Raw genomic sequence first — 113506 nt, 5'->3', positions numbered from 1 at the left:
CGCGCTACGACGGGCAGATCCTCGGCGGTTCGTTCGCGGTGTGGGGCGACTTCCCGAACGCGCAGACCGACGCGCAGGTCGCGGCCGGCATCCGGATGCCGCTGCGGGCCACCGTGCAGAAGCTGTGGGACCCGGGCAAGCCGGCCCTGACCTGGCAGCAGTTCCGGCAACTGGCGGCAAAGCTCGGCTGAACCGCCTTCGTTGGCTGAAAACCCGCTACTGTGACACTCCTGTGCCGTCGCACGCAGTAAGGGGAAGTGCGGGCTCCGTTCCGGTCGGTGCCCCGGCGAGGGAGACATTTCATGAGCCTGGTGGAACGGATCGCACAGGCCGACGAACGCGGACTGGCCGCCAGCGGGTTGGCTTGTTTGGATCGGTGCCTGTCGCTGCTCGGCGCCGACGACGAGCTGCTGCGGCCCCTGTGGGCGAGCCTCGCCGACGGCTCCGACTGGGCCGCGGGCCTGGAGAAGGCCCGCGGCGCGCTCGGTGCCGGGGAGTCCGCGGACGACGAGGCCGCGCGGCTGGCGCGCCGCATGCTTCAGGCGGCGCCGGCCGAGCGCACCGCCGACGCGGTACGGCCCTGGGCCGACGCCTGCTCGGTCGCCTCGCTGCGCATCCACCGGCTGCTCGATCCCGCGGCCGACGGCACCTCGGACACCGAGGCCCTCGATGCCGGGCGCGCGGGGGACACGGCGGAGCTGCCGCCCCTGGTCGCGGCCGAGCTGCGGCGCCAGACGGCGGTGCTGGACGTGCTGGCCGAGCACGGCCCCAACGGACTGCGCCGCGCACTGGATCTGTCGATCGAGGGCCGGCGGGTGCTGCGCGCGGTGGTGTCCCGCCGGGCGCGGAGCGAGTCGGAACCGGGCGTCTGAGACGCGCTCAAACTCTTTCCGTGCGGGAGTCCTGTGTCTGTCCTGCGGTGGACCTGGGGCAGTTCCGCGACGGTTGGCGAAACGGTTCGGAACGCGGTGACGGTTGTCCCGGCCCGCTCGCTCTTCCCTATGTGACAGCCCACTACGTGACAGCACAGCAGGAGACCAGGCCGCACGCGGCGGCGAAGCCCGTGCGGTGGGCCGCGGACACCGTGGCGACCATGCGCGAGGGCGCCCGGGTGCGGCTCGACTACTCGGCGCAGAGCCTGTGGCGGGTCGACCGGATGATCGAGGAGATCCGGCGCGAGGGACCGCCGTACGCGGCCGTCGGGAACGTGCTGCGCGGCTTCGGTGCGTACGCCGGTGAGGTGATCGTCCGCCAGAGCGGCGCCGAGTGGTGGGCGACCGGCGCCGACCACTGGGTGCGCACCCCCGACGGCCGGCTCTGGGACCCCATCGACGAGGCCCGGCGTGTCTACGACGGCCACGGCTCGCTGCGCCTGCTGTGCCGGGACGCGACCGGGGCCGGCCACTGACCGTCACGGCGCCGGGGTGGTGCCCGGCGCCGCGTCGGTCGGCGTACCGAGGGCCGACTCGCTGAGGACCGCGGTCTCGGAGTAGCCGAGTCCGGAACTGTCGCTCGGCAGGTACATCAGGATGCCGTCGCCGCCGTCCTCGCCGTCCTCGCCGCCCACGTGGGCCGGCCGCCGGGCCGGTGCCGCGGTCGAGGAACCCGACGTCCAGCCCGGCCGGGCGCCCGACGGCGGTCGAGCCGCCCGCCCTGACCAGGTGGTCGGCCGATGGTGGCGCCGCCGCGGATGCGGGGCCGGGGGGACGCCGGGTGCTGTGACACATCCGTGCCGCCCGGCGCTGATCACGGTGGGACATGGAGCACGGGTGGCCGTGTCGTAGGACGCGGATCGGGTGCGAGCGCGGGCACGAGCCCGGGCCGGGTACGGACGAGGACGGTTCTTGGGCCAGGGAGCGGAACCCCGGCGCCCGCAGCCGCGGGACGGGGAGCTGGGCGCGGCCGTCGCGCGGGCCCAGGACGGCGACGAGACCGCCTTCGCGGTCGCCTACCGGATCGTGCAGCCCGGCCTGCTCGGCTATGTGCGGGGCCTGGTCGGCGAGGACGCCGAGGACGTGGCCGCCGACGCCTGGCTGGAGATCGCGCGCGACCTCGGGCGGTTCAGGGGCGACGGCGCGGGGTTCCGCGGCTGGACCGCGACCATCGCCCGGCACCGCGCCCTGGACCATCTGCGCCGCCGACGGGTACGACCCCGGGTCGCTCCGCTGGAGCAGGACGCGCTGGAGCTGCCCGGCCGGCTCAGCACCCACGACCAGGCCCTGGAGTCGCTGTCCACGGAACGGGCGCTGGAGCTGGTGCGCACCCTGCCCCGCGACCAGGCCGAGGCCGTGCTGCTCCGGGTGCTCGTCGGCCTCGACGGCTCGGCCGCCGCACGCGTCCTCGGCAAGCGCCCCGGCGCCGTCCGCACGGCCGCGCACCGCGGCCTGAAACGCCTCGCCCGGCAGTTGGGCGCCCAGGACCCGGGGAACGAAGGTGCCCGGGGTGTGACGGATGACGGCCCCCGGACGCTGGGTGAGTCGACATGAACGGCGCCGGCCGCGAGCCGTATGACTACGGGAGCGCCTTCGGCCCCGGAGCCCCTGCGAGGCCCGGGCGGCGGGGCGACTCCGGCACGCCGGACGAGGACGGGAACAGGCATGGGTGAACGGCACAGCGGCGACGGCCCCTTCGGCCGCCGGCAGGCGCAGCCCGGCGGCACCCTGTCCGCACCGGACCAGGTCGACCGGGAGTTCCCCGGCACCGGATTCGAGGCGCGGCTCGCCGCCGCCCTGCGCGCCGACGCCGTCGACAGCGAGGCCGAACGCCTGGCCGTGGCCGCCTTCCGCGCCGCCCGCGAGAGGGGTGCGTCCCCGTCGCGCACTCGGCGCCGGGACGACTGGCGGCCCGCCGCGCCGCGGCGGGTGCGGCCGTCGCTGAAGGCCACGCTCTCGGTGGCGCTCGCGAGTCTCACGCTGGGCGGTGTCGCCGTCGCGGCGATCGGCTCCGCCGGATCCGGCGCCGGCCACCGGCCGGGCACCCCTCGCCCGGCGCACGCGTCGACGGCAGCCCCGCACCGGCCGACCGCTCCCGGCAGGTCCGACGGAACCGCCGGCCCGGGCTCCGCCGCCCCCGCCACGCGCCCGAACCACCCGGACTCCGCCCGGGACACCGTGGCCCACTGCCGTACCTACGAGCGGGCCGGCGCCCGGGGCGGTGCCCTGGACTCGACGGCCTGGCAGCGGCTCGTCACGGCGGCGGGCGGCGCGGACAAGGTCGCCGCCTACTGCGCGGCCCACGTGGCGAACGACACAACCAGCCACGGCAAAAGCCAGGAAAACGACCGTAAGTCGGGCAAGGCGGGCGCCGGGTCGGGAGCGGGTGCCGGGAACGCGAAGCCGAAGGCGACCGCGGGGAACACGAAGCCGGCCGACGGCGCCCCGAAGGCCGTCAAGGGCGACTAGGCGGCGCCCCGGAGACCGCCGGGGGCGACTGGACGGCGGCCCGCAGTCCGTCAACAGCGGCTGCCCGAAAGCCGATCCGGCCCGTGAAAGGCGAACGGCCGGGGCCGCCACCCCCCACAGGAGAGGCCCCGACCGTCGCGCGGACGGGCCGCGCACGGCCCGTACTCTCTACAGCGCCGTGAGTGCGTTTTCTGTCACACCCCGCGCCGATCCGCCCTCACCCTGCGCACATCCGTACCCGGTTACGAGTTAGTTGCATCTTCTACGGCCATGGACGAGGAGCGGTTTCACGCCGTAACGTGCCTTTCGCGCCGACCGGGAAACAGGCGTAAAGGGAGTGCGGTGCTGGGGGACGACGCGGAGCTGACCGCCGCGGTGCGTGCGGCACAGGACGGAGACGAGACCGCGTTCCGTACGGTGTACCGCGCCGTGCACCCACGGCTGCTCGGATACGTACGCACGCTGGTCGGTGATCCGGACGCCGAGGACGTGGCGTCGGAGGCCTGGCTGCAGATCGCCCGCGACCTCGACCGGTTCAGCGGAGACGCCGACCGCTTCCGTGGCTGGGCCGCCCGCATCGCCCGCAACCGCGCCCTGGACCACATACGCATGCGCGGCCGCCGCCCCGCCATAGGCGGCGACGAGACGGAACTGACCGGCCGGGCCGCCGAGTCCGACACGGCAGGCGAGGCCATCGAGGCCCTGGCCACCGACAGCACCCTCTCCCTCATCGCGCGCCTCCCGCAGGACCAGGCCGAGGCGGTGGTGCTGCGTGTCGTGGTCGGCCTCGACGCCAAGAGCGCCGCCGAGACGCTCGGCAAACGCGCCGGTGCCATACGCACCGCCGCGCACCGCGGTCTGAAACGGCTCGCCGAGCTGCTCGGTGAGGATCCGGAATCGGCGGGTGTGCTCGACGCGCTCCCACCCCAGCGAGAACCGCGCGGTCGCGCGGTGTCGTCCGCAACTGTGACGGATACGCGTGCGCGGACGCAGAAGGACATGTGATGGCCGACGAGCAGTACAAGTGGCTGAACCGTGAGACGGCGGAACGCCTGCTGCGCGGTGAGTCACTGGAAGCCGTCGACGCCTGCGCCCGTGACCAGGCCGAACGCCTCTCCCGGGCGCTCGGCGCCTTGTCCGCGGAGGCGGCCCCCACCACCGGTGAACTCCCCGGCGAGCAGGCCGCCCTGGCCGCGTTCCGCAAGGCCCGCGAGGCCGCCGGCGCCGAACGCACCGCCGCCGGCCGTGCCGCGGACACCTCCCGCCCGTCCCTGTCCGGCGCCGACGCGGGCCTGGTCCGCATCGGCACCCCGTCCCGTACCGGAACCCCGGCCCGCGGGCCCCGCTGGGGCCGGCCGGTGCGCCTGGCGCTCGCCGCGGCCGTGGCCGCGGGCACGCTCGGCGGGGTCGCCATGGCCGCCGGCGGGATCCTGCCCACGCCGTTCGGGCCCGAGCACCCCCGCCCCGCCGCCTCCGTCTCCGCCGACCAGACCTCCGCCGGGCCGCTCTCCTCGGCCTCGCCGCAGGGCAGCCCGGGCGTGAGCCCGAGCCCTGACGTGCCGAGCGGCGGCGCGGGCACGGACCGCGGCGGCGCCCCCGGCGAGGCCGCAGGACCTGACGACCGCACGGGCGGGAACTCCGCTTCCGGCACCGGTGACCCGTCCGGCAGCACCTCCGGCAGCCGGTGGAAGGACGCGGCCGCCGCCTGCCGGGACATCCGCGACGGCAAGCAGGTGGACACCGGCCGCCGGCGTGTGCTGGAGAACCTGGCGGGCGGCAGCGCCCGCGTGAGCCGGTACTGCAGGGTCCTGTTGTCCACCGTCGACTCGGCCGGCGGCGCCACGAACGGCGGCAAGGGCGACGGGAGCGGCGACAACGGCAAGACCGACGGCAAGGGCAAGGACAAGGGCAAGGGCGGCGGAACCGGCCAGGGTGACGACGAGGGCCCCGGCCGGGGCGGCGACGGTCACCCGGGACGGGGCGGCGACGGCGGTCATCCCGGCAAGGGCGCCGGCGGTGGCCGGCGCGGCGAGGGTGTCGCGCCCGTTCCCTCCGCCTTCGCCCCCTCGCACCCCGCCCGGCCGGCCGGCACCCCCCTCGGCACGGCCACGCCGAGCCCGACGTACACCGCGCTCTAACCCTCTGACCTGCGGTTTCGTGATCCGTGAAAAATTCTCGGCGCGAGGTGTGACGTTTTTGGAGCCCGGGACGCAGTAATGAGTGAGCCGACTGGTCATCGGCCGTAGCACTGAGCCGGGGTTCCCCCCGTACCTACGGCTCGTGCACCTGGCGCGGGCGGGACACGTTCCCCCGGTCCCGCCCGCGCCCCGAAATCCCCCTCACCAGTGGATGACGACTTCGTCGCCCACCCGCACCTGTGCGAACAGCTGCTGGATCGCGGCCCCGTCCCGGACGTTCACGCACCCGTGCGAACCGCCCGCGTAGCCGCGCGCCGCGAAGTCGTACGAGTAGTGCACCGCCTGGCCCCCGCTGAAGAACATCGCGTACGGCATGGGCGAGTGGTAGAGCGTGGACACCCAGTTCCGCGCCTTCCAGTAGATGTGGAAGACACCCTCACGGGTCGGGGAGTACTGCGTCCCGAACCGCACCGCCGTCGTCGAGAGCGTCCGTCCGCCGACCATCCAGCGCAGGGTCCGCGTCGTCTTGTCGATGCACAGGACGCGTCCGGTCATACAGCGCGGATCGGGCGCACCGGCGGGCTGACCGCCCATCAGATACAGGTCCCACATTCCGGGCGTCCGGGTCATCCCCACCAGCCGCTGCCAGGTGACGGTGTCCGTCCGCCCGGTCCGTGGCAGCCCGCGCTTGCCCTGGAAGCCCCGGACGGCCTGCTCGGTCAGATCGTCGTACGACCCCGTCGGCCCGTCGAACAGCCAGTCCAGTTGCCTCAGCCGCGCCTGCAGCTCCCGTACGCCCGGCCCGCTGTCCCCGCGAGACCACAGCACCCGGGGAGCGGATGCCGGCTGGGCCGTCCGGGTGGGATTCGCCGGGCGGCTTCCCGGGGTTCGTGACTGCGGCTGGAGGTGGACCGGTGCCCGGGGTTTTCCGTCGGTGTCCACGGGCTGCACGGTGCAGCCGCAGAGGGCGGCGAGGGCGGCGGCCGAGGCGAGTGCGGCGGCGGGTCTTCCCGAGATCCTCATGCCGGGATGCTTCCCAGCGTGACCGTCGCCGAACGACGGGGCATGGTGAGGAGTGACAAGACGTACTGCGGAGGCATCCATGACGCGTGAGTCGGAGTCGGGACTGCCGATCGAGCCGGTCTACGGGCCGGAGGCCCTCCAGGACTGGGACCCGGCGGGAAAACTGGGCGGACCGGGCACGTATCCCTTCACCCGCGGCGTGTACCCCAGCATGTACACCGGCCGCCCCTGGACCATGCGCCAGTACGCCGGCTTCGGCACGGCGGCCGAGTCGAACGCCCGCTACCGGCAGTTGATCGCCCACGGCACCACGGGCCTGTCGGTCGCCTTCGACCTGCCCACCCAGATGGGCCACGACTCCGACGCGCCCCTCGCGCACGGCGAGGTCGGCAAGGTGGGCGTGGCGATCGACTCGATCGACGACATGCGGGTGCTGTTCGACGGCATTCCGCTCGACCAGGTCTCGACCTCGATGACCATCAACGCCCCGGCGGCTCTCCTCCTGCTCCTCTACCAGCTGGTGGCGGAGGAACAGGGCGCACGCGCCGACCAGCTGACGGGCACGATCCAGAACGACGTGCTGAAGGAGTACATCGCGCGTGGGACCTACATCTTCCCGCCGAAACCCTCCCTGCGCCTGACGGCGGACATCTTCAAGTACTGCACCGCCGAGATCCCGAGGTGGAACACGATCTCGATCTCCGGCTACCACATGGCCGAGGCGGGGGCGAGCCCCGTACAGGAGATCGCCTTCACGCTCGCCGACGGCATCGAGTACGTCCGCACGGCGGTGGCGGCGGGCATGTCCGTGGACGACTTCGCCCCGCGCCTGTCCTTCTTCTTCGTGGCCCGCACGACGCTGCTGGAGGAGGTCGCCAAGTTCCGGGCCGCCCGCAGGATCTGGGCGCGGGTGATGCGGGAGGAGTTCGGGGCGCGCAACCCCAAGTCCCTGATGCTCCGCTTCCACACCCAGACGGCGGGCGTGCAACTGACGGCCCAGCAGCCGGAGGTGAATCTGGTCCGGGTCGCCGTCCAGGCACTGGCCGCCGTGCTCGGCGGCACCCAGTCCCTGCACACCAACTCCTTCGACGAGGCCATCGCGCTGCCGACGGACAAGAGCGCGCGGCTGGCGCTGCGGACCCAGCAGGTACTGGCGCACGAGACGGACGTGCCCGCGACCGTGGACCCCTTCGCCGGTTCCTACGCGATGGAGCGGATGACCGACGACGTCGAGGAGGCGGCCGTCGACCTGATGCGGCGGGTCGAGGACCTGGGCGGGGCGGTCGCGGCGATCGAGCGGGGCTTCCAGAAGGCCGAGATCGAGCGGAACGCCTACCGGATCGCCCAGGAGACGGACTCCGGGGAGCGGGTGGTCGTCGGCGTGAACCGCTTCCAGCTCGACGCGGAGGAGCCGTACGAGCCGCTGCGCGTCGACCCCGCCATCGAGGCCCGGCAGGCGGAGCGCCTGGAGAAGCTCCGGGCCGAGCGGGACCGGCGGGCGGTGGACACGGCACTGGACGCGTTGAAGAAGGCGGCCGAGGGCGAGGACAACGTCCTCTATCCGATGAAGGAGGCACTGCGGGGGCGGGCGACGGTGGGGGAGGTCTGCAACGCCCTTCGCGGGGTGTGGGGCGCGTACGAGCCGTCGGAGGTGTTCTGACCCGCCCCGGAACCGGAGTGTCGTACCCCCGTGCGACACTCCTGCCATGTTCGGCGTCATCGACCTCCCCACCTACCTCGCGGGCCTGATCCTGATCGTGCTGCTGCCCGGGCCCAACTCCCTGTACGTCCTCTCCGTGGCCGCCCGGCGCGGCGTCCGGGCCGGTTACACCGCCGCCGCCGGGGTGTGGTGCGGGGACACCGTGCTGATGACGCTGTCCGCCGCCGGGGTGGCCTCCCTCCTCAAGGCCAACGCCGTGCTGTTCGGGATCGTGAAGTACGCCGGTGCCGGATATCTGACCTGGCTGGCGGTCGGCATGCTGAGGGCCGCCTGGCGGATGTGGCGGACGCGGCGGGAGAAGGCCGTGGAGGACGCCGCGCCTGCCGCCGCCGGCACCGAGGAGCGGCCCTTCCGGCGCGCCCTCGTCGTCAGTCTCTTCAACCCCAAGGCGATCCTGTTCTTCGTCGCCTTCTTCGTGCAGTTCGTCGACCCGGACTACGCCTACCCCGCGCTGTCCTTCGTCGTCCTCGGCGCCCTCGCCCAGCTGGCGAGCTTCCTCTATCTCAGCGCGCTGATATTCAGCGGCACGCGCCTCGCGGCCGCGTTCCGGCGCCGCAAGCGGCTGTCGGCCGCGGCCACTTCGGCGGCGGGCGCGCTGTTCCTGGGCTTCGCGGTGAAGCTGACACTGGCCGCCGCTTAGGGTGGCTCAGGGTCGGGCCCCGAGCCCGGCCAGGTAGGCCTCGGCCCCGTCCGCCGTGTCGCCCGCCCAGCCCACATAGCCGTCCGGGCGGACCAGGAAGACGCCCGGGCCGTACGACTCCGGCGCCGTCGGGAGCGCTCGCACGCCGGGGAGGGACGTCCGCGCGCCCAGCAGCGTCCAGTGCGGACCCCGGAACGCGTCGAAGAGGCGGACGCCGGACACCGTGCCGTCGGGGGCGCGGTCGCCCGCCCGCGGGCCGGCCGGGTTCCGCCGCGTCTCGATGCTCAGCGACGACTCCCGGTAGCCCAGCCCCAGTTGAACCGTCTCCCTACCGCGTCGCACCTCCCCGCGGTGCACGCCCGTCGTGAGGTCCAGCATGGCCGCCGCGTTCGCCCGGCGCTCCTCCTCGTAGGTGTCCAGCAACGCCCGCGGCGCCCCGCCGCGCAGGACCGCGCCCAGCTTCCAGCCCAGGTTGTAGGCGTCCTGGACGCTGGTGTTCAGGCCCTGGCCGCCGGCCGGGGAGTGGACGTGCGCCGCGTCACCGGCGAGCAGGACGCGGCCGACCCGGAAGCGGTCCGCCAGGGCGGCGCGCGGGCGGAAGTCCGACGCCCAGCGCAGCTCCGTGACGTCCTCGGCGTCGAGGTGCGTGTACGCGGCCACCAGCTTGCGGATGCCGTCCAGGGACAGGTCGGGTGCCGTGCCCTCGGCCAGGCGTGCCTGCAGCTGGAAGTCGTCCGTGCCGGGGAGCGGGCACAGCGCGACGCCGGTGCCGTCGGCTCCCGGGAACGTGTGCCAGTGGTCCCGGTCCAGGCCGGTCAGCCGGACGTCCGCCACCAGGAACGGCGCCGGGTCGACGGTCTCTCCGGTCATGCCCACGTCCAGTGCGTGCCGGACCACCGAGCGTCCTCCGTCGGCCGCGACGACGTACCCCGCGCGGGCGGTCGTGCCGTCGGCGAACCGCACGGTCACGCCGTCCGCGTCCTGCCCCAGGCCCGTCACCTCGCATCCGAAGGAGACCTTTCCGCCCAGCTCGGCCAGTCGCGCGTACAGCACCTCCTGCGTGCGCCACTGCGGGATCATCAGCGGCTCGGTGTACGGCGCGCCCTCGTCCGCCGCCACGTGGTCGAACATCGGCTGTTCACCGATGCGCTCCCCGTCCTTCCAGATCATCCGGTTCGGATAGGGGCCGCCCGCCGCCCGGATCGCGTCCAGGACACCCAGGTCGTCGAAGACCTCCTGGGTCCGCGGCTGGAGCCCCTTGCCGCGCGAGCCGGGAAACAGGGACCGGGACCGCTCCACCACCAGCGCCGCCACCCCGCGCCGCGCGAGGTCGATGCCGAGGCTCAGGCCCGTCGGACCCCCGCCCACGATCAGGACGTCCATCGCGATTCTCCTTAACGTCGTTAAGTGCCGTCGCCGACGAGCGTGCCCTTAACGCTGTTAAGCTGTCAAGCGTGAGTCCCGAGAAACGCGCACCCCTGGACCGCCGGCGGGTCGCCGACACCGCGCTGCGGCTGCTGAACGAGGTCGGCCTCGACGGCCTCACCCTGCGCGCCATCGCCAGGGAGCTCGACGTCAAGGCGCCGGCGCTGTACTGGCACTTCAAGGACAAGCAGGCGCTGCTGGACGAGATGGCGACGGAGATGCACCGGCGGATGGTCGCCGGCACCACGCTCGATCCCGCCGACTCCTGGCAGGACCGGCTGCTCAAGGCGAACCGCGGACTGCGGGCCACGCTGCTCGGCTACCGCGACGGCGCCAGGGTCTTCAGTGGCTCACGCTTCACGGGCACGGAGCACGCCCCGGCGCTCGAGGCGAACCTGCGGCTGCTGACCCGGGCGGGATTCACCCTCGCCCAGGCGGTCCACGCGGGCCGTACGGCCAACGCGTACACCATCGGTTTCGTCGTCGAGGAGCAGGGCGTGCAACCCCTCCCGGGCGAGCGCCGGGAGGGGTACGACATCGGGGAACGCGCCCGGCGGCTGGCCGACCACCCGCTCGCCGCCGAGGCCGGGCAGCTGCTCTTCGAGGGGTACGACGAGCAGTTCGAGGAGGGACTGGCGGTCGTGATCGCGGGTGTCGGGGCGCGCTACAGGGTCGGCTGACCGGGCGGTCAGTGGCGGGCGGTGCGCGCCCTGCGGAGGGCCCGGGTGAGGACCGGCGGCAGCAGGTCCACAGCGACCCTGCGGACCTGGCTCGCGCCGCCATGGGACGCGGGCCGTCCCGCCGGTTCCGCAGCGGTTGCCGGTGCCGGCGCCTGCTGCGGGGCCGGCACGGGCGCCGGCTCCGCTGCCGCCTCCGCGTGCCTGGAGAACGGGAACTCCGGCGGCCGCATGTGCTTCGACTTCAGGCGTACGATCCGGTGCCCGGCCGCCTCCTGGACGCTCAGGTGGCAGTCGGACCGCTCCCGCGCCATCGCCAGCAGTTCCCGCTGGACCGGCTCCGGGTCGCCCCAGGTGCCGTAGAGCTTCTGGGTGCTCAGACAGACGGGACGCAGGCCGCGGTTGAGCACCGCTTCCCAGGTGGCTATGGAGACCCCGGGCGTGTGCTCGGAGCGGAAGTCGTCCAGGACGACGATCCCGTCCGGCAGCAGCAGATCGCGGGCGGCCCCGATGTCGCCGCGCACGTGCTCGTACAGATGGGAGGCGTCGATGTGCACGAACCGGCAGGAGCGGGGCTCGACCTTGCCGGGCACCAGCGAGCTGGGGCCCTGCAGCACCCGGGGGAGTTCGTCGTGGAAGGAGAGGTAGTTGGCCTCGAAGAGGCGCCGGGTCAGCGTGCCGTAGGACTTCGTCGACTCGGCCCGGTTGGCGTCGTCCGGGGCGTCGCCCTCGAACAGGTCGCACACGGTGTACTTCTCGCCCGGCTGCCGGTGCCGGCCGATGAAGATCGCGCTCTTGCCCATGTACACCCCGACTTCCAGCAGATCACCCCGCATCTCGGCGGTGTGCTGCCGGTTCAGGAACCAGTCGAAGAGCAACTGGTCCAGCACCGGGAACCAGCCGGGGACGTCGTCGAGACGGCGGGGCGGTCGCGTCGTTTCCTTGATGATGGCCATGCGGGGTGGGCACTCCCTTGGTACGGCGTCTGTGGGATCCCTGCGGGGGGCCTGTGCGGCGAGGGCTGTACGACGCCTGCCCGACGAGCCGGTTCAAAACCCAGGACGAGGTGAACGGCTGCCCAACTCCCGGTTCTTGAGGCCTCTCTTCAACCGGGGCCCGAACGGCCTCTCCACGAACCGGTGGATCAGCCACGCCAGCCCCAGCATGCCGAGCACGGTCACCACGAGCGTGGGCCAAGCGGGCAGCCCGAGCCCCCGGCGCAGCACCCGGATGACGAACCAGCCCAGGTGCTCGTGAACCAGGTAGAAGGGGTACGTCAGCGCGCCGGCCGTGACCAGCCAGCGCGAGGAGGCCCGGCGCGTCCAGCCCACCGCCACGGCGGCGACGGCCGCGAAGGCGACGGTGACGATCAGGACGACGACGTAGGGGTCGCGGTGGGGGTGCGGGCCCCAGAGGCCGGCGGTGGCCTCCCGCTGTGCGAGCAGCCAGGACATCGCGACGATGCCCCACGCGAGCAGGTGGCTGCCGAAGCGGTGGATCAGGTACAGGGCCAGACCGCCGACGAAGAACGGGGCGTACTGGGGCATGACCACCTGGTTCAGCAGCTCGTTGCCCGACGACTGGCACAGGACGGCCGCCGACGTCCACACGCAGGCGAACAGCACCACCCGGCGGTAGGTCACCCCGCGCAGGACGACGAACAGCGCGAACAGCACGTAGAAACGGAGCTCGACCCAGAGCGTCCAGCACACGCCCAGCACCCGGGTCGCGCCCATCGGCTGTTGCAGCATGGTCAGGTTCACCAGGAACTCGTCCAGCCGCACCGGGTGGACCACGGCGGGCAGGGCCAGGGACGCACCCGTGACCAGGACCAGCGCCACCCAGTACGCGGGGTACAGGCGTGCGACGCGGGAGCGGAAGAAGTCGCCGAGGGTGCGGCCCCAACTGCTCATGCAGATCACGAAACCGCTGATCACGAAGAAGAGCTGCACGCCGAAATTGCCGTAGACGGCCGCCCGGGACAGCGTCGGGAAGAGGTGGCCGGGGCTCGCGTGCCAGGACGCGGAGACCGTGCCGCCGCGCCCGGTGTAGTGGTAGAGGCAGACCATCAGCGCGGCGACGAGCCGCAGCCCGTCCAGGGCGAGCAGGCGGCCCCGGCGGGGGCCGGGGGCGGCCGGGACCTCGCCCGCCCGGCCTATGAGAGGGCCCGGCGCCGGGACGACGCCGGAGGATGGAGCGGCCATGTGCGCTTTCCTTCCTGGTCCGTGGTCAGCCGCGGGCGCCGCGCCGCAGGCTCCGCGCCTTCTTCGCCATCCGGCGGACCGTCGCGTTGCGCGGGATGAACGCCAGCTGGGTGGGCACCCCGCCGGGCAGGGCCAGCGAGGTCAGACGCCGGCGCTTGAAGTAGCGCAGGGTGTGCCGGTTCAGGTTCCGCGCGAGCCAGGTCTCGGCCTCGGTGCGCAGCCCCGGGTAGATCTTCGGCTGCATCGCGAAGCCCACCGCGCGGATCAGCGCGCCGAGCGCCTCGACGTCCATGCCGGTGCGCTGCTCGGTCACCGCGGCACGGTTGCCGAGGGCGGGCAGCAGCGCGTCGACGATGGTCACGGGGATCCGGTTGCTGTTCTCGTACGGGGTCAGCTGCTCCAGCAGCAGCTCGGTGCCGATCCGGGCGACGGGCAGGCCGTACAGCGCCTGCGCCGTGAGCAGGGCGGTGGAGAAGCAGCCGACGACCAGCGCGGGACTCATCCGCTGGTACAGCACCTCGGCGAGGACCGGCGTGTCGAGCACCGTCAGCTCGACCTTCAGCTTCTCCGCCTCCTGCTCCAGCGAGCGGGTGAAGCTCGCCGGGGCGGACGGGTGCGGCTTGAACACGATCTTGGTGTGGCCGAGCGCGGCCGCGCCCCGCACCATCCGCACGTGCAGGTTCTCCTCCTGCTCGGCGGTGAGGATCTCCAGCGCCGACAAGTACTGGCCGAGCAGCAGCGCGGGCTCCTCGACCTCCGGCAGCTCCACGCCGATGGGTCCGAGGTCGGCGAGCACCTTGGTGAACGCGGCCGTCGGCACGAGTTCGCCGGGTACATCGAACTCGGTGAGCAGCAGCGGCTTCAGGCCCGGCACCAGGTCCAGGTGGAGGACGCGGTCCACGCGGGTGCCGACCAGCGGGTCGATCTTGTTGCGGGTGGGGCCGTAGCTCATCAGGCCGTCGGCGTAGACCGTCACCGGGGCGCCGGTGAAGATCTGCGACAGCGCCAGGGAGGGGTTGACCTGGATCGACTCGACGGCCAACTCCACGTCGTCGTCGCCCAGTTGCCACTCGTACCGCAGGAAGCGTTCCCACAGCGGCATGTCGTCCACGCGGGGTGCCCAGCCGCCCGGGTGGAACGGGAAGATGGTCGCGTTGTACGAGATCACGTCGTCGAAGCGGTCGCGCAGCTTCTCGAACCCGGGTGCCTCGTCCAGCGCGGGCGTGGTCTCGGGCGCGGCCGCGTTGTTGCAGACCAGCAGGATCCGCCGGTCGGCCGGGCGGAAGCAGCCGGAGTCCAGGGCGGCGGCGAGCGTGGCCGTGCCGTACAGCGTCGACGCCTGGAAGATCTGGGTGGTCACGCGGCGGCCCCCGCGGAGGCGGGGCGGCGGCGCAGCCGGCGCAGCTTGCCGGCGCGCTGGAGGTCCATGGAGTCCAGCGCCTCGTCCAGCACGTCCTGCGGCATGCGCCGCAGGGCCGCGGCGCTCATGGATTTCAGTTTCTTCGCCACCGCGGGCTCGAACCTTTCGATGGATCCCAGATGATGGGAAATGATGGCGCAATAGGTACGGACGGCCTTCGGCAGCAGCTGATCGGCGTCCCGGTCCTCGGCGGTTTCCGCGATGACCTGATCGAACGCGCGAATGAAATCGAGCTGCCGGACATCACCGATCTGGGTGAGCGAGGAGGCCACTCCGCGCCGGTAGAACACACCGAGCAGGCTCACCGCGGCGAAGGATTCCGCCTCCCGGTGCAGCTTCCAGATCCACGGCCGGTCCTCGGCCGTGCGCAGCCCGTCGGTGAAGTGCAGCAGGCCCTTGTCCACCAGCCGCCGGTGGTAGACGCCCGCCCACGCGTACGCGTAGTCCACGGACGTGGACCGGTCGGCGGGCAGGATCGCCTCCCGCGGGTCCAGCACCACCCCGCGCCGGCCGACGGGCACCCGGTTCACCGTGCGGGAGCGCGCCGTGCACTGCACATGGTCGGTGCGGATGAAGTCGCAGCCCAGTTCCTCTATGGCCGTGACCAGCTGCGCGAAGTAGCCGGGGGCGAGCCAGTCGTCGCCGTCCAGGAAGGTCAGGTACTCGCCGCGCGCCCGGTCGATACCTGTGTTGCGGGCGGTCGCCAGCCCCCCGTTCTGCTCGTGCCGGACATGGACGGCCCCGGGCAGCTCGCGCTCCGCGCGCGCGAGAATCTCTGGTGTCCCGTCGCGGGAACAGTCGTCGACGAGAATGAATTCGAAGTCCTCACGCGCGTTCGCCTTCAGGCTCCTGAGCGTGTCGGAGGCGTATTGCTGCACGTTGTAGAACGGCACGATGACGGAGAGCTTGACCACGGCTTGAACGTTAGGACGAAGCCCGTCATTCGTCTTGACCGTCTGCTTGATGCTGGGTGAACGGCACGTGGCGAAGCTGTGAACCGGGCTTATTTGCTGTGCCCTGACGGCCCGATTCGCCATTCGGCGATGTGCTGTTAACCGTTTGTTGCATTCAGGTTGGGCGAAACCTCGGAATGTCTTCCTAGCGTCTTGGACGTGCCAGCAAGTGCTACGAAGTCCCTGCGGGTCGCCGTCCTCGCCGATTCGGACACCCGTTGGAAGTGGGGCGCGCTCACCGCGCAGCGCCTCGCCCCCACGGACGCAGAGATCCGGCTCGACGGCTACCTCCTGCGGGGGCGCGCCACACCGACAGCCCGGCAGCTGAAGGAGGTCGGCGTCCGGTCGGACTCGCTCCGCGAGGTCACCGGCGTCGAGTTCCTGCGTGCGATGGGCGGAGGCGCCGAGGACCGGTACGACGTCCTCATCCTCGCGCTCGTCGGCGGCGGCGTCCAGGCCGTGCTGCACGGACTGCGCGCCGCCTGGGCGGGTGCCGGCAGGCGTCCCGTCGTCGTCACCGGTTACGTCGGTGTCGTCTACGAGAAGCTCGCCGACGGACTGCTGCTGCGGCACGGCGCGGACCTGGTCCTCGCCAACTCCCGGCACGACGCGGACCGGTTCCGTGCCGTGTACGAAGGGGTGGGCGCCGACGCCTCCGCGGTCACCGAGGTCGCGCTGCCCTTCCTCGGCGGGGCGCCGTACAGCGGTGAACACGAGCCGTACACCGTCGTGTTCGCGGCCCAGCCGTCCGTCCCGGACAGCCGCAAGGACCGTACGTACCTGCTGAACCGGCTCATCGAGCACGCCCGGAAGCACCCCGACCGCGAGGTGCTGCTGAAGCTGCGCTCCAAGCCGGGCGAGCACACCACCCACATCGAGGAACTGCCGTACCAGAAGCTGGCGCAGGGCACGGACCTGCCCGCCAACTTCCGCCTGGTGTACGGCCACATGGGCGAGGTGCTGGACCGCACCGACCTGCTGGTCACGGTCAGCTCCACGGCCGCACTGGAGGCCCTGCACCGCCGTATTCCCACGGTGATCCTCACCGACCTGGGGGTGCGCGAGGTGCTCGGCAACCACCACTTCACCGGCTCCGGCTGCCTCGCCTCCTGGGACCAGCTCGACGCCGGGCACCGCCCGGCGCCGGACGCGGAGTGGGTGTCCCGGCAGGGCGTGGCCGCCGACGGATCGTACGAGACGGCCTTCGACACCGCCCGCGAGCGCATCGCCAAGCTGCTGGACCGCCCCGGCGGCCTGCCGCCCCTGAACCCCTACTACACCCCCGAGACCGCGCCCGGCTATCTGCCCGGCATCCTCGCCCGGCACCACCTCGGCCCCGACGGCGTCCCGCTGCCCGGTGCGCCCGCGGCCGACAAGGAGCCCGGACCGGTCCGCCAGATCGTGCGCCGCGCCGCGCGTGGCGCCTACCGCCACGGCGTGCAGCGGGTCGCTCCGGTGATCCGCCGGATGGGGGAGCTGTGACCTCTTTCCAAGGAGTGGACCCCATGTCGAACCCGGAAGCGGGCCAAGGCGCTGCGGTGCGCCGGGTGCTCGCGGTGATCCCCGCGCGAGGCGGCTCCAAGGGCGTGCCCGCGAAGAACCTGGCGCCCGTCGGCGGCGTCCCGTTGGTGGCCCGCGCGGTGCGCGAGTGCCGGGCGACCCGGCTGGTGACCGACGTCGTCGTCTCCACCGACGACCAGGCCATCGCCGCCGCCGCCCGGGAGGCCGGCGCCGAGGTCGTGCTGCGCCCCACCGCCATCGCCGGGGACACGGCGACCTCCGAGGCCGCGGTCCTGCACGCCATGGACGCCCACGAGGCGCTGCACGGCGCGGCGGTCGACGTGGTCCTGCTCGTGCAGTGCACCAGCCCGTTCATCGTCCGTGAGGACATCGACGGGGTGGCCGGCGCGGTCGTGGAGAACGGCGCGGACACCGCCGTCACCGTGGCCCCCTTCCACGGCTTCATCTGGCGCGAGGCCGACGTGGAGGCCGAGGGCGGGGTGGGCGTCAACCACGACAAGTCCTTCCGCCCGCGCCGCCAGGACCGCCCCCAGGACTTCCTGGAGACCGGCGCCGCCTACGCCATGGACGCGGCCGGCTTCCGCAAGCACCAGCACCGCTTCTTCGGCCGGACGGAACTCGTCCGCACCGACCCCGCGCGGGTCCTGGAGATCGACGACCCGCACGACCTGGCCCGCGCCCGCGCGCTGGCCCCCCTCTTCGACGCGGACCGCCCCGGTTCGCTGCCGACCGCCGACGACATCGACGCGGTGGTACTGGACTTCGACGGCACCCAGACCGACGACCGGGTGCTGATCGACTCCGACGGACGGGAGTTCGTCTCCGTGCACCGCGGCGACGGACTCGGCATCGCGGCCCTGCGCAGGAGCGGCCTGAAGATGCTGATCCTGTCCACGGAACAGAACCCTGTGGTCGCCGCCCGTGCCCGGAAGCTGAAGCTTCCCGTCCTGCACGGCATCGACCGCAAGGACCTCGCGCTGAAGCAGTGGTGCGAGGAGCAGGGCATCGCGCCGGAGCGCGTGCTCTACGTCGGCAACGACGTCAACGACCTGCCGTGCTTCGCCCTCGTCGGCTGGCCCGTGGCGGTCGCAAGCGCTCACGACGTCGTACGCGGCGCCGCACGCGCGGTCACCACCGTCCCCGGCGGTGACGGCGCGATCCGAGAGATCGCCAGCTGGATCCTCGGCCCCTCTCTCGATTCCCTCCCCAAGTAAGGACATCCCCCTGATGAGCACCAACTCCCGTCTGCGTACGTTCGGTTCCCGCGAGGTCGGCCCCGGCAAGCCCGTCTACATCTGCGGCGAGATCGGCATCAACCACAACGGTGAGCTGGAGAACGCCTTCAAGCTGATCGACGTGGCCGCCGAGGCCGGCTGCGACGCCGTCAAGTTCCAGAAGCGCACCCCGGAGATCTGCACCCCGCGCGACCAGTGGGACATCGAGCGCGACACCCCCTGGGGCCGGATGACCTACATCGACTACCGCCACCGCGTGGAGTTCGGTGAGGACGAGTACCGCCAGATCGACGAGTACTGCAAGGAGAAGGGGATCGACTGGTTCGCCTCCCCGTGGGACACCGAGGCCGTCGCCTTCCTGGAGAAGTTCGACGTCCCGGCCCACAAGGTGGCCTCCGCGTCCCTCACCGACGACGAGCTGCTGCGCGCCCTGCGCGCCACGGGCCGCTCGGTCATCCTCTCCACCGGCATGTCCACCCCGAAGCAGATCCGCCACGCGGTCGAGGTCCTCGGCTCGGACAACATCCTCATGTGCCACGCCACGTCCACCTACCCGGCGAAGGCCGAGGAGCTGAACCTCCGCGTGATCAACACGCTGGAGAAGGAGTTCCCGAACGTCCCGATCGGCTACTCCGGCCACGAGACGGGCCTGCAGACCACGCTGGCCGCCGTTGCCCTCGGCGCCACCTTCGTCGAGCGTCACATCACCCTGGACCGCGCGATGTGGGGCTCCGACCAGGCCGCCTCCGTCGAGCCGCAGGGCCTCACGCGCCTGGTGCGCGACATCCGCACCATCGAGGCCTCCCTCGGTGACGGCGTCAAGAAGGTCTACGACTCCGAGCTCGGCCCGATGAAGAAGCTGCGCCGCGTCGCCGGTGTCGTGGCCGAGGCGGAGATCGCGGCGGCGGCCGGCGAGCCGGTCACCGTCTGAGCACTGGTCTCTTGACTCCCTTAGGACGGGACGGTCGTACGCCGATGAGCCCCCGCGCCGGTCGAGCCGGCCACCCTCTCCGCACGCTCGCCTTCGTGGAGAGCCCGGTCCAGCTGCTGAACGTGCTGGAGTGGGCGCATCTGCACGGCCTGCGCACGGAGCCGGACCCGCTGCCGGGCGCGGACCCGCTGCCGTCCGTGCCCGCGCAGGTGCGGCGGACGGTGGCCGGCGACTCGCCGCAGGCCGGCGCGGGGCTCACGGTGGTCGTCCTGTCCCCGACCGACCCCATGACCCGGGGCCAGCTGCGCCGCATGGCGGACCTGGCCCGGGACGAGGGGTACCGGGTGCGCTGGGAGGAGGCGCGGGGCGGCCCCGCCGCGCCCTTCTCGACGATCGGCGGCCTGGCGGGCTCGCTCCGCCGGGCCGACCGGATCGTGATGGGCGACCCGTTCTCGCGTTACGTACAGCTGCTGTTGACGATCACCAAGGCGCGCGAGCTGGTGGTCGTGGACGACGGCACGGCGACGATGGAGTTCGTCGCCCAGCTGGCCCGGGGCGAGCGGCTGGTCCGCTGGCACCGCAAGGGCGGCCGCCCCGGGGCGCGGGACCTGCTCTTCGCTCCGGTCTCCTCCTCGGCCCGCCGCCGGCTGACGCCGAGCGCCCGCCGCCGGGTGGAGGTCTTCTCCTCCATGCCGGTGACGGAGACGCCGGCCGGCGTGACGGTCACGGCGAACGACTTCTCCTGGACCCGGGCCCGCTTCGGCCCGCCGCGCATCACCAAGGGCGCGGACATGGTCGGCACCTCCCTGGTGGAGACGGGAGTCGTGGACGGCGACCGCTATCTGGAGGCCGTCCGCACCCTCGCCAAGACCCACGGCGCGGCCCGCTACTTCGCGCACCGCCGGGAGAGCGCGGAAAAACTGCACCGGCTGGCCGCCGAGACCGGCCTGGAGATAGTCCGCCCGGACCTCCCCCTGGAACTGATCGCCCGCCGAGGCCCGATCGGCCGTACGATCCTCAGCTTCCCGTCGACGGTCGTCCACACCCTGCCGCTGGCACTGGCGGGCACGGGCGTACGGGTGGCGGTGTGCGACATCGACCCCTCGTGGCTGACGGAGAACGCCTCGCCGCGCGCCCAGGGGTTCCTGTCGGGCGTGACCGGCACCGCACGCGACGTCCACCGGCTGGCTGCGGTGAGCCCGGCCTAGCCGGCCTCCGCGGCCTGGCCGGCCGCGGGGGAGGCAGGGCGCCGGCCGGCCGCGGGCCGAGCACGCTGACGGCGCCGGGTCAGGCCGTTTCTTCCCCGGCCTCCACCGCGGCCGTGATCGCGGTCTGTACACGTCGACGACCTGGTCCACCGTCCGGTCGGTGCGCCGCGAGGTCGGCGACGGAGAGATTCGGTGACCGCGATCCCCGAGACACTCCGAGGACCCGGTGGAGCTGTTCGCCGCCGAGTGACGAGTGGCCGTTGGGCCGCTCGCTGCTCGGTCGGTGTCGTGCCCGAGCGAGCGACCCGGATGGCGGTGGGCCGAGGCCTGTCCTCAGCCGGCCGCGCGCTTCACCAGCTCGGCGATGCGGTCCTCCACCTCGGCTGTCACCTCGGTCAGCGCGAAGCCGGCCGGCCACATCGCGCCCTCGTCCAGCCGGGCCTGGTCGCTGAAGCCGAGCGTGGCGTAGCGCGACTTGAACTTCTCGGCGGGCTGGAAGTGGCAGACGATCTTGCCGTTCAGCGCGTAGGCCGGCATTCCGTACCAGAGCTTCGGCGCGAGGGACGGGGCCGTGGTGGTGATCACGGCGTGGACGCGCTCGGCCATGATCCGGTCCGAGTCCCCCATCTCGGCGATCTTCGCGAGCACGTCCGCCGCCGCCTGTGCCGCCTTCTCGGCGGCCGAGGTGCGGCGGGCCGCCGTCTTCAGCTCCCGGGCGTGCTCCTTCATCGCGGCCCGCTCCTCGGCCGTGAACCCCTCGTACGCGCTGCTGTCGGTGCCCGTCATGGCAGATTCCCCCCTGAAATCCTGAGCAGATCCCCGAGCCCGGATCTTGGAGGGACTGTATCCCCGCCCACCGACAAGGGCACCGGGAACGACGATTACGCCTTACGGACCAGCACGAACCCGCGTGCCCGGATCTCCTCCGCGGTCGGCTCGCGCCGTACCGTCGCCACCAGGGTCAGGCCCGCCTCCGTGAGCAGCTCGGTGATCCGTTCCGGGGTGCGCCAGTAGTAGTCGAGGTCGATCTCGTGGCCGAAGCGTTCCGGCAGATGGGCGTGGCCGGGCTCGGTCCCGGTCTGGAAGGCGAGGAGGGCGTGGCCGCCGGGCCGCAGCGTGCGGTGGAACTCGGCGAAGGCCTTCGGCAGGTGGGTGTCGGGGACGTGGATCGTCGAGTACAGGGCGAGGATGCCGCCGAGGCCGGCGTCCGGCAGGTCCAGGGACGTCATGGAACCGATGTGGAAGCGCAGCCGCGGGTAGGCGGCGCGGGCCAGGGCCACCATGGCGGGGGAGAGGTCCACGCCGAAGCACGGGACCCCCAGCTCGTCGAGGAGCGCGGTGACGTGGCCGGGGCCGCTGCCCAGGTCGGCCACGGGGGCCGTGCCGTGCCCCGTGACCAGCTCGGCGAAGGCGGTGATCAGACTGCGGTCCAGGGGGTGCCAGCCGCCGGCCGGGAACTGGGCCGTGTAGTCCTTGGCGATCGCGTCGTAGGAGGTGCGTGTCGCCCGGAGGAAGGCCTCGGTCCCGTCGGCGAGGGACGTCTCGGCGGGTGTGGTGAGGGTGGTCTCGGTCGCGTCGGTCACGGGTGTGGACCCTATCGGCGGGGAGCGCGGGACGCGGTCCGGTTCGTGGACATGGCGAGCGTGAGGGCCCTGAGCCGTGGTATGCGTGGAGGAGGAAGCAAAGGTTTTACCCATCAGAGTCCGCCGCCAAGCGTCCGACGGTCAGATTTTCTTCCCCTAACGGGCTGAACTTTTGTTGATCGAGGGGTAGTTGACCAGCCGGGCGTCCTACCCTTCAGAGGGTGAAGCAATTGATGTCCCTAGAGTCCGAGGCCGGCCTCGCGGGGGATGTGCTCCCCGGCGTGCTGAGCGAAGCCCTGCACGCCGAACTCGTCGCCTTCCGTCGCGACTTGCACATGCACCCTGAGCTGGGCAATCAGGAGTTCCGTACGACCGCCGCGATCAAGGAGCGGCTCGAGCAGGCGGGGCTTCGGCCCCGGGTGCTCGCAACGGGAACCGGACTCGTGTGTGACATCGGCGTCGCGGAGGGTGAGCGGCCGGCCGTACCGCTGCTCGCGCTGCGCGCGGACATCGACGCCCTGCCCATCCCGGACACCAAGAACGACTGTCCGTATCGGTCGACCGTGCCGGACCGGGCCCATGCCTGCGGCCATGACGTGCACACGACCGTGGTGCTCGGCGCCGGGCTGGTCCTCGCCGACCTGCACGCCAAGGGCCTGCTGCCCCGGCCGGTGCGGCTGCTCTTCCAGGCCGCCGAGGAGGTGCTGCCCGGCGGTGCCCTGGACGCCATCGAGGACGGGGCCCTGGCCGGGGTCGAGCGGATCCTCGCGGTGCACTGCGACCCCCGGGTCGACGCCGGGAGGATCGGCCTGCGGCACGGCGCGATCACGTCCGCCTGCGACCGGCTGGAGATCGCCCTGGACGGGCCCGGCGGGCACACCGCCCGGCCGCATCTGACCACCGATCTCGTCACCGCCGCCGGGCGGGTCGCCGTCGACGTGCCCGCGCTGATCGCCCGCCGCGTCGACACCCGGGCCGGGCTGGCGCTGACCTGGGGCCGGATCGAGTCGGGCCACGCGCCGAACGTGATCCCGCAGCACGCCGAGCTGTCTGGCACCGTGCGCTGCCTGGACCTGGAGACCTGGCGGCAGGCCCCCGACATCGTGCACGCGGCCATCGACGAGGTCGCCACCATGCACCGCGCCAAGTCCGAGATCACCTATGTGCGCGGGGTGCCCCCGGTCGTGAACGAACGGGAGTCCACCGAACTCCTCCGCCGGGCGATGGCCGCACGCCGTGGCCGGGACTCCGTCGAGAGCACCGAGCAGAGCCTGGGCGGCGAGGACTTCTCCTGGTACCTGGAGCAGGTGCCCGGCGCCCTGGCCCGGCTAGGCGTCCGCCGGCCCGGCGAGCGCACCGTGCGCGATCTTCACCAGGGTGATTTCGACGCGGACGAGCACGCGATCACGGTCGGCGTGGAACTGTTCACGGCGGCGGCCTTCCTGGAGCCGAGGGGCGACCAGGGCTGATCGTGCGGCCCCCGAGGCACCCCTTGCCGGGGGCTCGGGGGCCCTTCGCCGGGCGGCGCAACATACTCGTAAGCCATTCGTACGCGGGGCGGAACAACGCCGTGAGAGGGCTGAGAGTCCGAGTTCAGATGCTGTTTGCCTCGAATCGATAACGGCTTCGCGAGAGGGTTTTTTGCGACATCTACGCGCGTTACGATGCCGCGAAGCCGACGCCGCCGGGGCGTTTCGGCTCGAGCACTGACATGGTGCTCACATCAAGCGCCGACACGGCGCTCAGGTCAGGTGAAGGAGCCTCCCGTGCGCCGGGTAGCCAAGCTTTCCGCTGCGGCAATCGCCACCGCAGCTCTCGCCGTGACTGCCACCGCGTGTGGCAGCACGTCCTCCGACAACAACGCCTCGTCCTCCCCCTCGGGCGGCGCCAAGGGCGGCATCAAGATCGGTCTCGCCTACGACGTCGGCGGCCGTGGTGACCGCTCCTTCAACGACTCCGCCGCGCGCGGTGCCGACAAGGCCGAGAAGGAGTTCGGCGGTTCCATCAAGGAGCTGACCGCGAAGACCTCGGACACCGAGGCCGACCGCGAGCAGCGGCTGTCGGACCTGGCGCAGGCCGGTTACAACCCGGTCGTGGCGGTCGGTTTCTCCTACGCCTCCTCCATGGAGAAGGTCGCCAAGCAGTTCCCGAAGACCAGCTTCGGCATCGTCGACTCGGTCGTGAACGCGCCGAACGTCAACAGCATCACCTTCACCGAGGAGCAGGGCTCCTACCTGGCCGGTGTCGCCGCGGCACTGAAGACCAAGGTCAAGCACGTCGGCTTCGTCGGCGGTGTCGACACCCCGCTGATCAAGAAGTTCGAGGCGGGCTACGTCCAGGGCGTCCACGACACGAACCCCAAGGTCAAGGTCGACGTCCAGTACCTGAGCCACGGCACCGACCTGTCCGGCTTCTCCAGCCCCGACAAGGGCAAGGAGGCCGCGCAGGGCATGCTGGACAACGGCGCCGACGTCGTCTACACGGCGGCCGGCTCCTCCGGCAACGGCGCGATCGAGGCCGTCAACGGCAAGAAGGGCGCCTGGGCCATCGGCGTCGACTCGGACCAGTACAACATCCCGGGTCTGGCCAAGTACAAGAGCTCGATCCTGACCTCGATGGTCAAGAACGTCGACGTCGGTGTGTACGACTTCATCAAGTCGGTCCACGACGGCAAGCCGCTGGCCGGCAACAACGTCTACTCGCTCGCCAAGAACGGTGTGTCGCTGGCCACCAGCGGCGGCTTCATCGACGACATCCAGCCCAAGCTGGACGCGGCGAAGAAGAAGATCATCGACGGCCAGATCAAGGTCAAGACCACCCCGTGACCTGACCGGTCCGGCCGGTTTGTCGACCTGACGAATCCGGCCGGTCTCCCGGAGTGAGGCTCGGCGCGGGGGCGCCCTCGGATGCCCCCCGCCGAGCCATAACAATGTGTCAACTCTACGCGTGTAGCGCTGAGTTGCCGCGCTAGCGTCGCCGACGCCTGCCACCTCCCCCACGCAGCCCCTTTCCCCGAGGAGAGTGCGCCATCAACGCGTCCAGCCCTCCCGCTGCCGTCGAACTGCGCGGCATCACCAAGCGTTTCCCCGGCGTCGTCGCCAACCGCGACATCGACATCACGGTCCGCACGGGCACCGTCCACGCCCTGTGCGGTGAGAACGGCGCCGGCAAGTCCACCCTGATGAAGATCCTCTACGGCATGCAGCAGCCCGACGAGGGCACGATCACGGTCAACGGGGAGCAGGTCGTCCTGCACAACCCCGGCGACGCCATCGCCCTCGGCATCGGCATGGTGCACCAGCACTTCATGCTCGCCGACAACCTCACCGTCCTCGAGAACGTCGTCCTCGGCGCGGAGAAGCTGCACGGCATCGGCGGCAAGGCCCGCGCCCGCATCAAGGAGATCTCCGACGCCTACAGCCTGAACGTCCGCCCGGACGTGCTCGTGGAGGAGCTGGGTGTCGCCGACCGCCAGCGCGTGGAGATCCTCAAGGTCCTCTACCGCGGCGCCAAGACCCTCATCCTGGACGAGCCGACCGCCGTACTCGTGCCGCAGGAGGTCGACGCGCTCTTCGACAACCTGCGTGAGCTGAAGGCCGAGGGACTCACCGTCATCTTCATCTCCCACAAGCTGGGCGAGGTGCTGTCCGTCGCCGACGAGATCACCGTCATCCGGCGCGGCACCACGGTCGGCACGGTCGAGCCGCGGGGCACCACCCCCAAGCAGCTCGCCGAGCTGATGGTGGGCAGCGAGCTGCCCACCCCGGAGACCGCGGAGTCCACCGTCACGGACATCGCCATGCTGAAGGTGGAGGGGCTGCATCTCGCGCAGACCGACCTCGAGGGCATCGAGCGGATCATCCTGGACCAGATCTCCTTCACCATCCACAAGGGCGAGGTCCTGGGCATCGCCGGCGTGGAGGGCAACGGCCAGTCCGAGCTGGTCGAGGCGATCATGGGCATGCGTCACCCGGACGCCGGCGTCGTCACCCTCGACGGCACCGACATCTCCCAGACCCCCACCCGCGACCGCCGCGAGGCCGGCATCGGCTACATCCCCGAGGACCGCCACCGCCACGGCCTGCTGCTGGAAGCCCCGCTGTGGGAGAACCGCATCCTCGGCCACGTCACCGAGAAGCCCAACGCGCGCGGCGGACTGCTCGACATCAAGGCTGCCCGCGCCGACACCGAGCGGATCGTGCAGGCGTACGACGTCCGCACCCCCGGTATCGACGTCACCGCGGCCTCGCTGTCCGGCGGCAACCAGCAGAAGCTGATCGTCGGCCGCGAGATGAGCCACAACCCCAAGCTGCTCATCGCCGCCCACCCGACGCGCGGTGTGGACGTCGGCGCGCAGGCCGCGATCTGGGACTACATCCGCGAGGCCCGCCGCGAGGGGCTGGCCGTGCTGCTGATCTCCGCCGACCTCGACGAGCTGATCGGCCTCTCCGACACCCTGCGGGTGATGTACCGCGGCCGCCTGGTCGCCGACGCCGACCCCGCCACCATCACCCCCGAAGAGCTGGGCTCCGCCATGACGGGTGCGGCCACCGGCCACCTGGAGCACACAGAGGACGACGAGCGATGAACAAGCTGACCTCACGGATCGACAAGGAGCGGCTGCTCCTCGGCATCGCCGCGCCGGTGCTCGCGGTCGTCGCCGCGCTCGTCGTCACCGCCCTGGTGATCGCCGCGACCGGGAAGAACCCCGGTCCCGCCTTCAACGACATGGTGACCTACGGCTTCGCCAGCGACAGCCAGGTCTACATCCTCAACAAGGCGACGACGTACTACCTGGCGGGTGTCTCGGTGGCCATCGGCTTCCGGATGAACCTGTTCAACATCGGTGTCGACGGCCAGTACCGGCTCGCCGCGTTCTTCGCCGCCGTCCTCGGCGGGGCGCTGACCGTGCCCGGCTGGCTCGCCATCCCGCTGATCATGATCTGCGCCATGGCGACCGGCGCCCTGTGGGCGGGCATCGCCGGTGTCCTGAAGGTGACCCGGGGCGTCAGCGAGGTCATCTCGACCATCATGCTGAACTCGATCGCCACCGCGATCATCGCGTACCTGCTGCAGCCCGGAAAGCTGGCCCAGCTCTACCAGGGCGGCACCGTCGTGGCCACCAAGCCGCTGCCGGCGGCCTCGCAGTTCTTCAGCATCAACACGGGCCCGGCCGGTGAGCTGTGGGGCTTCATCTTCATCGCCGCGGCCGTCGGCATCGCCTACTGGTTCGTGCTCGGCCGCACCCGCTTCGGCTTCGACCTGCGCACCGTCGGCCAGTCCGAGAGCGCGGCCGCCGCGAGCGGTGTGTCGGTGAAGAAGATGATCGCCACCAGCATGATCATCTCGGGTGCGGTGGCCGGCCTCATCGGCATGCCGACCCTGCTCAACGACAGCTACCAGTACAGCACCGACTTCCCGACGGGCATCGGCTTCACCGGCATCGCCATCGCGCTGCTCGGCCGAAACAACCCGATCGGCATCGCGCTCGGCGCCCTGCTCTGGGGCTACCTGGAGCGCACCACCAACCACCTGGAGTTCCAGGGCTACGACAAGGAGATCCTTGGCGTCATCCAGGGCGTCATCGTCCTGTGCGTCGTGATCGCCTACGAGGTCGTGCGCCGCTACGGCCTCAGGCGCCAGCAGCAGAAGGTCGGCGCCGAACTCGCCGCGCAGGCCGCCGCCCCGACGAAGAAGCAGGAGGTGGCGTGATGACTGCCACGATGACCGACGCGCCGCCGCCCGCGGCGCCCAAGGCGGCGGGCGCGCCGCAGCGCTCGGGCCGCTCCTTCGGCCAGATCCTCCTGCTCGTGGCGGGTGCGCTGCTGCTCCTGGCCGCGGTCCGCATGATCACGGGTTCCCAGCAGCTCGACTCCGCGGGGCAGGTCAGCGCCGCGCTCGGTCTCGCCGTACCGATCGGTCTCGCCGGTCTCGCCGGTCTGTGGTCCGAGCGGTCCGGCGTGGTCAACATCGGCCTCGAGGGCATGATGATCCTCGGCACCTTCGGCGCCGGATGGGTCGGCTGGCAGTCCAGCCCCTGGCTCGGTCTGCTGGCCGGTATCGGCTTCGGCGTCCTCGGCGGCCTGCTGCACGCCGTCGCCACCGTGACCTTCGGCGTGGACCACATCGTCTCCGGTGTCGCGATCAACCTGCTCGCGCTCGGCGCCACCCAGTACCTCGCCAAGCTCTTCTTCGCGGGCGGCGCGGCGGCGAACGCGGGCGGCAATCCCAAGCAGTCGCCGCCGGTCGACTCGCTGCCGCAGGTCACCGTGCCCGGCCTGTCCGACGGTCTGCAGTCCCTGGAGAACCACCACTGGTTCCTGATCTCCGATCTCGCCGGCATCCTCGGCGGCCTGATCACCGACCTGTCCGTGATCACGATCCTGGCCGCGCTGCTGTTCGTCGGCAGCTGGTGGCTGCTGTGGCGCACCCCGTTCGGTCTGCGGCTGCGCTCCTGCGGCGAGAACCCGACGGCCGCCGAGTCCCTCGGCGTCAACGTGTACAAGTACAAGTACGCGGCCGTGGCCGTCTCCGGCGGCCTCGCCGGCCTCGGCGGCGCCTTCCTCGCGCTGGTCACCTCGCACACCTACCTGGAGGGGCAGACCGGCGGCCGCGGTTACATCGGCCTCGCGGCCATGATCTTCGGCAACTGGCGTCCGGGCGGCCTCGCGATGGGCGCGGGCCTGTTCGGCTACTCCGACGCGCTCCAGCTGCGCAACGGCGGTACGACCGTCCACGCGCTGCTGCTCCTGCTGGTGATCCTGCTCGTCGTGCTGGCAGGCTGGAAGCTGTACCGCACGTCGGTGTGGCAGGGCGCGGTCAGCCTGATCGTGGCCGCGCTGGTCCTGGTGTGGTACCTGGTCACCGACGAGGTGCCGAGCGACTTCGTGGGCGCCACCCCGTACGTCGTCACCCTGCTGGTGCTGTCCCTGTCGGCGCAGCGCCTGCGGATGCCGAAGGCGGACGGCATGCGCTACCGGAAGGGTCAGGGCAAGTGACGCGGAAAGCCGCCGAGTTCGACTGGGGGGCCCTGCGGGAGGTGGCGCGGGAGGCTATGTCCCACGCGTACGCCCCCTACTCCGGCTTCCCGGTCGGCGTGGCGGCCCGCGTCGACGACGGCCGCACGGTCACCGGCTGCAACGTGGAGAACGCCTCCTACGGCCTCGGCCTGTGCGCCGAGTGCGGTCTGGTCTCGGACCTGCAGCGCACGGGCGGCGGCCGCCTGACGCACTTCACCTGCGTCGACGGCACCGGCGGCCTGCTGGTGCCCTGCGGCCGCTGCCGCCAGCTGCTGTACGAGTTCGGCGGCCCGGGCCTCCTCCTGGACACCCCCGCGGGCGTCCTGAAGCTGTCCGAGATGCTGCCCCAGGCCTTCGGCCCGGACCATCTCACCAAGTAATGCCGTACGGCCCCCCTGCCCCGCTCGCAGGGGGGCCGCACACTTCGCACCTCCCGGAAGGAACCACACCCGCCATGGCCATGGACGCCATCTCCGTGATCCGCACCAAGCGGGACCGCGGCGAGCTGACCGACGAGCAGATCGACTGGGTCATCGACGCCTACACCCGCGGCGAGGTCGCCGACGAGCAGATGTCCGCGCTCGCCATGGCGATCCTGCTCAACGGCATGAACCGCCGCGAGATCGCCCGCTGGACGGCGGCCATGATCGCGTCCGGTGAGCGCATGGACTTCTCGTCCCTGTCCCGCCCGACCGCGGACAAGCACTCGACCGGCGGCGTCGGCGACAAGATCACGCTGCCGCTGGCCCCGCTGGTCGCCGCCTGCGGCGCGGCCGTCCCGCAGCTCTCCGGCCGCGGCCTCGGCCACACCGGCGGCACCCTGGACAAGCTGGAGTCCATCCCCGGCTGGCGCGCCCTGCTCTCCAACGAGGAGATGCTGAACGTCCTGGACACCACGGGCGCGGTGATCTGCGCGGCGGGCGACGGCCTGGCTCCGGCGGACAAGAAGCTGTACGCGCTGCGGGACGTCACCGGCACGGTCGAGGCGATCCCGCTGATCGCCTCCTCGATCATGTCGAAGAAGATCGCGGAGGGCACCGGCTCCCTGGTCCTGGACGTGAAGGTCGGCACCGGCGCCTTCATGAAGACGATCGAGGACGCGCGCGAGCTCGCCTCGACGATGGTCGGCCTGGGCACCGACCACGGCGTGAGGACGGTGGCCCTCCTGACGGACATGTCCACCCCGCTCGGCCTGACCGCGGGCAACGCCCTGGAGGTCCGCGAGTCGGTGGAGGTCCTGGCGGGCGGCGGCCCGGCGGACGTGGTCGAGCTGACTCTGGCGCTGGCCAGGGAGATGCTGGACGCGGCCGGGCTGAAGGACGCCGACCCGGCGAAGGCCCTGGCCGACGGCTCGGCGATGGACGTCTGGCGCCGGATGATCACGGCCCAGGGCGGCGACCCGGACGCCGTGCTGCCCACCTCGAAGGAACAGCACGTGATCAAGGCGCCCGCCTCCGGTGTCCTCACCCGCCTCGACGCCTACGACATCGGCGTCGCCGCCTGGCGCCTGGGCGCCGGCCGCGCCCGCAAGGAGGACCCGGTGCAGGCGGGCGCGGGCGTCGAGATGCACGCCAAGCCGGGCGACACGGTGACGGAGGGCCAGCCGCTCCTCACCCTCCACACGGACACCCCCGAGCGCTTCGAGTACGCCCTGCAGGCGGTGGAGGGTTCCTACGACATCGCGGCGGCGGGCACGGAGTTCCAGGCGACGCCGGTGGTGCTCGAACGTATCGCCTGACCAGGGGATTTCTCTTCCGGGTGGACGGGATCGGTGGACCGCCGCCGGTCCCGTGCCGATGAGTTCCGCCCGGCCGGCCGGTCTACCGCACGTGGACGCCAAGGAACCCGCCGTGCTCGTGGTGCCCGGCCCCGTCACCCGGGACGAGGTGGCGGCGCTGTGTGCCCGGGTGCGGCTGCTGCTGGCGGGCAACGGGGCCCGTGTCGTCGTGTGCGACGTGGGCGGCCTCGGGCCCCCGGGCCTGGCCGTCGTGGACCTGCTCGCGCGGCTGGAGCTGGCCGCCCGCCGGGCCGGCGGGCGGATCCGGCTGCGGGACCCCGACCCCGCGCTACACGCCCTTCTCGACGTCGTCGGGCTCCGCTTCCAGATGGAGGGGGAGCCCGAACAGGGGGAACCAGCGCCTGGTGTCGAGGAAGCAGTGGAAACCGGTGATCCGGCCGTCTGACAGCTCCAGCACCTGCACGGCCCAGGGGCTGAAGCCGCCCTTCTCCTCGTCCGGCTTGTAGTGCGCGAACCCCGGCAGGCCGTTGACCTGCACCGGCAGCAGCCGGGAGCCGGCGCAGGAGGCGCCGAGGGTGGACATGAAGCCGGTGATGTCGGCCGGGCCGCGCAGCCACAGGTCGAACGGCGGCATCGTCATGATGGCGTCCTCGTGGAGCAGCGCCGTCAGCGCCGTCATGTCGTAGCCCTCGAAGGCCTTGACGTAGCGCACCAGGAGTCGCTGCTGCTCCTCGTCCAGCGGATCGGACACCGCGCCCTCGGGGCCGGACTCCGCGCGCTCCGCGAGCGTGGCCCGCGCCCGCTGCAGCGCGCTGTTGACCGAGGCGACCGAGGTGTCCAGCAGCTCGGCGACCTCGCTCGCCTTCCAGGCCAGCACCTCGCGCAGGATCAGCACCGCCCGCTGCTTGGGCGGCAGCTGCTGCAGGGCCGCCATGAAGGCCAGCCGGACCGACTCCTTCGCGACCGCGGCCTCCGCCGGGTCGTCGACCGTCGGCAGCACCCGCGCGTCCGGCACCGGCTCCAGCCAGGTGTGGTCCGGGCGGGGGGAGAGAGCGGCCTGCGCGAGCGGGGTCGACTCCGTCAGGTCCATCGGCCGCGCCCGCTTGTTGCCCGCCGTCAGCATGTCCAGGCACACGTTCGTCGCGATCCGGTACAGCCACGAGCGCAGGCTGGAGCGGCCCTCGAACTTGTCGTAACTCCGCCAGGCCCGCACCAGGGTGTCCTGCACCGCGTCCTCCGCCTCGAAGGAGGAGCCGAGCATCCGGTAGCAGTACCCCGTCAGCTCGGTCCGGTGTTTCTCCAGTGCGACGTCCAGGTCCGCCGTCGCAGTGCTGTCGCCCATCGCCCACCCACCCCTGTGGCCGTTCCGGTAGCGCTCCTTCGCGCCACTTGGGAAGCTACCGCAGGCCACTGACAATGACCCCCCGAGTCCGAAAAAGCGCAGCTCAGACCGGTTGTTTCACGGATATGAGCAGATGCTGGTGGACCGGGCCCGAGGCGCCGCCCGCCGACACGGACCCCCTGCGGGCGACCGGGTTGACCGACGGACGCCTGTTCGCGCCCCCCGGCAACCGGCCCCGGGCAGGGGGTTCGGGGAAGAGATCAGTGCGCCGCCACCGGCTCCCGGCGGGCCGCCACCCGGGCCGCCCTCGTGCCCAGCACCGTGATGGTGACGACCCCGGCCATCGCGAGCAGACCCACCCCCACCGTGCCGCCCCAGCCGTCCGCGCGGAAGGCCGTCGCGCCGACCGTGCTGCCGACGCTGGAGCCGATGTAGTACATGGACTGGTACAGCGCCGAGGCCTGGGCGCGGCCGTGTGTGGCCGTCTTGCTGACCGCGGACGAGGCGACCGCGTGGCCCGCGAAGAAGCCCGCCGTGATCAGCACCAGGCCCAGCAGGACCAGCGGCAGCGCGGAGGCCAGCGAGAGCACCAGGCCCGCGGCGGTCGTCCCGCCCGCGAGGTACAGCGCGCCCCGGCGGCCGAGCCGGCCCACCAGCCGGCCCGCCACGGACGCGGAGACCGTGCCCACCAGGTAGACCAGGAAGATCGAGCCCGCGACGCCCTGCGACAGCCCGAACGGCGCCTCGGTCAGCCGGTAGCCGATCACCGTGTAGACGCCGCCGAACACCGTCATGAACAGCGCGCCGATCGCGTAGAGGCGCCGCAGCAGCGGGTCGGCGAGGTGGTCGCGGACCGTGCCGAGCAGCACCCGGGGCCGCAGCGAGCCCGCCTTGAAGTGCTGCGGCGCCGGCAGCAGCAGCCGGAAGGCGATCGCACAGGCCACCGCGATCGCGCCGATCACGCCGACGGAGACCCGCCAGCCCCACTCCTGGGCCACCCAGCCGGTGATCACCCGGCCGCTCATGCCCCCGACGCTGTTGCCCGCCACGAACAGGCCGATCGCCGTGACCAGTGCCTTCGGCCGGACCTCCTCGGCCAGATAGGCCTGGGCGGAGGCCGGCAGACCGGCCAGCGCCGCGCCCTGCACCGCTCGCAGCACCACCAGCGCGCCGATCGACGGCGCGAAGGGCACCAGCAGTCCGACGGCCACCGCGACGGACAGCGAGGCCGTCATCACCGTACGCCGGCCGAAGCGCTCCGACAGGGCGCTCATCGGCAGGACGAACAGGGCCAGTCCGCCGGTCGCGGCCGCCACGGTCCAGCTCGCCTCGCTCGCCGCGACCCCGAACTCGGCGGAGATCAGCGGCAGCAGGGCCTGCGTCGAGTACAGCAGGGCGAAGGTCGCGACCCCGGCGAGGAAGAGGGCCAGGCTCATCCGGCGGTAGCCGGAGCCGCCCGGGGCCATACGGGAGTCGGGAGCGGGGGTGTCGGAGACGGGGACGGGCGTGGCGGCGCCCACGGCGGTGGACGCCCCGGTACTGGCGGGAGACATGCCTCGACCGTATGTACGGACGATCTCATGCGTCCAATGCATGGAATCGCCATAATCGTTCCCATGCAGCATCAGCAGAGCTCACAGGCCCGCCTGTCACCGAACAGTGACACGGAAGACATGGCGCTGTTGCTCGCGCCGCGCCTCGCGTACTTCGCCGGGGTGGCCCGCACCGAGCACGTCACCCGGGCCGCCCACGAGCTGCACGTCCCCCAGTCCACCCTCTCCCGGGCGATGGCCCGCCTGGAGCAGGACCTGGGCGTCGACCTCTTCGCCCGCCACGGCCGCACGGTCTCCCTGACCCCCGCCGGCCGTACCTTCCTCACCTCCGTCGAACGCGCCCTCGCCGAGATCGAGCGGGCCGCCGAGGAGGTGCGTGCCGACGCCGACCCGGCCACCGGCAAGGTCGCCTTCGGCTTCCTGCACACCATGGGCGCCGAGACGGTCCCCGGCCTCCTTCACGCCTTCCGCGAGGACCACCCGCGCGTGCGCTTCAGCCTCGTCCAGAACTACGGCGAGGCCATGCTCGAACGCCTCCGCGCCGGCGAACTGGACCTCTGCCTCACCTCTCCCGTCCCCGACTCCCCCGACCTGGTCGCCCGCCGCCTGGACGAGCAGAAACTCCGCCTGGTCGTCCCGGGCGACCACCGCCTCGCCGCCCGCCGCCGCATCCGCCTCGCCGAGGCCGCCGAGGAAACCTTCGTCACGCTGGAGCCCGGCTACGGCCTCCGCCGCATCTTCGACGCCCTGTGCCGCGAAGCCGGCTTCCGCCCGAGGGTCGCCTTCGAGGGCGAGGAGGCAGAGACCCTGCGGGGCCTGGTGGCGGCGGGACTGGGCGTGGCTCTGCTGCCGCCCCCCACGGTCCCCCGTCCCGGCGTGGTGGAACTGACGGTCACGGCCCCGAGGGCGGTACGTGAGATCGGCGTGGCGTGGCCGGCGGACCGCCCGGACACGCCCCCGGTGGCCGCGTTCAAGAAGTTCCTGCTCTCGAGAAGGGGGAATCTGCTGCCGGCGTAAGGAGCGCGGGGCCGGGACCGGCGTGCGGCTCCGCCGCGTGGGCGCGACGAGCCACGGCGCATCCGCGGCCCGAGGGCGGCAGAACCCGCCGGGCGCTACCGCTTCAACGACTTGCCGAACCCCGCGGCCAACGGCATCCGAAGCCCGATCGGCGGCGGAGCGGCCAGCGCGTCCTCGACAGGCCGGGACACGGAGTGGCCGAACAACGCCCCCATCAGGAAATCCACGGACAGACAAGCCACTTCGTCCCGATGCGCGTGCAACCGATGCCCGTCGGAATGCACCTCGAACCGGCACACCTCCCGGTTCGCCTTCTTCGCCCGCGCGGCGAACCGGAACGACAGTTCGGGATCGGTCCGTTCGTCATTCGTGCCGTGCACGATCAGCACCCGCCGCCCCACGAGCTGCTTCACCGGCTCGACAGGCGCGGCCACGTCGTCCTCCGGCAGCCAAGGAGCCAGCGCCACGACGGAGTTGACGGCCTCGTGCCCACCGGCCCGCAGTGCGGCCCGTCCGCCCATGTCCATCCCGACCAGGCACACGGGAACATCGCCGTACCGTCGTACCACCTCGTCGGCGGCCCACTCGGCGTCCACCGCCAGGTGCGCCTCGGTCCCGTTCCAGCCCCGGTAGCGATACCGCACGGTGTGCACGGCCAGCCCCTCGGGCCGCCCGGCCCGTGCGATGCGCCGGCCCAGCGGGCGCAGCGCGACCGTCGCCCGTACGGGGGACGGCCTGCGGGCGGAGGTCTCCTCCCCGCCGGGGAGCAGCAGCACCACCCCGCTCACCGCCGTCGGCACCGGGCCGACTGCCCTACCCAGCCCGGCCGTTCGGGCCGGTGTCGCTTGCTGTCCCATGACAGAACAGTGTCAGAAGAGGCGGTGTACGAAACCCGTACCTGCGGTCACCGTTGCGTATCGACGGAAAAGTGCCCGGAAACGGCTGTCGCGTTCACCGGGTTCTCTACGCGCGTAGGCGGTAGAGTGCGGAAATGACGAGCCAGACTGCACCGACCGGGACCGTCTCGGCGAGTGTCCCGGCGCACGTTCCGACGCCGGACCAGATCCGCCGGGCGCCCAAGGTTCTGCTGCACGACCACCTCGACGGCGGCCTGCGCCCGGGCACCGTCGTCGAACTCGCCCGCGAGAACGGTTACTCGGGCCTTCCCGAGACCGATCCGGACAAGCTGGGCATCTGGTTCAGCGAGGCCGCCGACTCCGGCTCGCTGGAGCGGTATCTGGAGACCTTCAGGCACACCGTCGGCGTGATGCAGACCCGTCAGGCGCTGGTCCGGGTGGCCCGCGAGTGCGCCGAGGACCTCGCCGAGGACGGGGTCGTCTACGCCGAGGTGCGGTACGCGCCCGAGCAGCACCTGGACGGCGGGCTGACCCTGGAGGAGGTGGTCGAGGCCGTCAACGAGGGGTTCCGGCAGGGCGAGCGGCTCGCCCGGGAGAACGGCCACCGCATCCGGATCGGCGCCCTGCTGACCGCCATGCGGCACGCTGCCCGCTCCCTGGAGATCGCCGAACTCGCCAACCGCTACCGGGACTCCGGCGTGGTCGGCTTCGACATCGCCGGCGCCGAGGCCGGCTACCCGCCCACCCGGCACCTGGACGCCTTCGAGTACCTCAAGCGGGAGAACAACCACTTCACCATCCATGCCGGCGAAGCCTTCGGGCTGCCCTCCATCTGGCAGGCGCTGCAGTGGTGCGGTGCCGACCGGCTCGGCCACGGCGTGCGGATCATCGACGACATCGAGGTCCACGAGGACGGCTCCGTCACGCTCGGCCGGCTGGCGTCGTACGTCCGGGACAAGCGGATCCCGTTGGAGCTGTGCCCCAGCTCCAACCTGCAGACCGGGGCGGCTCCCTCCTACGCCGAGCATCCGATCGGGCTGCTGCGCCGGCTGCACTTCCGGGCCACCGTGAACACCGACAACCGGCTGATGTCCCACACGGGCATGAGCCAGGAATTCGATCATCTCGTCGAGGCGTTCGGTTACACGCTCGACGACCTGCAGTGGTTCTCCGTCAATGCGATGAAATCAGCGTTCATTCCTTTCGATGAACGACTCGCCATGATCAATGACGTCATCAAGCCGGGATACGCGGAGCTGAAGTCCGAATGGCTGTTCCAGCAGACGGCCTCTACCAGCGGCTCTCCCGAGTCGAAAGGCTAGCCCGGCCCGGATCCCGGCACGGAATGCGGACGCGCCTTCACAGGCCGTCCGCATTTCGGTGTTTGCGGCAGGTGGCGTGGCGTGTTTACGGTCGTGGACCGCTCAGATCTCTTGCGATCTCCATCTCCGCTTTCAAGGACGCATTCACCATGAAGCAGTCTGCTGCCAAGACCCTCGGTGTCGCCGCCCTCGGTGCCGCCATCGCCGCCGTCGGCGCGGGCTCGGCCAACGCGGCCACAGCCCTCCCGCAGGCCGGCCAGGCCACGCAGGCCCTGGACTCCGTCACGAAGACGCTGCCGGCCGGCAACGTCTCCAAGGCGCTTCCGGGTGCCACCCAGGCGCTCTCCCGGGGGCAGGGTGTCGTGGGTGCCGGGGTGTCCCACGCGCAGCCGGCCCTCCGGAACGCGCTCGCCAAGAGCCCGACCGCGCGGGTCGCCGGGCTGCTCGGCGGACTGCCGGTGAGCAGCCCGGGCCTGCCCACGCACGGCGTGCCGGTGAACGGGATCCCGATCGGCTGACGCCCGCACCGAAGGCCGTACGGTACGACGCCGCTGGGGCGCCCCGGAGCTGTCCGGGAGCGCCCCGGCGGCGTTCGCGCGTGGGCCCTCACCAGGCGGTGCGCGTCTTGTCCTCGGACGGCAGCAGGATCCACAGCGCTATGTAGAGCAGGAACTGCGGGCCCGGCAGCAGGCAGGACAGCAGGAAGATCACCCGCATCGTCGTCGCGGAGGTGCCGAAGCGCCGTGCGAGTGCTGCGCACACTCCGCCGATCATGCGGCCGTGGGTGGGGCGGGCAAGGGCGGACATGGCGACTCCTCCGTGGTCGTCGGCTCACTCGTCGAGCCGGGGCCGGGGCTGCCTTGGTGGCGTCCCTCAACTGTTGTCCACGGTACGGAGACGAAGCGGGCGAAGCGTCGCTCTACGGGGCGATCCCGACCCTGGGAATCGTCGGGGTGCGACCCTGAGGGAGTTCGTCCTGCACGGCGACCAGCGGCTCCTCCCCGGCCTCCGCACGCGCGTCCCGGCGGCGCAGCCGGGCGCGTCCCGCCGGTATGACGGCCAGGTGGGCCAGGGCGACGCCCGCGGTGTTCAGCAGCAGCGAGTCGACGTCCACGACCCTGCCGGGCACGCCGGTCTGCAGCAGGGCGATACCGGTGGAGATGAGGGCGCCCGCGGCCGTCGTACGGATGAGGGAGGCGAGCGGGGAGACGGTGAGCCTGCCGTGGGCCATCGGCAGCAGCACGCCCAGCGGGGCGAGCAGGGCCAGGCCCTCGCCGAGGGGTCTGACGGCCCCCGGCCAGCCCAGGGCCAGGTCGGCCCGGATGCCGACGAGAGGGTGCAGGTTGGGGGGCGTCACCCACGGGACGTCCAGGGGTCGCAGCATCAGCCAGGCGACGAGGGCGAGATGGGCGACGAGGAGGACACCTCCCGTCGCCCGGATGCGGATCGCGGCGCTGCCGCCGCCGATGGAGCCTTGACGCTGCACGACCCTCTAGACGCGAGCCCGGGCACGATCGGTTCCGCGCGGCAACGTTCCGGTTGCTCGGCGCCGCGGCCGGGCGGCGGAACGCCGCTACCTCCCCGCCACCTCACTGGACGGCGGCTCCGTGCTGCCCGGCCGGTCCCGGACGTCGGCGGTGCACTCGTAGCGGCGCAGCGGCCCGTGGTCCGGGCCGCCCAGGATGACCGAGCCGTCGCCCTCCGTCGCCGCCGAGTCGGACAGGGTGCACACCAGCTGGGCCAGGGCGTAGGAGGTGAGACGGGACGGGACCATGCTCAGATGGAGCGCGTCCTCGGGGTCCTTCGGGCCGGGTCCGCTCACGGTCAGGCCGCCCGGCACGTACGTCGTATAGCCCGCGGAGCGCTCCGCGGCGGACGGGGACGCGGCCAGCTGGCCCAGCAGCCCCTGCGCCACGATCACCCGGCGCCGGGCGTCCGGGGTGCCCTCAGGGACGTGTACCGCCCGGTCGACGGCCACCAGGGACGCCCCACAGAGCAGGAAGACCTGCACGGGCACACCCCGCGCGGCCTGGGCGGCCGGATCCGGCCCGGCCAGTGAGCACGGCACCCGGGAGGGCGCCGCCCCGAAGTCGGTCGGCACCTGGGTGGCCCGGATGCCGCAGCCGGAGAGCAGCAGGCCCAGGAGGGGCAGCGCCAGCAGGCGTCGCACGGTCAGGCGTCGTACGGTCATCACCCCTCCTTTCCTGAACTTCCCGCGCTTCCGGAGTTCCCCGGAGCGTCCTTGCCGGTCTTCTCGCCCTCGTCGGTCTCCTCCGTCAGCCGGGAGGCGTCCCGTGGCAGCCGCAGAGTGAAGACCGCGCCCCCGTCGGGCGAGTTGGCGGCGGTGATCTCACCGCCGTGGATGTGGGCGTTCTCCATGGCGATGGACAGACCCAGTCCGCTGCCCTCGGAGCGCGGCCGTGAGGCGCTCGCCTTGTAGAAGCGGTCGAAGACGTGCGGCAGGACGTCCTCGGGGATGCCGGGCCCGTGGTCGCGGACCTGGATCACGATCTCCTCGTCGGCCACCCGCACCGACACCCGCACCGGCGACCCGCCGTGCTTGAGCGCGTTGCCGATCAGGTTGGCGAGGATGACGTCGAGGCGGCGCGGGTCGAGGCGGGCGTGGATGCCGCGATCGGCGTCCAGCTCGACCGCGTCCAGCCAGGCGCGGGCGTCGATGCAGGCGGTGATCTGGTCGGCGATGTCGACGTCGTCGAGGACCAGCCGGGCGGTGCCCGCGTCGAAGCGGGTGACCTCCATCAGGTTCTCGACCAGGTTGTTCAGCCGCCGGGTCTCGCTGACCACGAGCCGTACGGCCGGCTCGATCATCGGATCCATGGATCCGGACTCGGCCTCCAGCTCCTCCTCCAGCACCTCCGTCACGGCGGTGATGGCGGTCAGCGGCGTCCGCAGCTCATGGCTCATGTCGGCGACGAAGCGACGCGAGGCCTCGTCCCGCGCCGCCATCTCGGCGACCCGTTTCTCCAGCGCCTCGGCGGCGTTGTTGAACGTCCGTGACAGATCGGCGAGTTCGTCGGTCCCCGACACCCGCAGCCGGGTGTCCAGCCTGCCCTCGCCGAGCCGCCGGGCGGCCACCCCGAGCCGGTGCACCGGCTTCAGCACGGTCGTGGCGGCGGCCTGCGCGAGCAGCGCGGCGCCGATCAGCGCGAGTCCGGTGGCGATGCCCAGCGACCAGGCCAGCGAGTTGAGGTCCTTCGCCTCCGGCTCCAGGGACTTGGCCATGTAGCCGGTGGGGCCGCCGCCGATCACCCGGGTACCGGCCACCAGGTACGGCGTGCCGTGGTCCACGACCCGCTGCCAGTACAGGTGGTACGGCTCCTTGTTGGAGTCGGTCACCTTCTGTTGCTTGTCGACGGCCGCGCGCAGCGATGCGGGCACGTCCTCCAGCGCGAAGCCGTTGATGCCGCCCGAGTTGCCGTACACGGTCTTGCCGCCGGAGTCCGTCGCGACCAGGACCACGCTGAAGTGCTGGCTGCCGGCCGCCATCTGCCCCGCCGCGCGCTGGAGTTGGTCCTGGGTGGGGTGCTCCGGCAGGGCGCCGGCGCGGTTCTGCATCTCCTGCCGGAAGTCGCGCAGCACCGCGTCCTGGGCGCGGGTGAGCACCGCCTCCCGGTTCAGCCAGTAGGCGATCCCGGACGCCGAGACGGCGGCCGTGAGGGCCACCAGCCCGAAGACGACGACCAGTCGCAGCCTGAGGCTGGTGAACCTGAGCCGCGACAGACTTCCCTTGCGCCCCGCGGCCCAGCCGCGCAGCCCCCCTTGCATGTCGGTCACTGAGGGACGTCCAGGCGGTAGCCGACACCACGGACGGTACGGATCAGGGTCGGCGACGACGGCACGTCCTCGACCTTGGCGCGCAGCCGCTGCACACACGCGTCCACCAGGCGCGAGTCCCCGAGATAGTCGTGCTCCCACACCAGCCGCAGCAGCTGCTGCCGCGACAGCGCCTGACCGGGCCGCCGGCTCAGCTCCAGCAGCAGTCTGAGCTCGGTCGGGGTCAGCTGCAGGTCCTCGCCGTTCTTCGTCACGGTCATCGCCGACCGGTCGATGACGAGGTTGCCGAAGGTCGCCGAGTCGCTGGACTCGCGCTCCCCGCGCCGCAGCACGGCCCGGATCCGGGCGTCCAGCACCCGGCCCTGCACGGGCTTGACGACATAGTCGTCGGCGCCGGACTCCAGCCCGACCACCACGTCGATGTCGTCGCTGCGCGCGGTCAGCAGGATGATCGGCAGCTGGTCGGTGCGCCGGATACGGCGGCACACCTCGAAGCCGTCGATGCCGGGCAGCATCACGTCCAGCACGATCAGGTCGGGCCGCTGTTCGCGCAGCAGCTTCAGACCGTCCTCACCGCTGGCAGCGGTCGCCACCCGGTGTCCCTGGCGCGTCAGGGAGAGCTCCAGGGCCGTACGGATGGCGTCGTCGTCCTCGATCAGCAACAGGGAAGGCACGGGCTCATTCTGGCCCATGGACCGGGTGTCGTACGACCTGCGCGCACCAGGCCTTCCCTACCGCCACCGTCTGTGCACCTCCTGTGACGCGCCCGGGCCGGACCCCTGTGACAGGTCTGTGACAGTCGGCGGACACGGCCATGAAGTGGCCCCGGCAGTCTTTTGGTCACGGGCCGGACGGGGAGCGAAGGCCGGCCCGGCAAGACCGAACCACCGGAAGTCCACGACGGGGAGCGCGAGATGAACACGCTGCACAGCATCAGCACCAGCGCCGTAGTCACGCGCCTGCACGACGTGCACCGTGGTTCCGACAGGTCCGGTGCCGTGAGCGGGCGGGGGTGCGCTCGCGGCACCGGGCGTCAGCACACCGCGTACATGACGGTGGTTGACGCACGCACGGGGGAGAACACCGGGGCTCACGGGGGAGCCGCGTACAGGGAGGACCCGGGGGAGCAGCGCCGTTCCCTGACGGAGGCGGAGTTCACCGCCTACGTCCAGGAGCGCCGCGCCTCCCTGTACGCCACCGCCTACCACCTGACCGGCGACCGCTTCGAGGCCGAGGACCTGCTGCAGAGCGCGCTGTTCTCGACGTACAAGGCGTGGGACCGGATCAGCGACAAGGCCGCGGTCGGCGGATACCTCCGCCGCACCATGACCAACCTGCACATCAGTGCCTGGCGGCGCCGCAAGCTCAACGAGTACCCGACCGAGGAACTGCCGGAGACGCCCTCCGACACGGACGCGATGCGCGGCACCGAACTGCGCGCGGTCCTGTGGCAGGCGCTGGCCCGGCTGCCCGAGCTCCAGCGCACCATGCTGGTCCTGCGCTACTACGAGGGCCGCACGGACCCGGAGATCGCGGAGATCCTCGGCATCAGTGTCGGCACGGTGAAGTCCAGCATCTGGCGGTCGCTCCGTCGGCTGCGCGAGGACGAGGTCCTCAGCTTCGGCCGTGACGAGGAGGACGCCTTCGGCGAGCTCGTCGCCTGAAGGCCAGGGGTCACCGGGGGGTGACCCGCGGGGGGAAACGGGGGCCACCCGGGGGTGGGTCCACGGGGGACGGACGAGGGAGGGGAACGGGGGAACGGGGGAGGACGACGGGGGAGCAACAGGAGCGGGACCGGAGAGTCGGGGGACCTCCGGTCCCGTTTCCCGTGTGCCTACGACTCCTGCGTCACCGTCTGCCGGCGCGGCTGCCGCCCCGCCGCCGCTGCCGCGAGCCGCCCCAACGCCTCGTCGCGGTCGCACGGATGCGCACCGAGCGACACCTGACGGGCGACGATCGACCGCTCCGCGCGCATCAGCCGCCAGCCGCGGCGCAGCAGGAACGGCACCGACTTGCGGCCCTCCTTCAGGTCCCGCAGGAACCGCCGGCGGAAGGTGGTGACCGGGCCGCGGCTCAGGCACAGCGCGTCCGCGAGCAGACCCCGTTCCCGGCAGCGCTCGACGATCTCCGCGGCGAAGATGCCCTCCGCGAGGAACAGCGGGGTCCGGCCGATGCACAGCGTCTCCTCGCCGGTGCGGGCGCTCAGCGCGATGTCGTACACCGGCACCGGTGTCGAACCCGTCGCGCACAGGCGGGCGATGGCCTCGACCGCGACCTCCGCGTCCCACGACTCCGGGTGGTCCCAGTCGATGTCCGCACTCCCCTCCACGAGCGGCAGAGTCGGGTCGTCACCCTCCTTGTAGAAGTCGTCCAGACGCAGGACGGGAAGCCCGGAACGGGCGGCGACGAGGGACTTGCCCGAGCCCGAGGGGCCGCACAGCAGCACGACACGGGCGGGGGACGGGGGATGAATGCTCACGGAACACCAGTTTGACGTATGGCGAGCCGCCTGCCGACCCCGCGGGTCGGCTTTTGAGCGTGACTCCCGCCTCAACTACCCTGTGTGCCGACATCATTACCCTGCGCACCAGATAGGTGGCATCAGCGATGGCCCGACAGACCTCCCCTCAGCATCCCGCCGCGCAGCGCGCCCTCATCGCCCTCGCGACCGCCGGAGCGGCCCTGGGCGCGGGTGCGGCGACGGCACACGCGGACACCGCCGCCCCGATCGTGGAGGTGCCGTGGCGGCCGACCTCGGTCGGCAAGATCGACCCGCAGGCGGGCCTGGCGGCCCTGACGGGAACCGTCGGCTACGTCACCGGCCCCGTCGCCGGCCTCAAGCCCAACCCGCTGGCGGGGACGGGGGTGGACCCCTTGGACAACGGCGTCGGCACGCAGGTGGCCGACTTCAGGCCGGTCGGCTCCCAGATGCTGACGGGGCCGGTGGCCGAGGCCCCCACGGTCGGGGCGGTACCGGTGGTGGGGCAAGCCCTTGGAGCAGTGGGCCGCTGAAACGCCCTTGCGAGGGGCGCGGGGCAGTGCTCGACGTGCGGCTCCGCCGCGTGGGCGCGGCCGGCCGGCCACGACCCGCGGCCGGCGGACCGCGGCAGTTCCCCGCGCCCTCCCGTCAGTAGGACGACCCCGACGCGCCCAACGACCCCGTCGGATGCCACACCGTCTTCGTCTCCAGGAACGCCGTCATCCGGTCGATCCCCGGCGTCTCGAAGTAGTCCACAGCCTGTGGACGCAGCACGCGCTTCAGATTGTCGGCCGCCGCGATCTCCAGCTCCTTCGCGAGCACCTCGTCCGCGCCCGCGAGGTCGATCGCGTTGACGTCCTGGTGCGCGGCCAGCGGCGCTGCGAGCTCCGCCGTGCGGCCGGACAGGACGTTGACCACGCCACCGGGCACGTCGGAGGTGGCCAGCACCTCGCCCAGGGACAGGGCCGGCAGCGGGGCCTTCTCGGAGGCGATCAGGACCGCCGTGTTGCCGGTGGCGATCACGGGGGCGAGCACCGAGACCAGGCCCAGGAACGACGACTCCTGCGGGGCCACGACGGCCACCACACCCGTCGGCTCCGGCGAGGAGAGGTTGAAGAACGGCCCCGCCACGGGGTTCGCGCCGCCGATCACCTGGGCGATCTTGTCGGTCCAGCCCGCGTACCAGACCCAGCGGTCGATGGTCGCGTCGACGACGCCCGCCGCCTTCGACTTGGACAGGCCCTCCGCGTCGGCCACCTCGCGCACGAACTGCTCGCGCCGGCCCTCCAGCATCTCCGCGACGCGGTAGAGGACCTGGCCGCGGTTGTAGGCCGTCGTGCCGGACCAGCCACCGAACGCCTTGCGCGCGGCCACGACCGCGTCACGCGCGTCCTTGCGGGAGGACTGCGGAGCGTTGGCCAGCCAGTTGCCCTTCGAGTCCGTCACCTCGTACACCCGGCCGCTCTCGGAACGCGGGAACTTCCCGCCGACGTACAGCTTGTAGGTCTTGAACACACTGAGTCGGTCAGACATCGAGGTACGCCTCCAGGCCGTGGCGGCCGCCCTCGCGGCCGAAGCCCGACTCCTTGTAGCCGCCGAACGGCGAGGTCGGGTCGAACTTGTTGAACGTGTTGGACCAGACGACACCGGCGCGCAGCTTGTTCGCGACGGCCAGGATGCGGGAGCCCTTCTCGGTCCAGATGCCCGCCGACAGGCCGTACTGCGTGTTGTTCGCCTTGGCGACCGCCTCGTCCGGGGTGCGGAAGGTGAGGACGGACAGCACCGGGCCGAAGATCTCGTCGCGGGCGATGGTGTGCGCCTGGGTGACGTTCGTGAAGAGCGTCGGGGCGAACCAGTATCCGGATGCGGGAAGTTCGCAGGCCGGGGACCAGCGCTCGGCGCCCTCCGCCTCGCCCCGCTCGGCGAGCGCGGTGATCCGGGCCAGCTGCTCGGCGGAGTTGATCGCGCCGATGTCGGTGTTCTTGTCCAGCGGGTCGCCGAGGCGCAGCGTGGACAGACGGCGCTTGAGGGAGTCCAGCAGCTCGTCCTGGATCGACTCCTGGACCAGGAGGCGGCTGCCCGCGCAGCAGACCTGGCCCTGGTTGAAGAAGATGCCGGTCACGATGCCCTCGACGGCCTGGTCGATCGGGGCGTCGTCGAAGACGATGTTGGCGCCCTTGCCGCCCAGCTCCAGGGTGAGCTTCTTCCTCGTGCCCGCGACCGTGCGGGCGATCTCCTTGCCGACCGCCGTGGAGCCGGTGAAGGCGACCTTGTCGACATCCGGGTGCGCGACCAGCGCGGCACCCGCGTCGCCGTAGCCCGGGAGGACGTTGACGACACCCTTGGGCAGACCCGCCTGGCGGCAGATGTCCGCGAAGAACAGGGCCGACAGCGGGGTCGTCTCGGCGGGCTTGAGCACCACCGTGTTGCCGGTCGCGAGCGCCGGGGCGATCTTCCAGGCCAGCATCAGCAGGGGGAAGTTCCAGGGGATGACCTGGCCCGCCACGCCCAGCGGACGCGGGTTCGCGCCGAAGCCGGCGTGGTCGAGCTTGTCGGCCCAGCCCGCGTAGTAGAAGAAGTGCGCGGCGACCAGCGGGAGGTCCGCGTCGCGGGTCTCCCTGATCGGCTTACCGTTGTCCAGCGTCTCCAGGACGGCCAGCTCACGGCTGCGCTCCTGGATGATCCGGGCGATGCGGAACAGGTACTTGGCGCGCTCGGAGCCCGGCAGCGCCGACCACTTCTCGAAGGCCTTGCGGGCGGCCCTGACGGCCCGGTCGACGTCCTCGGCACCGGCCTGGGCGACCTCGGAGAGGACCTCCTCCGTCGACGGGCTGACCGTCTTGAAGACCTTGCCGTCGGCCGCCTCGGCGAACTCGCCGTCGATGAACAGGCCGTAGGAGGGCGCGATGTCGACGACCGAGCGGGACTCGGGCGCGGGTGCGTACTCGAATGCGGATGCCATGGTGATCAGTCCACCGTCACGTAGTCGGGGCCGGAGTAGCGGCCGGTGGCCAGCTTCTGACGCTGCATCAGCAGGTCGTTCAGGAGCGAGGAGGCGCCGAAGCGGAACCAGTGGTTGTCCAGCCAGTCCTCGCCCGCGGTCTCGTTGACCAGGACCAGGAACTTGATGGCGTCCTTCGAGGTGCGGATGCCGCCGGCCGGCTTCACGCCGACCTGGACGCCGGTGGTGGTACGGAAGTCCCGTACGGCCTCCAGCATCAGCAGGGTGTTGGCGGGGGTCGCGTTGACGGCGACCTTGCCGGTGGAGGTCTTGATGAAGTCGGCGCCGGCCAGCATGCCGAGCCAGGAGGCGCGGCGGATGTTGTCGTACGTCGACAGCTCGCCGGTCTCGAAGATGACCTTCAGCCGGGCGCTGTCCCCGCAGGCCTCCTTCACGGCGACGATCTCGTCGTACACCTTCAGGTACTTGCCGGCGAGGAACGCGCCCCGGTCGATGACCATGTCGATCTCGTCGGCGCCCGCGGCGACGGCCTCGCGGACGTCGGCCAGCTTCACGTCGAGGGCGGCACGCCCTGCCGGGAAGGCGGTGGCGACCGAGGCGACCTTGACGCCGGAACCGGCGACGGCCTCCTTGGCGACGGCCACCATGTCGGGGTAGACGCAGACCGCGGCCGTGGTCGGGGTCGTACGGTCCGTGGGGTCGGGGTGGACCGCCTTGGCGCCGAGCGCCCGGACCTTGCCCGGGGTGTCCGCGCCTTCCAGCGTCGTCAGGTCGACCATCGAGATGGCGAGGTCGATGGCGTACGCCTTCGCGGTGGTCTTGATGGAACGGGTGCCCAGAGACGCGGCGCGCGCCTCCAGGCCGACCGCGTCGACGCCGGGCAGCCCGTGCAGGAAGCGGCGCAGCGTGCTGTCGGACGCGGTGACATCCGAGAGAGCGTGAGCTGTGGGTGCGGTAGTGGGCATGGTCACCAGACGAGCATATCTACGCGCGTAGCAGCTGTACAGCCCCGATGCTCGTCTGTCCTCCGAGATCACAGCTGAGCGCCGGTTCCGAGGCGCGTGGCGGCACGGCCACCAGTGTCGTGCAGACTTGGCCCATGACCACCCCCGACCACCAGTCACCCGCGTCACAGCCCCCGGTCCCCACCACCAAGGACCGGATCTACCGCTCGCCCATGGCGCTCGCGGGCGGCGTATTCCTGCTGCTCGTCGTCGGCTGGCTCGGCTTCGACGCGCTGTTCCGGGGCCACGGCCGCGCGCCGTGGCTGGCGCTCGCCGGGATGATCCTGATCGTGCCGCTGGTGATCGCCTTCACGCTGCGCCCGGCCGTGTTCGCGGGCGAGGACCGGATGCGGATCCGCAACCCGTTCCGGGTGATCAGCCTTCCGTGGGGCGAGGTCGCCTCGCTGCGTTCCGGCTACTCCAACGAGGCCGTGGCGAAGTCCGGCCGGAAGTACCAGCTGTGGGCGGTTCCCGTCTCGCTGCGGGCCCGCAAGAAGGCCGAGATGCGCAAGTCGCGGGCGGCGGCGGACGCGGCGCGCGGCGGGGAGCCGACGCGCCGCGGCTTCGGCTTCGGCGGTATGGGCGGCTTCGGAAGCACCGGCGGCGCCGGCGTCCCGTCCGGGCCGACCCGCGCGGAGACCGACCAGGTCATGGACGACCTGCGGGAACTGCTGGAGCGGCAGGGCGAGGCGGAGTCGGCGCAGGGCGAGGTCACGGTGCGCTGGGCGTACGAGGTGATCGCGCCCACACTGGCGGGCGCGGTGCTGTTCGCCATCCTGCTGGCCACGGGGTGAGGCTTCCCGTTCGGCGGTGACGGGCCGGGGGGCTGTTCCGCGGAGTGCGGGGCGGCGAGCGGCGAGACGGGCGGGACGGCCCCGGGGCGGTGGAACGCAACTGCTGGTCGTCGCAGGGGGAACGGAACCGCCGACCGGCCCGCCCCGTGACGCGGCGAAGGTCCCGCCCGGCGGACGGAAAAGGGGTGCCCCGGGCCGGGGCACCCCTTCGGTGCGGGTACGGGTCAGATGCCGGCGGACGCCGACAGGTCCCGCTTGACGGCGGCCAGGAGCCGGCTCGCGCTGGCGTGCGCGGCCGGGAGGCCGGCGTGGGTGCCGACCGGCACCACGACCTCCAGGTAGCACTTCAGCTTCGGCTCGGTGCCGCTCGGGCGGACGATCACGCGGGCGCCGTCGAGGGTGTAGCGCAGGCCGTCCGTGGGCGGCAGCTTGTCCGTGCCCCGGGTGAGGTCCTCGGCGCGGACGATGGGCAGGCCGGCCAGCTCCGTCGGCGGCTGCTCACGCAGGCGGCGCATCGCGTCGGCGATGACGGACAGGTCCTGGACGCGGACCGACAGCTGGTCGGTGGCGTGCAGACCGTGCTCCACGGCGAGGTCGTCGAGCAGGTCGAGGAGGGTGCGGCCCTCCTCCTTCAGCACGGACGCCAGCTCGGTGATCAGGAGCGCGGCGGTGATGCCGTCCTTGTCGCGCACGCCCTCGGGGTCCACGCAGTAGCCGAGGGCCTCCTCGTAGCCGTAGCGCAGGCCGTCGACCCGGGCGATCCACTTGAAGCCGGTCAGCGTCTCCTCGTACGGCAGCCCCGCCTTCTCGGCGATCCGGCCGAGGAGGGAGGAGGAGACGATCGACTCGGCGAACACGCCGGTCGCGCCGCGCCGGACCAGGTGGGCGGCGAGCAGGGCGCCGACCTCGTCGCCGCGCAGCATCCGCCAGTCGGCGCCGTCCTTCACGGCCACGGCGCAGCGGTCGGCGTCGGGGTCGTTGGCGATGACCAGGTCCGGGTCGGTCGTACGGGCCCGGGCGAACGCCAGGTCCATCGCGCCCGGCTCCTCCGGGTTCGGGAAGGCGACCGTCGGGAAGTCCGGGTCCGGGTCGGCCTGCTCGGCGACCAGCACCGGCTCGGGGAAGCCGGCCCGGGCGAAGGCCGCGAGCAGGACGTCCTTGCCGACGCCGTGCATCGCCGTGTAGACGGTGCGGGCGGTGCGGGGGGAGCCGGCGGCCAGGACGGCGTCCGTACGGGCCAGGTACGCGTCCAGGACCGACTCGTCGAGGGTCTCCCAGCCGGACTCCGGGCGGGGCACGTCGTTCAGGGAGGCGATCGCGTCGATCTCGGCGGCGATCTCCGCGTCGGCGGGCGGCACGATCTGGGAGCCGTCGCCGAGGTAGACCTTGTAGCCGTTGTCCCGGGGCGGGTTGTGGCTGGCGGTGACCTCCACGCCCGCGACCGCGCCGAGGTGCCGTACGGCGTACGCCAGGACCGGGGTGGGCAGCGGGCGGGGGAGTACGGCGGCGCGCAGGCCGGCGCCGGTCATCACGGCGGCGGTGTCGCGGGCGAAGTCGGCGGACTTGTGGCGGGCGTCGTAGCCGACGACGACGAGGCCACCGGTCCGGCCGTTCTTCTTCAGGTACGCGGCGAGGCCGGCGGCCGCCCTGATGACGACGCTGCGGTTCATGCGCATCGGGCCGGCGCCGAGTTCGCCGCGCAGGCCGGCGGTGCCGAACTGGAGCGTGCCGCTGAAGCGGGCCGCCAGTTCGTCGATGTCACCGGCCTCGATCAGCTTGGCGAGTTCGGCGCGGGTGTCCTGGTCGGGGTCCTCGGCGAGCCATGCGTGGGCCTTGGCCGTCAGATCGTCGTGCACCTTGGGATCAACCTCTCCTAGTCTTCGCTGGAGGCTCCGCCCCCAGACCCCCGTTTCCCAACCGCCCACCCACTCGGTCGGCCGGAATGTGAACGAGCGGCATCGCCCCACCGCTCCCACGGCCCGCTCGCGCCGCCACCCAGCCGGCGAGTCCCCGAACCCGCCGCCGGCCCGGCGAGAGCCCCCAGGGTCCGGCTGCTCCCGCCGCGGGCCGCGAGTTCGAGGGCCCCGCCGCAGGCCCGGCGAGAGCCCGGGGCCCGCCGCCGCTGCCGCCGCCCAGCGCGAGCCCGGCGGTACGGCGCGTGTCCTACAGCTTGCCCAGCACCTGGCCCAGCAGCTCCCCCATCCGGGCGGCGGAGTCGCGGCCCGCCTGGAGGACCTCCTCGTGGTTGAGGGGCTCGCCGGTCATGCCGGCGGCCAGGTTGGTGACCAGGGAGATACCCAGGACCTCGGCGCCCGCCTCGCGTGCGGCGATGGCCTCCAGGACCGTGGACATGCCGACCAGGTCCGCTCCGATGACGCGGGCCATGCGGATCTCGGCCGGGGTCTCGTAGTGCGGGCCGGGGAACTGCGCGTAGACGCCCTCCTCCAGGGTGGGGTCGATCTCCTTGCACAGGGCGCGCAGGCGGGGGGAGTAGAGGTCGGTGAGGTCGACGAAGTTGGCGCCGACGATCGGGGAGGTCGCCGTCAGGTTGATGTGGTCGCTGATGAGGACCGGCTGGCCGGGGCGCATGCCCTCGCGCAGACCGCCGCAGCCGTTGGTCAGCACGATGGTCTTGCAGCCGGCGGCGACAGCGGTGCGGACGCCGTGGGCGACGGCGGCGACTCCGCGGCCCTCGTAGTAGTGGGTGCGACCCAGGAAGACGAGGGCGCGCTTGTCACCGAAGGAGTACGAGCGGATCTTGCCGCCGTGCCCCTCGACGGCCGGCGGCGGGAAGCCGGGCAGCTCGGTGACCTGGAACTCGGCGTCGGGTGCGCCCAGGGCGTCGACGGCCGGAGCCCAGCCGGAGCCCATCACGAGGGCGACGTCGTGGGTCTCGGCGCCGGTCAGTGTGCGCAGGCGCGCGGCGGCGGCGTCGGCGGCGGCGTACGGGTCGCCCTGGATGTCGTCCGGAAGAAGAGATGCGTTCACGCCGACGAGGGTAGCTCGTCTTCGCCTACGCGCGTAGATGACAGAGCTCACGGGATTGCGATCGTTGTCTTGTCGTTTCCAACGAAGCGGCTTCCCGGGCTCGTGACAAGGGGGACCTTGCGGATCCTGTGGGACTCCTGTGGTCAACAGGGGCGCTTGCGGAGTTCCATCACATAGTCGTGGGGAGCCCCGGCGGACTCCGCCGCGTCGGCGATCTCGCCCAGGTAGCGCGCGGAGGGCAGGCCGCCCTCGTAGGCGTTGAGGACGTACGTCCACGCCATCTCCTCGCCGTCCAGGGTGTGCACGCGTACACGCGTCCGGCGGTAGATGTCCATGCCCACGCCCTCCCACTGGTCGAGGGTCTCCTCGTCCATGGGCGCGATGTCGTACAGACCCACGAAGACCTGGGCGAGCGGATCCTCGACGAGCGTCGCCAGCGCGCCCTCCCAGCCCAGCTGCTCGCCGCCGAACGTCAGCCGCCAGCCGTTCAGCCAGCCCGTGGCGCGCAGCGGGGAGTGCGGAGCGCGGAAGGACATCAGGCGCGCGTCGAGGTTGCCGGCGTAGGCGGCATAGAGCGACATGCACAGAGGGTACGGCAGGGGGAACGCGAGTCACTTGTGTCCCAGCCGGAGCTTCCGTGCGCCCCCGGGCAGTAGCACCTTGAAGCGTGCGGGACAATGGAGTACGTGACTCGGATCGTGATCATCGGTGGCGGACCCGGCGGATACGAAGCGGCCCTGGTGGCCGCACAGCTCGGTGCGGAGGTGACCGTCGTCGACTGCGACGGTCTGGGCGGAGCGTCGGTGCTGACCGACTGCGTGCCGTCGAAGACGCTCATCGCTACGGCCGAGGTGATGACCACCTTCGACTCGTCGTACGAAGAGCTGGGGATCATCGTCGCCGACGACACGCCGCCGCTGGAGCAGGCGGCCCGGGTGGTCGGGGTGGACCTGGGGAAGGTCAACCGCCGTGTGAAGCGGCTGGCCCTCGCGCAGTCCCACGACATCACCGCCTCCGTCACCCGCGCCGGCGCCCGGGTCATGCGCGGCCGCGGCCGGCTGGACGGCATGCAGGGCCTCGACGGGTCCCGGAAGGTCGTCGTCACCGCCGCCGACGGCACCGAGGAGACCCTCACCGCCGACGCCGTCCTCATCGCCACCGGTGGCCACCCGCGCGAGTTGCCCGACGCCCAGCCCGACGGCGAGCGCATCCTCAACTGGACCCAGGTCTACGACCTCACCGAGCTGCCGGAAGAGCTGATCGTGGTCGGCTCCGGTGTGACCGGTGCCGAGTTCGCCGGCGCCTACCAGGCGCTCGGATCCAAGGTCACCCTCGTCTCCTCCCGCGACCGCGTGCTGCCGGGTGAGGACCCGGACGCCGCCGCCGTCCTGGAGGACGTCTTCCGGCGCCGTGGCATGAACGTCATGGCCCGCTCCCGCGCGCAGTCCGCCAAGCGCGTCGGCGACCGGGTCGAGGTGACGCTGGCCGACGGCCGGGTCATCAGCGGTACCCACTGCCTGATGGCCGTCGGCGCCGTCCCGAACAGCGCGGGGCTCGGTCTGGAGGACGCCGGCGTCAAGCTGCGCGACTCGGGTCACATCTGGACCGACAAGGTGTCCAGGACGACCGCTCCCGGCGTCTACGCGGCCGGTGACGTGACCGGCGTGTTCGCCCTCGCGTCCGTCGCCGCCATGCAGGGACGTATCGCCATGTACCACTTCCTCGGCGACGCGGTGGCCCCGCTGAACCTGAAGACGGTCTCCTCGAACGTCTTCACCGACCCCGAGATCGCGACGGTCGGCTACACACAGGCGGACGTGGACGCGGGCAAGATCGACGCCCGGGTGGTGAAGCTGCCGTTGCTGCGCAACCCGCGCGCCAAGATGCAGGGCATCCGTGACGGCTTCGTCAAGATCTTCTGCCGGCCGGGCACGGGCATCGTGGTCGGCGGTGTGGTCGTGGCGCCGCGTGCCTCGGAACTGATCCACCCCATCTCGATCGCCGTCGACAACAATCTGACGGTCGAACAGATCGCGAACGCGTTCACCGTGTACCCCTCCCTTTCGGGGTCGATCGCGGAGGTGGCCCGGCAGCTGCACACCCGCAAGGCCGGCGTGGAGGTCTGACGACGGGGCCGACTTCCCGCTGGTCACGGGGAGTTGCCGCGTGTGCGTGCGGCATAGTCGGGGCGGGTAGGTCCTATACCACTTCCCGCCCTGCCATGCGAACAACTTCTGTTATTCGGCGCAAACTGCTGAAACCAGACGGTCGCTGGGGTTACTGTCAGTTTCGTGTTCGCTGCTGAACGTCGCCAATTGATCCTCGAAATGGTGCGAGCGAACGGTGCCGTGTCGCTCCGTGAGCTCGCCCGCGTCGTCCAGACCTCCGAAGTGACCGTACGGCGGGACGTGCGGGCACTGGAGGCAGAAGGACTCCTCGACCGCCGGCATGGCGGTGCGGTACTGCCGGGCGGGTTCACGCGAGAGTCCGGCTTTCCGCAGAAGTCCCATCTCGCGACCGCCGAGAAGACGGCCATCGCCGACCTCGCGGCGGGCCTCGTCGAAGAGGGCGAGGCCATCGTGGTCGGGGCCGGTACGACCACGCAGGAGCTGGCCCGCCGGCTCGCTCGGGTACCGGGCCTCACGGTGGTCACCAACTCCCTGCTCGTCGCCCAGGCGTTGGCCCATGCCAACCGGGTGGAGGTCGTGATGACGGGCGGCACCCTGCGCGGCTCCAACTACGCCCTCGTCGGCTCCGGCGCGGAGCAGTCCCTGCAGGGGCTGCGCGTGTCGAAGGCGTTCCTGTCGGGGAGCGGCCTGACGGCGGAGCGGGGTCTGTCCACGTCCAACATGCTCTCGGCGTCCGTCGACCGGGCGCTCGTCCAGGCCGCCGCCGAGGTCGTGGTCCTCGCCGACCACACCAAGCTCGGCACGGACACGATGTTCCAGACCGTGCCGACCGACCTCATCACCCGTCTGGTCACCGACGAGCCACCCGCCCACGACGACCGCGCCGCAACGGAGTTGCAGGCCCTTGCCGACCAGGGGGTGCAGATCGCCGTGACCGGGGCGGCCAACCCTCCGGGGGGTGAGCAGGCCCCGGCGCGGCGCGCTGCCCTGCCGGGGCCTAGGCGGGGCGTCCCGGGAGGCGGGCTGCGGGGGGTCCTGGGGGATCACCCGACGGGGGCTGAGCGGGGTGGACGCGTCGCAGACCTTCGCAGGCGCTGAGGGCGCCGGACCGCCGTAGGGCTGCGGGTCGTCGGGCGGTGCGGGGCGCGGTGGGTTGTTCACGCCTCCGCGGTGGTAGCCGCACGTCGAACGCAGTCCGGCGTCCCCAGGGTGTGGCGGCTCGCCTCGCTGCAAGCGGAACGCCCGGCACGCCGACCGAGGTCGGTCCACCGGGCGTCACAGGCAAGCGTGCCGTCAGTCCTTGATCTCGCAGATAGCCGCGCCCGAGGTGATGGACGCGCCGACCTCGGCGCTCAGGCCCTTGATGGTGCCCGTCTTGTGGGCGTTCAGGGGCTGTTCCATCTTCATGGCCTCCAGGACGACGACCAGGTCGCCCTCCTTGACCTCCTGGCCCTCCTCGACGGCGACCTTGACGATCGTGCCCTGCATCGGGGAGGCGAGGGTGTCGCCGGAGGCGACGGGGCCGGACTTCTTGGCCGCGCGGCGCTTCGGCTTGGCGCCGGCCGCGAGGCCTGTGCGGGCCAGGGACATGCCGAGGGAGGCCGGGAGGGAGACCTCCAGGCGCTTGCCGCCGACCTCGACGACGACCGTCTCGCGGCTCGTGTCCTCCTCCGCCTCGAGGTCGGCGGGGGCGGCGAACGGCTTGATCTCGTTGACGAACTCGGTCTCGATCCAGCGGGTGTGGACCGTGAACGGGTCCTCGCTGCCGGTGAGTTCGGGGGCGAACGCCGGGTCCCTGACCACCGCGCGGTGGAAGGGGATCGCCGTCGCCATGCCCTCGACCTGGAACTCGTCCAGGGCGCGCGCGGCCCGCTCCAGGGCCTCCTTGCGGGTACGGCCCGTCACGATCAGCTTGGCGAGGAGGGAGTCCCACGCCGGGCCGATGACCGAGCCGGACTCCACGCCCGCGTCCAGCCGGACACCGGGGCCCGACGGGGCGTCGAACCTCGTCACCGTGCCCGGGGCGGGGAGGAAGTTGCGGCCCGGGTCCTCGCCGTTGATGCGGAACTCGAAGGAGTGGCCGCGCAGCACCGGGTCGCCGTAGCCCAGCTCCTCGCCGTCGGCGATGCGGAACATCTCGCGCACGAGGTCGATGCCGGCGACCTCCTCGGTCACCGGGTGCTCGACCTGGAGGCGGGTGTTGACCTCCAGGAAGGAGATCGTGCCGTCCTGGCCGACCAGGAACTCACAGGTGCCGGCGCCCTCGTAGCCGGCCTCCTTCAGGATGGCCTTCGAGGCGCGGTACAGCTCGGCGACCTGCTCGTCGGAGAGGAACGGCGCGGGCGCCTCCTCGACCAGCTTCTGGTGGCGGCGCTGCAGGGAGCAGTCGCGGGTGGAGACGACGACCACGTTGCCGTGCTTGTCGGCCAGGCACTGGGTCTCCACGTGCCGCGGACGGTCCAGGTAGCGCTCGACGAAGCACTCGCCGCGGCCGAAGGCGGCGACCGCCTCGCGGACCGCCGAGTCGTACAGCTCGGGAACCTCTTCGAGGGTGCGGGCGACCTTCAGGCCGCGGCCACCGCCACCGAAGGCGGCCTTGATCGCGATGGGCAGGCCGTGCTCCTCGGCGAAGGCCACGACCTCCTCGGCACCGCTCACCGGGTCCGGGGTGCCGGCCACCAGCGGGGCGCCGGCGCGCTGCGCGATGTGCCGGGCGGCGACCTTGTCACCCAGGTCGCGGATGGCGTGCGGGGGCGGCCCGATCCAGATCAGCCCGGCGTCGAGCACGGCCTGCGCGAAGTCGGCGTTCTCCGAGAGGAAGCCGTAACCCGGATGGACCGCGTCCGCCCCCGACTCGCGCGCCGCGTTCAGGATCTTGTCGATGACCAGATAGCTGGTGGCCGGGGTGTCACCGCCCAGGGCGAACGCCTCATCCGCGGCGCGGACATGCAGAGCGTCCCGGTCCGGGTCGGCGTAGACGGCCACGCTCGCGATCCCGGCGTCCCGGCAGGCCCGGGCCACGCGGACAGCGATTTCGCCACGGTTGGCGATGAGCACCTTGCGCACGATTGAGGCTCCCTCCTTGAAACAAGCCGAGTTTAGGGACTGCCGACACGACACTTCGACCCGTCCCCAATGGTGAGCTTGCCCACACGGAGCGTGATTCGAGGCTCGCTCGACCCGCGAAAAGCCTTGTCGCACCTTGGTACGCAGGGCTCCTCCCGGAAACCCTAGCCCGGCCATGTGGTCAAGGTCTCTGTGAGAGCGTGCTGCGGCCCACTCTGTTTCTTTGTCGAGTCCCTACGAATGGCCCAATGATTCTTTGCTGCCGCGCGAACCCTTGTCCCGGGGTTTACCCGTTAGTAGCGTTCATGACGACTCGAACGTACCTGGGGTAACAGTCGCGGGCTTGAGAGTGGGTGGGGACCGGTGGTGCGCAGACCGGTGGCATGGGTGGTGGCGATCGTCCTTCTGGCGGAGGCGGTCTTCATCGCGGCACTGAACTGGTTCCTCGGCGTGGTCGTCGACCGCCAGGACATGTCCCTGGCCGGCCTCGACCCGTCCGTGATGGCGACGTCCTCGAAGATCGGCGGCATCGTCTTCGGCCTCTACTTCGCGCTGTGCGCGCTGGTGGCCCTCCTGGTCGCGATGCGCGACCGCGCCCCCGCCGGCTTCGGCCGCGTCCTGCTGATCAGCGTGGCGGTCGTCCACGGCCTGCTGGGCGCCTTCGCCTGGGGCCTGGTCGGCTGGACGGCGTTCCTGTTCATGGTGGTCGTGCTCGGGCTCGTCGTCCTGCTCCTGATGACCTACGACCGTGACGGCGGTCCGCGACCGGCCGCCTCCGGCGGGGCGGGGGAGGACGGGGGCCCGGAGGCCGGGGCCGAGCCCGGCTCGGCCCCGGCCGTGGCCCCGGATGCGACGGCGGCCGTGCCGGCCCCGCGTACGGCCGAGCCACGGGACGGGGGCGGGGAGCCGCCCCAGGACGCCGTGCCCGCCCGGGTCAGTCCGCCGGCGCCCACAACTCCGTGATGCCGACGCCCAGTTCGGCCAGCAGCTTGCGCACCAGGGGCAGGCTGATGCCGATCACGTTGCCGTGGTCGCCGTCGATGCCCTCGATGAACGGCGCCGACCGGCCGTCCAGGGTGAAGGCCCCGGCGACGTAGAGGGGCTCGCCGGAGGCCACGTACGCCGCGATCTCCTCGTCGCTCGGCTCACCGAAGTGGACGACGGTCGATGCGGTCGCCGAGACGTACCGCTTGGCCTCCGTGTCCCAGACGCAGTGCCCCGTCTGGAGGGTCCCGGCACGCCCGCGCATCGCCTTCCAGCGGGCGGTCGCCTCCTCGGCGTCGGCGGGCTTGCCGAGGGCCTGCCCGTCCAGCTCCAGCACCGAGTCGCAGCCGATCACCAGGGCGCCCTGCGACTCCGGCTTCGCCGCCACGACCGAGGCTTTCGCCTCGGCCAGGGCGAGCGCCAGCTCGGCCGGGGTGGGCGCGGTGACGGCGTCCTCGTCGACCCCGCTGACGATCACCTCCGGTGAGAGGCCGGCCTGCCTCAGCAGGCCCAGGCGGGCGGGGGACTGGGAGGCGAGGATCAGGCGGCGGTGTGGCTTGGCAGTCATGCGGTCAGGTTAGTCACGGCGGCGCCTGTTCGGCTCACCTCAGGCCGATGACCAGCATGGCCAGGACCATGGCCAGGGCCATGAGGAAGCCGAGCCGCCGGAGCATGTTCTGCGCTTCGCGCAGCTCTTCCGGCGGCTCGTCCTCGGGGTCCGACCACAGCATGCCCCCAGCGTGGGGCCGGGCCGATCCAGGGCGCCTGAGTACCGGTACTCAATTGGCGCCCTGTGGCGGTCCACCGGGGAGACGCCCCTAGCTCGGCCAGTAGGTGCGGGTCCAGGACACCGGGCCCGGCTTGGGGAGGTGGGCGGACGCGATTCTGCTCGGGTCGGACCACGCGTCCCTCGGGCCCTGCGCGCCGGGCGGCTGGGCTGCCGCCGCCGCGGCGCGGGCGCGGACCACCGCCAGGGCGGCGGCCAGCTCCTCCGGGGTGGGGTTGCCCCGTACGACTCTGATCGTCACAGCGGCTCCTTACAGGGGGATGTTGCCGTGCTTCTTCGGAGGCAGTGATTCCCGCTTGGTGCGCAGCTGACGCAGGCCGCGGACGATGTGGGAGCGGGTGTCGGACGGCATGATCACCGCGTCGACGTAGCCGCGCTCGGCCGCGACGTAGGGGTTGAGGAGGGTGTCCTCGTACTCCTGGATCAGCCGGGCCCGGGTGGCCTCGACGTCCTCCGCCTCGGCGATGGTGCGGCGGTGCAGGATGTTGACCGCGCCCTGGGCGCCCATGACGGCGATCTGGGCGGTCGGCCAGGCCAGATTGAGGTCGGCGCCCAGGTGCTTGGAGCCCATGACGTCGTAGGCGCCGCCGAAGGCCTTTCGGGTGATGACCGTGATGAGGGGGACGGTCGCCTCGGCGTACGCGTAGATCAGCTTGGCTCCGCGGCGGATGATGCCGTCGTGCTCCTGGTCGACACCGGGGAGGAAGCCGGGGACGTCCACGAAGGTCAGCACCGGGATGTTGAAGGCGTCGCAGGTGCGCACGAAGCGGGCGGCCTTCTCGGACGCGGTGATGTCCAGGCAGCCGGCGAACTGCATCGGCTGGTTGGCGACGACACCGACCGGGTGGCCCTCGACCCGGCCGAACCCGGTGAGGATGTTCGGCGCGAACAGGGCCTGCGTCTCGAAGAACTCGCCGTCGTCCAGGACGTGTTCGATCACCGTGTGCATGTCGTACGGCTGGTTCGCGCTGTCGGGGACGACGGCGTCCAGCTCGCGGTCCTCGTCGTTGACGGCGAGGTCCGCCTCCTCCGGGAAGACCGGCGGCTCGGAGAGGTTGTTGGACGGCAGGTACGACAGCAGCTGCTTGACGTACTCGATGGCGTCCTTCTCGTCCCCGGCCATGTGGTGCGCCACGCCGGAGGTGGAGTTGTGGGTGCGGGCGCCGCCCAGCTCCTCGAAGCCGACGTCCTCGCCGGTGACCGTCTTGATGACGTCCGGGCCGGTGATGAACATGTGCGAGGTCTGGTCGACCATGACCGTGAAGTCGGTGATGGCCGGGGAGTACACCGCGCCGCCCGCGCAGGGCCCGACGACCAGCGAGATCTGCGGGATCACCCCGGACGCGTGGGTGTTGCGGCGGAAGATCTCGCCGTACGCGCCGAGGGACGCGACACCCTCCTGGATCCGGGCGCCGCCGGAGTCGTTGATGCCGATGACCGGGCAGCCGGTCCTCAGCGCGAAGTCCATCACCTTGACGATCTTCTGGCCGTAGACCTCGCCGAGGGCACCGCCGAAGACGGTGAAGTCCTGCGAGAAGACGGCGACCGGGCGGCCGTCCACGGTCCCGTACCCGGTGACGACGCCGTCTCCGTAGGGCCGGTTCTTCTCCAGCCCGAAGTTGGTGGACCGGTGGCGGGCGAACTCGTCCAGCTCGACGAAGGAGCCCTCGTCGAGAAGGAGCTCGATGCGTTCACGCGCTGTCAGCTTGCCCTTGGCGTGCTGCTTTTCGACGGCGCGCTCCGAGCCGGCGTGCGTCGCCTCATGGATGCGGCGCTGGAGATCCGCGAGCTTCCCCGCGGTCGTGTGGATGTCGATCCCTTGGGTCTCGTGGATCTCTGGACGCTCTTCCGGCTCGGACATCGGGATGCGGCTCCCTGCCTGCTCAAAAGGGGGGACGGTTACTCATCCGTAGAGTAGTGCTGGGGATGTGGGTCGGCAGTGCGGCGTTTACCACACCTAGGGTGACTTGCATGACGCCGCACAATGCATCAGACGACAGCCGCTGGTCCGACCTGGACCGCCCGCCCCTGAACGCCACGGCACTGCGGCGCGGGCTGGTACGGGAAGGAGGTCTGTACCGCGCCGTCGAAGTGGTGCAGCGGACCGGGTCCACCAACTCCGACCTCGTCGCGCTGGCCGCCGCCGGGGACGCCGACGAAGGCGCGGTGCTGGTGGCGGAGGAGCAGACGGCGGGCAAGGGCCGGCTCGACCGCCGCTGGACCGCGCCGCCGCGCTCGGGCCTGTTCTTCTCCGTGTACCTGCGGCCCGCCGAGGTGCCGGTGGCCCGCTGGGGCTGGCTGCCGCTGCTGACGGGGGTGGCGGTGGCGACCGGCCTGGCCCGGGGGGCGGGCGTCGACACGGCACTCAAGTGGCCGAACGACCTGCTGGTGACCGTCGGCGGCGAGGAGCGCAAGGCCGGTGGCATCCTGGCCGAGCGGGCCGGGGACGACGGGGTGGTCATCGGCGTCGGCATCAATGTCACGTTGCGGGCGGAGGAGCTGCCGGTGCCGCAGGCGGGCTCGCTGGCGCTGGCCGGGGCGGTGGGCACGGACCGGGATCCGCTGCTGCGGGCGGTGCTGCGGTCGTTGGAGGAGTGGTACGGGCGGTGGCGGGGCACCGGGGGTGATCCTTCCGCCAGCGGGCTGCAGGAGGCGTATGCGGCGGGGTGCGCGACGCTGGGGCGCACGGTCCGGGCGGAGCTGCCGGGGGAGCGTTCGATCGTGGGTGAGGCGGTGGCGATCGACGGGGACGGGCGACTGGTCATCGCGACGGGGGAGGGCGTGCAGGAGCCCGTGGGGGCGGGGGACATCGTGCATCTGCGGCCTGCGTGAGGGGTCCCTGCGGGGCCTGTGCGGCCTCGGTGGGGGTGGTGCCTGTGGGGCCTGGCGTGACGGGGCCTGGTGGCTTGGGTGGGCATGGTGCGTGGGCCTGCGTGAGGGGTCCCTGTGGGGCCTGGGTGCTTCTGGGGCACGGCGTGAAGGGGTGCCTGAGGCGCTTTTGCGGGCTGGCTGGGGTGCCTGTGGTGTCTGTGTGGCCTGGGTGGGCACCGTGCGTGTGGGGCCTGGTGTGAGTGGCTGCCTGCGGCGCCTGGGAGGCCTGAGTGGGGATGGGCGCCTTTGTGACCTGAGCGCGTGTGGGGCTTGTGCGACTGGGGCCTGTGGGCGGGGGTCCCCTGCGGCGCCTGTGTGGCCCGGGGGGTGGTGGGGCATCGTGCGCGTGGGGCCTGTGGACGGGTGTGACTGGTGTGCCTGCGGCGCTGTGTGGCCTGGGTGGACACGGTGCGTGCGGGGTGGGGGTGCGTGCGGTGCGGCCTCGGTGGGGGCGGGCGTTGCGCCTGTCGTGGTCGTGGGGTCGGGGCCGCACCGGGCGTGTCCGTCCTCGGTCCGACGTGCTGTCGGCGGAGTGGTGCGCTGTGTCTACGGCGGCCCCCGCGGGCGGACACCCCCGACACGTCCTCTTCCCGCCGTGCGCGGCTGCGGCCACGTGGCGATGGCGCTGCAGCCCCGCCAGGGGCCGCGGGAACCGCGCGATCGGCCCCATGCGGCGCACGGAGGGCAAGGGTTCGAAGCGGGGGTCCGGAGGCGCAGCCCCCCCGGCCAAACCCAGCGGAGTGAGCTGGCGCACACCTGCCGTAGAGTTGAGGCCGGTCGATACCTGACCGCGACAGATCGGAAGGGCAGCAGGCGTGACCGTCGACGACACGGGCTCCGGTGCGGGCGCGGACGCCGCCGACCCCGGCGAGGACCCGCTGGCCCTGCGCCTCGAACAGCTCATCCTGGGCGCCGAGCGCCGCTACACGCCGTTCCAGGCGGCCCGCAGCGCCGGCGTCTCCATGGAGCTGGCGTCGCGGTTCTGGCGGGCGATGGGGTTCGCGGACATCGGTCAGGCCAAGGCCCTCACCGAGGCCGACGTCCTCGCCCTGCGCCGCCTCGCCGGTCTGGTCGAGGCGGGGCTGCTCAGCGAGGCCATGGCGGTACAGGTGGCCCGGTCCACCGGACAGACCACCGCCCGGTTGGCCGAGTGGCAGATGGATTCCTTCCTGGAGGGCCTGACCGAGCCGCCCGAGCCCGGCATGACCCGCACCGAGGTGACGTACCCGATCGTCGAGCTGCTCCTGCCCGAGCTGGAGGAGTTCCTGGTCTACGTGTGGCGCCGCCAGCTCGCCGCCTCGGCCGGGCGGGTCGTGCAGTCGGCCGACGACGAGGAGATGGTCGACCGGCGGCTCGCCGTCGGCTTCGCCGACCTCGTCGGGTTCACGCGGCTGACCCGCCGGATGGAGGAAGAGGAGCTGGGCGAGCTGGTCGAGGCGTTCGAGACGACCGCCGCCGACCTGGTGGCCGCGCGCGGCGGCCGGCTGATCAAGACCCTCGGCGACGAGGTGCTGTACGCGGCGGACGACGCCGGTGTCGCCGCGGACATCGCGCTGCGCCTGGTGGAGACGCTGGCGAACGACGAGACGATGCCGGAGCTGCGGGTCGGCATGGCGTTCGGCACGGTCACCACTCGTATGGGTGATGTGTTCGGCACGACGGTGAACCTGGCCTCCCGGCTGACCTCCATAGCGCCCCGGGACGCCGTGCTGGTGGACAGCGCCTTCGCCGAGGAGCTGATCCGCACCGGCGAGGCGCCCGCCTCCGAGGCGGAGGCGGCCGAGGCCGCGGCGGCCGCCGAGAAGGAGGGCGAGGAGCCGCCGGTGTACCGGTTCGCGCTGCAGCCGATGTGGCAGCGCCCGGTCCGTGGGCTCGGTGTGGTCGAGCCCTGGCTGCTGGCCCGCCGCGACAGCCAGGCGTAGACGCGTCTCCTCAGCGGACGTCCACGCACAGGCCTAGCACCGGTACGCACAGCCCGCCCGGCCCCGGTGCCGCCGTGCTGTGGCTGGGCGTCGGCGTGCTGGGGGGCGGCTGGGCGGTCGAGGGCGCCGGGCGGGGGGCGGAGGCCGTCGCCGTGGGCCGCGGTGGGGTGCCCGACGTGGCGGCCGGACCCGTGGGGAGGGCGGTCGCGGTCGGTACGGCGGTGCCGTCCGCCGGTGCCCCGGTCGGGGCCGGACCGGTGGCTGTGGCCGTGGGTGTCGGGGCGAGGCTTCTGCCGCCCATGACGGAGGTCGCCGAGGGCAGTGCGGTGGGGTCGGCGGAGACCGTGGCGGAGGTGTTCGACGCGTGGTCCGTGGCGCCGTCGTCCGCGCCGACACGCGGGTCGGCCTCCGCCGTGCCCGGGGCGCCGACCCCCGACTCCGGCGCGACCCGCACCAGGCTGAGCACCCCCGCCGTCAGGGCGAGACCGCCCGCGGCGAGCAGGGCCTTGCGAGGGCGCGGCTTGCGGTGCCGTCCGCGCCGTAGGACGGATGCATGCGTCACACCGGCACCCGCGGCCTCGCCCGTTATCGGTGTCATGGTTCCCCTCCCCGCCGCGCGCCCCGGGCGCGCCGTGGCGGACGCACGCTATGCGTTCCTGTGGGTGATGTGGGCTGAGACGGCCGGGATGTCACTCGAACGGGCGTAGCCCCCCAGGCTTTTCCGGGGTCGGGTGGGGCTGCGATGATCGGGCCGACAGTGCGTTAACCCGCGTTAACACGTGAGCCGGAGGGTGTCATGAGCGAGGAGCGGTTCGGGGAGTTCGTGCTGGTGCGGCGGCACGGGCATGTCGCGGAGCTGGTCATGGACCGGCCCAAGGCCATGAACGCCGTCTCGACGGAGATGGCCCGTTCACTCTCCGCCGCGTGCGCGGCGCTGGCCGCCGACCGGGACGCGCGGGTGGTGGTGCTGACCTCGTCCCACGAGCGGGCGTTCTGCGTCGGCGCGGACCTGAAGGAGCGGAACTCCTTCAGCGACGCGGATCTGCTGCGGCAGCGGCCGGTGACCCGGGGGGCGTACACCGGGGTGCTGGAGCTGCCGATGCCGACCATCGCGGCGGTGCACGGGTTCGCGCTGGGTGGCGGTTTCGAGCTGGCCCTGTCCTGCGACCTGATCGTGGCCGACCGTACGGCGGTGGTGGGGCTGCCGGAGGTGTCCGTGGGGGTGATCCCCGGGGGCGGCGGTACGCAGCTGCTGCCGCGGCGGGTCGGGGCGGCGCGCGCGGCCGAGCTGATCTTCTCCGCGCGGCGGGTGGAGGCGGCGGAGGCGGCCGGGCTGGGGCTGGTGGACCGGCTGGTGGAGGAGGGCCGGGACCGCGAGGAGGCGCTGGCGCTGGGGGCCGCCATGGCCGGCAACTCTCCGGTCGGTCTGCGGGCGGCCAAGCGCGCGCTGCGCCTGGGGCACGGGCTCGATCTGCGAGCGGGCCTCGAGGTCGAGGACGCCGCCTGGCGCTCGGTGGCCTTCTCGGGCGACCGTGCGGAGGGAGTGGCGGCCTTCAACGAGAAGCGCAAGCCGGAGTGGCCGGGCGAATAGCGGGCAACCCGTCCCCACCCGCACCCGCACCCGCACCCGGTGAAGGCCGCAGCCCCGGGCTCGCAGGTGGACGGACCAGAGCCCCACCTGATCGCGTCGCCAATGTCCCGAATCGCCCAAATCCTCCCTAACCTGGAGTAATGGCTGAGGACAAGCGGCTCGCCGCAGTCGTCGCCCTGGCGCAGGGCATGGCGGCGGCACAGACTCCGCGGGGCACGTGGCTGGCCGCCGCGTTCGGCGCCTGCCGTGCGCTCGACGGCAGTTTCGCCGCGCTGTCGGTGTGGGAGCGGGAGCTGGGCCGGCTGCGGGTCCTCGTGAACGTGGGGGACAGGCGCCCGGACGAGGAGGAGTTCCCCGAGGCCGAGGCCTACCCGGTGCACCAGTTCCCCGAGATCACCGAGTTCCTGCACGAGCGGTGGGCCGGTGGCGGAGGGCCCACCGCGTGGGTGGAGACCGCCGAGGGGACGGCGGCCGGCACCCCGGGCTACTTCCATCAGCGGGTCGCCGCCCTGCGCCGTCGCGGCCGGGGTTGCTGTGTGGTCGCGCCGGTCCTTCTGCACGGCCGGGCCTGGGGCGAGTTGTACGTCGCCCGTGCCGTCAAGGCCCCCGTGTTCGACCGGGCCGACGCCGACTTCGCCACCGTGCTGGCCGCGGTCGTGGCCGCCGGACTCGCGCAGACCGAGCGGCTGGAGGAGGCCCGCCGGCTCGCGTACACCGACGCCCTCACCGGACTCGCCAACCGCCGGGCCGTGGACGTACGCCTGGAGGAGGCCGTCGAGCGGCATCGGGCGGACGGCGTGGTCGTCAGCCTCGTCGTCTGCGATCTCAACGGGCTGAAGCGGGTCAACGACACCCTCGGGCACGCCGTCGGCGACCGCCTGCTGGAGCGCTTCGGCTCGGTGCTGTCGCTGTGCGGCGCGATGGTGCCGGGCGCGCTGGTCGCGCGGCTCGGCGGGGACGAGTTCTGTCTGCTGGCCGTCGGGCCGCCCGCCGACGACGTGGTCAAGGCGGCCGATGAACTGTGCCGCAGGGCCGGGGAGTTGGAGCAGGGAGAAGGCGTGGCGTGCGGGGTCGCCTCGACCGAGGACCCGATCGGGGAGGTGCACGACGCGCGGCGGCTGTTCCGGCTCGCCGACGCCGCCCAGTACCGGGCCAAGGCCCTGCGCGCCGAACGGCCGGTGGTGGCGGGCCGGGAGGGGCCGCAGGACCCGGTGGTCCGGCTGGCCGACGAGCCGCCGCACCTGGCACCGGCCGAGCGGCGCCGGTTCCGCGGGCGCCGGGCGTGAGCCCCCGTCCGTGAGGCGAAGCCCACACGGATCGGTAAGGGTCGCTCCCGTTCCCCACTAGTGACATCCCCGCATTCAATGCGTACGCTCCTGAATATGGATATGCACACTGTGGTGGTGGGGACGTCCGGTGTCACGGCGTCCGACGTTCTCGCCGTGGCGCGCGGCGGTGCCCGCGTCGAGCTGTCGGCCCAGGCGGTCACGGCCCTCGCGGCGGCCCGCGAGATCGTGGACGCGCTGGCGGCCAAGCCGGACCCGGTCTACGGCGTCTCCACCGGCTTCGGCGCCCTGGCGACCCGGCACATCAGCCAGGAACTCCGTGCCCAGCTGCAGCGCAACATCGTCCGCTCGCACGCCGCCGGCATGGGCCCGCGGGTGGAGCGCGAGGTCGTACGGGCCCTGATGTTCCTGCGGCTCAAGACCGTCTGCTCCGGGCACACCGGGGTGCGGCCCGAGGTCGCGCAGACCATGGCCGACGTGCTGAACGCAGGGATCACCCCGGTGGTGCACGAGTACGGCTCCCTCGGCTGCTCCGGAGACCTGGCCCCGCTGTCGCACTGCGCCCTGGCCCTCATGGGCGAGGGCGAGGCCGAGGGCCCCGACGGGGTCGTACGGCCCGCCGGCGAGCTGCTCGCCGCGCACGGGATCGAGCCGGTCGAGCTGCGCGAGAAGGAGGGCCTGGCCCTCCTCAACGGGACCGACGGCATGCTCGGCATGCTGATCATGGCCCTCGCCGACCTCGACACCCTCTACAAGTCCGCCGACATCACCGCCGCCCTCAGCCTGGAGGCGCTGCTCGGCACGGACAAGGTGCTCGCCCCCGAACTGCACGCGATCCGCCCGCACCCGGGCCAGGGCGCCTCCGCCGCCAACATGCTGGCCGTGCTGAAGGGTTCGCAGCTCACCGGGCACCACCAGGACGACGCCCCGCGTGTCCAGGACGCCTACTCCGTGCGCTGCGCCCCGCAGGTCGCCGGTGCCGGCCGGGACACCATGGCGCACGCCCGCCTGGTCGCCGAGCGCGAGCTGGCCTCCGCCGTCGACAACCCGGTCGTTCTGCCCGACGGCCGCGTGGAGTCCAACGGCAACTTCCACGGCGCGCCCGTGGCCTATGTGCTGGACTTCCTCGCCGTCGCCGCCGCCGACCTCGGCTCCATCGCCGAGCGCCGCACCGACCGGCTGCTCGACAAGAACCGCAGCCACGGTCTGCCGCCGTTCCTCGCGGACGACGCCGGCGTGGACTCCGGCCTGATGATCGCTCAGTACACGCAGGCCGCCCTGGTCAGCGAGATGAAGCGGCTCGCCGTACCGGCTTCCGCGGACTCCATCCCGTCCTCCGCCATGCAGGAGGACCACGTGTCCATGGGCTGGTCGGCCGCGCGCAAGCTGCGCACCGCCGTCGGCAACCTCACCCGGATCATCGCGATCGAGCTGTACGCGGCGACCCGCGCCGTCGAGCTGCGCGAGGGCCTCGCCCCCGCGCCCGCCTCGCAGGCCGTCATCGACGCCGTGCGCGCCGCCGGTGTGCAGGGCCCCGGCCCGGACCGGTTCCTGGCGCCCGACCTGGCCGCCGCCGAGGCGTTCGTGCGCGCCGGTCACCTCGTCACCGCGGCGGAAACGGTCACCGGCCCGCTGCAGTAACGTCACCGCACGACAGACGGGCCCTGCCGCAGTGCAGGGCCCCCTGTCGCGGTGTCACTTCAGCTTGGCCTGCTGCGCCTTGACGACCTCGGGCGACACCGTGTACGCCGTCTTGGCCATCATCGCGCCCAGGTTCGAGGTGAAGTAGACCGACAGGGTGTTGCCGAGCCGGACGACCTCGGCGTGGACCGGTGCCGCGTCGCCGTCGTCCGAGTCCATGGTCGCGGTGAACGCCACCGACCCGTCGCCGGTGCCCGTCGCCCTCTCCTCGGCGACCTTGGTGAACTGCACCTTCGACCCCGCCTGCCGCGCGGAGAAGCCGCCCGCGCAGGCCTTCACGGCGGCGGAGACCGACGTGACGGCCTTCTCGGCGCCGTCCCCGTCGTACGAGGCCAGGGTGACCGTGGTGACGTCCCGGTCCAGGGACTTGCGCATCGTCTCCTCGAACTTCTTCTCGTCGAGGTCGTCCAGCGAGGTCGGCTTGGCCGAGGGGGTCTTCTTCTGGTTCTCCATGGCCAGCCGGTCGGTCGTGGCCGCCGCGTCTCCCGGCGGGAGCGCGCTCATCACGCGGGCCAGCGGCCGGCAGGGCGCGCTGTCGGTGGTGATGGCCCGGGCCCGGGTGGCCGGCACCGGCTCCACCTTGTATCCGGGCAGCTCGCCCTGAGCGATGATCAGCTTCTTCAAGTCAGCGGCGCTCAGCGCCTTCGCGGCGGTACCGGGGTTCTTCGAGCCCCCGTCGGAACCGTCGTCGGAACAGCCCGTGACAAGGGCGAGCGACAGTGCACCCAGAACCGCGCCGGCGCACAGCCGTACTCCCGATGATCTCTTCATGGCCGAACTATGTGCGGCCCGTCAAAGAAGCGTCAAGGGAAATTAAAAGCCCATGCGTTCGCGGCGTACCGAATACACCACGAAACCGGCACCCACACCGAGGAAGAGGGTGCCGACGACGACGTACGGCGTGGTGTCGGGGCTGCCGGTGTCGGCGAGTCGGGTGTCGTCCGCCGCCTCCTGCGCGGTCTCGGCGGTCGCCTGTGACACCGCCCTGGCCTGCTGGCTGACCTGCGAGGCGGTGGACCGGGACACGCTCCCTCTCGCCGTGGAGTCCGCCGGGGAGTCCTGCGAGGCCTTCGCGGACGGGACGAACCACAGGGCGCACAGCAGGGTGCCCGCGGCGGTGGCGGTCAGCAGCGGGCGGCGAGCGGATGACACGGAATATCGATCCCCTTGTGACGCTGGCGAATTGGCCGTGGGGAGCGATGTTAGTGAAAGTCGCGGGTCACGGGAAAGTCACGGGAGGTTTCAGTCGTACGCTCGCGCCATGAACGCTGAAGAGACATCACGTTTTGTACGGCTTCGTGTGGAGCTGGTCCTCGAGGTGCAGGACGAGGGCGAGGTGACCAAGGCCGCGCTGCGCCGGCTCGCCGCGGACTCGGAGCTGCCGGCGACGGAGCGGACCCAGGCCGAGACGGCTGTGACGGAAGACACCGCGGAGGCCCTCGCGTATCTCGTGGACCCGTTCGACCTCGTCAGCGAGGTGCCCGGGGTGGAGCTCCAGCAGGCGTCCTGGTCGAGCGAGCGGATCGAGTACGACCCCGACTCGCCCGACTGGGAACTGGACCAGGATGATGAGGAGGACGACGAGGAAGAGGGCGGCATCGGCTGAGCGTCGCGGGGCACTCCGACCCCGGACGGCAACCGCCGTCCGGGGTTTCGTCGTCCCGGGGGACGCACGGACCGACTCCCGCACCCAGGCGCACCGCGGACGTGGTGTGCCCCACAGATCCACATCATGTGGAACGGGACGGCGCGGCCGTAGCGTTGAAGGTTCCTGCGGGGGCACTCGGGGTTTTGGCGACTCGGCAACGATGGAGAAGCGTGTGATGACGGACAGCAAGCGGCGCAAGGGTCTGATGGCCGCGTCCGCCCTGCTCGGTGGTGTCCTGGCCCTCACGGGCTGTTCCGGCGGCAACGCCAAGTCGTCCGGCGGCGGCGACAGCTCGCAGGCCCAGGCCGACGCGGCGGCGGCGAAGAAGTCCTCCGAGGCACAGATCGCGATCACCCCGAAGGACGGCTCCGACAACGCGTCGATCAACAACTCCGGAGCCGTCACCGTCAGCAAGGGCACTCTCACCGGCGTCACCATGACCACCGAGAGCGGCACGGCCGTCGCCGGTCAGCTCTCCGCCGACAAGAAGAGCTGGAAGCCCAGCACCCAGCTGGAGCGCTCGACCACCTACAAGATCGCCGCGGCGGCCAAGGACTCCCAGGGCCGGATAGCCCACGAGAACGCCTCCTTCACCACGGTCTCGCCGGCCAACAGCTTCATCGGCACCTTCACCCCGGACGACGGCTCCACGGTCGGTGTCGGCATGCCGGTCTCGATCAACTTCGACAAGGCGATCACCAACAAGGCGGCCGTGCAGAAGGGCATCACGGTCACCTCCAGCAGCGGCCAGGAGGTCGTCTGCCACTGGTTCAACGCCAACCGCATGGACTGCCGCCCCGAGCAGTACTGGAAGGAGGGCTCCACCGTCACCCTGAAGCTGGCGCTCGACGGGGTCGAGGGCGCGCCCGGTCTCCACGGCGTCCAGCAGAAGACGGTCACCTTCCACATCGGCCGCAACCAGGTCTCGTACGTCGACGCGAAGACCAAGCAGATGAAGGTCACGCAGGACGGCAAGGTCGTCAAGACCATCCCGATCTCCGCCGGCTCCCCCGAGCACACCACGTACGAGGGGCAGATGGTCATCTCCGAGAAGTTCACCCAGACCCGGATGAACGGCGCGACGGTCGGCTTCAAGGACTCCGACGGCAAGGGCGAGTACGACATCAAGGACGTGCCGCACGCCATGCGCCTGACCAGCTCCGGCACCTTCATCCACGGCAACTACTGGGGCGCGCCCTCCGTCTTCGGCAGCGTCAACACCAGCCACGGCTGTGTGGGCCTGCAGGACGTCAAGGGCGCGGGTGACCCGAACACGCCGGCCGCGTGGTTCTACGGCCACTCCCTGATCGGTGACGTGGTCGTCGTCCAGAACACCGGCGACAAGACGGTCGCCCCGGACAACGGCCTCAACGGCTGGAACATGGACTGGGCCCAGTGGAAGGCCGGTTCGCAGGTCTGAGGCCCACTGGTCCCGAGCGGACAGGTACGCCACGCCTGACAGTGCCCGTTGCCCCTGGAGGCAACGGGCACTGTCATTTTCCTGCGCGAGTGGAATCCGTTTCTGACCAATGTGTGATGATTCGGGTCGTCGGGCACTTGCCGGCGGAGGCCGCCGACCACATCGGCTGCCTGACGGGCTGCAAGGCAGACCACAGCCTTCTCATGGATCTCTTATGCCGGGCTTAGGGTGCCGTCACGGTCCGTCCCTAGCTTGCGGGCCATGTTCTTCACCTACCTGAGGCGCGAACTGCGCCGCCGCAGAAAGGCGGCCCTCGTCGTCGCCTCCGGCCTCGCGCTGGGCATCGCGCTGGTCATCGTGGTCAACTCCGTGTCGAGCGGCATGGGGAAGGCCCAGGACAAGGTCCTGCAGTCGCTGTACGGCCTGGGCACGGACATGACCGTCACCAAGGCGCAGACGCCGAGCGGAAGCAGCTCGCAGCGGCCCCGTTTCCAGTTCGACGCCCGGGGCAACGACGACAAGTCCTCCCAGAGCAGCGACCGGGTCATGGTGCAGGGCTTCACCACCCTGGCTTCCTCGACCGTCGACAAGGTCGCGGGCCAGAAGGGCGTCTCGCAGGCCGTCGGCGGGCTCAGCCTCAACATCTTCCGGGTCAACGGCCAGTTCACCCGGGGCCAGTTCCAGCAGAGCGGGGGCGGCGGCGGATTCCGGCGCGGCGGCGCGGGCGGTCAGCCGCAGGGCGAGGTGAGGGGCGGCGGCGCCAACTTCGACATCAACCAGTACACGGTCTACGGCACCGACGTCACGCACACCGCGCTCGGCCCGCTGACCTCGTCGAAGATCACCAGCGGCCGTACCTTCAAGACGACCGAGACGAACGCCAAGGTGGCGGTCGTGGACTCGGCGTACGCCAAGGAGAAGAAGTACGAGGTCGGTTCGACCGTCACCGTCAAGGGCACCAAGTTCACGGTGATCGGCATCGCCACCGCCGACAGCGGGGACGCGGCGGCCAACCTGTACGTCCCGCTGCAGCAGGCGCAGTCCCTCGCGGACGAGAAGAACAAGGTCACTACGATCTACGTCAAGGCGACCGACTCCCAGCAGATCGACTCCGTCAAGGGCGTCATCCAGAAGAACGTCTCCGGTACGACGGTCACCACCTCCTCCGACCTCGCCAAGACGGTCTCCGGATCCCTGTCCACCGCCTCGTCCCTCGCCACCAAGGTCGGCAAGTGGCTGTCCATCGCGGTGCTGGTGGCCGCGTTCCTGGTCGCGGGCCTGCTGACCTCCTCCGCGGTCTCCCGCCGCGTCCGCGAGTTCGGCACGCTCAAGGCGCTGGGCTGGAAGTCGGGCCGGGTGACGCGCCAGGTGGTCGGCGAAGCGGTCGTCAACGGCCTGGTCGGCGGCGTCCTGGGCATCGCCCTGGGCCTCGCGGGCGCGTACGCCGTCACCGCCGTCAGCCCGACCCTGCAGGCCCAGCTGGGCGGGAGCGGCGGGGGCGGCGGGGGCGGCGGCTTCGGCGGGGGCGGCGGCTTCGGTGGGCCCGGTCGCCGGGCGGCCAAGTCCCTGGAGGTGGCCCTGACGGCACCGGTCAGCGTGACGACGATCGCCCTGGCGGTGGGCCTGGCGGTGGCCGGCGGGCTCATCGCCGGCGCGTTCGGCGGCTGGCGTGCGTCGCGGCTCCGCCCGGCGGACGCGCTGAGGCGGGTGGAGTAGCTGCGCCTTCAGACGGGGGCCTGGTCCGACCAAGGGGCGCGCGGCCGCAGCGACATGCGGCTCCGCCGCGTGGGCGCGCCGGGCCCCCACAGACCGTGAGCCGGCAACGAACGCGCAACCACCCACATCCGGGAGCCACCATGTACGAACTCAGAAACGTCACCAAGCGCTACACCCGCGGCAAGGACACCGTCCACGCCCTCGACGGAGTGGACCTCACCATCTCCGACGGGGACAGGCTCGTCATCCAGGGCCCCACCGGCGGCGGAAAGTCCACCCTCCTCCAGATGCTCGGCGGCCTGGACCGGCCCACCTCGGGCGAAGTCGTCCTGGACGGCACGGATCTGGCCCAGCTCAGTGAAGCCCGGCTGACCAAGGTCCGCAGCGAGAACATCGGCTTCGTCTTCCAGTCCTTCAACCTCATCCCCACCCTCACCGCCCAGGAGAACGTGGAGACGGCCCTCGTCCCCCTCGGCATCAAGGCCAAGGAACGCCGCGAACTCGCGGCCGAGGCACTGAAGTCCGTCGGCCTCGGCGAACGCCTCGGGCACCTCCCCGGCGAAATGTCCGGAGGGCAGCAGCAGCGCGTCGCGATCGCCCGGGCCGTCGTGAAGAAGCCCAAGGTGCTGCTCGCCGACGAACCGACCGGCAACCTCGACGAGGGCATGCGGGACGAGATCATGGACGTACTGGAACGCCTGTGGAAGGAACACGGGTTGACCTTCATCATGGTCACCCACGACTCCGCGATCGCGAAGAAGGCGCCGCGCCTCGCCACCATCCGCAAGGGAAGGATCACGGTGAAGGAGAACGCCGGCGCCTGACGCCGTGTAACAGCCGTCCGGCCACGACGTAACAGTTTTCCTTCATCATTTCTTACCGTCCTCTCGCCTGTTGAGCCGTCTGAGCACCCCCCGGCATACTGCGTGGCCCGGGGGGTGGCGTGCATGTGTGCGAGACCACCCCCCGGCCGGGTGAACGGGGAATTCGCCCGGTACTCCATCTCCAGGGGGAGAACTTGCGCAGACAAGTGAAAAGAGCTGCTGCGGCCAGTGTCGCCACGGCCGCAGCCGTCGCCCTCGCAGCGGGTATGACCAGCCCGGCGTCGGCGAAGCCGGCGGAGCGCGTCCCGTCCGCCGCCTCCACGCTCTCCGCGAAGACCCACGTCACGCTCATCACCGGTGACCGCGTCGCCCTCGACGCCAAGGGCCGGATCGTCGGCCTCCAGCGGGCCAAGGGCCGCGAGCACATACCCTTCCAGGTCCGCCGGACCGCGGGCCACACCCTGGTCGTCCCGGTCGACGCCGCCCACCTGGTCGCCTCCGGGAAGCTGGACCAGCGCCTGTTCGACGTCACCGAGCTGAACAAGGCCGCCACCCGCAGGGACCAGAAGGACGGCCTGAAGGTCATCGTCGGCTATAGCGGTTCCGCCGCGGCCGCCAAGGCGAACGTCCGGGACGCCGGCCGTCTGCGCCGCAGCCTGACGGCCCTCGACGCCGACGCCGTGCAGACGCCGGTCAAGGACACCGCCGCGCTCTGGCACGCCGTCACCCAGGGCGGCACCACCGCCTCCGGCATCGCCCACGTCTGGCTCGACGGCGTCCGCAAGGCCTCCCTCGACAAGTCCGTGCCGCAGATCGGCGCCCCCGTCGCATGGAAGGCCGGCTACACCGGCAAGGGCGTGAAGGTCGCCGTCCTGGACACCGGCGTGGACACCAGCCACCCGGACCTCAAGGACCAGGTGATCGCGTCCAAGAACTTCACCTCCGCCGCCGACGCCACCGACCACTACGGACACGGCACCCACGTCGCCTCCATCGTGGCGGGCACCGGCGCCAAGTCGGGCGGCAAGTACAAGGGTGTCGCGCCGGACGCCGAGATCCTCAACGGCAAGGTCCTGGACGACACCGGTTCCGGTGACGACTCCGGCATCCTCGCCGGCATGGAGTGGGCGGCCTCCCAGGGCGCCTCCGTCGTCAACCTCAGCCTCGGCGGCCCCGACAGCCCCGGCCTCGACCCCCTCGAGGCCGAGGTCAACAAGCTCTCCGCCACCAAGGGCATCCTGTTCGCCATCGCCGCGGGCAACGACGGCCCGGAGTCGATCGGTTCGCCGGGCAGCGCGGACGCCGCGATCACCGTCGGCGCCGTCGACAAGAAGGACAAGCTCGCCGACTTCTCCTCCACCGGCCCGCGCCTCGGCGACGGCGCCATCAAGCCCGACGTCACCGCGCCCGGTGTGGACATCACCGCCGCCGCGGCCAAGGGCAGCGTCATCGACCAGGAGGTCGGCGAGAAGCCCGAGGGCTACCTGACCATCTCCGGCACCTCGATGGCCACCCCGCACGTCGCGGGCGCCGCCGCGATCCTGAAACAGGAGCACCCCGACTGGGGCTACGCCGAGCTGAAGGGTGCGCTCACCGGCTCCGCCAAGGGCGGCGACTACACGCCGTACCAGCAGGGTTCGGGCCGTATCGCGGTGGACAAGGCCATCTCGGAGTCCGTGATCGCCGACCCGGTGTCGGTGAGCTTCGGGACGCAGCAGTGGCCGCACACCGACGACAAGCCCGTCACCAAGAAGGTGACGTACCGCAACCTCGGCGACAAGGACGTCACGCTCACCCTGAGCAGCACCGCCCTCGACCCCAAGGGCCACGCGGCCCCGTCGGGCTTCTTCAGGCTGGGCGCGGCCCAGCTGACCGTCCCGGCGCACGGCAGGGCCTCCGTCGACCTCACCGTCAACACCAAGCTGGGCGGGACCCTCGACGGCGCCTACTCCGCGTACGTGACCGCGACCGGCGCCGGCCAGACGGTCCGCACGGCCGCCGCGGTGCAGCGCGAGGTGGAGTCGTACGACGTCACGCTCAAGGTCATCGGCCGCGGCGGCAAGCCGGCCAAGTACTACACCGCCGACCTCAGCGGGACGTCCGGCCTGGCGAACGGCACGGAGCTGAGCCCGTACGACCCGTCCGGCACGGTGAAGGTGCGCGTGCCCAAGGGCACGTACCTCCTCAACTCCTCGGTCATCGTGGACCCGAACGACGGTGACAAGGGCCTGGACTGGATCGCCCAGCCGAAGCTGAGCGTCACCAGGAAGCAAACGGTCACGATCGACGCGCGCAAGGCCAGGCCGGTGGACATCACGGTCCCGGCCCCGGGCGTGAAGTCGCAGTTCGCCGCGCCGGGGTACTCCCTGACGGCCGGCCAGAACGAGTACAGCTACACCTGGTTCCTGGACTCGTACAAGAACTTCCGCACCGCCCATCTGGGCCCGCAGCTGCCCGCCGGCCAGCTGTTCCAGCAGTGGGACGGCCACTGGTCCAAGGGCACGAGCGAGGAGTACGACGTCACCCTCGGCGGCCCGGTCAAGCGGCTCGCCACCGGCTACACCAAGCACTACAAGGCGAGTGAGCTGGCCACCGTCAAGGCCCGGCTCGGTGCCGCCGCGAGCGGCAAGACCGGCTCGATCGGCGCCAGCGGCTGGCTGCCCGGCAGCTCGGGCGCCTCCTCCGTCGACATCCAGCAGAAGCTGCCCGGCACCCGCACCCTGCACCTGTCCGCGAGCGGCGGCACCCTGTGGGACCTGGACTTCACCCAGTACAGCGGGGTCGACCAGGACGGCTTCCCGCTGGCCGACGCGGGGTACACGCTCGGCGAGTCCTCCTTCAAGGCCGGTCACACCTACACGAGGACCGTCAACACCGCGGTCTTCGGCCCGCACGTCGGCCGGGACTTCGGTCTCTACCGCACCGGCAACGAGATCTACGGTTCGCTGCCGCTGTTCGCCGACTCCGGCAAGCACGCCGGGTCCTCGGCGTTCACCTCGGTGAACACCACCCTGTACCGCGACGGCAGCAAGGTCGGCTCCAACGACGACCCGCTGTTCGGCGGGGCCGGGTTCAACGTGCCGGCCGGTGACGCCACGTACCGGCTGACCACCTCGGTCAAGCGCTCGGCGAAGGTCGCACGGGCCTCCTCCCGGATCGACGCGGCCTGGACCTTCCGCTCCAAGAGGGTCTCCGGCTCCCCCGTCCAGCTCCCCGCCTCCGTCCTGCACTACGGCATCACGACCGGCCTGGACAGCCGGGTCGAGGCCGGAAGGACGGTCACCTTCCCGGTCGCCGTCGAGGGCGCGGCAGCGGGCGGCAACCTGAAGTCGCTGACGGTGTACGTCTCGTACGACGGCAAGACCTTCACGAAGGTCGACGTCCGAGGCGGCAGGATCACGGTGAAGAACCCGGCGAAGGGCAAGTCCCTTTCCCTGCGCTCCAGGATCACCGACAAGCAGGGCAACACGTCGGAGATCACGATCTACGACGCGTACCTCGGCAAGTGAGCCGCAGCGCCCTCTGACGAGGCGAGGGGCACCCGGAGCACAGGCTCCGGGTGCCCCTTTCCCGTACAGGGCCTAGGCCGACGGCACCGGGCGGGCCGCGTCCGTGCCCCAGCTGGCGAGCAGGCGGAGGGAGTCGGCTGAGGGGGAGCCCGGCTCGGCGTGATAGGTGAGCAGGGACTGGTCCGAGTCGTCCGTCAGGCGGAACGACTCGTAGTTCAGGGAGAGGTCGCCCACCAGCGGGTGGTGCAGGCGCTTGACGCCGTGGTTCTTCTCCTTGACGTCGTGCGTCGCCCACAGCCGGCGGAACTCCTCGCTCTTGACGGAGAGTTCGCCGACCAGCGCCGAGAGCCGCGAGTCGTCCGGATAGCAGCCCGCGTCCATGCGCAGGGCACACACGATGTCGATCGCCTTCTGCTCCCAGTCGACGAACAGATCCCGGTATTCCGGGCGCAGGAACACCAGGCGGGCCCAGTTGCGCTCGGCCGCCGGCAGTTCCGCCCAGTCGCCGAAGAGGGCCGCCGCCATCCGGTTCCAGGCGAGGATCTCCGAGCGGCGCCCGACGACGTACGCCGGTACCCCGTCCATCGTGTCCAGCAGCTGCCGCAGCGCGACCCGGACGTGCTGCTGCCGCGCGGCCGGCTTCTTCTTGTGCGACTTCGGCTTCGCCAGATGCGTCAGATGCGCGTGCTCGGCGTCCGACAGCCTGAGCGCCCGGGCGATCGAGTCCAGGACCTCCGCCGAGACGTTCCGCCCGTTGCCCTGTTCGAGCCGGGTGTAGTACGCCACCGACACCCCGGCCAGCTGCGCCAGCTCCTCCCGGCGCAGCCCCGGCACCCGCCGGTGCCGTCCGAAGTCGGGCAGCCCGACGTCCTCCGGCTTCAGCCGGGCCCGTCGGCTGCGCAGGAACTCGCTCAGTTCGGCCCGCCGGTCCAGCGGCGGGGACGAGGGCAGGGGCTGGTTGTCCATACATCCAGTATTCACGGTCGTACGCACACGAACCTGATCCCGCCAGTGGTAGGCACGGCAGACGTACGCAGAAGCGTGGTCTGGGTGGTCGACGTAGCGTGAGAGAGGCTGTTGGTGTGCCCGGTGGGAAGGCAGCCGGGCGCGCTCATATCGCTAGGAGAACACCGGCATGACCACCACTGTTGCTGCTTACGCCGCGCCTGCCGCGAAGGCCCCGCTGGAGCGGACCACGATCGAGCGGCGCGCGGTCGGTGAGTTCGACGTCCTGATCGACATCGAGTTCGCCGGTATCTGCCACTCCGACATCCACCAGGCCCGGGAGGGCTGGGGTACGGCGATCTTCCCGATGGTGCCCGGTCACGAGATCGCGGGCGTCGTCTCCGAGATCGGCCCGGGTGTCACGAAGTACGCCGTCGGGGACCGGGTGGGCGTCGGCTGCATGGTCGACTCCTGCCGCGAGTGCGACAACTGCAAGGCCGGCCTGCAGCAGTACTGCACCGGCGGCGGACCCAACTGGACGTACAACTCCGTCGGCAAGGACGGGCAGCCCACCTACGGCGGCTACTCGAAGAAGATCGTCGTCGACGAGAACTACGTCGTCCGCATCCCCGACGGCCTCTCCCTCGACGTGGCGGCCCCGCTGCTCTGCGCCGGCATCACCACGTACTCCCCGCTCAAGCACTGGAACGCCGGTCCCGGGAAGAAGGTCGCGGTCGTCGGTCTCGGTGGCCTGGGCCACATGGGCGTGAAGATCGCGGCGGCGCTCGGCGCCGAGGTCACCGTCCTGTCCCAGTCGCTGCGCAAGAAGGACGACGGCCTGAAGCTGGGCGCCCGCCACTACTACGCCACCAGCGACCCGAAGACCTTCGAGGACCTCAAGGGCACCTTCGACATCATCCTCAACACGGTTTCGGCGCCACTGGACTTCGACGCCTATCTGTCGCTGCTGCGCACGGACGGTGCCATGGTCAACGTCGGCATCCCCGAGGAGCCGGTCCGGATCCTGCTGTCCTCCGTGTTCGGCCACCGCCGCAGCCTGAGCAGCTCCGGCATCGGCGGCATCCCGGAGACCCAGGAGATGCTCGACTTCTGCGCGGAGCACAACCTGGGTGCCGAGATCGAGCTGATCCGCGCCGACCAGATCAACGAGGCGTACGAGCGGGTCGTGCACAGCGACGTCCGCTACCGCTTCGTGATCGACACGGCGACCATCTGACCGCCCTGCTCCGCGGCGGCCCGAGCGCCCGAGCGGCCCCGGCGGCCACCAGCACCACCGCACCCGTCAGCGCGAGCACGGCAGCGGCAGGCGGGGGGCGGCGTGCCGGGGAGACGGCGGGCCAGTCGCGGCGCGGTCGGCGCGCCGAAACCGAGCGGTCCGGCCGCGGCGACGGCGCGCACGACACCGAGCACGTTCGGCGCGAGCCGGGTCCGGTCCACCCGGACCGGACCCGGCGGCGGTCTCGTCCCCGAGCCGGCGGCCCACACCCGACCGACCGAGGTGCGGGGGTCCTCGGTTGCCGAGCAACTCAACTGGGTGAACCATGGCATAGGTGCGGTTTGTCCCCTTCCGGCAATGAGGAGGGGATTTTCATCGGGGCTTGCACGTGCGACCTCTGGAGGACTCATGTACACGACTCGATCCCGTGCCCGTTCCGCCGCCGTCTGCGCCGCCACCCTGTGCGTCATGGGTGTCACGTCGCTGCCGGCTCTCGCTGCGCCGTCACCCTCACCGTCGGCGGTCTCCACCCTGGACAGGCAGCTCCTGACCGCGGCCCACCAGGGCAACCTGTGGGAGATCGCGACCAGTCAGCAAGCCCAGAGCGCCGCGACCACCGCCTGCGTCAAGCGGGTCAGCGCCGACTTCATCCGCGACCACCGCGCCCTCGATGCCGGTGTCGTCAAAACCGCGGCACAACTCGGCGTGACACTGCCGTCCGGGCAGACTGCCGCGCAACTGAAGCAAACCGCCGCCCTCAAGTCCCGCGCCGGGACGCCCGCGTACGATGCCGCGTGGCTCAAGGCGCAGTACCCCGCCCACGTCCAGACTCTCGCGCTCATCGACAAGGAGATCGGATCGGGCACCAACCCGATCGTGAAGTCCCTGGCCAAGAGCGCGCGCCCGGTAGTCGCACGCCACATCCAGATGGTCAACCACGGCGTGTGCCACGCCTAGCGTCCACGGGCAGCATCGGGGGCCGGTGAACCGCCGCTCCGGGACGCCGACGTGGCCGCCCGTGACACCGGTGGCCGGCGCGAGGCGAACCGCGTGAGGAGCTCGAAGAGGGCGGTGACGGCTCCGGCGTCTTCGTCCGCGGCCGGCGACCGGAAGCGCGAGGCGTCGATCGTCGGCCGCGCGAGTCGGAGCACCAGTGCTTCCCGGATGAGACTGCCGCCGTGGCCGAGCTCCTCGGCGAGATGTCCACGAGGAGATGGAGGAGTTCAAGCCCTTCCACCATGCTCCTTCCGTCGGCTCCTCCGGCCCGGCTCGACAGCCGAGGGCGGGATGTCGGAGACGACTGCACGTCTCGATGTCCTCGGTGAACTCCTTGATCGCCTGAGCGTTGAGCTCGGCCGGGTGCCAGGCGACGGTGGTCGTGTGGCCGCCGGTGCCGGCCGGTCGGCCCGTTCGCTGCCAACAGGTCGCCGGCCCCGACCAGTTGCGTGGCGTGAGGTCCACCGAATCGCCGACGGGCCTGAGGCAGCGGGTCCAGATCGCCCCCGGGCGGTCGGGACCGGCGGGCGGATGTGAATGACGTATCCGAACCGGCCAGGCCTCGAGGAAGGCCGGATCGAGCGAACGCACGGAATGGATCGCACACGCCGACAGCCGCGCGTCGTGCACCGAAGCCGGGGATCAGTTCGACGGTCGTCCTCGGCTCAGCCGGACAGGGTGGCCGGGCTGCCGCCGTTGGCCTCGTAACCGGCTACCGCCAGGGCGCGGTAGACGGCGAACTCGGCCGCCGGGTCGTCGGACAGGGTCCAGGGGAGCGCACCGACGTGCCCGTCGACGTGTATGAGCTGGTGCATGGCCTCCTGCCAGCGCTCGGCGCGGACCAGGAAGAAGATCAGCAGATGCCGGACGTGCGCGAGCATCGGGTCATCGGGGCGGGCCGAGTGCACCGCGTGCAGGGCGCCGTGCATCGCCTTGGTGACCACCTCGCTCTGGTAGAAGCTCGCCACCAGGTTCACCTCCGGGAGGTGCTCGAAGACCGCGAACAGCGGCAGCGCGGCGAGCAGCGAACCCTGCGGAGCGCGCGCCGCCGCGGCCTCGGCGAAGGCGTACGCCTGCTCGCGGGAGCCGTGCCACTTCTCGCACCAGTGGTGCAGCGCGGCCAGATGGGCGCCCATGTGGTGCGGGGCACGGTCGAGGATCTTCAGCCACAGCTGGTCGAACTCGGCCTGGGAATAGGCGAGTCCACGCGCGACCGACAGCTCGACGATGTACGGCACCGGGTCGCCGGGGGACAGCAGGGCCGCCTGCCCGCACGCGTCCCTGGCCTCCTCCATGATGATCCGGAAGTCGTCCGTGCCCGGCGTCGAGGTCCGCCAGGCCTGCTGCACCAGGAACTCCGCGTACACGGCGGCGCCGCCCGCGTCCTTGGGCTGCTCGGCCCTCCACACCCGCAGCCACTGGCCGCCCGGCGTCTCATGCACCCCGCCGGGCCGCTGCTGCAGCTCCAGCGCGGCGGCACCCGCGAAGGCCTGCACCCGCTGCCAGCGCTCCTCGCCCGCCGTCCCGGTGCCGGCCAGCAGCTGGGAGGCCGCGCGATGGTCCTGGGTGCGCTGCACCAATTCCAGGACGTCCAGCAGGTCCTGGTCGGCTCCCGGCATGCGCACGTCCAGCTCTTCCTGGCGCATGAAGCCGTAGGCCGCCGGGTCGGCGGCGTCCGGGTGTCCCGCGGGGACCTGCTCGATCAGCCCGCGCCTGCGCCGCATGAACGGGAGCAGCACGAAGCTCAGCATGAGCAGCGCCATCAGCAGCCAGAGAATCGCCATGCCCCAAGCGAACCAGACGCCGCCGACGATTGGCCAACCCCGCCGCGGAGCTGTGGAAAACTTCGGACCGGTCCATGACAAGTGGGTCGGTGGGCGGTTTCCGCGGGAGCGCCGGCCGTTTCCACGCAGGGAAATCCCTCCGTCCGGTGGCGCCCGAGCCGTGCGGGCGTCAGCATCCGGCCAAGCGCACTACGCTCGGTGCCCATGAGCGACAGGCACATCAGTCAGCACTTCGAGACCCTCGCGATCCACGCGGGCAACACCGCGGATCCCCTCACCGGCGCGGTCGTCCCGCCGATCTACCAGGTCTCGACCTACAAGCAGGACGGCGTCGGCGGGCTGCGCGGCGGCTACGAGTACAGCCGCAGCGCCAACCCCACCCGTACCGCCCTCGAGGAGAACCTCGCCGCGCTGGAGGGCGGCCGCCGCGGCCTCGCCTTCGCGTCCGGCCTGGCGGCCGAGGACACCCTGCTGCGCACGCTGCTCAGCCCTGGTGACCACGTGGTCATCCCGAACGACGCCTACGGCGGCACCTTCCGCCTCTTCGCCAAGGTCGTCACCCGCTGGGGCGTGGAGTGGTCCGTCGCCGACACCAGCGACCCGGCCGCCGTGCGCGCCGCGATCACCCCGAAGACCAAGGCCGTCTGGGTGGAGACCCCGTCCAACCCGCTGCTCGGCATCACCGACATCGCCGCCGTCGCATCCGTCGCGCACGACGCGGGCGCGAAGCTCGTCGTCGACAACACCTTCGCCACGCCCTACCTTCAGCAGCCGCTGTCGCTCGGCGCGGACGTCGTCGTCCACTCCCTGACCAAGTACATGGGCGGTCACTCGGACGTGGTCGGCGGCGCGCTGATCGTCTCCGACCAGGGCCTCGGCGAGGAGCTCGCCTACCACCAGAACGCGATGGGCGCCGTCGCCGGCCCCTTCGACTCCTGGCTGGTGCTGCGCGGCACCAAGACCCTCGCGGTGCGGATGGACCGGCACAGCGAGAACGCGACGAAGATCGCCGACATGCTGACCCGGCACGCGCGCGTGACCAGCGTTCTCTACCCGGGCCTGCCCGAGCACCCCGGGCACGAGGTCGCCGCGAAGCAGATGAAGGCATTCGGCGGCATGGTGTCCTTCCGGGTCGAGGGCGGCGAGGAGGCCGCGGTCGAGGTGTGCAACCGCGCCAAGGTGTTCACCCTCGGCGAGTCGCTCGGCGGCGTGGAGTCCCTCATCGAGCACCCCGGCCGGATGACGCACGCCTCCGCGGCCGGCTCCGCGCTCGAGGTCCCCGCCGACCTGGTACGCCTCTCCGTGGGCATCGAGAACGTCGACGACCTGCTGGCGGACCTCCAGCAGGCGCTGGGCTAGCCGCCGGCACGGCGTGGGCCGCATTCGGGCCGGTTTCCGGGAGGTGCGGAGGCGTCGGCGGTCCGGCCGCGGCCGACGACTGCCGACCGGTGGCAGCCGGCTCTGGTCGCCGCTGACCGGGGGCGGTGACTGCTGGTCGGCGGCAGCCGACCGGTGGCCGACCGGGTCCTTGCCGGGGGCTGCCGCAGCCGAGCGGTGCCGATGGACTGCGCCGCCGAGGAGGGAAGGCCCGCCCGCCGTTGCGCGCGGGCCGTTCTCGCGTCGGCCCGCGCCGGACCGGCAACCGCCGTGGCCGCGCCGCTCGGTTCACCAGCCGGTGATCGGGGGAGTCGTCTGGGAGGGCGGCAGCGTCCAGGGGTGCACCCGGGCCGCCCACACGGTGAACGCGACGGCCGCGGCGCAGGCCAGCAGCCACAGCACCCGGCGGACGAGTTGCCTGCGCCGCAGCAGGCGCTCGCCGCGGCGCACCGCCTCCGCGCACAGGTCCGGCGGCACCGGTGCCGGGGCCCGTTCCATGATCTGCCGTGCGGCAGCCTCCCGTTCGGGCCGGTTCACGCTGCCCTCCCGATGCGCCGGGTTCCCGGTATCCGCGCCCTCCGGTGGCTGCCCACACCCGCGGCACCCCCGCCGTCCCGCACGCGCGTGCCGCTCATGGCACCCCGGCTGTCCCGCAGGCACCGCACGCGCGTGCCGCTCCCGTCACTTCTGACGCCCGCGCCACTCCGCTCGCTCGCCAGAGGGTCGGTGCCCCGGGCCCGCTCCGCGCCCCGCCCGCTCGCCGGGGCCTGAGCACTTCTCGCCCTGCTGCCCCCTGCCCGCACCCTCATGACGGTGCCACCTCTCTGCCCGCCGTCCGTGGTGCCGGGTGGCTTGTCGGGTGGAGCAAGGTGGCTGTCGCACGGTCGCAGACGGTGTGGATGCGGTCCGTGGGGAGGCCGAGGAGGGCCGCTGCCTGTTCCTCGGCGACACCTTCGTAGAGGCGCAGAACCAGGATCAGCCGTTCCTGCGGCGCGAGCGCGGCGAGCGGCCCGCGCGGATGCGACCGGGCGCGGCCGAAGACGCCGTACCGGTGCCACGTCGCACGTGCGAAGCGGGTGGCGAGGTACTGGCGGGCGCAGTCGTACGGATCCTCGCCGTGCAACCGGTCCCAGCGCGCATAGGTGTGGGCGAGCGCGAGCGTCAGCAAACGCCGCGCGCGCGGGTTGGCGTCCGGCGCCTCCGCCGTGAGCAGCGTGGCGGCATGCAGCAGACGCCCGGCCGCGCCCGCGACGAACGCCTCGAACTCCCGGGCCCGGCGGGCACCTCGGGACACCTGCCGATCACGCACCGCGCCTCCCCTGGAGGGGCCCTGTCCGGTACGGGACAGGTGAAACCGCGTACGAACGACACAGGACCCGGTCGTCTCATATGAGGCCAGCGGCGGCCCGGGGTCAAGACTCCGGCACCGACCGGTCCGCGCCCCAGGTGGCCGTCCGCCCTCAGGACGCCGGAGGCTGCTCCGCCGCCGCCGTCCCCACCGTCATCCGCGCGGACAGCGCGCCGTTGAAACGGGTCAGGAGGGCGCAGAACTGCTCGCGCTCCTCCGGGGCCCAGTCCTGCGTCAGCTCGGCCATCAGCTGACGCCGGGAGCAGCGCACCTCCTCCAGCCGGGCCACGCCGCGCGGGGACAGCTGCAGGACGACCGCGCGCCCGTCCTCGGGGTGCGAGGTGCGCTTGACGAGTCCGGTGTCGACCAGCGGAGCCACCTGCCGGGTGACCGTGGAGGAGTCGATCCCCATGCTCGCGGCGAGCGCCTTGACGCCCATCGGCCCTTCCTTGTCGAGGCGGTTCAGCAGCAGATACGCCGCACGGTCCATGGAGTTGCGCACCTGCCCCACCCCGCCGAGCCGCGTCTGTTCGGCACGGCGGGCGAACACCGCCACCTCGTGCTGGAGGGTGTCGAGAAGACCGGTGTCACCGACGGTCGTCATGTCCATCGACATTTCAGGTGTTGTGGGCATGGCCGGAGGCTCGCTTCATGAAGGGCTGCTGGGTTGGGGGACAGGGTACGCGGCCCGGCGGCGGGTGGTACCGGCGCTGCGCAAACCGGTCTCGGAGCTTGGTCACAGCCGTCGTGTACGACCGTGAACTGCGATGCTGGAGTCATGAGCTACGGTACGGCTGACTCCTTGCGTTCCGTCACCCTCGACGACGTGCGCGGCGCCCAGAAGATGCTCTCGGGCGTGGCACGGGTGACCGCGATGGAGGGCAGCCGGCACCTGACCCAGCTGGTGGGCGCGCCGGTGCAGTTGAAGTGCGAGAACCTCCAGCGCACCGGATCGTTCAAGTTGCGCGGCGCCTACGTGCGCATCGCCGGGCTGCTGCCGGAGCAGCGGGCGGCCGGCGTGGTGGCCGCGAGCGCCGGGAACCACGCGCAGGGCGTGGCGCTGGCCTCCTCGCTGCTCGGTGTGCACTCCACGGTGTTCATGCCGAAGGGTGCCCCACTGCCCAAGATCAGCGCGACCCGGGACTACGGCGCCGAGGTGCGTCTGCACGGCCAGGTGGTCGACGAGACGCTTGCCGCCGCCGAGGAGTACGCGGCCGAGACCGGTGCGGTGCTCATCCACCCCTTCGACCATCCGGACATCATCGCCGGTCAGGGCACGGTCGGCCTGGAGATCCTGGAGCAGTGCCCGGAGGTGCGCACGATCGTCGTCGGTGTCGGCGGCGGCGGTCTCGCGGCCGGTATCGCGGTGGCGGTGAAGGCGATCCGGCCGGAGGTCGGGATCGTCGGCGTGCAGGCGGAGGGCGCGGCGGCCTACCCGCTCTCGCTGGCCGCCGGGCGCCCGGTGTCGGTGGAGAACCCCGCGACGATGGCCGACGGCATCAAGGTGGGGCGCCCCGGCCTGGTGCCGTTCGGGATCGTCCAGGACCTGGTCGACGAGGTGCGCACGGTCAGTGAGGACCAGCTGTCGGCCGCGCTGCTGCTGTGCCTGGAGCGGGCCAAGCTGGTCGTGGAGCCGGCCGGGGCGAGTCCGGTCGCGGCGCTGCTGGCCGCGCCGCACTCCTTCGAGGGGCCGGTCGTCGCGGTGCTCTCCGGCGGGAACGTGGACCCGGTGCTGATGCAGCGGGTCCTGCGGCACGGCATGGCCGCGCAGGGCCGCTACCTGGCGGTTCGGCTCCGGCTGACGGATCGCCCGGGCGCGCTCGCCACGCTCCTCGGGGTGTTGTCAGTGGTCGACGCTAATGTCCTCGACGTGAGCCACGTCCGAACCGACCCCCGGCTCGGGCTCACGGAGGCGGAGGTGGAGTTGCACCTCGAGACGAAGGGCCCGGTGCACTGCGCCGAGGTCGGTCAGGCCCTGCGGGACGCGGGTTACACGGTCATCGACTGATCGACCGAGAGCCCCGGCTTCCGGGCCTGGAAGCCGCCCGATCACTCGTTCGAGTCAATCCCCGGTCCACTCGTTGAGAGACGCGATACATCGCGTTATGGTGTTGGCCGTTGCCCACTCTCTGCCCGCAGGAAGACCGCGGGCCGATCCGGCGCGCAAACCGCCTTTTCCGAAGAATCCCGGACGACGATCCCCGATGACGTGGAGACAGACATGCCAGGCGCCATCCATGCCGAAGGTCTGGTGAAGACCTTCGGCGACGTAAGGGCTCTCGACGGCGTAGACCTCGACGTGCCCGAGGGCACCGTCCTCGGCCTGCTCGGGCCGAACGGCGCCGGCAAGACGACGACCGTCCGCTGCCTGACGACCCTGCTGCGCCCCGACAGCGGCAAGGCGGTCGTCGCGGGCGTGGACGTGCTGAAGGACCCCGACGCCGTACGCCGTTCCATCGGCCTGTCCGGCCAGTTCGCGGCGGTCGACGAATACCTGACCGGCCGGGAGAACCTGCAGATGGTCGGGCAGCTCTACCAGATGAAGGGCAAGGCGGCCAAGGCGCGCGCGACGGAGCTGCTGGAGCAGTTCCACCTCGCGGACGCCGCCGACCGCCCCGCCAAGACCTACTCCGGAGGCATGCGCCGCCGGCTCGACCTCGCCGCGGCCCTCGTGGTCTCGCCGCCGGTGATGTTCATGGACGAGCCGACGACCGGACTCGACCCGCGCAACCGCCAGCAGCTGTGGGAGGTCATCAAACAGCTCGTCTCCGGCGGTACGACCCTGCTGCTCACCACGCAGTACCTGGAGGAGGCCGACCACCTCGCCCACGACATCGCGGTGGTCGACCACGGCCGGGTCATCGCCAAGGGCACCTCCGACCAGCTCAAGGCCCAAACGGGGGGTGAGCGCGTCGAGGTCGTGGTGCACGAGCGCGAGCACATGACGGGCACCGCAGAGGTGCTGCGCGGCTTCGGCAAGGGCGAGGTCACGGTCGAGGAGCACACCCGCAAGCTGACGGTCCCCGTCACCGGCGGTGCCAAGCTGCTCGCCGAGATCATCCGCGAGCTGGACACCCGCGGGATCGAGATAGACGACGTAGGGCTGCGCCGGCCCACTCTCGACGACGTCTTCCTGTCGCTGACGGGACACATGGCCGAGGCCGCCGAACGGGACGAGGCGAGCGGCGAGGAGGCCGTGGAATGAGTGCCCTCGACGAAGCCGTCCGGCCGGCACCGCCCGGCGATCCCCTCGCCCGGTTGTCTCGGCCAGGTCCCATCCCGCCGCGCGTCCAGGACCGGCGGCCCAACGTCTTGAAGGAGCGGATGAAGTGAGCGCCGTGAACGATTCCCTGGTCGTCGCACGCCGGAATCTGATCCGCATGGGCCGGATTCCCGAGGTGCTCATCTTCGGCCTGATCCAGCCCATCATGTTCGTCGTGCTGTTCACCTACGTCTTCGGCGGCTCGATCCAGGTCGGCGGGTCCAACTCCACCCAGGTCTACCGTGAGTTCCTCATGGCCGGCATCTTCGCCCAGACCGTCACGTTCGCCACGGCGGGCGCCGGTGCGGGCATCGCCGACGACATGCACAAGGGCCTCATCGACCGCTTCCGCTCCCTGCCCATGGCACGCGGCGCGGTCCTGACCGGGCGCACCATCGCCGACCTGGCGCAGACGGCGCTCACCCTCGTCGTCCTGGCCGTCGTGGCCCTGATCGTCGGCTGGCGCACGCACGAGAACTTCGCCAAGGTGCTCGCCGGATTCGGCCTGCTCCTGCTGCTGGGGTACGCGTTCTCGTGGATCGGCGCGCTCATCGGCCTGTCCGTGCGCACTCCCGAAGCGGCGACCTCGGGCGGCCTGGTCTGGCTGTTTCCGCTGACATTCATCTCGAACGCCTTCGTGGACGCGAACCAGATGCCGGCCTTCCTGCGGCACATCGCGGAGTGGAACCCGTTCAGCGCCACCGTGCAGGCGTGCCGCGAGATGTTCGGCAACCTTCCCCCGGGCTTCCGGACGCCCGGCGCCTGGCCCATGCAGCACCCCGTGTGGGCCTCGCTGATCTGGTCGGTCGTCATCATCCTGATCTTCCGCACGCTGGCGGTCCGCAAGTACCGCCGGGCGGCCGGTTGATCCCAGGGCCCCGTCGACCGAGAAGGGTGCGCCGCGGCTCCGGGGGGATGGCGCGGCGCACCGACGTCAGCGGCAGATCACGTGCCAGGACGGGGAGCCCGCAGGTGCTGACGCTCGACCAGCTCTGCTTCATCGACCAGGGTGAGCATGGGCTGACCCGGCTCACACAACATGGTGACGAGGAAACGGCTCCATGAGTCCGTCCGGTTGTTCCCGTCCTGGTAGTGGATGACATCGCCGCCCGGCTCCCAGAATGTCTCGCCGGCCTTGATCACCCGCTCCGGTTCGCCTTCGAGCTCGAAGAGCATCTCGCCCTCCAGCACATAGCCGAAAGCAGGCCCCGAGTGCCGGTGCGGAGGGGTGCCGGGATCGCCGGGTGGGAACTCCACGAGGGCCGTCATCGCCTCTGCCCCTCTCGGAATGGAGGGTGGGGTCGCCGACTGCAGCACAGTGAGCGCCGTCCTCCAGGCTTCCGGGCGCGGTGGGCGTTCCGCGCCGCTCGCCGCCGGCTCATCGTTCGACATCATCAGGCCTCCAGGAGTGGGCCGGGCGGCTCGGCAGAGCCGGGCGTCGTCGTGAGTCCAGCTTGCGGCGGCGCGGCGCGCGGCGCATGGCCGCGTATGCGAGCGGGCCGCAGGTCGGCCCGCGGGACGTCCGGGCGCGCAGGTGGCACGATGTGTCACGCAAGCGAACCGTGCCTTGTCTGCACTGTGAGTACGGCAGAGCCCCCGGCGTCCGGCGGAAGCCGGCGGACACCGGGGGCTCGAGGTCCCTTGGGGAGGCGGATCAGCCCGAGTACGGCTCGGCCTGCAGGATCTTCACCGAGGCCTTCTTGCCATTCGGCAGTTCGTACTCCGCGTCCTCACCGACCTTGTGGCCGATGACGCCCGCGCCGAGCGGGGACTGCGGCGAGTACGTCTCGATGTCGGCGCTCGCGTACTCGCGGGAGGCGAGTAGGAACGTCAGCGTGTCGTCCTCGTCACCGTCGAAGGCGATCGTGACGACCATGCCCGGCGCGACGGCACCGTCGGCGGAGGCCGGAGCCTCGCCCACCTTGGCGTTCTCGAGAAGCTGGGTCAGCTGCCGCACGCGCAGCTCCTGCTTGCCCTGCTCCTCCTTGGCCGCGTGGTACCCGCCGTTCTCGCGCAGGTCGCCCTCCTCGCGCGCGGCCGCGATCTTGGCGGCGATCTCCGTGCGCGCAGGACCAGTAAGGTACTCAAGCTCGTCCTTGAGCTTGTTGTACGCCTCCTGGGTCAGCCAGGTGACGTTCTCGCTGGTCTGGGTCACAGGGTGCTCCTCGTCGGTACTGGGAATACAAAGCATCGCCCTACCCAGAAGAATGTTCCCTCTTGGATGGGCGAAACCACGAGCCTAACAATTCAAGGCCGGAAGGGGGAGGACATAAGCCATCAGAATCTCATCAACGCAGGTCAGCGCGTACGTATTCCGGGTGAAGGGCGGGGGGTGTCCAGCCCCGGTCAGCCGCTGTGGCAGCCGAGCAGCTCGGCCGTCGTGCCCTTCTCCGTCGTACGCAGAGTGACGACCTTGTCGATACGCGTGGCCGAACCGGTGAAGTGGAAGTCGGCCCTGCCCACCTCGGAGCCGTCCGCCGCCTGGGAGCGCAGGGTGCAGTAGCCGTCGGTGCCGGCATCCTTGTGGACCTCCAGATGCACCTGCACCGCGTTGTCCGTGGCGTCGAAGGCGATCACCTGGGCGCTGATCTTGCTCTCCACGACGTAGTGGTAGGCGAAGTAACCCACCAGCGCGAGCAGGGCCGCGCCCAGCACCGCACCGGCGATCCTGAGCTTGCGGTCCGCACGCTCGTCCGAGGAACGGCCGTAGCGGCCCTCGGGCAGCCGCGCGCTCGCCGTACTCATGATCGTCCTCTCGGCAGAACCGGACCCGGAATTATTCGCCCCCCGATTCCGTCACTATAGAAGCCGCCGATCGCACCGAAGACACGGGGCGCCGACTTACCGAGGATTGAGTCTTGACTGATCAGTTGCGACTGATGGCCGTTCACGCGCACCCCGACGACGAGTCGAGCAAGGGCGCGGCCACCATGGCGAAGTACGTGTCCGAGGGGGTGGACGTGCTGGTGGTGACGTGCACCGGCGGAGAGCGCGGGTCCATCCTCAATCCGAAGCTGCAGGGTGACGCGTACATCGAGGAGCACATCCACGAGGTACGCAAGAGGGAGATGGACGAGGCTCGCGAGATCCTCGGCGTCGAGCAGGAGTGGCTCGGCTTCGTCGACTCCGGACTGCCCGAGGGCGATCCGCTGCCGCCGCTGCCCGAGGGCTGCTTCGCCCTGGAGGACGTCGACAAGGCGGCCGGCGAGCTGGTGCGCAAGATCCGCTCCTTCCGCCCGCAGGTGATCACCACCTACGACGAGAACGGCGGTTACCCGCACCCCGACCACATCATGACGCACAAGATCTCCATGGTGGCGTTCGAGGGCGCGGCGGACGCCGAGAAGTACCCGGAGGCCGAGTTCGGCCCCGCCTACCAGCCGCTGAAGCTGTACTACAACCAGGGCTTCAACCGCCCCCGGACCGAGGCGCTGCACCAGGCGATGCTGGACCGCGGCCTGGACTCGCCGTACGGGGAGTGGCTCAAGCGCTGGAGTGAGATGGAGCGCACCGAGCGCACGCTGACCACGCACATTCCGTGCGCGGACTTCTTCGAGATCCGCGACAAGGCGCTGATCGCGCACGCCACGCAGATCGACCCCGACGGCGGCTGGTTCAAGGTGCCGATGGAGCTGCAGAGGGAGGTCTGGCCGACGGAGGAGTACGAGCTGGCGAAGTCTCTCGTCGATACCTCCCTCCCCGAGGACGACCTCTTCGCGGGCATCCGCGACAATGCCTGACATGAGCGCAAGCGTGAGCCTGGCAGTGACGCACCTCGTCCCCCTCGCCAAGGAGGTCGACGAGAACAAGGTCACCCCCGGTGTCCTCGGCTTCATCGTCTTCGCGGTGATGGCCCTGGCGGTGTGGGGCCTGATGAAGTCGATGAGCAAGCACATGAACAAGGTCGACTTCAAGGAGTCCCCGGACCCCTCGGCCGAGCAGGCCGACAAGGCCGCCAAGACCGATTCCGCGGCACGCCGGGGCTGATCCGCGCCTCAGCGCCCCGCCGGTACCGCCACCCCCATCACCTCCCGGGCGTGGCGGTCCGGTGTCATGCGCAGGCGCCAGGCCTGCCAGCCGTCCTCCAGGCTGACCCCGCGTTCCAGCAGCAGGGCGTACGCCGAGACGTAGTCGGCGAGCTTCTCGTCGCGCAGGGGATGGCTTGCGCGGGCCAGCCGGGCCAGCTCCTCCTGCGCGACCGCCGTGCCCACCTCCACCCCGCCGGGCGCCGCGTAGGGCAGCAGGGTGCAGCGCAGGAAGCGGGCCCAGTCCTCGCCGCGCCGGTCACCGTAGGAGGTGAACAGGTCCAGCGCCTCGTCGGCGAGGGCCAGCGCCGGCTGCGTACGGGCGTTGCCCGCGTCGACCACCGCCAGCTCCAGGCATGTCCACGCCTCGCCGTGGGCGACACCGATGCGCTGGAAGTCGGCGCGTGCGTCCACGAGGAGCTGCCGGGCGAAGCCGGAGTTGCGCAGTGAACCGGTCTGCGCGGCCCGTTGGTCGCGGGTGACCCGGGCCGAGTGGTGCCGGGCGCAGGCCAGGCCGTAGACGTCCCGCATCCGGGAGAACATCGTGCGGGACCGCTCCAGGTCGCGCACCGCCTGGTCGAGATCGCCGGCCTCCTCCAGCGCCTGGCCCAGGTAGTACAGCGTCCACGCCTCGCCGCGCGCGTCCTCGTTCTCCCGGTGCCGGGCGGCGGCCTGCCCGAGGCTCTCCGCGGCTTGTGAGGCGTCGCCGTCCACCAGACGGGCCCGGGCCAGCTGGGTCAGGGCCCATGCCTCGCCGCGCGCGTCGTGCGTCCGGCCGTAGGCCTCCAGGGCGGCTCGCAGCTCGGTCTCCGCGCGCGGCACGTCCCCCATCCGCAGCGCCAGCTGGCCGAGCTGGAAGTGCGCCCACGCCTCGCCGTGCACCGAGCCGCCCTCGCGGTGCAGGACCAGGGAGCGGGTGAGCAGGTCCAGCGCCGGAGCCAGCCGGGCCCGGTCACGCTGGACGGCGGCCAGGGCGTGCATCGTCCAGGCCCGGTCCGTGGCCAGCTCCGGCGCCGCCTGCAGGTCCAGTGCCTCCTGCAGCTTGGCGGCGGCCTCGGTGAGGTTGCCCTGGTGGTGCAGGGTGATCCCGAGGGAGCACAGGGCGCGGGCCGCCCCCGCGTCGTGGTGCGCCTCGCGGTACAGGTCCACCACGGAGGCCAGCGTGGTGCGCGCCTTGTCCAGCTCGCCCAGCTGCCGTGCTGCGATACCGGTGCGCCACTGCACCGAGCGGACCAGCAGGCCCTGGTCCACGGCCTGCGCCAGCTCGCTGATCTCGCCGAGGCGGTACAGGTCGCCGCGCAGCAGGCAGTAGTCGCACAGCGCGCCCAGCAGGTTCTGCACCGCCCTCTGGTTCACGCCCTCCGCGTGGCGCAGGGTCGCCGTGATGAAGCTGGACTCGTCGTCCAGCCAGCGCAGCGCCTCGTCCAGCGAGGTGAAGCCGTGCGAGCCGAACTGGTGCGAGCGCGTCGACATGTTCCCGTCGACCAGGCGCAGCACCGAGTCGGCCAGGTCCGCGTAGTTGACGATCAGCCGTTCCTGAGCGGCGGTGCGCTCGGCCGGCTCCTCCTCGTCCAGCAGCCGGGCCTCGGCGAAGGCGCGCACCAGATCGTGCAGCCGGTAGCGGCTGCGGCGCACATGGTCGATGAGGCCCGCCCGGGCCAGGGCGACGAGGTGGCGCGTGGCCTCGGCCTCGTCCGTGGCGAGCAGGGCGGCCGCCGCCGCGGCGCCCAGCGAGGCCCGGCCCGCGAGCGCGAGCCGGCGCAGCAGCCGGCGCGTCGGTTCCGGCTGGTCGGTGTAGCGCAGCCACAGGGCCCGCTCCACGGGCTCCACCGGGCCGTACGCGCCCAGGTCGCCGGCCAGCTGTCGGGGCGAGCGCGGGCCCAGCGCGGAGCCCGCGATCCGCAGGGCCAGCGGCAGCCCGCCGGTGAGGGCCCGGATTCGGTCGGCGGACTCGGCGTCGTACGGGCCCGAGGTGTCCTCGGCGGCGGCGCCGAGCAGTTCCTCGGCGCCCGCCGCGTCCAGCGCCTCGACAGGCAGGTGGTGCACCCAGGCCGGCAGGTCCGCGGGCAGGCCGAGGGCGTGGCGGGCGGTGACCAGGACGAGGCTGTCGGAGCGCTCGGGCACCAGCGCCCGCACCTGCTCCGGGTCCGAGGCGTCGTCCAGCACGATCGTCACCGGCAGGCCGGTCAGCTGCTGGTGGTACAGCTCGCCGAGCCGTTTGACCTGCTGGTCGGGGGAGGAGCGCTCCCGGAACAGCAGCTGTTCGCGGGGCGCGCCGAGCCGGTTGAGCAGATGCAGCAGGGCGTCCCGGGTGGGCAGCGGCGCCTCCTCCCGTCTGCCGCCGCGCAGATCCACGACCACCGCACCGCGGAAGTGGTCCCGCAGCTCGTGCGCCGCGCGCACGGCGAGCGTGGTACGGCCGGAACCGGGGTCGCCGTGCAGCACCACCACCGTCGGCCGGGTCTCCGTGGCCGCCCGGGCCGCCTGCACCCACTGCCGGATCCGCGCCAGCTCCGCCCGGCGCCCCGCGAACGGGCCGTCCGCGTCCGGGAGTTGCCCGAAGGACTGCTCCAGCACCGTGCGCCGGCGGGCCGCCGCGCTCTTGTCCGCGCCGCGCAGCGCCGGGCCGCCCTTCTTCTTCGGGCCCGTGGAGGCGCTCAGCACCCGCTGCTGGTCGAGGAACGGGCGGATGCCGCGCACCTCCAGCGCGGTCAGCCACTGCAGCCGCAGCTGTTCCGTTCCGCCCGGCTGTCCGGCCGCGCCCGCGTGGTGATGCGCGGCCGGCAGATGGGCACCGGCCACCTTCACGACGGAGGCGGCGGCACCGACCACGCCGGCGGCGACGCCCGCGCCGACGGCCGTACCGGTACCGGTGCCGAGGGAGAGGTCGGCCACCGCGGCGGCCACCGCGGCGACGACCGCCACCATCAGGGCGGTTCCGGCACCCTCCCGCGCGTACCGCTGCCCGAAGGTCGGCCGGCCCGCCTCGGCCTCGTCCAGCGCACGGGTGTAGGCGTCGTACTCCTCGCCGGCCGCGCCCGCCATCACGTCCAGCGCACCGCGTGCCCGCGACAGCAGCAGCTGTCCGTCGATCCGCCCGCCCGAGCGCCGCACCTCCTCCTCGACGGCCCGCACCAGCAGCCGCTCGGCCTCATCCCGATGGCCGTCCCGCATGTCCCGTCCCCCTCCGGCGACAACTTCCTTGTCCATGAGTGTCCTTCGGGGGACGCGCGAACGGGAGGGGTGGTTCTCGGTGGGGAGTTGGGGAGGAGTGGCAACGTCCTTGTGAGCGGGTGCCGTCCGGGGCGGGAAGTGGTTGGCCGGCGGAGCAGTACGAAGGCCCTGGCGCCGGCCCGGACCACCTGGAACCGCCGCCGGAGGTGCCGGGTGTGGTGTCACGGCTCGGCCCCGTGCGCGCCGTGGGCACGCTCACCGGCTGACACGCCGTTCCCGGCGCGGCCTCAGCGTCTCAGCGCCGGTCCGCCCGCTGCACCTTGCCCAGCGCCAGTATCACGCACGCCCCGCCAGCCCCGCCTCCGCCACCGCGCACAGCAGTGCCTCGGTCAGGGGGGCGCCCGTGCCCGACGTCGTTATGTCGAACCAGGCGTCCAGCACCGCCACCGATGCCGTCGCCGAGGCCGTCAGGCGGGCTCTGGCGTCGCCGCGCAGGCCGAGGAAGGCGGTTGCCGCGCAGCCCGCCGCCATGAGGACGTCGAGGCCGATCCAGGCCAGCGGCCAGTGGTCCACCCGCGTGGTGTCCGGCAGGGTCTGGGCCAGCACCACCATCCACGGGACCAGCAGGACCGCCGCTGCCGCCAGCAGGACCAAGGGCCACTTCTTCCTTACGGTCACGCTCCCGTCCTCCCCTCGCCTCGTTCTCCGACTGCCTCCACCGTAGACCGCAGAGAAAATTCTGCAAAGAAAACTCGGCAAACCTCGGGGACGTCTCAGGGTTCTCAGGGTTACGGTGGCGGCATGACCGACGGCACGTCCGAGATGACCAGCCTGGAGCGCACCGCCCTCTACAAGTCCCTCGGCAACCCCCTGCGCCGCCGGATCCTCGACTACCTCGGCCGGCACGGCGAGGCCAACTCCACCGTCCTCGCCCGCGAACTCGGCGAGAGCTCCGGCACCACCAGCTATCACCTGCGCAAACTCGCCGAGCAGCGACTCATCGAGGAGATCCCGGAGAAGTCCGGCGGCCGGGAACGGTGGTGGCGGGCGCTGCCGTTCCGTCACACCACGCCCGACCCGGCCACGATGACCCCGGAGGAGTACCGGGCGGCCGCCGAGCTCGCCCACCTGAAGATCGAGTTCGACACCGCGCTGTACCACCGCGCCCACCGGGAGTACCGCGGCCCCGAGGGCTGGGCCCAGATCCAGCGCCACGGGACCTGGCTGACCAGGGAGGAACTCCTCGACTTCATGCGCGAGTACCACGCGCTGCTCGGCCGCTACGACCGCCCGCGCGAGGAGGCCCTGGACGGGGCGCGCCCGGTGATGATGCGTTTCTACGCCGTCCCCGAGCCCGTGGGAGAGTGGAACGGTGAACCGACTGGCCCATGAGACGTCCCCGTATCTCCTCCAGCACGCCGACAACCCCGTCGACTGGTGGCCCTGGTCGGCCGAGGCCTTCGACGAGGCCCGCAGGGCGGGCAAGCCCGTTCTGCTGAGTGTCGGGTACAGCAGCTGTCACTGGTGTCACGTGATGGCCCACGAGTCCTTCGAGGACCGGGCCACCGCCGACTACCTCAACGAGCACTTCGTCAGCGTCAAGGTCGACCGCGAGGAGCGGCCCGACGTCGACGCCGTCTACATGGAGGCGGTGCAGGCCGCCACCGGCCAGGGCGGCTGGCCCATGACGGTCTTCCTCACCCCGGACGCCGAGCCCTTCTACTTCGGGACCTACTTCCCGCCCGCGCCGCGCCACGGCATGCCGTCCTTCCGGCAGGTGCTGGAGGGTGTGCAGCAGGCCTGGAGCACCCGCCGGGACGAGGTCGCGGAGGTCGCCGGGAAGATCGTCCGTGATCTCGCGCAGCGGGAGATCAGCCACCAGGCCCCGCGGCCGCCCGGCGAGCAGGAACTCGCCCAGGCCCTCCTCGGGCTCACCCGCGAGTACGACCCGCAGCGCGGCGGTTTCGGCGGGGCGCCGAAGTTCCCGCCGTCCATGGTGCTGGAGTTCCTGCTGCGGCATCACGCGCGGACCGGCGCCGAGGGCGCGCTGCAGATGGCCCAGGACACCTGCGAGCGCATGGCCCGGGGCGGGATCTACGACCAGCTGGGCGGCGGGTTCGCCCGGTACTCCGTCGACCGTGACTGGGTCGTGCCCCATTTCGAGAAGATGCTGTACGACAACGCGCTGCTCTGCCGCGTGTACGCGCATCTCTGGCGGGCCACGGGATCGGATCTCGCCCGCCGCGTCGCCCTGGAGACCGCCGACTTCCTCGTACGCGAACTGCGCACCGACGAGGGCGGGTTCGCCTCCGCGCTCGACGCCGACAGCGACGACGGCACCGGCAGGCACGTCGAGGGCGCGTACTACGTGTGGACGCCGGAGCGGCTGCGCGCGGTCCTCGGCGACACGGACGGCGACCTCGCCGCCCAGTACTTCGGCGTGACCGACGAGGGCACCTTCGAGCACGGCCAGTCCGTCCTCCAACTCCCGCAGACCGAGCGCGTGTTCGACGCCGAGAGGGTCGCCTCCGTCAAGGAGCGGCTGCTCGCCGTCCGAGCGGAGCGCCCCGCACCCGGCCGGGACGACAAGGTCGTCGCCGCCTGGAACGGCCTCGCGATCGCCGCGCTCGCCGAGACGGGCGCCTACTTCGACCGGCCCGATCTCGTCGAGGCCGCGGTAGGCGCCGCCGATCTGCTCGTGCGGGTGCACCTGGACGAGCACGCCCGTCTCGCCCGCACCAGCAAGGACGGCCGGGCGGGCGCCAACGCCGGCGTGCTCGAGGACTACGCCGACGTCGCCGAGGGCTTCCTCGCCCTCGCGTCCGTGACCGGCGAGGGCGTCTGGCTGGACTTCGCCGGACTGCTCCTCGACCATGTGCTGGTCCGCTTCGCCGACCCCGGGACCGGCGCCCTCTACGACACCGCGTCCGACGCCGAGCGACTGATCCGCCGCCCGCAGGACCCCACCGACAACGCCGCCCCGTCGGGCTGGACCGCGGCGGCCGGCGCCCTGCTTGGCTATGCCGCGCACACCGGCTCCGAGCCCCACCGGACCGGGGCCGAGCGGGCGTTGGGCGTCGTGCAGGCCCTCGGGCCGCGCGTGCCCCGGTTCATCGGCTGGGGGCTCGCCGTCGCCGAGGCCCTCCTCGACGGACCGAAGGAGGTCGCCGTCGTCGGACCGCATCTCCCGGACGAGAGGACAACCACCTTGCACCGCACGGCGCTTCTGGGAACCGCGCCCGGGGCCGTCGTCGCGGTCGGCACCGCGGAGAGTGACGAGTTCCCGCTCCTCGCGGACCGCCCGCTCGTGACCGGTGAACCGGCGGCGTACGTCTGCCGCAACTTCACCTGTGACGCGCCGACGACCGATCCGGAACGGCTACGGGCCGTGCTCAACAGCCGCTGACGCACCGCCGAACGGCGGTGGAGCCGGGCCACGGCGCGGAAGCCCGGACAGGTGAACTGTCCGAAAGGAGCACGTGTTCGGATAGGTCCCACTACCCGCACCACCGTTCCGAAACAAGCTATTTATCAGAAGAGCTCCAGCATTTCACAGATCCCCCCTACTGTCTCCACAGCGGGGTGACGGGCGGTGACGCACCGTCACCCCTACAGGGGGTAATCGGGGATCTGGGGGGATCTTTTTGCTGATGTCTGTCTTCATTGCTGCCGTCTCACTGGCTCTGTTCTGGATGGCGGCCTTCACCCTGTGGTGGCAGATGCACGCGTGGCGCACGCCCGAGGTGCTGGCCTCCACCCGGTTCGGCAGACCGGACGGCGACGAACACCTGTCGTTCTCACTGCTGTTGCCCGCCCGGCACGAGCAGGCGGTGCTGGACCACACCATCCAGCGGCTGCTGGAATCCACACACGCCGACTTCGAGATCATCGTGATCGTCGGGCACGACGACCCGGAGACGACGGAAGTGGCCGAAAGAGCCGCCGACCGCGACCCGCGCGTCCGGGTCGTCGTCGACACCCACGAGAAGAAGAACAAGCCGAAGGCCATGAACACGGCGCTGCCGCACTGCCGCGGTGACGTCGTCGGGGTCTTCGACGCCGAGGACCAGGTCCACCCGGACCTGCTCGCCCACGTCGACCACGCCTTCCGCACCACCGGGGCGGACGTCGTCCAGGGTGGGGTCCAGCTCATCAACTTCCACTCCAGCTGGTACAGCCTGCGCAACTGCCTGGAGTACTTCTTCTGGTTCCGCTCCCGGCTGCACCTGCACGCGCAGAAGGGGTTCATCCCGCTCGGCGGGAACACCGTGTTCGTGCGGACCGGCGTCCTCAGGGAAGCGGACGGCTGGGACCCCGACTGCCTCGCCGAGGACTGCGACCTGGGCGTCCGGCTCTCGTCCGTCGGCAAGAAGGTCGTCGTCGCCTACGACTCCGACATGGTCACCCGCGAGGAGACCCCCGGAAGCCTCATGTCGCTGCTCAAGCAGCGCACCCGCTGGAACCAGGGCTTCCTGCAGGTGTACCGGAAGAAGGACTGGAAGCAACTGCCTTCCCTGAGGCAGCGGTTGCTCGCCCGGTACACCCTGATGACGCCGTTCCTGCAGGCCTTCTCCGGCGTGGTCATCCCGCTCGACGCAGCCGTCGCGCTCTTCCTCGACGTGCCCGTGGGGGTCGCCTTCCTCACCTTCCTGCCGCTGGTCACCGCCGCCGTCACCTTCGTCTTCGAGGTGGTCGGACTGCACGACTTCGGCAAGCAGTACGGCCTGAGGGTCCGCCCCGTCCACTACGCGAAGCTCATCGTGGGCGGCCCCTTCTACCAGGTCCTCCTCGCCGGCGCCGCGATCCGTGCCGTGTGGCGCGAGCAACGCGGCCGCAACGACTGGGAGCTGACCACGCACGTCGGCGCGCACCTCACCGCGGCCGAGCCGATCCGAGAGGACGTCCCTGCGTGACCTCCACACTGCCCGCGGTGACCGCAGCGAAGGTCCCCGCGCCACGCCCGCCTGTGCCCGAAACGCCTCCGGCCGGCCGCACCCAGCCACCCCTACGGCTCCGCTCCTCCCGCCCCGACCTGCTGCTCTGCGGTGCCCTGCTCACGGCGATCCTCATCGTCCAGGGCTGGAACATCGCCGCCTACCCCACCCTCAGCGACGACGAGGGCACCTACCTCGCCCAGGCCTGGGCCGTCCAGCAGGGCCGGGGTCTCGCCCACTACACCTACTGGTACGACCACCCGCCGCTGGGCTGGATCCAGATAGCCCTGCTCAGCTGGGTTCCCTCGGCGCTCAGCCCCGGCTCGATGACCGTCGCCACCATGCGGATCCTCATGCTCGGGATCAGCGGTGTCAGCGCGGTGCTCGTCTACGTCCTCGGCCGCCGGCTCTCGCTGCCCCGCTGGGCCGCCGGGCTCGGCACGGCCCTGTTCGGGCTCTCCCCGCTCGCGGTCGTCCTCAGCCGGGAGATCTTCCTCGACAACATCGCGGTGATGTGGCTGCTGCTGGCGTTCTGCCTCGCCGCCTCACCCAGCCGCCACCTCTGGCACCACTTCGGCGCGGGCCTCGCCGCCGCCGCGGGCGTGCTCACCAAGGAGACGATGCTCGTCGTCCTGCCCGCCCTGTTCGTGACCATGCGGCGGCACAGCCATCCCGACACCCGCAAGTTCGCTCTCACCGGAGCCGTCACCGCCTGCGCCCTGATCGGGTTCTCCTACCCCCTGTTCGCCCTGCTCAAGGGCGAGCTGTTCCCGGGCGCCGGACACGTCTCCCTGTGGGACGGCATCACGTACCAGATGTCCCGGCCGGGCTCCGGCTTCATCCTGGACCACTCCTCCGGCTCGTACGGCGTCCTGCACTCCTGGCTCTACTACGACCGCGTCCTGCCCCTCGGCGGCCTCGCCGGAGCCCTGTTCCTGCTGCTCGCCCGGCGCTGGTCGGTCACCGCCCGCGCACTCGCCGGTCCCGCGCTGACGGTCGCCGTCCTGGCCGCCGTCGCCCTGCGCCCCGGCGGCTATCTGCCCGCCATGTACGTCATCGGCGCGCTGCCCTTCCTCGCCCTGGTACTGGCCGGGGGCGCCGCCTCCGTCGCGCACGCGGTGCTGCGCCGCTTCAGGGCCGAGAGCGAGCACCGCTACGTCACCGGCGGCCGGTACGCGCTCGCCGCCGTCCTCGCCCTCGCCGCCGGCGCCTACGTCGTACCGCACTGGTACGACGGCGACCGCACCGCCGTCACGGCCGACGCCAACAAGCCCTACCGGCAGGCCTCCCACTGGCTCGGCACCGAGGTGGCGGACCCGAAGGACACCCGGGTCCTCGTCGACGACGCCCTCTGGCTGGACCTCGTGCACGCCGGATACCGGCCCGGGCTCGGCGCCATCTGGTTCTACAAGGCCGACCTCGACCCGGCCGTCGCCAAGACCATGCCGCACGGCTGGCGGGACATCGACTACGTCGTCGCCTCGCCGACCGTGCGCCGCGACGCCAGGGACCTGCCCACCGTGCGGAACGCGATCCGGCATTCCGTGCCGGTCGCCACCTTCGGCGCGGGACCCGACCGCATCGAGATCAGGCGGATCCAGGACACGACGGCCGCCGGAGGCGCCCGATGAGCGAGTACACCGCCCCGGCACAGGGCCTCGACGCCGTCGAGGTACCCGAACCCGGCGCCGTCACCATCGTCGTGCCGACCTTCAACGAGTCCGCGAACGTCCGGCGGCTGCTGCACCAGATCACCGAGTCGGTGCCCACACGGCTGCCCTGCGAGGTCGTCTTCGTGGACGACTCCACCGACGACACCCCCGAGGTCATCCGCGAGGCCGCCCAGGACTGCCCGTTCCCGGTGGCCGTGCTGCACCGGCAGGAACCCGTCGGCGGGCTCGGCGGGGCGGTCGTCGTGGGGCTGAAGGCGGCGACCTCGGAGTGGATCGTCGTCATGGACGGCGACTGCCAGCATCCGCCCTCCCTGGTACCGGAGTTGGTGTCCACCGGCGAGCGGCTGCACGCCGGGCTCGTCGTCGCCTCCCGGTACATCGAGGGCGGCAGCCGGGCCGGACTCGCCGGCGGCTACCGGGTGGCCGTCTCACGCGGCGCGACCTGGCTCACCAAGGCGCTCTTCCCGCGCCGCCTGCGCGGCATCAGCGACCCGATGAGCGGCTTCTTCGCCATCCGGCGCAGCGCGGTGACGGCGGACGTCCTCAAGCCCCTCGGCTACAAGATCCTGCTGGAGCTGGCCGTCCGCAGCCGCCCGCGCGGGGTCGCGGAGGTGCCGTTCGTCTTCCAGGAGCGGTTCGCGGGCGAGTCCAAGTCGACCGCCGAGGAGGGCTTCCGCTTCCTGCGCCACCTGGCGGGCCTGCGCACCGCGTCGCCGGTCGCCCGCATGGTGGGCTTCGGGCTGATCGGGGCGAGCGGTTTCGTGCCGAATCTGGTCGGGCTGTGGGCGCTGACCAGGCTCGGCATGCACTACCTGCCCGGCGAGATCCTCGCCAACCAGCTCGGGGTCGCCTGGAACTTCCTGCTCATCGAGCACCTGCTGTTCCGCGACCGGCGCGCGCACCGCCGCTGGTGGGACCGGCTCGGCCGGTTCGCGCTGCTGGCCAACGCCGACCTGGGCCTACGCATCCCGCTGATCGCCCTGCTCGTCGGCCGGTTCGGGATGGGCGCCCTGCCCGCCACCGCGCTCGCGCTGGTCATGACGTTCGTCCTGCGCTTCGTCGGCACCGAAGCGCTGGTCTACCTCCCCCGTCGCCGGGGGAGCCGAGCAAGGAGAGCCGTGTGAGTACGACGTACCGCAGACGCCGCAGACGGACCGCGCTGGCCGGGGTGGGCGCCCTGACCGCCGGACTGCTCCTGTCCGCACCCCAGCCGGCCGAGGCCGCCAACCTGATCAAGAACCCCGGCTTCGAAACGGCCGGCACGGACGGCATGCCGTACTGCTGGGAGAAGTCGGGCTGGGGCGACAACGACTTCAGCTTCGAGACGACCTCGGACGCGCACTCCGGGTCCCAGGCCATGAAGGTCACGCTGACCCGCCGGGTCGACGGCGACCGCAAGGCGATGATCACCGAGTCCACGGACTGCGCACCGGCCGTGACCGTCGGCAAGCAGTACGACCTGGGCCTCTGGTACAAGACCACGACCCCGGACGCCAACATCACCCTCTTCCGGCACGACACCACCGCGGGCTGGCAGTACTGGACCGACCTCAAGACCCTCGACATGGCGTCGGCCTGGACCCAGGCCACCGTCCGCACCCCCGAGGTCCCGGCCGGCACCGACCGCATCACCTGGGGCGTCTCCGTCTACGGCACCGGCTCGGCGACCACCGACGACTACACCATGGACCAGGTCCCGGACCCGCTGCCGCCGGCCCAGTGCACCGGCACCACCGACCAGTGCGCGAACGGCAGTTGGTCGGTCCTGCCGACGCAGAACCCGGTCCGCTCCATGCACTCCGTCGTGCTCGACAACGGCAAGGTGCTGCTGATCGCCGGGTCCGGCAACAGCGAGGAGAACTTCGACGCGGGCACGTTCACGAGCGCGGTCTACGACCCGGCGACCGGCACCTACAAGGTCATCCCCACCCCGAAGGACATGTTCTGCGCCGGGCACGTCCAGCTCCAGGACGGCCGGGTGCTGGTCCTGAGCGGCAACAAGGCGTACCCGGTCGCGGGCGGGCACGGGTACGAGGGGTTCAAGGACTCGTACGTCTTCGACCCGAAGACCGAGACCTACACCAAGACCAACGACCTGAACGACGGGCACTGGTACCCCTCGGCGACCGAGCTGGGCAACGGTGACGTCATCTCCTTCGGCGGGCTCCGCGAGGACTCCACCGGCTCGGTGACCGCGGAGAAGTTCAGTTACGCGCAGAACCAGTGGCTGCCGCTGTCGCAGGTCAACCAGACCTGGTCGTACTGGGGCCTGTACCCGGCGATGATCCTGATGCAGGACGGCCGCCTCTTCTACACGGGCAGCCATGTCTTCGGCAACAACATCCCCGGCACGGGTTCGGCGATCTACGACTACGGCGCCAACACGATCACGCAGATCCCGGGGCTGCAGAGCAAGGACGAGCGGGACCAGTCGGCGTCCGTCCTGCTGCCTCCGGCGCAGGACCAGCGGGTGTTGACGATCGGTGGCGGCAACATCGACTCCAACCCGGACGCGAACCGCCTGACCGACCTGATCGACCTCAAGCAGGCCAACCCGTCGTACGTCGCCGGGCCGCCGATCCCGCAGGGCACGGTCGACCTGGGCAACGGGCCCCAGCCGGAGACCGGCGGCCAGGGCAAGATGTACGTCTCCGCCGTACTGCTGCCCGACGCCAAGGTCCTGGAGACCGGCGGGGCCCTGCACAACCGGGCCGACCCGGTGTACGAGTCCTCGATCTACGATCCCGGCAGCAACACCTTCGACCCCGTGGCCGCCGACCCCGAGTCCCGCGGCTACCACTCCTCGGCGTTCCTGCTGCCCGACGGCCGGGTGATGGCCACCGGCGACAACCCGGGCAACGGCACCTGGAACCACAACGTGTCGATCTACACCCCGCCGTACCTCTACAAGGGCACCCGCCCGACGATCACCTCGGTGATCAACCAGGAGTGGAAGTACGGCGACACCCAGCGGATCACCGTCGACCGCCCCATCGCCAGGGCGGAGTTGATCCGCCCGGCCGCGGTGACCCACTCGTCCGACCCGAACCAGCGGTTCGTGGATCTGCCGCTGTCGGTGGACGGCAACAACGTGGACCTGAACGTCACGAACAACCCGAACATCGCCCCGCCCGGCTGGTACATGCTCTTCGCGGTCGACGCGAACGGGGTGCCCTCGGTGGCCAAGTGGGTGCACCTGACGGGCCCGGCGGCCCTGAGCGCCGCCTCCCCGCACGTCCACGCCTTCGCCGACTCCCTGTCCGGCAAGGTGTCGGGTCCCGGCAAGAAGAAGGCGTCGCAGCAGGTCAGCCCGACGATCTCCGGCTGCGACCGGCACTACGGCTCGGTCAACGTGTGCGTGCCGACGGTGTTCCCGCCCGAGGTGAAGAAGACGGCGGCCGCGCGGTGCGCCTGGCTCAAGCAGAACGACTACGGCCGGCTCAGGGTCAACGGCGCCGACGATCCCCTGGGGTTGGACCGGGACCGGGACGGGGTGGCGTGCGGGAAGGGAGACGTCAGGCGCCGCTGAGGATCAGCGCCCCGAGGGTGAGCTGAGCACCCCCCTGCACGAACACGGCCCAGAGCCTGGCGTACGTCCAGCGGGCTCTGGGCCACACCAGTGCCGCCAGACCGGCGAACACCGCCGGCCAGAAGGCGTCGTAGAGGGCGTCGCCGGAGATCGGCGCGCGCACTCAATCCCCCTGGGTCCGCATGCTCAGCGCCCGGTCCACGACCGCCTCCAGCTGGTCGTGGTGGGCGCCCTTCCAGTAGGCGCGGCCGCACTCCGTGCACTGGGCGAAGACGTCGTACGAACGCTGGGTGCCGTGTTTGAGCTGGTCGGCGACCTCGGCCTTCGTGGCCTGCCGCAGGAGGCCGTTGCACGCCGTGCAGCGGGTCCAGGGGTGCAGGGCGGGGGCGAAGCGGTCGAGGACGTCGTGCAGCTGGTCGTCGGGGCGGTGGCTGTAGACGAACGCGCCGGCCCACAGCTCGCGGCGGCGCAGCAGGCCCCGGTCGCGGCTGAGCATGACCCGCCGCTCGGCGGCCGAGCGCGCGGCCAGCGCCGGGTCGCCGATGTCCGTCGACTCGTAGGCCGCGTCCACGCCGAGCAGGCGCAGCCGGCGGGCGAGCGTGCCCAGGTGCACGTCCAGCAGGAAGCGGAGCGGGGCGCCGGGGACGCGCTGGGGGCGGTCGACGGGGCGTACCTCCACCGTCTCGCCCGCCTTCGGGATGTGCGACACCGGCACCTCCCGGCCGTCCACGACCAGCGCGCCGACCTCGGTCAGCGGGACGCCGAGGGACTCGATGGCATGGCCGAGCGTCGAGACGCCGTCCGTGGCCAGGGGCGTGGCTCCGGCACGCCGGGACTGGGGCACGAACAGGTGCAGTGCGGGGGCGACTTCGACGTGGATCTCGGGTCGGTTCACCCCGTCAGCATCGCACGGGACGGCGCCCGGGCCTCAGCGGTTTTCGCCGGGGAGGCCGTGTTCCATGACGTCCAGGGCCCGGTCGATCAGGGCGGTGAAGTCGTCCCGGTGGTCGTTCTCGGCCCAGTACATGGAGGTCTCCATCAGGCCGCCGATCAGCGACATGGCGTAGACCCGGACCTCCAGGCTGTCCGGGTCGCGGCCGGTGCGCTCGCCGATGGCCGCGCAGAGCATGCGGCCGGTGGCCGACATGCTCTCCATCATCCGTGAGCGCACCGCGGGAACCTGGACCATGAGGTGGGTGCGCAGCCGGGACACCTCCTCGTCCTCGGACGTGCCGAGCTGGACGGCCCGGTGCAGGACGGACCGGATGGTGTCCGGCCAGGGCTCCCCGGCGGGGCGTTCCCTGATCTCCGCCAGGATGACCGGGTCGTACTCGTCCGTGAGGACGATGTCCTCCTTGGTCGGGAAGTACCGGAAGACGGTCGACGGCGACACCTCGGCCCGCTCGGCGATCTGGTCGATCGTCGTGGCGTCGTAGCCCTGTTCCCGGACCAGGGCGTAGGTCGCCGCGCGGATCGCCTCCCGGGTCTTGATCTTCTTGCGTTCCCGCAGGCCGAGCCGCGGTCGGTCGGCGGGGGACGTGCTGGGGGTGCGTGCGGCCGTCATGCCGGTCATTGTCAGGCATCCCCGACAGGCGCGGCCACAGCCGGGGTCTCCTTCCGCTCGGTGCGCCGTACGAGGGGGGTGTCCGGCAGGAACAGGGCCGCGAGCAGGGCCGCCACCAGGGCGGCGATCCCGCACACCAGCAGCACCACGCTCATCCCGTGGACGTACGCGCTATTGGCGGATGCCACCAGGTGGGCCGAGTCGGTGTGTGCCGCCACCACATGGGCGGCGACCACGGACTCGCTGGCGGCGTGCGCCACCGGACGTGGCAGCCCGGCCGCGTCGAGCCGGTCCCGGAACGCGCTCGCCAGCAGGCTGCCGAGCAGCGCGATGCCGATGGCACCGCCGACCTGGCGGAACGTCATGAGCAGCCCGGAGCCGCTGCCGGCCCGGTCGGCGGGCAGGGTGCCGAGGGCGCCGTCCATCGCGGGGACGACCGAGAAGCCGAAGCCGAGGCCGGTGACCGACAGCCACAGGGCGGCGAAGCCGTAACCGGAGCCGGCGGTGGTACGGCTGCCCAGCAGGGCGGCGAAGGCGAGCACGACCAGGCCCGCGCTGACCACCGCGCGCCCCGAAGCGTTCGACGGCCGCCTGGGCGCCCTTGGCCGCGATCATCAGGCCGCCCGTCAGCGGCAGCAGCCTGAGACCGGTGCCGAAGGCGTCGTGCCCGAGCACCGTCTGCAGGTAGGTCGGCACCGTGAACATCAGCCCCGACAGCACGAACATCACCAGCGTCGCGGCGACGGTGTTGAGCAGGAAGCCGCGCCGGGCCAGCAGGCCCATGTCCAGCATGGGACGGGTCATGCGGCGTTCGCGCAGCACGAGAGCGGCGAGCAGGACGACGGCCGCCGCGAACACCGCCGGCACCGGGCCGCCGCCCCAGCCGCGGCCCGGGGCCTCGATGATCGCGTAGATGAGCGCGCCGAGTCCGGTCGCGGTGAGCACGGTGGAGACGACGTCGACCTTCGGGCTCGACGGGTCGCTGGTCTCGGGGAGCAGGAAGCCGCAGGCGGCGATGCCGAGCGCGGCCGTCGGGATGTTGATCAGGAAGACCGAGCCCCACCAGAAGTGGTTGAGCAGGAAACCGCCGACCAGCGGGCCGAGCGGCATGCCGAGCGCCGAGGCGGTGGAGATCAGGGCGACGGCCTTGCCGCGTTCGGCCGGGCCGAACATCGCGGGCAGCACGGACAGCGACAGGGGCATGATCAGCGCGGCGCCGACGCCGAGGACGACGCGGGCGGCGATCACCGCGTTCACGTCCCCGGCCAGGGAACCGAGCGCCGAGCCGGCCAGGAAGACGGCGAGTCCGGCGATCAGCATGCGGCGCCGGCCGAACCGGTCGCCGAACCGGTCGCCGAGCAGGCCCGCCGGGAGCATCAGCGCGGCGAAGACCACGACGTACGCGTCGCTCATCCGCTGCTGCCGGCCGGTCGTGGCGCCGAGCTGCGCGGCCATGGTCGGCAGGGCCACGTTGAGGATCGTCGAGTCGAAGGCGAGCACCAGCATGCTCGCGACCAGGGCCCCGAGGGCCCACCAGCGGCGGGGATCGTGTCGCGTCGCGCCGTCGGCAGGAGTGACAGTGGCCGTGAAATGAGAGTAACCCTCAAAATCGAGGAGCTGTCAATGAAAAGCTGGTCCAGGCATACGGAAACGGCCACGGCTGGTGAGCCGTGGCCGGAAGGAGAGGAGTTGCCGTTCAGGCGTGCTGGTACGCCACCAGGGAGATGCCGACGTAGTGGACGACGAACGCGGCGAGCGTGAAGGAGTGGAAGACCTCGTGGAAGCCGAACCAGCGAGGTGAGGGGTTCGGCCGCTTGATGCCGTAGACCACGCCGCCGGCGCTGTAGAGCAGACCGCCGACGATCACCAGGACCAGGACCGCTATGCCGCCGGTGCGCAGGAAGTCGGGCAGGAAGAAGACGGCCGCCCAGCCCATCGCGATGTAGCAGGGGGTGTAGAGCCAGCGCGGGGCGCCGACCCAGAAGACGCGGAAGACGATGCCGGCCGCGGCGGCGGCCCAGATGCCCCACAGCAGCCACTGGCCCTTGGCGCCGGGCAGGAGCAGCAGGGTCAGCGGGGTGTAGGTGCCCGCGATGATCAGGAAGATGTTGGCGTGATCCAGACGGCGCAGGACGCCGTCCATCCGCGGGCCCCAGTTGCCCCGGTGGTACAGCGCGCTGACGCCGAAGAGCAGGCAGGCCGTGAGGACGTAGATCCCGCAGGCGATGCGGCCTCTGGCGGAGTCGGCGAGGGCGGTGAGGACGAGCCCCGCGATGAGTACGGCCGGGAACATGCCGAGGTGCAGCCAGCCGCGGAGTCTGGGCTTGACCGGATGCGGCAAGGGGAGCGCGAGCGGACCGCGGCCGTCGGCCGGCGAGTCCATGGGCGCGTCGGAGGCGGGCGCAGTCATGGGCCGCATCGTACCTACGGAACCGTAAGTTACGGATCAGTGCGGCCGGTGGAGGGGCGCAGAGTGGCCATCGTCTCATGCCGGGCGCGACCGGGGTGTTCAAAAAGTCCTTCAGGCGAACTCCACGTGCATGTAAAGGAACACCGAGGTACGCAGGAAAGATGCGAAAACCGTGGCCTTCCTCACGCCGCTCACCTGTGACTCCCCCTGGACATATGGGCACTATGGACGGATGATCAAATGAGTGCGGTCGGCACCGGATGAGCGCCAACAGTCGAACGACTGCGAAGCATCCGGGTCGCAGCCCCCACGGGGCCCCAAGGAAAAATCCCTCACAAGGGCAAAAATCCCTCACTTAGGAGCAATCGTGGCGCGCGACATCGCGGCTCCCGCCCCCACCAACCACCAGGAACTGATCTCGTGGGTCGACGAGATCGCCGAACTGACGCAGCCGGACAGCGTGGTCTGGTGTGACGGCTCCGAGGCCGAGTACGAGCGACTGTGCGAAGAGCTCGTGGCCAGGGGCACCTTCCGGAAGCTCGACCCGATCAAGCGGCCCAACTCCTACTACGCCGCCTCCGACCCGACCGACGTCGCGCGCGTCGAGGACCGGACCTTCATCTGCTCCGAGAAGGAGGAGGACGCGGGCCCGACCAACCACTGGAAGGCCCCCGCGGAGATGCGGGAGATCTTCAGCGGCGAGAAGGGCCTGTTCCGCGGCTCGATGCGGGGCCGCACCATGTACGTCGTCCCGTTCTGCATGGGCCCGCTGGGCTCCCCGCTGTCCGCGATCGGCGTGGAGATCACCGACTCCGCCTACGTCGCCGTCTCCATGCGCACGATGACGCGCATGGGGCAGCCGGTCCTCGACGAACTCGGCGACAGCGGCTTCTTCGTGAAGGCCGTGCACAGCCTCGGCGCCCCGCTGGAGGAGGGCCAGGACGACGTTCCGTGGCCGTGCAACTCCACCAAGTACATCTCGCACTTCCCCGAGGACCGCGAGATCTGGTCCTACGGCTCCGGCTACGGCGGCAACGCCCTGCTCGGCAAGAAGTGCTACGCGCTGCGCATCGCCTCCGTCATGGCCCGTGACGAGGGCTGGCTGGCCGAGCACATGCTGATCCTCAAGCTCACCCCGCCGCAGGGCGAGTCCAAGTACGTCGCCGCGGCCTTCCCGAGCGCCTGCGGCAAGACCAACCTCGCCATGCTGGAGCCCACGATCTCCGGCTGGACCGTGGAGACCATCGGCGACGACATCGCCTGGATGCGTTTCGCCGAGGACGGCCAGCTGTACGCGATCAACCCCGAGGCCGGCTTCTTCGGCGTCGCGCCCGGCACCGGCGAGCACACCAACGCCAACGCGATGAAGACCCTGTGGGGCAACTCGGTCTTCACCAACGTCGCCCTCACCGACGACAACGACGTGTGGTGGGAGGGCATGACGGAGGAGACCCCGGCCCACCTGACGGACTGGAAGGGCCGCGACTGGACCCCGGACTCCGCCGAGCCCGCCGCGCACCCCAACGCCCGCTTCACCACCCCGGCCTCGCAGTGCCCGATCATCGCGCCGGAGTGGGAGGACCCCAAGGGCGTGCCGATCTCGGCGATCCTCTTCGGCGGCCGCCGGGCCAGCGCGGTGCCGCTGGTGACGGAGTCCTTCGACTGGAACCACGGCGTCTTCCTCGGCGCCAACGTCGCCTCCGAGAAGACCGCCGCGGCCGAGGGCAAGGTCGGCGAGCTGCGCCGCGACCCGTTCGCGATGCTGCCGTTCTGCGGCTACAACATGGGCGACTACATGGCCCACTGGATCGACGTGGCCAAGGACAAGGACCAGTCCAAGCTGCCGAAGATCTACTACGTCAACTGGTTCCGCAAGAACGACGAGGGCTCGTTCGTCTGGCCGGGCTTCGGCGAGAACTCCCGTGTCCTGAAGTGGATCGTGGAGCGCCTGGACGGCAAGGCCGAGGGCGTCGAGACGCCGATCGGTGTGCTGCCGACGCGCGCGGCGCTCGACACCGACGGGCTCGAACTGGCCGACTCCGACCTGGACTTCCTGCTCACGGTCGACAAGGAGGTCTGGCGCGAGGAGGCGGCGCTCGTCCCCGAGCACCTCAACACCTTCGGCGACCACACCCCGAAGGAGCTGTGGGACCAGTACCACGCGCTGGTGGAGCGCCTGGGCTAGTCCCGTCCGAGACTCCACGGCCGGCCGCCGTGCCCTGACCAGCGATCGTCCCGGCCGGCCGTGGACACCCGCCCGACGGGGCCCCGCACAACGGAGCGTGAGGGGTTCCTCCGGCAACGACCGGGTCAACACCGCGGCCGGCCTCCCGCGTGCGGGGGACCGGCCGAGCGCATGACGGTGGGTGATCAGTTGTTGCGCTCCTCCAGGTACCGGGTGTGCGACTCCTGCCGCCGTGCCTCCCGGTCCCTGAGGTCCGTGACCAGGTGTTCGGCCTCCTCGCGGAGCAGGGCGAGCTGGCGGTCCAGGTGGTGTTCGGGGGACTCCGTGCCCGGGGTCATCCGGGTCCACCAGCGGGTGCGCACGTAGGCGTCGACGGCCTCCGGGATGTCCTGCCGTACCGCGCGGGACACCGTGTGGACGCCGTCGGGGTCCTGGACCAGGGCCTCGGCGACCCAGCCCGGTTCCAGCAACGCGGTGAGCAGCTCGGCGATCTCCGCGAGCCATTCGGCGGACGTGGCCGGCAGGTCGACGTGCGCGAGATAGCCGCGCAGCTTCCCGAAGTCGGCCCGGATGGCGTCCAGCTGGGCCGACGGGCTCGGGAAGTCGGGCAGGGCCGGCCGCTCCGGCGGGGCGACCAGCGCGCCCGCGCCGTACAGGCCCGCGACCACGGCCGGCCAGTACGGCCCCGCGACCCCGGTGAACGTCAGCACCAGACCGACCACCCCGCAGGCGCCGCCGGTGAGGTTCTTGCGGGACTCCAGGTAGCCGAGGACCTTACTGGTAGCCACGGATCTCCTCGAAGGCACCGTCCAGCGAGCCCTGCCGGGCGTCGAAGAGGCGGCCGCCGGTCAGATCGGCGATGTGCTGCAGCTCCGCGCGGGAGGAGTCGCCGAAGAGGATCGGGAAAACAGGGGTGTCCCGCCGGGTGCCGGCGAGCGAGCGGTAGAAGCCGTCGAAGTCCCCGGCCCCGGCCCCGGCGGTGTTCTCGCCGTCGGTCATCAGCACGATCGAGGTGAACGCGTCCCTGCCGTCGCCGAGATGGTCGTAGGCCTTCTCCAGCGAGGTGTAGATCGCGGTGCCGCCGTCGGCACCGAGGGCGTCGGTGTCCCGGCGGATGGCGTCCAGGCCGGCCTTCAGGTCCTTGGGGTCGACGACATGGGTGCGCACGCCCTTCACGTCCGAGCCGAACGGCATCAGCGTGACCTCCTCACGCTCGCGGAAGTCGCCGGTGAGATCCGTCAGCGCCTTCTTCAGCGCCTTCAGCCTCTCGCCCGCCATCGAGCCGGAGGTGTCGAGGACGTACACCGTGCGGGAGGGCCGGCGCAGCTCGTTCTCGTAGGAGTGCAGCAGCCCGTCGGCGACCGAGCGGCTGCCGGGGAAGGGCAGTTCGCGGCGCCGGCCGGTGTCCAGGCCGGACGCGGGTGGCACCGAGGCGACGACCGGGCGGCGACGGGTGGTGTCGGTGATGAGCCGCTGCACGGCGTCGGTGCGCAGGTCCTCGGTGACCCTGCGGACGTCCTCGCGGGTGCGGGCGCTCGTCGAGGCGAGCGAGGAGAACGGGTAGTCGGCGGTGACGACGCCGTCGCGGGGACGGATCACGGTGAGACCCGGGATGCCCTCGAGGACGGACTCGTAGTTGAGCAGCGCGTCGACGTTGCCGCGCCGCTGGTAGGCGGTGGCCAGCCAGCCCGAGGAGCCCGAGGTCAGCTTCTGTCCCTTGAAGAACTGCGTCAGTCTCGGCGTGGCCCTGGCGACGTCGGCGTCCGTGAGCGCCGACTGGGCGCCGGACAGGGCCGAGGCCACCGAGATCAGTGTGGAGAAGCCGGAGTTGGAGCGGGCCGGGTCGGTCATGCCGTACGTCAGCTTCCCGTCCTGCACGGCCTGCTCGATCTGCCCCCAGGTCACCTGCTCGGGCGTCCAGCCGAGGGCCCTCACGGTGGCCGGCTTGACGCCGATGGCGACCGGGCTGGACATCACCGGGGTCTCGGACACCACCTTCCGCGCCGCGTCCGGCCGCAGCCGCAGATAGTCGTCCGAGGACAGCCACAGTGCGTCGTACGCGCCGTCCGTCCTGCCCTTGGCCAGCAGGTCCACGGCGTCCAGGGTGCCGATGTAGGTGGGCCGGACGGTGATGCCGGTGTCCTTGCGGACCCGGTCGAGGACGGCCGTCATGTCGCTGAGCTCGCTGGAGGCGAGCACGCGCAGGGTGCCGGGCTTCGGGGCGGCGGGGTCGTCCTTGTGGTGGTCCTCGGTCGTGCAGCCGCCGAGCAGGGCGGCCGTCGCGGCCGTCGCCGCGAGCAGGGCGCGTGCGGATCGTCGTCTCATGCCGGCGGGCCCTCCAGTGCGCCCTGGGACCTGCTGCGTTCCAAGTAGGCGGTGGCGCTGTGCAGTTCGTCGGTGAGCGAGGCGACGGTCGAGGCCATCACCTCGGTCGCCCGCACCTTGTAGCCGTCGATGGCGTCGAGGGTGCGGTAGATCTGCTGGAACGCGGCGCGCAGGGTCTCGGCGCCGACGGCAGGATCGGCGGCGATCCGCTGGATGTCCTCGCCCTGCGCGGAGAGCATCTCGGCATTGCCCCGGATGAGGTCCTCGGTCGTGCCGCGCAGGGCGTCGACCTGCTCGATGACCTTCTTCTGCCGGTCCAGCGCGGAGGCCAGGAG

General features: G+C 71.6%; 105 protein-coding genes and 1 pseudogene (2 of these 106 running past the window's edge). 56 read left to right on the top strand and 50 right to left on the bottom strand.

Going from position 1 to position 113506, the window contains the following annotated elements; all coding sequences use genetic code 11:
• From AB0L59_RS06555 to AB0L59_RS06545, 3 genes are all read left to right on the top strand, one after another.
• Window positions 1-191: the final stretch of a glycoside hydrolase family 20 protein gene (locus AB0L59_RS06555; RefSeq protein WP_365580013.1), read on the top strand. It extends 1471 nt beyond the left edge of the window; the window shows 191 of its 1662 coding nt (coding positions 1472-1662); its start codon lies off the left edge, out of view; the stop codon is at window positions 189-191.
• A 111-nt stretch (window positions 192-302) separates the two neighbouring features.
• Window positions 303-872 carry a hypothetical protein gene (locus AB0L59_RS06550; protein ID WP_365580010.1) on the top strand — a complete coding sequence of 190 codons (570 nt, stop codon included), beginning with the start codon at window positions 303-305 and terminating at the stop codon, window positions 870-872.
• Window positions 873-1018: 146 nt separating this feature from the next.
• On the top strand, window positions 1019-1408 hold the full coding sequence (locus AB0L59_RS06545) for a hypothetical protein (protein WP_365580007.1): 390 nt from the start codon (window positions 1019-1021) through the stop codon (window positions 1406-1408).
• Window positions 1409-1411: 3 nt separating this feature from the next.
• On the opposite strand, the gene AB0L59_RS06540 is transcribed toward AB0L59_RS06545, so the two are convergent.
• A complete protein-coding gene (locus tag AB0L59_RS06540) occupies window positions 1412-1567 on the bottom strand; it encodes a hypothetical protein (protein WP_365580005.1) in 156 nt (51 codons plus the stop codon).
• 277 nt (window positions 1568-1844) lie between these two features.
• Between AB0L59_RS06540 and AB0L59_RS06535 the strand changes: the two genes are divergently transcribed.
• The 4 genes from AB0L59_RS06535 to AB0L59_RS06520 all read left to right on the top strand — a co-directional run bounded on the left by AB0L59_RS06535 (window position 1845) and on the right by AB0L59_RS06520 (window position 5539).
• Window positions 1845-2486 carry an RNA polymerase sigma factor gene (locus AB0L59_RS06535; RefSeq protein ID WP_365580002.1) on the top strand — a complete coding sequence of 214 codons (642 nt, stop codon included), beginning with the start codon at window positions 1845-1847 and terminating at the stop codon, window positions 2484-2486.
• Between the two features lie 111 nt (window positions 2487-2597).
• The gene (locus AB0L59_RS06530) at window positions 2598-3401 is read left to right on the top strand and encodes a hypothetical protein (RefSeq protein WP_365580000.1); all 804 of its coding nucleotides are present in this window, start codon (window positions 2598-2600) and stop codon (window positions 3399-3401) included.
• 342 nt (window positions 3402-3743) lie between these two features.
• A complete protein-coding gene (locus tag AB0L59_RS06525) occupies window positions 3744-4406 on the top strand; it encodes an RNA polymerase sigma factor (RefSeq protein WP_365579998.1) in 663 nt (220 codons plus the stop codon).
• Window positions 4406-5539: a hypothetical protein gene (locus tag AB0L59_RS06520; protein ID WP_365579995.1), complete on the top strand. Its 1134-nt coding sequence runs from the start codon at window positions 4406-4408 to the stop codon at window positions 5537-5539. Before AB0L59_RS06525 ends, AB0L59_RS06520 begins: the two co-directional genes overlap by 1 nt.
• Before the next feature lie 201 nt (window positions 5540-5740).
• Here AB0L59_RS06520 and AB0L59_RS06515 read toward each other — a convergent pair whose 3' ends face one another.
• Window positions 5741-6562, bottom strand: coding sequence for a L,D-transpeptidase family protein (locus AB0L59_RS06515; protein WP_365579992.1), 822 nt, complete (start codon window positions 6560-6562; stop codon window positions 5741-5743).
• Window positions 6563-6641: 79 nt separating this feature from the next.
• Between AB0L59_RS06515 and AB0L59_RS06510 the strand changes: the two genes are divergently transcribed.
• Window positions 6642-8222 (top strand): methylmalonyl-CoA mutase family protein, encoded by a 1581-nt coding sequence (locus tag AB0L59_RS06510; protein WP_365579989.1) that lies wholly within the window; start codon window positions 6642-6644, stop codon window positions 8220-8222.
• Between the two features lie 46 nt (window positions 8223-8268).
• A complete protein-coding gene (leuE, locus tag AB0L59_RS06505; RefSeq protein WP_365579986.1) occupies window positions 8269-8922 on the top strand; it encodes a leucine efflux protein LeuE in 654 nt (217 codons plus the stop codon).
• 6 nt (window positions 8923-8928) lie between these two features.
• On the opposite strand, the gene AB0L59_RS06500 is transcribed toward leuE, so the two are convergent.
• Complete coding sequence (locus AB0L59_RS06500) at window positions 8929-10311, bottom strand: FAD-dependent monooxygenase (RefSeq protein WP_365580949.1); 1383 nt, start codon at window positions 10309-10311, stop codon at window positions 8929-8931.
• Window positions 10312-10376: 65 nt separating this feature from the next.
• Between AB0L59_RS06500 and AB0L59_RS06495 the strand changes: the two genes are divergently transcribed.
• Window positions 10377-11027, top strand: coding sequence for a TetR/AcrR family transcriptional regulator C-terminal domain-containing protein (locus tag AB0L59_RS06495; RefSeq protein WP_365579977.1), 651 nt, complete (start codon window positions 10377-10379; stop codon window positions 11025-11027).
• A gap of 8 nt (window positions 11028-11035) precedes the next feature.
• Here AB0L59_RS06495 and AB0L59_RS06490 read toward each other — a convergent pair whose 3' ends face one another.
• The 4 genes from AB0L59_RS06490 to AB0L59_RS06475 form a co-directional block, all read right to left on the bottom strand.
• A complete protein-coding gene (locus tag AB0L59_RS06490; RefSeq protein WP_365579974.1) occupies window positions 11036-11980 on the bottom strand; it encodes a class I SAM-dependent methyltransferase in 945 nt (314 codons plus the stop codon).
• A 93-nt stretch (window positions 11981-12073) separates the two neighbouring features.
• A complete protein-coding gene (locus AB0L59_RS06485; protein ID WP_365579971.1) occupies window positions 12074-13228 on the bottom strand; it encodes an acyltransferase in 1155 nt (384 codons plus the stop codon).
• A gap of 25 nt (window positions 13229-13253) precedes the next feature.
• A complete protein-coding gene (locus AB0L59_RS06480) occupies window positions 13254-14588 on the bottom strand; it encodes a polysialyltransferase family glycosyltransferase (protein ID WP_365579969.1) in 1335 nt (444 codons plus the stop codon).
• Window positions 14585-15562: a glycosyltransferase family 2 protein gene (locus AB0L59_RS06475; protein WP_365579967.1), complete on the bottom strand. Its 978-nt coding sequence runs from the start codon at window positions 15560-15562 to the stop codon at window positions 14585-14587. Before AB0L59_RS06475 ends, AB0L59_RS06480 begins: the two co-directional genes overlap by 4 nt.
• Before the next feature lie 198 nt (window positions 15563-15760).
• Here AB0L59_RS06475 and AB0L59_RS06470 point away from each other — a divergent pair, with 198 nt between their 5' ends.
• Genes AB0L59_RS06470 through AB0L59_RS06455 form a run of 4 tightly spaced genes read left to right on the top strand, consistent with a single transcriptional unit; the run spans window position 15761 to window position 20496 of the window.
• The gene (locus AB0L59_RS06470) at window positions 15761-17083 is read left to right on the top strand and encodes a DUF6716 putative glycosyltransferase (protein ID WP_365579964.1); all 1323 of its coding nucleotides are present in this window, start codon (window positions 15761-15763) and stop codon (window positions 17081-17083) included.
• Between the two features lie 23 nt (window positions 17084-17106).
• Window positions 17107-18336, top strand: a complete 1230-nt coding sequence (locus AB0L59_RS06465; protein ID WP_365579962.1) for an N-acylneuraminate cytidylyltransferase — start codon at window positions 17107-17109, stop codon at window positions 18334-18336.
• Between the two features lie 13 nt (window positions 18337-18349).
• Complete coding sequence (locus AB0L59_RS06460; protein WP_365579960.1) at window positions 18350-19288, top strand: N-acetylneuraminate synthase family protein; 939 nt, start codon at window positions 18350-18352, stop codon at window positions 19286-19288.
• Between the two features lie 44 nt (window positions 19289-19332).
• Entirely contained in the window at window positions 19333-20496 is a 1164-nt protein-coding gene (locus AB0L59_RS06455; RefSeq protein WP_365579957.1) for a hypothetical protein, read from the top strand.
• A gap of 333 nt (window positions 20497-20829) precedes the next feature.
• On the opposite strand, the gene AB0L59_RS06450 is transcribed toward AB0L59_RS06455, so the two are convergent.
• Both AB0L59_RS06450 and AB0L59_RS06445 read right to left on the bottom strand, forming a co-directional pair.
• A complete protein-coding gene (locus AB0L59_RS06450; protein WP_365579954.1) occupies window positions 20830-21282 on the bottom strand; it encodes a DUF1801 domain-containing protein in 453 nt (150 codons plus the stop codon).
• Window positions 21283-21377: 95 nt separating this feature from the next.
• Window positions 21378-22079: a class I SAM-dependent methyltransferase gene (locus AB0L59_RS06445; protein WP_365579951.1), complete on the bottom strand. Its 702-nt coding sequence runs from the start codon at window positions 22077-22079 to the stop codon at window positions 21378-21380.
• 233 nt (window positions 22080-22312) lie between these two features.
• Between AB0L59_RS06445 and AB0L59_RS06440 the strand changes: the two genes are divergently transcribed.
• The 8 genes from AB0L59_RS06440 to AB0L59_RS06405 all read left to right on the top strand — a co-directional run bounded on the left by AB0L59_RS06440 (window position 22313) and on the right by AB0L59_RS06405 (window position 31281).
• Window positions 22313-23548, top strand: a complete 1236-nt coding sequence (locus AB0L59_RS06440; protein WP_365579948.1) for an amidohydrolase — start codon at window positions 22313-22315, stop codon at window positions 23546-23548.
• A 297-nt stretch (window positions 23549-23845) separates the two neighbouring features.
• Window positions 23846-24904 carry a BMP family ABC transporter substrate-binding protein gene (locus AB0L59_RS06435; protein WP_365579945.1) on the top strand — a complete coding sequence of 353 codons (1059 nt, stop codon included), beginning with the start codon at window positions 23846-23848 and terminating at the stop codon, window positions 24902-24904.
• 203 nt (window positions 24905-25107) lie between these two features.
• Complete coding sequence (locus AB0L59_RS06430; RefSeq protein ID WP_365580947.1) at window positions 25108-26667, top strand: ABC transporter ATP-binding protein; 1560 nt, start codon at window positions 25108-25110, stop codon at window positions 26665-26667.
• Window positions 26664-27791, top strand: coding sequence for an ABC transporter permease (locus tag AB0L59_RS06425; RefSeq protein ID WP_365579942.1), 1128 nt, complete (start codon window positions 26664-26666; stop codon window positions 27789-27791). Before AB0L59_RS06430 ends, AB0L59_RS06425 begins: the two co-directional genes overlap by 4 nt.
• Complete coding sequence (locus AB0L59_RS06420) at window positions 27791-29077, top strand: ABC transporter permease (protein ID WP_365579939.1); 1287 nt, start codon at window positions 27791-27793, stop codon at window positions 29075-29077. The genes AB0L59_RS06425 and AB0L59_RS06420 overlap by 1 nt, the downstream gene beginning before the upstream one ends.
• Window positions 29074-29478, top strand: coding sequence for a cytidine deaminase (locus AB0L59_RS06415; protein WP_365579936.1), 405 nt, complete (start codon window positions 29074-29076; stop codon window positions 29476-29478). Before AB0L59_RS06420 ends, AB0L59_RS06415 begins: the two co-directional genes overlap by 4 nt.
• An 80-nt stretch (window positions 29479-29558) precedes the next feature.
• A complete protein-coding gene (locus AB0L59_RS06410; RefSeq protein ID WP_365580946.1) occupies window positions 29559-30836 on the top strand; it encodes a thymidine phosphorylase in 1278 nt (425 codons plus the stop codon).
• Between the two features lie 58 nt (window positions 30837-30894).
• Window positions 30895-31281 (top strand): STAS domain-containing protein, encoded by a 387-nt coding sequence (locus AB0L59_RS06405; protein ID WP_365580944.1) that lies wholly within the window; start codon window positions 30895-30897, stop codon window positions 31279-31281.
• On the opposite strand, the gene AB0L59_RS06400 is transcribed toward AB0L59_RS06405, so the two are convergent.
• The gene (locus AB0L59_RS06400) at window positions 31165-32178 is read right to left on the bottom strand and encodes a sigma-70 family RNA polymerase sigma factor (protein ID WP_365579933.1); all 1014 of its coding nucleotides are present in this window, start codon (window positions 32176-32178) and stop codon (window positions 31165-31167) included. The two genes, AB0L59_RS06405 and AB0L59_RS06400, sit on opposite strands and share 117 nt — an antisense overlap.
• A 260-nt stretch (window positions 32179-32438) precedes the next feature.
• On the bottom strand, window positions 32439-33731 hold the full coding sequence (locus tag AB0L59_RS06395) for an MFS transporter (protein WP_365579930.1): 1293 nt from the start codon (window positions 33729-33731) through the stop codon (window positions 32439-32441).
• A gap of 63 nt (window positions 33732-33794) precedes the next feature.
• Between AB0L59_RS06395 and AB0L59_RS06390 the strand changes: the two genes are divergently transcribed.
• Window positions 33795-34748: a LysR family transcriptional regulator gene (locus tag AB0L59_RS06390; RefSeq protein ID WP_365579927.1), complete on the top strand. Its 954-nt coding sequence runs from the start codon at window positions 33795-33797 to the stop codon at window positions 34746-34748.
• 95 nt (window positions 34749-34843) lie between these two features.
• On the opposite strand, the gene AB0L59_RS06385 is transcribed toward AB0L59_RS06390, so the two are convergent.
• Window positions 34844-35605, bottom strand: a complete 762-nt coding sequence (locus AB0L59_RS06385) for an alpha/beta hydrolase (protein ID WP_365579924.1) — start codon at window positions 35603-35605, stop codon at window positions 34844-34846.
• A gap of 134 nt (window positions 35606-35739) precedes the next feature.
• Between AB0L59_RS06385 and AB0L59_RS06380 the strand changes: the two genes are divergently transcribed.
• Window positions 35740-36927, top strand: coding sequence for an adenosine deaminase (locus AB0L59_RS06380; protein WP_365579921.1), 1188 nt, complete (start codon window positions 35740-35742; stop codon window positions 36925-36927).
• Between the two features lie 149 nt (window positions 36928-37076).
• A complete protein-coding gene (locus AB0L59_RS06375; protein ID WP_365579918.1) occupies window positions 37077-37445 on the top strand; it encodes an ATP-binding protein in 369 nt (122 codons plus the stop codon).
• Window positions 37446-37533: 88 nt separating this feature from the next.
• Here the strand turns inward: AB0L59_RS06375 and AB0L59_RS06370 are convergent, their stop codons facing one another.
• From AB0L59_RS06370 to afsQ1, 5 genes are all read right to left on the bottom strand, one after another.
• Window positions 37534-37734: a PspC domain-containing protein gene (locus AB0L59_RS06370; RefSeq protein WP_365579915.1), complete on the bottom strand. Its 201-nt coding sequence runs from the start codon at window positions 37732-37734 to the stop codon at window positions 37534-37536.
• 112 nt (window positions 37735-37846) lie between these two features.
• Window positions 37847-38413 (bottom strand): VanZ family protein, encoded by a 567-nt coding sequence (locus AB0L59_RS06365; protein WP_365579912.1) that lies wholly within the window; start codon window positions 38411-38413, stop codon window positions 37847-37849.
• An 87-nt stretch (window positions 38414-38500) separates the two neighbouring features.
• Window positions 38501-39118, bottom strand: coding sequence for a hypothetical protein (locus AB0L59_RS06360; protein ID WP_365579910.1), 618 nt, complete (start codon window positions 39116-39118; stop codon window positions 38501-38503).
• Window positions 39118-40713 carry a HAMP domain-containing sensor histidine kinase gene (locus AB0L59_RS06355; protein ID WP_365580943.1) on the bottom strand — a complete coding sequence of 532 codons (1596 nt, stop codon included), beginning with the start codon at window positions 40711-40713 and terminating at the stop codon, window positions 39118-39120. Before AB0L59_RS06355 ends, AB0L59_RS06360 begins: the two co-directional genes overlap by 1 nt.
• 5 nt (window positions 40714-40718) lie before the next feature.
• Complete coding sequence (gene afsQ1 / locus AB0L59_RS06350) at window positions 40719-41396, bottom strand: two-component system response regulator AfsQ1 (RefSeq protein WP_365579907.1); 678 nt, start codon at window positions 41394-41396, stop codon at window positions 40719-40721.
• A 240-nt stretch (window positions 41397-41636) separates the two neighbouring features.
• Here afsQ1 and AB0L59_RS06345 point away from each other — a divergent pair, with 240 nt between their 5' ends.
• Complete coding sequence (locus AB0L59_RS06345) at window positions 41637-42386, top strand: SigE family RNA polymerase sigma factor (protein ID WP_365579905.1); 750 nt, start codon at window positions 41637-41639, stop codon at window positions 42384-42386.
• A 170-nt stretch (window positions 42387-42556) separates the two neighbouring features.
• On the opposite strand, the gene AB0L59_RS06340 is transcribed toward AB0L59_RS06345, so the two are convergent.
• On the bottom strand, window positions 42557-43168 hold the full coding sequence (locus AB0L59_RS06340; protein WP_365580942.1) for a uridine kinase: 612 nt from the start codon (window positions 43166-43168) through the stop codon (window positions 42557-42559).
• Between the two features lie 161 nt (window positions 43169-43329).
• Between AB0L59_RS06340 and AB0L59_RS06335 the strand changes: the two genes are divergently transcribed.
• A complete protein-coding gene (locus AB0L59_RS06335; protein ID WP_365579902.1) occupies window positions 43330-43734 on the top strand; it encodes a hypothetical protein in 405 nt (134 codons plus the stop codon).
• Between the two features lie 115 nt (window positions 43735-43849).
• Here the strand turns inward: AB0L59_RS06335 and AB0L59_RS06330 are convergent, their stop codons facing one another.
• From AB0L59_RS06330 to deoC, 3 genes are read right to left on the bottom strand one after another with little or no spacing between them, the layout of a single operon-like run.
• Entirely contained in the window at window positions 43850-44734 is an 885-nt protein-coding gene (locus tag AB0L59_RS06330) for an aldehyde dehydrogenase family protein (RefSeq protein WP_365579899.1), read from the bottom strand.
• Complete coding sequence (locus AB0L59_RS06325; protein WP_365579897.1) at window positions 44727-46163, bottom strand: aldehyde dehydrogenase family protein; 1437 nt, start codon at window positions 46161-46163, stop codon at window positions 44727-44729. The genes AB0L59_RS06330 and AB0L59_RS06325 overlap by 8 nt, the downstream gene beginning before the upstream one ends.
• 5 nt (window positions 46164-46168) lie before the next feature.
• Entirely contained in the window at window positions 46169-47128 is a 960-nt protein-coding gene (gene deoC / locus AB0L59_RS06320) for a deoxyribose-phosphate aldolase (protein WP_365580940.1), read from the bottom strand.
• Window positions 47129-47262: 134 nt separating this feature from the next.
• Between deoC and AB0L59_RS06315 the strand changes: the two genes are divergently transcribed.
• Complete coding sequence (locus tag AB0L59_RS06315) at window positions 47263-47961, top strand: PH domain-containing protein (protein ID WP_365579894.1); 699 nt, start codon at window positions 47263-47265, stop codon at window positions 47959-47961.
• A gap of 224 nt (window positions 47962-48185) precedes the next feature.
• Here AB0L59_RS06315 and AB0L59_RS06310 read toward each other — a convergent pair whose 3' ends face one another.
• The 3 genes from AB0L59_RS06310 to AB0L59_RS06300 all read right to left on the bottom strand — a co-directional run bounded on the left by AB0L59_RS06310 (window position 48186) and on the right by AB0L59_RS06300 (window position 51530).
• Window positions 48186-49817: a phospho-sugar mutase gene (locus AB0L59_RS06310; RefSeq protein ID WP_365579892.1), complete on the bottom strand. Its 1632-nt coding sequence runs from the start codon at window positions 49815-49817 to the stop codon at window positions 48186-48188.
• A 307-nt stretch (window positions 49818-50124) separates the two neighbouring features.
• A complete protein-coding gene (locus AB0L59_RS06305; protein ID WP_365579889.1) occupies window positions 50125-50949 on the bottom strand; it encodes a purine-nucleoside phosphorylase in 825 nt (274 codons plus the stop codon).
• A 143-nt stretch (window positions 50950-51092) separates the two neighbouring features.
• A complete protein-coding gene (locus AB0L59_RS06300; protein ID WP_365579887.1) occupies window positions 51093-51530 on the bottom strand; it encodes a gamma-glutamylcyclotransferase in 438 nt (145 codons plus the stop codon).
• 96 nt (window positions 51531-51626) lie between these two features.
• Here AB0L59_RS06300 and AB0L59_RS06295 point away from each other — a divergent pair, with 96 nt between their 5' ends.
• Window positions 51627-53075, top strand: a complete 1449-nt coding sequence (locus tag AB0L59_RS06295; protein ID WP_365579885.1) for an NAD(P)H-quinone dehydrogenase — start codon at window positions 51627-51629, stop codon at window positions 53073-53075.
• A gap of 165 nt (window positions 53076-53240) precedes the next feature.
• On the top strand, window positions 53241-54176 hold the full coding sequence (locus tag AB0L59_RS06290) for a DeoR/GlpR family DNA-binding transcription regulator (protein ID WP_365579882.1): 936 nt from the start codon (window positions 53241-53243) through the stop codon (window positions 54174-54176).
• 195 nt (window positions 54177-54371) lie between these two features.
• Here AB0L59_RS06290 and AB0L59_RS06285 read toward each other — a convergent pair whose 3' ends face one another.
• Window positions 54372-56144 carry a biotin carboxylase N-terminal domain-containing protein gene (locus AB0L59_RS06285; RefSeq protein ID WP_365579879.1) on the bottom strand — a complete coding sequence of 591 codons (1773 nt, stop codon included), beginning with the start codon at window positions 56142-56144 and terminating at the stop codon, window positions 54372-54374.
• A 363-nt stretch (window positions 56145-56507) separates the two neighbouring features.
• On the opposite strand from AB0L59_RS06285, the gene AB0L59_RS06280 reads away from it, so the two are divergent.
• Window positions 56508-57107, top strand: coding sequence for a hypothetical protein (locus tag AB0L59_RS06280; protein WP_365579876.1), 600 nt, complete (start codon window positions 56508-56510; stop codon window positions 57105-57107).
• Here AB0L59_RS06280 and AB0L59_RS06275 read toward each other — a convergent pair.
• The 4 genes from AB0L59_RS06275 to AB0L59_RS06260 all read right to left on the bottom strand — a co-directional run bounded on the left by AB0L59_RS06275 (window position 57079) and on the right by AB0L59_RS06260 (window position 59776).
• Entirely contained in the window at window positions 57079-57696 is a 618-nt protein-coding gene (locus AB0L59_RS06275) for a nucleoside triphosphate pyrophosphatase (protein WP_365579874.1), read from the bottom strand. The two genes, AB0L59_RS06280 and AB0L59_RS06275, sit on opposite strands and share 29 nt — an antisense overlap.
• A 34-nt stretch (window positions 57697-57730) precedes the next feature.
• Entirely contained in the window at window positions 57731-57859 is a 129-nt protein-coding gene (locus AB0L59_RS06270) for a hypothetical protein (protein ID WP_365579871.1), read from the bottom strand.
• A gap of 87 nt (window positions 57860-57946) precedes the next feature.
• Complete coding sequence (locus AB0L59_RS06265) at window positions 57947-58156, bottom strand: acyl-CoA carboxylase epsilon subunit (protein WP_365579869.1); 210 nt, start codon at window positions 58154-58156, stop codon at window positions 57947-57949.
• 9 nt (window positions 58157-58165) lie between these two features.
• A complete protein-coding gene (locus AB0L59_RS06260; RefSeq protein ID WP_365579866.1) occupies window positions 58166-59776 on the bottom strand; it encodes an acyl-CoA carboxylase subunit beta in 1611 nt (536 codons plus the stop codon).
• 110 nt (window positions 59777-59886) lie between these two features.
• Here AB0L59_RS06260 and AB0L59_RS06255 point away from each other — a divergent pair, with 110 nt between their 5' ends.
• Both AB0L59_RS06255 and AB0L59_RS06250 read left to right on the top strand, forming a co-directional pair.
• The gene (locus AB0L59_RS06255; protein ID WP_365579864.1) at window positions 59887-60747 is read left to right on the top strand and encodes a biotin--[acetyl-CoA-carboxylase] ligase; all 861 of its coding nucleotides are present in this window, start codon (window positions 59887-59889) and stop codon (window positions 60745-60747) included.
• Between the two features lie 854 nt (window positions 60748-61601).
• Window positions 61602-62708: an adenylate/guanylate cyclase domain-containing protein gene (locus tag AB0L59_RS06250; RefSeq protein ID WP_365579861.1), complete on the top strand. Its 1107-nt coding sequence runs from the start codon at window positions 61602-61604 to the stop codon at window positions 62706-62708.
• A gap of 10 nt (window positions 62709-62718) precedes the next feature.
• Here the strand turns inward: AB0L59_RS06250 and AB0L59_RS06245 are convergent, their stop codons facing one another.
• Complete coding sequence (locus AB0L59_RS06245; RefSeq protein WP_365579858.1) at window positions 62719-63306, bottom strand: hypothetical protein; 588 nt, start codon at window positions 63304-63306, stop codon at window positions 62719-62721.
• Window positions 63307-63504: 198 nt separating this feature from the next.
• Between AB0L59_RS06245 and AB0L59_RS06240 the strand changes: the two genes are divergently transcribed.
• The 3 genes from AB0L59_RS06240 to hutH all read left to right on the top strand — a co-directional run bounded on the left by AB0L59_RS06240 (window position 63505) and on the right by hutH (window position 67226).
• Window positions 63505-64299: an enoyl-CoA hydratase-related protein gene (locus AB0L59_RS06240; RefSeq protein WP_365579856.1), complete on the top strand. Its 795-nt coding sequence runs from the start codon at window positions 63505-63507 to the stop codon at window positions 64297-64299.
• Window positions 64300-64439: 140 nt separating this feature from the next.
• Complete coding sequence (locus tag AB0L59_RS06235) at window positions 64440-65585, top strand: GGDEF domain-containing protein (protein WP_365579854.1); 1146 nt, start codon at window positions 64440-64442, stop codon at window positions 65583-65585.
• 102 nt (window positions 65586-65687) lie between these two features.
• Window positions 65688-67226, top strand: coding sequence for a histidine ammonia-lyase (hutH, locus tag AB0L59_RS06230; protein WP_365580939.1), 1539 nt, complete (start codon window positions 65688-65690; stop codon window positions 67224-67226).
• Between the two features lie 54 nt (window positions 67227-67280).
• On the opposite strand, the gene AB0L59_RS06225 is transcribed toward hutH, so the two are convergent.
• Window positions 67281-68057 (bottom strand): hypothetical protein, encoded by a 777-nt coding sequence (locus AB0L59_RS06225; RefSeq protein ID WP_365579851.1) that lies wholly within the window; start codon window positions 68055-68057, stop codon window positions 67281-67283.
• A gap of 42 nt (window positions 68058-68099) precedes the next feature.
• Window positions 68100-68438: a hypothetical protein gene (locus AB0L59_RS06220; RefSeq protein WP_365579848.1), complete on the bottom strand. Its 339-nt coding sequence runs from the start codon at window positions 68436-68438 to the stop codon at window positions 68100-68102.
• A gap of 109 nt (window positions 68439-68547) precedes the next feature.
• Between AB0L59_RS06220 and AB0L59_RS06215 the strand changes: the two genes are divergently transcribed.
• The 5 genes from AB0L59_RS06215 (at window position 68548) to AB0L59_RS06195 (ending at window position 76403) form a co-directional block, all read left to right on the top strand.
• Complete coding sequence (locus AB0L59_RS06215) at window positions 68548-68892, top strand: hypothetical protein (RefSeq protein WP_365579845.1); 345 nt, start codon at window positions 68548-68550, stop codon at window positions 68890-68892.
• 217 nt (window positions 68893-69109) lie between these two features.
• Entirely contained in the window at window positions 69110-70354 is a 1245-nt protein-coding gene (locus AB0L59_RS06210) for an Ig-like domain-containing protein (protein ID WP_365579842.1), read from the top strand.
• 261 nt (window positions 70355-70615) lie between these two features.
• Entirely contained in the window at window positions 70616-72070 is a 1455-nt protein-coding gene (locus AB0L59_RS06205; RefSeq protein ID WP_365579839.1) for an ABC transporter permease, read from the top strand.
• A 140-nt stretch (window positions 72071-72210) separates the two neighbouring features.
• Window positions 72211-72894 (top strand): ABC transporter ATP-binding protein, encoded by a 684-nt coding sequence (locus tag AB0L59_RS06200; RefSeq protein ID WP_365579836.1) that lies wholly within the window; start codon window positions 72211-72213, stop codon window positions 72892-72894.
• A 206-nt stretch (window positions 72895-73100) separates the two neighbouring features.
• A complete protein-coding gene (locus AB0L59_RS06195) occupies window positions 73101-76403 on the top strand; it encodes a S8 family peptidase (RefSeq protein ID WP_365579833.1) in 3303 nt (1100 codons plus the stop codon).
• A 72-nt stretch (window positions 76404-76475) separates the two neighbouring features.
• Here AB0L59_RS06195 and AB0L59_RS06190 read toward each other — a convergent pair whose 3' ends face one another.
• On the bottom strand, window positions 76476-77369 hold the full coding sequence (locus tag AB0L59_RS06190; RefSeq protein WP_365579830.1) for a helix-turn-helix transcriptional regulator: 894 nt from the start codon (window positions 77367-77369) through the stop codon (window positions 76476-76478).
• A gap of 169 nt (window positions 77370-77538) precedes the next feature.
• On the opposite strand from AB0L59_RS06190, the gene AB0L59_RS06185 reads away from it, so the two are divergent.
• Together AB0L59_RS06185 and AB0L59_RS06180 are read left to right on the top strand one after the other, a co-directional pair.
• A complete protein-coding gene (locus AB0L59_RS06185; protein ID WP_365579827.1) occupies window positions 77539-78585 on the top strand; it encodes an NAD(P)-dependent alcohol dehydrogenase in 1047 nt (348 codons plus the stop codon).
• A 468-nt stretch (window positions 78586-79053) separates the two neighbouring features.
• Window positions 79054-79542: a DUF4142 domain-containing protein gene (locus AB0L59_RS06180; RefSeq protein WP_365579825.1), complete on the top strand. Its 489-nt coding sequence runs from the start codon at window positions 79054-79056 to the stop codon at window positions 79540-79542.
• Window positions 79543-80246: 704 nt separating this feature from the next.
• On the opposite strand, the gene AB0L59_RS06175 is transcribed toward AB0L59_RS06180, so the two are convergent.
• Window positions 80247-81365: a hypothetical protein gene (locus AB0L59_RS06175; protein WP_365579822.1), complete on the bottom strand. Its 1119-nt coding sequence runs from the start codon at window positions 81363-81365 to the stop codon at window positions 80247-80249.
• Between the two features lie 204 nt (window positions 81366-81569).
• On the opposite strand from AB0L59_RS06175, the gene AB0L59_RS06170 reads away from it, so the two are divergent.
• Window positions 81570-82724 (top strand): cystathionine gamma-synthase, encoded by a 1155-nt coding sequence (locus AB0L59_RS06170; protein ID WP_365579820.1) that lies wholly within the window; start codon window positions 81570-81572, stop codon window positions 82722-82724.
• Window positions 82725-83030: 306 nt separating this feature from the next.
• On the opposite strand, the gene AB0L59_RS06165 is transcribed toward AB0L59_RS06170, so the two are convergent.
• The 3 genes from AB0L59_RS06165 to AB0L59_RS06155 form a co-directional block, all read right to left on the bottom strand.
• Entirely contained in the window at window positions 83031-83279 is a 249-nt protein-coding gene (locus AB0L59_RS06165; protein WP_365579818.1) for a hypothetical protein, read from the bottom strand.
• Between the two features lie 268 nt (window positions 83280-83547).
• Window positions 83548-84051, bottom strand: coding sequence for an RNA polymerase subunit sigma-70 (locus AB0L59_RS06160; protein ID WP_365579815.1), 504 nt, complete (start codon window positions 84049-84051; stop codon window positions 83548-83550).
• A gap of 151 nt (window positions 84052-84202) precedes the next feature.
• Window positions 84203-84724, bottom strand: a complete 522-nt coding sequence (locus AB0L59_RS06155) for a MarR family transcriptional regulator (RefSeq protein WP_365579813.1) — start codon at window positions 84722-84724, stop codon at window positions 84203-84205.
• A gap of 144 nt (window positions 84725-84868) precedes the next feature.
• On the opposite strand from AB0L59_RS06155, the gene ilvA reads away from it, so the two are divergent.
• The 3 genes from ilvA to AB0L59_RS06140 all read left to right on the top strand — a co-directional run bounded on the left by ilvA (window position 84869) and on the right by AB0L59_RS06140 (window position 88220).
• Window positions 84869-86098: a threonine ammonia-lyase gene (ilvA, locus tag AB0L59_RS06150; RefSeq protein ID WP_365579810.1), complete on the top strand. Its 1230-nt coding sequence runs from the start codon at window positions 84869-84871 to the stop codon at window positions 86096-86098.
• Window positions 86099-86311: 213 nt separating this feature from the next.
• Window positions 86312-87295 carry an ATP-binding cassette domain-containing protein gene (locus tag AB0L59_RS06145; RefSeq protein WP_365579806.1) on the top strand — a complete coding sequence of 328 codons (984 nt, stop codon included), beginning with the start codon at window positions 86312-86314 and terminating at the stop codon, window positions 87293-87295.
• A 124-nt stretch (window positions 87296-87419) separates the two neighbouring features.
• Window positions 87420-88220 (top strand): ABC transporter permease, encoded by an 801-nt coding sequence (locus tag AB0L59_RS06140; protein ID WP_365579804.1) that lies wholly within the window; start codon window positions 87420-87422, stop codon window positions 88218-88220.
• 77 nt (window positions 88221-88297) lie between these two features.
• Here the strand turns inward: AB0L59_RS06140 and AB0L59_RS06135 are convergent, their stop codons facing one another.
• The 3 genes from AB0L59_RS06135 to AB0L59_RS06125 form a co-directional block, all read right to left on the bottom strand.
• Window positions 88298-88744, bottom strand: coding sequence for a cupin domain-containing protein (locus AB0L59_RS06135; protein ID WP_365580937.1), 447 nt, complete (start codon window positions 88742-88744; stop codon window positions 88298-88300).
• A gap of 262 nt (window positions 88745-89006) precedes the next feature.
• Complete coding sequence (greA, locus tag AB0L59_RS06130; protein WP_365579802.1) at window positions 89007-89507, bottom strand: transcription elongation factor GreA; 501 nt, start codon at window positions 89505-89507, stop codon at window positions 89007-89009.
• Between the two features lie 191 nt (window positions 89508-89698).
• A complete protein-coding gene (locus AB0L59_RS06125; protein WP_365579800.1) occupies window positions 89699-90097 on the bottom strand; it encodes a DUF4307 domain-containing protein in 399 nt (132 codons plus the stop codon).
• Window positions 90098-90210: 113 nt separating this feature from the next.
• Here AB0L59_RS06125 and mca point away from each other — a divergent pair, with 113 nt between their 5' ends.
• Together mca and AB0L59_RS06115 are read left to right on the top strand one after the other, a co-directional pair.
• Window positions 90211-91092, top strand: coding sequence for a mycothiol conjugate amidase Mca (gene mca / locus AB0L59_RS06120; RefSeq protein WP_365579797.1), 882 nt, complete (start codon window positions 90211-90213; stop codon window positions 91090-91092).
• The gene (locus tag AB0L59_RS06115) at window positions 91085-91339 is read left to right on the top strand and encodes a hypothetical protein (protein ID WP_365579795.1); all 255 of its coding nucleotides are present in this window, start codon (window positions 91085-91087) and stop codon (window positions 91337-91339) included. Before mca ends, AB0L59_RS06115 begins: the two co-directional genes overlap by 8 nt.
• Window positions 91340-91347: 8 nt before the next feature.
• Here the strand turns inward: AB0L59_RS06115 and AB0L59_RS06110 are convergent, their stop codons facing one another.
• Both AB0L59_RS06110 and AB0L59_RS06105 read right to left on the bottom strand, forming a co-directional pair.
• Complete coding sequence (locus AB0L59_RS06110; RefSeq protein ID WP_365580935.1) at window positions 91348-94551, bottom strand: tetratricopeptide repeat protein; 3204 nt, start codon at window positions 94549-94551, stop codon at window positions 91348-91350.
• Window positions 94552-94887: 336 nt separating this feature from the next.
• A complete protein-coding gene (locus AB0L59_RS06105) occupies window positions 94888-95229 on the bottom strand; it encodes a hypothetical protein (protein WP_365579792.1) in 342 nt (113 codons plus the stop codon).
• A 123-nt stretch (window positions 95230-95352) separates the two neighbouring features.
• On the opposite strand from AB0L59_RS06105, the gene AB0L59_RS06100 reads away from it, so the two are divergent.
• The 6 genes from AB0L59_RS06100 (at window position 95353) to AB0L59_RS06075 (ending at window position 104687) form a co-directional block, all read left to right on the top strand.
• Window positions 95353-95943, top strand: a complete 591-nt coding sequence (locus AB0L59_RS06100; protein ID WP_365579789.1) for a helix-turn-helix domain-containing protein — start codon at window positions 95353-95355, stop codon at window positions 95941-95943.
• The gene (locus AB0L59_RS06095) at window positions 95924-97957 is read left to right on the top strand and encodes a thioredoxin domain-containing protein (protein ID WP_365579787.1); all 2034 of its coding nucleotides are present in this window, start codon (window positions 95924-95926) and stop codon (window positions 97955-97957) included. The genes AB0L59_RS06100 and AB0L59_RS06095 overlap by 20 nt, the downstream gene beginning before the upstream one ends.
• 238 nt (window positions 97958-98195) lie before the next feature.
• On the top strand, window positions 98196-99464 hold the full coding sequence (locus AB0L59_RS06090; RefSeq protein ID WP_365579784.1) for a glycosyltransferase: 1269 nt from the start codon (window positions 98196-98198) through the stop codon (window positions 99462-99464).
• Window positions 99461-101116 (top strand): glycosyltransferase family 39 protein, encoded by a 1656-nt coding sequence (locus AB0L59_RS06085; RefSeq protein ID WP_365579781.1) that lies wholly within the window; start codon window positions 99461-99463, stop codon window positions 101114-101116. The genes AB0L59_RS06090 and AB0L59_RS06085 overlap by 4 nt, the downstream gene beginning before the upstream one ends.
• Window positions 101113-102282 (top strand): glycosyltransferase, encoded by a 1170-nt coding sequence (locus AB0L59_RS06080; protein ID WP_365579778.1) that lies wholly within the window; start codon window positions 101113-101115, stop codon window positions 102280-102282. Before AB0L59_RS06085 ends, AB0L59_RS06080 begins: the two co-directional genes overlap by 4 nt.
• Window positions 102279-104687, top strand: coding sequence for a galactose oxidase early set domain-containing protein (locus AB0L59_RS06075; protein ID WP_365579775.1), 2409 nt, complete (start codon window positions 102279-102281; stop codon window positions 104685-104687). Before AB0L59_RS06080 ends, AB0L59_RS06075 begins: the two co-directional genes overlap by 4 nt.
• Here the strand turns inward: AB0L59_RS06075 and AB0L59_RS06070 are convergent.
• The 5 genes and pseudogenes from AB0L59_RS06070 to AB0L59_RS06050 form a co-directional block, all read right to left on the bottom strand.
• Window positions 104674-104850: a hypothetical protein gene (locus tag AB0L59_RS06070; protein WP_365579772.1), complete on the bottom strand. Its 177-nt coding sequence runs from the start codon at window positions 104848-104850 to the stop codon at window positions 104674-104676. The two genes, AB0L59_RS06075 and AB0L59_RS06070, sit on opposite strands and share 14 nt — an antisense overlap.
• Window positions 104851-105582 (bottom strand): Mut7-C RNAse domain-containing protein, encoded by a 732-nt coding sequence (locus tag AB0L59_RS06065; RefSeq protein ID WP_365579769.1) that lies wholly within the window; start codon window positions 105580-105582, stop codon window positions 104851-104853.
• Between the two features lie 33 nt (window positions 105583-105615).
• The gene (locus AB0L59_RS06060; RefSeq protein ID WP_365579767.1) at window positions 105616-106260 is read right to left on the bottom strand and encodes a TetR family transcriptional regulator; all 645 of its coding nucleotides are present in this window, start codon (window positions 106258-106260) and stop codon (window positions 105616-105618) included.
• A 2-nt stretch (window positions 106261-106262) separates the two neighbouring features.
• Window positions 106263-107757 (bottom strand): annotated as a pseudogene (locus tag AB0L59_RS06055) (MFS transporter).
• A gap of 190 nt (window positions 107758-107947) precedes the next feature.
• Window positions 107948-108661, bottom strand: coding sequence for a hemolysin III family protein (locus AB0L59_RS06050; protein ID WP_365579764.1), 714 nt, complete (start codon window positions 108659-108661; stop codon window positions 107948-107950).
• A gap of 367 nt (window positions 108662-109028) precedes the next feature.
• On the opposite strand from AB0L59_RS06050, the gene AB0L59_RS06045 reads away from it, so the two are divergent.
• The gene (locus AB0L59_RS06045; protein ID WP_365579762.1) at window positions 109029-110846 is read left to right on the top strand and encodes a phosphoenolpyruvate carboxykinase (GTP); all 1818 of its coding nucleotides are present in this window, start codon (window positions 109029-109031) and stop codon (window positions 110844-110846) included.
• A gap of 185 nt (window positions 110847-111031) precedes the next feature.
• Here the strand turns inward: AB0L59_RS06045 and AB0L59_RS06040 are convergent, their stop codons facing one another.
• The 3 genes in view from AB0L59_RS06040 to AB0L59_RS06030 are tightly spaced (each overlapping or abutting the next) and all read right to left on the bottom strand, a layout consistent with a single transcriptional unit that may run on beyond the window.
• Window positions 111032-111634, bottom strand: coding sequence for a hypothetical protein (locus AB0L59_RS06040; protein ID WP_365579759.1), 603 nt, complete (start codon window positions 111632-111634; stop codon window positions 111032-111034).
• Window positions 111621-113171, bottom strand: coding sequence for a VWA domain-containing protein (locus tag AB0L59_RS06035; RefSeq protein WP_365579757.1), 1551 nt, complete (start codon window positions 113169-113171; stop codon window positions 111621-111623). Before AB0L59_RS06035 ends, AB0L59_RS06040 begins: the two co-directional genes overlap by 14 nt.
• A protein-coding gene (locus AB0L59_RS06030) for a toxic anion resistance protein (protein WP_365579755.1) crosses the window boundary here: on the bottom strand, window positions 113168-113506 show its 3' end. It continues 831 nt past the right edge of the window; 339 of the gene's 1170 nt are visible here — the last part of the coding sequence; its start codon lies off the right edge, out of view — the gene reads right to left on this strand; the stop codon is at window positions 113168-113170. The genes AB0L59_RS06035 and AB0L59_RS06030 overlap by 4 nt, the downstream gene beginning before the upstream one ends.

Source organism: Streptomyces sp. NPDC052109, from assembly GCF_040680195.1.
Taxonomy (GTDB): Bacteria; Actinomycetota; Actinomycetes; order Streptomycetales; family Streptomycetaceae; genus Streptomyces.
Note: the sequence above shows the minus strand (reverse complement) of the source record. Positions and strands in the feature narration are given on the sequence as shown.

Bases quoted from the DNA above. Each gene is read 5' to 3' on its own strand.
- AB0L59_RS06550 (WP_365580010.1), top strand. From the start codon at position 303: ATGAGCCTGGTGGAACGGATCGCACAGGCCGACGAACGCGGACTGGCC.
- AB0L59_RS06530 (WP_365580000.1), top strand. From the start codon at position 2,598: ATGGGTGAACGGCACAGCGGCGACGGCCCCTTCGGCCGCCGGCAGGCG.
- AB0L59_RS06520 (WP_365579995.1), top strand. From the start codon at position 4,406: ATGGCCGACGAGCAGTACAAGTGGCTGAACCGTGAGACGGCGGAACGC.
- AB0L59_RS06515 (WP_365579992.1), bottom strand. From the start codon at position 6,562: ATGAGGATCTCGGGAAGACCCGCCGCCGCACTCGCCTCGGCCGCCGCC.
- AB0L59_RS06510 (WP_365579989.1), top strand. From the start codon at position 6,642: ATGACGCGTGAGTCGGAGTCGGGACTGCCGATCGAGCCGGTCTACGGG.
- leuE (WP_365579986.1), top strand. From the start codon at position 8,269: ATGTTCGGCGTCATCGACCTCCCCACCTACCTCGCGGGCCTGATCCTG.
- AB0L59_RS06490 (WP_365579974.1), bottom strand. From the start codon at position 11,980: ATGGCCATCATCAAGGAAACGACGCGACCGCCCCGCCGTCTCGACGAC.
- AB0L59_RS06485 (WP_365579971.1), bottom strand. From the start codon at position 13,228: ATGGCCGCTCCATCCTCCGGCGTCGTCCCGGCGCCGGGCCCTCTCATA.
- AB0L59_RS06465 (WP_365579962.1), top strand. From the start codon at position 17,107: ATGTCGAACCCGGAAGCGGGCCAAGGCGCTGCGGTGCGCCGGGTGCTC.
- AB0L59_RS06460 (WP_365579960.1), top strand. From the start codon at position 18,350: ATGAGCACCAACTCCCGTCTGCGTACGTTCGGTTCCCGCGAGGTCGGC.
- AB0L59_RS06455 (WP_365579957.1), top strand. From the start codon at position 19,333: ATGAGCCCCCGCGCCGGTCGAGCCGGCCACCCTCTCCGCACGCTCGCC.
- AB0L59_RS06450 (WP_365579954.1), bottom strand. From the start codon at position 21,282: ATGACGGGCACCGACAGCAGCGCGTACGAGGGGTTCACGGCCGAGGAG.
- AB0L59_RS06440 (WP_365579948.1), top strand. From the start codon at position 22,313: ATGTCCCTAGAGTCCGAGGCCGGCCTCGCGGGGGATGTGCTCCCCGGC.
- AB0L59_RS06425 (WP_365579942.1), top strand. From the start codon at position 26,664: ATGAACAAGCTGACCTCACGGATCGACAAGGAGCGGCTGCTCCTCGGC.
- AB0L59_RS06420 (WP_365579939.1), top strand. From the start codon at position 27,791: ATGACTGCCACGATGACCGACGCGCCGCCGCCCGCGGCGCCCAAGGCG.
- AB0L59_RS06410 (WP_365580946.1), top strand. From the start codon at position 29,559: ATGGACGCCATCTCCGTGATCCGCACCAAGCGGGACCGCGGCGAGCTG.
- AB0L59_RS06405 (WP_365580944.1), top strand. From the start codon at position 30,895: ATGAGTTCCGCCCGGCCGGCCGGTCTACCGCACGTGGACGCCAAGGAA.
- AB0L59_RS06400 (WP_365579933.1), bottom strand. From the start codon at position 32,178: ATGGGCGACAGCACTGCGACGGCGGACCTGGACGTCGCACTGGAGAAA.
- AB0L59_RS06395 (WP_365579930.1), bottom strand. From the start codon at position 33,731: ATGTCTCCCGCCAGTACCGGGGCGTCCACCGCCGTGGGCGCCGCCACG.
- AB0L59_RS06390 (WP_365579927.1), top strand. From the start codon at position 33,795: ATGCAGCATCAGCAGAGCTCACAGGCCCGCCTGTCACCGAACAGTGAC.
- AB0L59_RS06385 (WP_365579924.1), bottom strand. From the start codon at position 35,605: ATGGGACAGCAAGCGACACCGGCCCGAACGGCCGGGCTGGGTAGGGCA.
- AB0L59_RS06380 (WP_365579921.1), top strand. From the start codon at position 35,740: ATGACGAGCCAGACTGCACCGACCGGGACCGTCTCGGCGAGTGTCCCG.
- AB0L59_RS06375 (WP_365579918.1), top strand. From the start codon at position 37,077: ATGAAGCAGTCTGCTGCCAAGACCCTCGGTGTCGCCGCCCTCGGTGCC.
- AB0L59_RS06370 (WP_365579915.1), bottom strand. From the start codon at position 37,734: ATGTCCGCCCTTGCCCGCCCCACCCACGGCCGCATGATCGGCGGAGTG.
- AB0L59_RS06360 (WP_365579910.1), bottom strand. From the start codon at position 39,118: ATGACCGTACGACGCCTGACCGTGCGACGCCTGCTGGCGCTGCCCCTC.
- AB0L59_RS06355 (WP_365580943.1), bottom strand. From the start codon at position 40,713: ATGCAAGGGGGGCTGCGCGGCTGGGCCGCGGGGCGCAAGGGAAGTCTG.
- AB0L59_RS06345 (WP_365579905.1), top strand. From the start codon at position 41,637: ATGAACACGCTGCACAGCATCAGCACCAGCGCCGTAGTCACGCGCCTG.
- AB0L59_RS06335 (WP_365579902.1), top strand. From the start codon at position 43,330: ATGGCCCGACAGACCTCCCCTCAGCATCCCGCCGCGCAGCGCGCCCTC.
- AB0L59_RS06330 (WP_365579899.1), bottom strand. From the start codon at position 44,734: ATGTCTGACCGACTCAGTGTGTTCAAGACCTACAAGCTGTACGTCGGC.
- AB0L59_RS06325 (WP_365579897.1), bottom strand. From the start codon at position 46,163: ATGGCATCCGCATTCGAGTACGCACCCGCGCCCGAGTCCCGCTCGGTC.
- deoC (WP_365580940.1), bottom strand. From the start codon at position 47,128: ATGCCCACTACCGCACCCACAGCTCACGCTCTCTCGGATGTCACCGCG.
- AB0L59_RS06315 (WP_365579894.1), top strand. From the start codon at position 47,263: ATGACCACCCCCGACCACCAGTCACCCGCGTCACAGCCCCCGGTCCCC.
- AB0L59_RS06300 (WP_365579887.1), bottom strand. From the start codon at position 51,530: ATGTCGCTCTATGCCGCCTACGCCGGCAACCTCGACGCGCGCCTGATG.
- AB0L59_RS06295 (WP_365579885.1), top strand. From the start codon at position 51,627: ATGGAGTACGTGACTCGGATCGTGATCATCGGTGGCGGACCCGGCGGA.
- AB0L59_RS06275 (WP_365579874.1), bottom strand. From the start codon at position 57,696: ATGACTGCCAAGCCACACCGCCGCCTGATCCTCGCCTCCCAGTCCCCC.
- AB0L59_RS06270 (WP_365579871.1), bottom strand. From the start codon at position 57,859: ATGCTGTGGTCGGACCCCGAGGACGAGCCGCCGGAAGAGCTGCGCGAA.
- AB0L59_RS06260 (WP_365579866.1), bottom strand. From the start codon at position 59,776: ATGTCCGAGCCGGAAGAGCGTCCAGAGATCCACGAGACCCAAGGGATC.
- AB0L59_RS06255 (WP_365579864.1), top strand. From the start codon at position 59,887: ATGACGCCGCACAATGCATCAGACGACAGCCGCTGGTCCGACCTGGAC.
- AB0L59_RS06245 (WP_365579858.1), bottom strand. From the start codon at position 63,306: ATGACACCGATAACGGGCGAGGCCGCGGGTGCCGGTGTGACGCATGCA.
- AB0L59_RS06240 (WP_365579856.1), top strand. From the start codon at position 63,505: ATGAGCGAGGAGCGGTTCGGGGAGTTCGTGCTGGTGCGGCGGCACGGG.
- AB0L59_RS06235 (WP_365579854.1), top strand. From the start codon at position 64,440: ATGGCTGAGGACAAGCGGCTCGCCGCAGTCGTCGCCCTGGCGCAGGGC.
- hutH (WP_365580939.1), top strand. From the start codon at position 65,688: ATGCACACTGTGGTGGTGGGGACGTCCGGTGTCACGGCGTCCGACGTT.
- AB0L59_RS06225 (WP_365579851.1), bottom strand. From the start codon at position 68,057: ATGAAGAGATCATCGGGAGTACGGCTGTGCGCCGGCGCGGTTCTGGGT.
- AB0L59_RS06215 (WP_365579845.1), top strand. From the start codon at position 68,548: ATGAACGCTGAAGAGACATCACGTTTTGTACGGCTTCGTGTGGAGCTG.
- AB0L59_RS06210 (WP_365579842.1), top strand. From the start codon at position 69,110: ATGACGGACAGCAAGCGGCGCAAGGGTCTGATGGCCGCGTCCGCCCTG.
- AB0L59_RS06205 (WP_365579839.1), top strand. From the start codon at position 70,616: ATGTTCTTCACCTACCTGAGGCGCGAACTGCGCCGCCGCAGAAAGGCG.
- AB0L59_RS06200 (WP_365579836.1), top strand. From the start codon at position 72,211: ATGTACGAACTCAGAAACGTCACCAAGCGCTACACCCGCGGCAAGGAC.
- AB0L59_RS06190 (WP_365579830.1), bottom strand. From the start codon at position 77,369: ATGGACAACCAGCCCCTGCCCTCGTCCCCGCCGCTGGACCGGCGGGCC.
- AB0L59_RS06185 (WP_365579827.1), top strand. From the start codon at position 77,539: ATGACCACCACTGTTGCTGCTTACGCCGCGCCTGCCGCGAAGGCCCCG.
- AB0L59_RS06180 (WP_365579825.1), top strand. From the start codon at position 79,054: ATGGGTGTCACGTCGCTGCCGGCTCTCGCTGCGCCGTCACCCTCACCG.
- AB0L59_RS06175 (WP_365579822.1), bottom strand. From the start codon at position 81,365: ATGGCGATTCTCTGGCTGCTGATGGCGCTGCTCATGCTGAGCTTCGTG.
- AB0L59_RS06170 (WP_365579820.1), top strand. From the start codon at position 81,570: ATGAGCGACAGGCACATCAGTCAGCACTTCGAGACCCTCGCGATCCAC.
- AB0L59_RS06155 (WP_365579813.1), bottom strand. From the start codon at position 84,724: ATGCCCACAACACCTGAAATGTCGATGGACATGACGACCGTCGGTGAC.
- ilvA (WP_365579810.1), top strand. From the start codon at position 84,869: ATGAGCTACGGTACGGCTGACTCCTTGCGTTCCGTCACCCTCGACGAC.
- AB0L59_RS06145 (WP_365579806.1), top strand. From the start codon at position 86,312: ATGCCAGGCGCCATCCATGCCGAAGGTCTGGTGAAGACCTTCGGCGAC.
- AB0L59_RS06135 (WP_365580937.1), bottom strand. From the start codon at position 88,744: ATGTCGAACGATGAGCCGGCGGCGAGCGGCGCGGAACGCCCACCGCGC.
- AB0L59_RS06125 (WP_365579800.1), bottom strand. From the start codon at position 90,097: ATGAGTACGGCGAGCGCGCGGCTGCCCGAGGGCCGCTACGGCCGTTCC.
- AB0L59_RS06115 (WP_365579795.1), top strand. From the start codon at position 91,085: ATGCCTGACATGAGCGCAAGCGTGAGCCTGGCAGTGACGCACCTCGTC.
- AB0L59_RS06110 (WP_365580935.1), bottom strand. From the start codon at position 94,551: ATGCGGGACGGCCATCGGGATGAGGCCGAGCGGCTGCTGGTGCGGGCC.
- AB0L59_RS06100 (WP_365579789.1), top strand. From the start codon at position 95,353: ATGACCGACGGCACGTCCGAGATGACCAGCCTGGAGCGCACCGCCCTC.
- AB0L59_RS06080 (WP_365579778.1), top strand. From the start codon at position 101,113: ATGAGCGAGTACACCGCCCCGGCACAGGGCCTCGACGCCGTCGAGGTA.
- AB0L59_RS06060 (WP_365579767.1), bottom strand. From the start codon at position 106,260: ATGACCGGCATGACGGCCGCACGCACCCCCAGCACGTCCCCCGCCGAC.
- AB0L59_RS06050 (WP_365579764.1), bottom strand. From the start codon at position 108,661: ATGACTGCGCCCGCCTCCGACGCGCCCATGGACTCGCCGGCCGACGGC.
- AB0L59_RS06035 (WP_365579757.1), bottom strand. From the start codon at position 113,171: ATGAGACGACGATCCGCACGCGCCCTGCTCGCGGCGACGGCCGCGACG.